This is a genomic window from Canibacter zhuwentaonis (genome assembly GCF_018531145.1).
GTDB lineage: Bacteria > Actinomycetota > Actinomycetes > Actinomycetales > Microbacteriaceae > Canibacter > Canibacter zhuwentaonis.
This window is the reverse complement of the sequence record NZ_JAHDSZ010000002.1, coordinates 57,672-173,014: the sequence shown is the minus strand read 5'-3', so window position 1 is coordinate 173,014 and position 115,343 is coordinate 57,672. Positions and strand designations below refer to the sequence as shown.

The following is a 115,343-nucleotide window of genomic DNA, read 5'->3' as shown; positions in this document are numbered from 1 at the left end:
ATGCGGCAACCATAGCAGGCATCTTCACCGGTGCGATCACCAGCTGGAGGGATCCACAAATAACCTCGCAAAATCCAGACGTTCAACTACCGGATACGACCATTAAGCCCGTGCATCGTTCCGATAAATCAGGCACAACCGGAAACTTTACTCAGTATTTAAACGCTGCCGCACCCGAAATCTGGGGTGCCGGTGTGATTGAAGAGTGGGAACGTAGTTACGGCGGCGAGGGCGCGCAGGGCACATCCGGCGTAGTCGCAGCTATCCAACACGGAAACGGCACAATTGGATACGCGGATGCCTCGCGCACAAAAGAGCTAGGAACCGTGGCAATTAAAACCGGCGATGTGTACACGCCAATCTCTCCGGAAGCAGCGGCGGCAACCCTCGATAACGCAAAGCCAGAACCCTCGCGCGGCTCGCTTGACTACGTATTGCAATTGCAACACGCGCAGGCGGGAGCTAATACCTATCCGATTGTGCTCGTGAGCTATCTTGCCGCGTGCCAGATATACAATGATCCGCAACAAGCGAGACTAACTCGCGAATATCTAAACCATATTTTAAGTGATGAAGCCCAACAGCAGGCGGCAAAGCACACGGGCAGCGCACCGCTCACGGCTTCCACGAAACAAAAAATACGAGCGATTATAGGAGAAATACGCGGTGTTGAAAAACACTAAAGGTATATCATCGCCAAGCAGTAAACTCGGGCTCGGCGATAGAGTTTTTAGCGGTAGCGCGGTTTTTGCGTCCGCAATGATAGTGACCACGCTTATCACTATTGCAATATTTTTAGTCTTCAAAAGCCTCCCCGCTTTTTTTGCTGATAAGAGCAACGCCTCAATCTTAAAAAGCGATTTTCTGAGCTACGTTACGCCGCTTATTTTTGGCACTGTCTGGTCTTCAGGACTTGCGCTTGCAATATCACTGCCGCTTGCGATCGGCATTGCTCTGTTTATTTCACACTACGCGCCTCGCCGGTTGGCGAGCCTGCTCGGCTATGTTGTGGATCTGCTAGCTGCCGTGCCAAGCGTGGTGTTCGGGCTCTGGGGCATTGGAGTGCTCGCACCGGCTGTCCAACCGCTGTATGAAAAAACACACCTGGCAGCAGGAGACTTGCCCCTGCTATCGCTGTTTTTTAGCGGACCTGTGAGCGGCACGGGGCGCACAATTTTAACCGCTGCAATTGTTTTAGCGGTTATGATTCTGCCCATTATGACCGCAATTTGTCGCGAAGTTTTTTTGCAAACTCCGCGCCTTAACGAGGAAGCTGCGCTCGCGCTCGGCGCAACTCGCTGGGAGGTGATCCGCACCGCAGTGCTACCTTTGGGGCGCACCGGTATTATTTCAGGCGCGATGCTCGGACTCGGGCGCGCGCTCGGTGAAGCAACAGCGGTTGCGATGGTACTTTCCGCGACCGGTGCAATTAATCTGAAACTGCTCAGCTCAGATAACCCGGGCACAATTGCCGCCAATATCACCCTCGGCTTCCCGGAGGCGTACGGCGCGAATATTAATGTTTTAATCGCCACCGGTTTAATCCTGTTTATTGTTACTTTTTTGGTTAACGCGATTGCTCGCTGGAGCATAAACCGCCACAACATAAAAATTGGAGCTAACTAATGCAACAACAACTAGAAGTGAGCACGCTTTCCGGGGCAAAACTGCACCGCGCAGCACCGCTCGCACTGCTCGGCGTGTGTTTGACTATCGGAATTACAGGTGCCTGGTTACTTGCGAGCGCAAACGGCGATCCGCTCAATATTTTCGGGGCGGGAATTGTTACCGCGGTGCTTTATTTAAGCGCTATTTTCACGGTTTCGCTTGCCACTGAAGGGCGCAGGCAGGCCGTTAATCGACTTATGACAGGACTCGTCGCCTGCTCTTTTTTGCTTGCTGTAGCACCTCTGATTTCAGTAGGCACAGAGGTAATAAAGCTCGGCAGCGCCCGTTTTGATTTAGAGTTTTTAACAACGTCCATGCGCAATATTATCGGTTCTGGCGGAGGCGCTCTGCACGCGCTTGTGGGCACTCTTCTAATCACCTTAGCCGCCACCCTAATGGCGGTGCCACTAGGTCTAATGACAGCAATTTACCTTGTTGAATACGGACGTGGCAGGCTCGCCAAAACAATCACTTTTCTGGTGGACGTAATGATCGGAATCCCCTCTATTGTAGCGGGATTGTTCGCGTTCGCGTTGTTTGCGCTACTGTTTGGTCCGGGTGTCCGCTTGGGAATTTCTAGCGCGGTTTCACTCGCCGTACTAATGGCTCCCGTGGTAATTAAATCCAGCGAAGAGATGCTACGGCTGGTACCTAAAGAATTGCGCGAAGCATCATACGCGCTCGGCGTAACAAAATGGCTCACAATTGTGAAGATTGTTTTGCCAACCGCGATAACGGGGATTACCACCGGGATAATGCTCGCCATTGCACGGATTATCGGCGAAACCGCTCCCCTAATCATCACCGCTGGCACAACTGCCAGCCTCAACCCAAACCTTTTCCACGGCAGAATGCAAACCATCCCGGTGTTTGTGTTCACGCAATACACAAACCAGGGCAACCCCGCATCGGCTTTTATTGATAGAGCATGGGCGGGCGCACTGACGCTAATTATCATTGTAATGCTACTAAACCTACTCGCCCGAGTTATTTCTAAACGATTCGCCCCGCACGGGCAAAAATAGATCTGGAGTAATTATGTCAAAGCGTATCGAAGTAAATAATCTGCACGTCTACTACAAAAACTTTCTTGCTGTGGAGGATGTCTCAATGCATATTTCCCCGCGCACTGTGACCGCGCTTATCGGTCCCTCCGGCTGCGGTAAATCAACTTTCTTGCGCACTCTAAACAGAATGCACGAGGTTATTGATGGCGCGCGCGTTGAGGGCGAGGTGCTCCTAGATGGCGAAGAGCTATACGCTCCAAACGTGGATCCGGTGCGCGTGCGCCGTCAGGTCGGGATGGTTTTTCAGCGTCCCAATCCGTTTCCCACAATGTCTATTCGCGAAAACGTATTGGCCGGAGTAAAGCTCAACAACCGCAAAATATCGCGCGCCGCGGCGGAGGAGCTTGTCGAAAAATCACTGACCGGCGCAAACCTCTGGAAGGAAGTTAAAGACCGCTTGGATAAGCCCGGCTCGGAACTTTCTGGCGGGCAACAGCAGCGTCTCTGTATTGCGCGGGCAATCGCGGTGTCTCCGGCTGTGCTTCTAATGGATGAACCGTGCAGCGCGCTCGACCCGATTTCAACCCTGGCAATTGAAGATCTGATAGAGCAGCTGAAAAAAGACTACACAATTGTAATTGTGACGCACAATATGCAGCAGGCTTCCCGAGTCTCAGATATGACAGCGTTTTTTAACGTTGCAGAAACCGGCAAACCGGGCAAGCTGGTTGAGTACGATGACACTAAAACAATTTTCTCAAACCCTGCCGAGCAGACGACAGAAGACTATGTTTCGGGGCGTTTCGGGTAATCTATAAGCTTCTAGAATATTAAAAAGCCAGACCGTGCAACGCCTCTCGGCGAAAGTTCGCTCTAAGCGACGAAGGGTTGGCGCCCGGGGTTAGCAACGGTCTGGCAAACAATAATTATAGTAGCCGCGCACTCATTAAGCAAGTTTCGCCAAGATTTTTGCCCGATTACCTTTTACGCGCGCGCCAGGATATGCTATTACTGTGACAGTGAGCGACCTATCGACAAGTTTTCAGAACTATTTGAAAGCCATTTGGGCTCTCAGTGAGTGGAACCCCGACCCGATAACAACCTCGCGCCTGGCCGATTACATCGGGGTGCGCTCAGCAACGGTCACAGAAGCTATGAAAAAAATGGTACTCGCGGAGCTTGTTGATAAGCTCCCCTACGGCTCAATTAAGCTGACCTCCAAGGGGCGTCTTGCCGCGCTCGAAATGATTCGGCGACACCGGCTCATTGAAACCTACCTGGTAAAAAGTCTCGGCTACAGCTGGGATGAGGTACACGATGAGGCAGAAAACCTCGAACACGCCTGCAGCGATTTGATGATCGACCGAATAGCAGCCCAGCTGGGTAACCCCGAGCGCGATCCGCACGGTGACCCGATCCCCTCCAAAGACGGTAAAATCAACATTCCCAACGCCGTTCCCCTCACGCTGCAAGATTGCGGCAGGCGCGTTACTGTTGAGCGCATCTCCGACGCAGACCCGCAGGTGCTGCAGTATCTGGCTAGGCTCAACGTCAGTATCGGCGATATTTTCCAGATTATCAAAGCGGATCCGCTCACTCAGACCCTCACCGCGCGTGGCGTACACGGTGAAATAACCCTGTCTACGCAGATTATTAAGTACATCTGGATTTCGGGCAAAAAATAAACAACTTTAGTCTACCCTAAATATATTTTTAGGGTAGACTATAAACATGAAGTTATTCAAAACCAAAAAAGCTCGCAAAAAACTATACGCGCTCACCCTAATCTGCGGCATGGTCGCGGCAATCACCTCCTGCTCTGCCGAAACAAAACAGCAGGGCACGTCAGAGCAGCAACTAAAATTGTTTGCAACAAGCGGTTACATTGGCGACGCGCTCAGCAATATTGCGCCAAACGCTACCGTTACAACGTTGGTTGGTCCGGGCGGCGATCCGCACACATACCAGCCCACAACCAAAGACATTGAGAAAATGCGCGCCTCAGATCTTGTTGTGCACAACGGGCTGAATCTTGAAGCGCAAATGACAGCGGCTTTCCGCCCGCTCGGCGAGCGTCAGCTCGAACTGGGCAAGCTCGTGCCGGTTGAAAACCTCATTAAGCTAGACGAAGCCGCAGATGAAGAGGGGCAGTATGATCCGCACATCTGGAATGATCCACGGCTGTGGGCGAGCCTAATTCCTGCGATAGCGGATAAAATCGCCAAAATCGACCCGGCACACGCCTCAGATTACAAGGCAAATGCCACCAAATATCAGGGCGAAATTATGCAAGCTCATATGCAAGCGCAGGAGCTGCTCGCGCAGGTGTCAGCGCCGCGCGTGCTAGTCACCGGCCACGACGCATTCAACTATTTCGGGCGCACCTACAACCTCGAAGTGCTGGCAACCGACTATATTTCAACGGAGGCGAGCTTGAGCGTGCAGCAGATGAAAGAGCTGGCAGACACGATCGCAGCAAAAAAAATCCCGACCATTTTTATGGACAGCCAGGCAAATCCGCAGGCAATTAAATCACTGCAGGAATCTGTGACCGCGAAAGGCTGGCACGTTCACATTAACGAGCAGGAGCTGTACGCGGACACGCTGAGCGCCGATGACAGCGCCAATACCTACACCAAAGCCCTGCTGCACAACGCCAGAGAAATCGCAAAGGCTCTGGCACCAGCGCAGTAACTACCACACCAGCGAGGTAAAAATTGCAGCCCGTGCTCAGCATCGAAGATATAACCGTAAATTACGGCTCTCACACAGCGCTTAAAAACGCCACTCTGCGCATTCCCGAGGGCAGTTTCACCGGCGTTATAGGGCCAAACGGAGCTGGAAAATCAACTCTGTTAAAAGCGATGCTGGGGCTTGTTAAAACAAGCTCCGGCAACGTAAACTATCGCGGCAAACCGCTTGCGCAGCAACGCGGGCTGGTGGGCTACGTGCCGCAGCACAACTCGGTATACTGGGATTTTCCCGCAACCGCCCGCGAAATAGTTGCAATGGGCGCGGTTGGTGACAGCGACCTAAAAAAACGCGCTGCACGCAACACGGCAGTTACCGCGGCAATTGCAAAAGTTGCCGCGCAAGAGTTTCAAAACCAGCAAATAGGCGAGCTTTCGGGCGGGCAAAAACAGCGGATATTTTTAGCCCGCGCGCTGGTTAGCAACCCGCCCCTACTGCTGCTCGACGAGCCCCTGCAGGGCATCGACGCTATTGCCGGAGCGCAGATTATTGAGGTGCTGCGGCAGAGTAACCAGCAACAGCACACAACAATTGTAATGGTGCACCACGATTTAGCGAGCGCCGCCGATTATTTCACACACCTTGCGCTAATAAACAAAACGGTCCACACCTATGACACCGCCCAAAACGCGCTCACGGCGGCGACCCTTGAAAAAGTTTTTGGAATCCCGCCGCAGATACTGTATCGCGAACAGACAAGACCACAGTCTCAGTAGTATGTTAGAGCACGGTTATTTCACGATTCTGTTTGCAACCGTTGCCATCGGGGCGGCAACGGCGACCGTCGGCAGTCTTGTTTATCTAAGGCAACAGGGAATGTTCGCCGATGTGGTTGCCCACTCCACACTGCCCGGCACAATGCTCGCGTTTTTAGCGGGAACCGCGCTTTTTGAGAACGGCAGAAACATCGCGCTTTTCACTGTTTTCGCAATCTGCTTTGGAATACTAGGCACGCGGTGCGCATCCGCTATTAAAAACCGCTCACCCCTGGGCATCGAAACTGCGATGGCAATTACAATCGTGAGTTTTTTTAGCGGCGGAATGCTGCTTTTTGCCTATATTCAGCAGAGCGGATTCGCGGGCAAGGGCGGTATTAGCAGCTATCTTTTTGGTAATGCCGCGCAACTCACCCTGGCCGACACCGCGCTCAACTGCGGTGTTGCACTGCTGAGCATAACCCTCGTGTGCGTTTTTTTTCGACCCTTAAAGCTGCTCTGTTTTGATGCTTCCTACGCCACAACCCGCGGCATAAGAACCCGCGGCTATGAAACCTTGCTGTTTGTACTGCTAGCGCTAATAACGGTTAGCGGTATGCGCGCGATTGGAATTATTTTAATCATCGCGTTTATTTTAATTCCCGCAGCCGCAGCCAGGCAGTGGTGCCGCACTGCCTGGCAGGTCACCTGTCTAGCCGCTGCGCTCGGGGCTGTTACCGCGGGGCTAGGGTCGCTCATCACAATTTATGTTTGGGACGCGCCAACCGGACCTGTAATTGTGCTGCTAATGTTTGCCGAGCTAGTGTTTTCGCTGCTGTTTGCGCCCGGACGTGGAATTTTGAACCGCGCAATTTTGCACCGCGCAAGAAGTGCTAAACTCAGTCGCACGGGAAACACCAGCCCAGCTCACACAACAACCATACAACTAACCAGCACTTCACCAACGGCAGAGGGCTAATCCATGAGCTTTATCCTCGCAACCGCGCTGCTCGGAATCACCACAACCCTCACCTGCAGCGTGCCCGGCATCTACCTTGTTTTAAGCAAACGCGCGATGCTCGTGGACGCAATCAGCCATTCGCTTTTACCCGGAATCGTGCTCGGCTACTTGGCGAGCCACTCACTGAGCTCTCCGCTGCTACTGCTCACAGCCACGCTCGCCGCCGTCGCAACAGTGCTTTTAACCGGGCTTCTAACCGCTACCGGGCTAATTCCGACGGGCACAGCGCAGGGACTAATTTTCCCACCCATGCTCGCCTGCGGCGTGCTGCTCGTAACCGCCTACACCAGAAACATCCACCTCGACATTCACACGGTGCTCCTGGGAGACCTCAATCTAATCGCATTTGATCAGCTCTGTTTAGCGGATCACCTCTGCGCGGGCCCAAAACACCTCTATCTAATGCTCGCACTGCTAATTACAAACCTGCTGTTCGTAACGCTCTTGCGAGCCCAGTTAAACGCGCTCACTTTTGACCCTGAATTTGCAAAACTAAAAATAAAAAACAGCTACATAATCAACACCCTGTTTCTAATTTTAGTTTCACTCACCGCCACAGCGGCTTTTGCCGCCGTCGGCTCAATCCTAATTATTGCGCTGATGATAATTCCCGCCGCAACCGCCCGGCTGCTGGTAAAAAGATCCGCTCAAATGCTGCCATACACCCTGCTAGTGGCTGCAGTGTGCAGCGGTGGCGGATTTACAATCAGCTACTTTTTACACCTGCCAACGAGCGCCGGCATCGCATTTATTAGCGCCCTGGTATTTTTTACCGTGTTAGCACGCTACGCGCTAAAGCGTGAAAATCCGCGACAGAAAGCTCCTCTGCGCGGGCGCTGGAGTCAATCTGGCACTTCTGGCAGAGCTCAGTAATCAGTTGTGAGCTACTAAAAATCTCAGTCGCGCAGGATATGATAGACGGATCGGCAAGCCCTGTTTGCGGGTAGCTAAACGCCCGCAAAGACTGGCGCAACATTTTGCGCCGCTGCCCGAAAGCCGCTTCTATTAGCGCGAAAGTCAGCTCGCGCTCTGCCTCGCTGCCACGCGCTACCGCATTTTTTGCGAAAGAAACCAGCACCGAATCAACCCCCGGCACAGGCCAAAAAATATTTCTGCTCACCGCTCCGGCAAGGCTCCAGTTACCGTACCATGCGGCTTTTACGCTCGGCGCGCCATAGGCTTTTGATTTGGGGGCTGCCGCGATCCGCTCCCCGACCTCATACTGCACCATCACGAGCGCCCGTCGGATACTCGCGAACGTTTGCAGCAGGTGCATTAGAATCGGCACCGACACATTGTATGGCAGATTGGCGACCAGTGTTTCAGGGCTGTGCGACAGGTCTGTGAGGTTTAGCGCGTCGCAATGCATAACCTCGAGCCGCGCTACGGGCTGCAGTTCGGCGACCGTAAGCGGCAGCTGCGCCGCGAGTTTCGGGTCTATTTCAACCGCGGTCACCTGCGCGCCAGTGGCCGTTAGCCCGAGCGTGAGCGAGCCTAAGCCCGGGCCGATTTCTAAAACCCGCGTGTTTTCTTGCACCTGCGAGAGTAGCACGATTTTACGCACGGTGTTCGCATCGTGCACAAAGTTTTGGCCGAGTTTTTTGGTCGGGATAACCTCCAGCCTGGTCGCCAGCTGCCTAATTAACGCCGGGGTTAGCAGCTCCTGCAGCTCGCCGCGAGTGTCGCTCACAGCCAACCTACCACTGCCCGTACACCTTGAGCGTATTTGCGGTAAGCTGTGCACCCAGTTCGGCGACGCTCATGTCAAGATGATCCGCCATCGCCCGCACCGTGTACGGCATCAGGTAGGGCGAGTTCGGTCGCCCGCGATATGGCACCGGGGTTAAAAACGGCGCGTCGGTTTCAACCATGATCAGGTTTTTGTCGGCAACAGCGAGCGCGTCACGCAGATTTGGTGCGTTTTTGAAAGTCACAGTGCCAGAAAAGCTCATATACCAGCCGTTATCGTTACAGATTTTTGCGAGCGGGGCACCGCCAGAAAAACAGTGAAACACGGTGCACTCGGGAGCCTGCACGCGCCGCAGGGTTGCAACAACATCATCGTGTGCTTCGCGGTCGTGTATTTGCAGGGCGATACCGTGCTTTTTAGCCATTTCGATGTGCGCTTCAAAGCTCTGCATTTGCGCCGCTCTGCCGTCGGGCGCGGTGCGAAAATAATCAAGCCCGCTCTCGCCTATTGCGCGCACTCGCGGCTGTTTTGCCAGCGCCTCAAGCTCGGCAAGTTGCCGCTCAAGATCCCCCGCAGCCGCAACATCCGGAGCATCATTTGGGTGGATCGCAACCGCCGCGAGCACTCGCTGATCCGCCGCCGCCAGCGCGGCTGACCACTTGCTAGTGCGCAAATCGGTGCCCACCTGCACAATTCGCGTCACACCCACCTGCGCGGCATATTCGAGCGCCTGCTCAGGCGACAGGGAGTGACGCCCGTCAGCGAGCTCAAGGTGGGTGTGGTTGTCGATCACCTCAACGGGCAGCGGCTTTGGAAACTCCGGCAGGGTTAAATCGCGCCCGGGAGTCGTTTTGCGCTCCCGCAGGCTCGCGCCGTGCCCCGGGGTCGCCTCACACCCTTGGAATGTCTCACATTCTGGGACTGACTCACGTCCTGCTGCCATTTCGCCCTCCCGCAAACGGGCCTCACGCTCCCGCAGGCGTGCCGCCTTTATCTTAAGCAGCACTGACGCATCAGGTTTAATTCTCATTTTTTCACTCCCGCAGCCATCTCAACCCTCGGAAACAGCGCGGGCAGAGCCTCCTGCGGCGTGCCCGCGGGGAGTTTGTGCCACTGCCCCGCAGCCGCTATATTCTGCTCGCTCAACTCGCCCAGCACAGCGACAGCGCCAAGAGAGCGCCACAGCTTCGCCGCTGCCTCTGGAATCACCGGGGCGAGCAACTGCGCAAGCACGCGCAACCCCTCGGTTGCCGTTGCCAGCACGGTCGCCAACCGCACACGCTGCGCCTCGTCTTTCGCTAACTGCCACGGTTCCTGCTCTGTGATATAGCCGTTAAGCACGTCAACAAGCTGCCACACGACAGCAATTGCCTCGTGGATCGCATACTTTGTAATATGCTCATTAGCGAGGCTAGTTACTCGCGCGGCAAGCTCGGATATTTGCTTATCCGCACCCGTTAGATCACCAGATTCTGGTTGTTTCGCGTCAAAGTATTTTGCGTTCATCGCAAGCACGCGACTGACCAGGTTACCAAAGCCGTTTGCCAGCTCGGCCTGGTATCTGGCGGCGATATCCTCCCAGCTGAACGACCCGTCCTGCCCAAAATTAATAGCGCGCATAAAATAGTATCTAAACGCATCCACCCCGAAAGTGCCGGTTATTTCGTGCGGCGCAATCCCCGTGAGCTTTGATTTTGACATTTTTTCGCCGCCAACAAGCAGCCAACCGTGCGCGAACACGCACTCCGGCTCTGCCAGCTCTGCCGCCATCAGCATCGCCGGCCAGATAACGGCGTGAAAACGCAAAATATCTTTCCCAACAATGTGCACGGCCGGCCAGTACTTGGCGAGAGCAACGGATCCAGGCTCATCACCGACAACGCTCGTGCTGTACTCGAGAGCTGTTATATAGTTCAGCAGCGCGTCAAACCACACGTAGGTAACGTGGCTTTCATCCCATGGAATCGGCACGCCCCAGTTGAACGTGTTGCGTGAAATAGACAGGTCGGTTAAATCCTGCTGCACAAACGCGATCACCTCGTTGCGCGCGGAAGCTGGCTGAATAAAGTCGGGGCGACGCTCGTAAAGCTCCAGGAGGCGGTCTTGAAAAGCGCTCATCTTAAAAAAATAGTTTTTTTCTTGTAACAGCTCGAGCGGTTTCGAGTGGATCGCACACACCTTATGCCCAGTAAACTCTGCTGCGCCCTGCACAATTTCAGACTTGGGCTTAAACTCCTCGCACCCGACGCAGTACAGCGCCTCAAACTCGCCCTCGTAAATATACCCCTTATCGTAGAGGCGCTGCAGGAACTTCGCGACTCCGGCTTCGTGACGCGCATCTGTTGTGCGGATAAAATCATCGTTTGCAATATTAAGATTTTCAAGCATTGGCCGCCATTCCTGAGCAACCAGCCTATCCACCCACTCTTTGGGGCTTGCGCCGTTTGCTTCCGCGGTGCGCAGTATTTTCTGCCCGTGCTCGTCAGTGCCCGTTAAAAACCTGGTATCCACCCCCGCCGCACGATGCCACCTGACCAGCACATCCGCTGCCACCTCGGTGTATGCGTGACCTATGTGCGGGGCATCATTTACGTAGAAAATCGGAGTTGTGAAGTATTTTGTTTGGTGCTTAAACATATCCTCTATTGTATGCCAATACTGTTATTAAGCGGAGCTGTGTGAATGGCTTTTATTTTTTAGCTTTAGCCGGGTATTATTTCTAGTATGAACACTAACGAAAAAATCACACAGGAACGCCGTCTCGTAACCGCCATTCCCGGGCCTAAATCCATCGCGCTGCAGCAACGTCGCAGCGAAGTTGTTTCAACGGGCATCGCAACAGCCCTCCCCGTATTCATCGAGCGCGCTCACGGCGCGATCCTGGTGGATGTTGACGGTAACCAGATCATCGACTGCGGCAGCGGTATTGGTGTCACCACGGTTGGGCATACCGATGCCAGAGTTGTTGACGCCGCAACAGCCCAGCTTAAAGCGGTAACCCACACTCTGATGGCAGTTACCCCGTACGAGTCGTACGTTGCAGTTGCCGAGCAACTCGCAAAGCACGCGCCGATTAACGGTCAGGTTAAATCAATTCTGGTGAACTCTGGCGCTGAAGCGGTTGAAAACGCCGTTAAAATCTCACGCAAATACACGGGTCGGAGCGGAGTTGCTGTGCTTAACTGCGCGTATCACGGTCGCACCCAGCTGACCTCAACCATGAACCACAAGGCTGCGCCGTATGCAGCCGGGTTCGGTCCGCGCGCAGCGGATGTGTTCCGCGCACCAAACTCATTCCCACTGCATGACGGGCTAAGCGGTGAGGCCGCAGCTGCGCGCACTATCGATCACCTCGAGAAAACCGTTTCTGCTGGTGATCTCGCCTGTTTGGTTGCGGAACCGATTCAGGGTGAGGGCGGATTCGTTGTTCCAGCCGACGGCTATCTCGCTGCACTTGCTAAATGGTGTAAAGAAAACAGCATTGTGTTTATTGCCGACGAGGTGCAATCGGGCATTGCTCGCACGGGAACAGTTTACGCAACAGAGCATTTTGGATTTGAGCCAGACCTGATTTTGAGCGCAAAGGGTATTGCGGGCGGGCTGCCGCTAGCCGCTGTAACGGGGCGCGCCGAGATTATGGACTGCACGGGTCCTGGCACTCTAGGCGGCACTTTTGGTGGCAACCCCGTTTCCTGCGCCGCAGCAAAGGCTGTTTTTGAGCTTATTGCAGAGGGCACTCCGCAACAGAATGCGCAGCGCGTAGAGCGCGTGCTCGGCGGGGGTTTGCGCAAACTGCAGGAGAAACACCCTGCTATTGCAGAGGTGCGCGGTAAGGGCGCAATGCTCGCCATTGAGATCACAAAACCTGGCACGCTGAATCCTGACAAAGAGCTGGTTGACAAAATCATAGCTCACGCGTGCAAAAACGGCGTGCTGCTGCTAAATGCCGGACTTAACTACAATGTACTGCGCTTCCTACCGCCGGTTAAAATCAGTGACGAGCTAATCGCTGATGTGCTAGCCGTGATTGACGAAGCGTTTACCGCTGCGGCAAGCAATTAATCTCTTTATGAGCAGAACAGAGGGCACTTGCGCTGTTTCCGAGGCAACACAGCTTGCCGTAACAACTCGTGGCGGATTTATTGAATCCCGCCACTCGGGTTCAGCGATAGTGCTTTCTGCGGCCGGGGACACTCTTATCTCGCTCGGCAATCCCGGTGCGACGGTGCTCACCCGCTCCGCGCTGAAGCCGCTGCAGGTGCTCGCAATGCACGGAGCTGGCTTGGAACTCGCCAACCGCCGCCAGCTGGCAATATCGTTTGCCAGCCACACCGGAACTGCCGAACACGTTGAGGTTGTGCGCGAGATTCTGCACGACTCGCAGCTTACAGAGTCGCACCTGCTGTGCCCTGCCGCGCTGCCGCTCGATAGCGAGGCTAGAATCCGTGCGATTAAGCACGATGAGTCTGCCAGCCCGATTCAGATGGGGTGCTCGGGAAAACACGCGGCGATGCTTGCAACCTGCGTTGCGGCAGGCTGGGATACTGCAGATTACACTCACCAGGACCACCCGCTGCAGCAGCATATTCTGCAAACCGTACAGCGTTTGTCAGCGGAAAACGTGAGCTGCGTCACAGTTGACGGTTGCGGCGCTCCCGTGCTCGGCATGAGTCTGACGGCTCTTGCGCGCGGTTATCGGAGGATCGCTAACGCAGATCCCAACTCTCCTTTCCCTATAAACCGTACTATGGCGCTAATGTTTGAGGCGGGACGTGCTTATCCGCACCTTATTGAGGGGTCTGGTGCGCAGGACACTATTGTGATGCAGAACTCCGCTGTTTTCGCTAAATACGGCGCTGAGGGTATTAGCGCGATGGCGGCGGATGATGGCACAATTGCGATTGTGAAGGTGCTTGACGGATCCCCTCGCGCTAGCCGCGCGGTTGCACTGTCACTGCTCACCTATGTTGGCTCTGTTAGTAAGCACGAGTTTATGCGCACCCTAAAAGCGCTGCCGCTGGCTATTACCGGCGGACTCGACCGCGTGGGTGAAATACAGGTTGATATTCCTACGCTACAGGGTTAGGGTTTAGTTTTTAGCATTTGCTCTTGGGTGCGCAGGCTGGGCGCGCGATACTCTACGCTCTGCACTCTTCTTGATCGTTCCAAACATCACTTCGCCGCACGAAAGCACCGTGCGCATAATGGTAAAGCGGAAAACTGTAGCAGTAAATCACGTATGCCGCGCACAGCAGAAATCTCTTATTTAACCATAAAAATATTCACCGCGCCTGCTTTAGACACACGCGCGAAGTGCGCGTGCTCGTTGTGGTCTTGTCTAAAACCCTGAGGTGCACACAACAAAAAAGATCAAGCACGCTTACCACAAAAAACAGATGCACCCACACAAAAAAAGGGCGGGGCATACTCACGGTCACAATAAACCACGAACACACCCCGCCCAATCTCAAGCGAACACGTTCGCCATCAAACTAGGCTCTAAACCTTACGAGCAGCGAACACCCTTTTTAGCATTCTCGCTCACAGCCTCTAGACCGCCAACGGTAACCATGTTAGCAGCAGCAACCCGATCAATAGCGCCTGCGGTAGCAGCAGTCAGGCAGCCTGTCTGAGTAATGAACAGCGGGCTACGCAAACTACCAGCAAGCGCAACAGCAGAAAGCGCATCAGCATAATTCTCCCCAGTTGCAAGGAAAGAAGTCTCAGCATTATAACCAACAAACTTCTCAGCAATCAAAGCAGCAGTCTCATAACGATCCGCACCGTTGAAACGCTCAACAGTAGAGAATACCTCACGCAGAGACTCCTCAATACCCTCAGAAACAACGCTCGTACCACCTGCGATATACACGCGATCCTGAGAGGTGAAGATCTCATCACTGTTCAAGAAATCGTTAAGATTAGGAAGTTTACCATCAAGCAAAACAATAGGCGCATATTTACTAGCAGCAAAATTAGCAGCCACCAGAGCGTCAGGGAAATTATCACCCGTAGCAAAAACAGCGTCGCGCAGATCAACAAGCTTGTAATCCTCATCGTAGAACACGAGTGAGTTAACAATCATGTTTGTCTCGTAACGGTCAGCTCCAGCAAGACGCTCCACTGTGTAGCCTGCAGCCAGAAGATCTTTTTCAATGGTAGCTGAGATTACGTCACGACCACCCACAATATAGATAATCGTAGGTTCTAGCCGCTGCAACTCCTCGGTTGTTCCCTCAGCAAGCTCGTTACGAGGGGTTAACAGCACCGGGCTTTTAAACGTTGCGGCTGCAACAGAAGCACTGAGCGCGTCAGGGAAGTTTTCACCACTGGCAATAAAAACAGCCTGAACTTTTGCTGGGAACTGTTTTGAAACGGCAAGCGAAGTAGCGTAACGATCCTCACCAGCAAGACGCTCAAAACCATCCACACTAGGAACATTCTTGCCCACAATACCGCAGTTTTCAAAAGTAAGCTTATCGCCCACTACACCCACAAGAGCATCACGGTCTGCAGGGGTGATATAACGGCAATCAGAAAGGGTAATAGCTTTCAACTTAGGCAGTTTGGTGAGCGCGGTAACACTAACGAAGTCACCCTGCAAAGAAACCTCTTCAAGGTTTGTCAAAGACTCCAGCGCGCTGATGTCAGTGTATTTACCAAGCAGACCAATTTTGGTCAGGTTTGGCATCTCTTTCAGAACCGACAGGTCTTTGTAGTTGCCGCCGAGGCTAAGCTCGGTCAGGCTCTGCATCTCTTTAAGAGGTGAAATATCTGTGAAGTTACCGCCGATTGAGAGGAAGCTCAGCTCTTTCAGCTCTTTCAGAGGGCTCAGATCTGTGTACTTGCCGTAAATAGCAAGCGCTTTTAAGCCTTTGAAATATTTGAGATCATTAAGGCTGAGGAAGTTGTAGTAAGACCCGATATTTCCGTCAAGGTAGCAGTTTAGACCCTGAATTTGAGCCGCTTCTGCAACGGTTACCTGATCTTTTTTCAATAGATTTTTAACGCATTTTGCAAGACCCTCATCTGTGAAAACAACATTTTCAGCAGGGACAGCATCAACAGTAGCTTCTGCTTTCACAGACTGTGCCGCACTAGTGGCAAGCGCTGGCTGCGCAGCCAGAACCGTTCCACCAATGCACAAAGCAAAAGCAGCAACACCAGAAACTACCCTTAACAAAATAGGCTTTCCTGAACTTTTCAAAAGTTTAACCTTCTTTCAATATCATCACTTAATAATAAAGAAAGACAAAAAATAACTTACACTAGTTACAAATCATCTCCCCCCCCCCCCCAGTCTATTACATCAACCCAAAATACACAATCACGCACCAAACAAACAACCACACCAAAAACCACAATCAGCACATACACACTAACTACACCACATCATCACACAACCCAAAACACTAACCTCTAAGCAACTATATACTTAACTAACCAGCCACCATCCTAAAACGAAATACCACCCCCAGACGCGAGTTTACGACACAAAGCCAACTCAAACACCAACCCCGACAGCCTCAGCTCGCCAGCCACAAAACTCTTAAGCGCTGTGACCTTCTAGACCGTCTCGAAAGTTTTAATGTTAAGCTCAGCAGCAGCCAGAGCGCTGTTAACGTTCGCAAATTCGGTAAACCCTTCAGCCGCTAAATACGCAAAAACGGGCTTCATGTTTTTCTTGCGCCACACAATGTGCGGTTGCTTACCAAGTGCCAGCAGCTCAGATTTCAGCTTAACAAGCTGCTGCGGCGCAGCACAGTCTTTATCCGCTATAAGTGCTATTTTCTGCTCTTGCGCGCTATCTTCTGGCAGCTCCACAAGATCAATAATTCTTTCAAAACCGATAGAAAAACCAACGGCCGGCACCTGCTCGCCTAAAAACCTGCCAATCATACCGTCGTAGCGACCGCCGCCGCCAACAGAACTGCCAGAACCCGGGTGTGATATTTCAAAGATCGTGCCCGTGTAATACCCCATACCACGCACCAGCGTCGGATCAAACTCCGCTGTAACCCCGTTAGGTAGGATTGAAACAAGCGAATCCCCCAGCTCGGCAAGCTCTGCTAGAGCATCATTTTGAACTTCCTCCGGCATAACCTCGGCAATTGCCGCAACTGTTAGCGGGATTCCCGCGGGTAGCGCCGCAACCCCGCTTAAAAAAGGCTCAAGTTTTGCAACAGCGGATGCCGCAAACTCATTTGCCACAAGCTCCTCAATAACCCCCGCAAAACCGATTTTATCCAGTTTGTCTATGGTTATTAAAACACGATTGAAATCGTCCGCGTTAAAGCCGCAGTGTTTAAGTAACGACAGCAGCACGCGCCTATCATTGATGCGGATCACACAGTCTCGCAATCCAAGTCGATTCAACGCGGCTGCTGTTGCGGTAATTAACTCCAGCTCAGCCAGCATCGAAAACTCACCAATAATATCAATATCAGCCTGCACAAACTGTCGGTAACGACCCTGTTGCGGACGCTCAGCGCGCCACACCGGACCAATCTGCACCGCTCTAAACACCTGCGGCAGTGCAGCCTGGTTGCTGGCGTAGTAGCGCGCGAGCGGCACTGTTAAATCAAACCGCAGACCGAGATCACATAATTCTGCGGCTTTAAGCTTTTCTGTTGTGTACGGCTTATCAGAAATGCCTCGTTTTAAAATCGAGAAAGACAGTTTTTCATTATCGCCACCAAGCCCTGAGTGTAGTATGTCATAATCTTCAACAACTGGCGTTTCTATCTCAGTAAATGCGTGTTTTTGATAGACCTCGCGAATTATCTGCAAAACTCGCTCACGTTTGCGTTTTTGAAAAGGCAGAAAATCACGCATACCGCGCACAGCAGAAATTTTATTAGCCATATATACATTCTACCCTGCGATTTACACATACAAACGGGGCACACTCGTGATTGCTAAAATTGTGATCGCGAGTGTGCCCCGTCTAGTATCTTATATTCTCAAGCAAACACACTAAGCGTCTACTCTTAAATACAGCTTAAGCACTCAGACTCATGAGCAGCGAACACCCTTTTTAGCATTCTCGCTCACAGCCTCTAGACCGCCAACGGTAACCATGTTAGCAGCAGCAACCCGATCAATAGCGCCTGCGGTAGCAGCAGTCAGGCAGCCTGTCTGAGTAATGAACAGCGGGCTACGCAAACTACCAGCAAGCGCAACAGCGGTAAGTGCGTCGGCGTAGTTTTCACCGGTTGCAAGGAAAGCGGCATCAGCGTTATATCCAACAAAGTTCTCGGCAATTAGCGCAGCAGTCTCATAACGATCCGCACCAGCAAAACGCTTAACGGTAGAGAATACCTCTTTCAGAGATTCTTCAATGCCCTCAGAAACAACGCTCGTACCACCTGCGATATACACGCGATCCTGAGAGGTGAAGATCTCATCACTGTTCAAGAAATCGTTAAGATTAGGAAGTTTACCGTCAATTAGCACAATAGGCGCATAGTTGCTAGCGGCAAAATTAGCAGCTACCAGAGCGTCTGGGAAATTATCTCCTGTAGCAAAAACAGCGTCGCGCAGATCAACAAGCTCGTAATCTTCATCGTAGAACACGAGTGAGTTAACAATCATGTTCGTCTCATATCTGTCAGCTCCGTCAAGACGTTTTACGGTGTAACCAGCAGCTTTCAACTCGTTTTCGATGGTAGCTGAAATCACGTCACGACCACCCACAACGTAAACAATCCCAGGTTTGAGACGTTTCAGCTCTTCAACTGTGCCCTCTGCAAGCTCGTTGCGAGGTGTTAGCAAAACTGGACTCTTCATGTGTGCAGCAACAACAGAAGCGCTTAGTGCATCAGGGAAGTTTTCACCACTGGCAATAAAAACAGCCTGAACATTTGCTGGGAACTGTTTTGAAACGGCAAGCGCGGTATCGTAACGATCTTTGCCAGCAATACGCTCAAGACCCTGTACGCTAGGGGTATTCTGACCGGCAACGCCACAGTACACAAAAGATAGTTCACCGCCGGTTATTGCATCGAATTTCGCTTGCAGTGCGTCACGATCAGCAGGTCTGATGTAACGGCAATCACGCAAAGTTAGCTCCTTCAGGTCAGGAAGACCTATAAGCGCATCAACGTTCACAAAGTTACCCTGCAGAAAAACCTCGTTGAGTTTTGTTAGTGAAGCTAGAACGCTGATGTCAGTGTATTTACCGTACAACAAAAGCTGTTTTACTTCAGTTAGCTCTTTAACGGGCGAAAGATCTGTAAAGTTACCACCGATTGTCAGATAGGTTAGTTTTTTCAAACCTTTCAGAGGTGTTAGATCAACGAAATCACCGTAAGCAGCCAGGGCTTCTAGACCGGTGAAATATTTGAGATCATTGATATTAGAAACAAACAAGTATGGTTTATCTTGCTCGTCATTGTCGCAGTTTAGGTATTTAAGCTCAGCTGCTTCAGCAACTGTTACTTCTTCACCGTCTTTTTTCTGCAGAGCATATCGAACGCAGTCTTTAAGACCTGAGTCTTCAAAAACAACGTTTTCAGTCTCGGTCGCAGCAACTGTTGTATCTGCTTCCACAGAATCAACAGCAAGCGCTGGCTGCGCAGCCAGAACCGTTCCACCAATGCACAAAGCAAAAGCAGCAACACCAGAAACTACCCTTAACAAAATAGGCTTTCCTGAACTTTTCAAAAGTTTAACCTTCTTTCAATATCATCACTTAATAATAAAGAAAGACAAAAAATAACTTACACTAGTTACAAATCATCTCCCCCCCCCCCCCAGTCTATTACATCAACCCAAAATACACAATCACGCACCAAACAAACAACCACACCAAAAACCACAATCAGCACATACACACTAACTACACCACATCATCACACAACCCAAAACACTAACCTCTAAGCAACTATATACTTAACTAACCAGCCACCATCCTAAAACGAAATACCACCCCCAGACGCGAGTTTACGATCCGCTCGTAATTTAAGCTGCTGCCACATTTCTGTAAGCTCCGCGCTTGTGAGCTGTTCGCCAGTCTCGAAAACGTGCGGGTGGCGCGCTATAAGCTTCTCGGCGAGACGCTCCGCAACAGTGTCAAAACTATAGGTTTCGCCATTTTTGCGTGCCAGCTCAGTGTGGAAAAGAACCTGATACAGCACGTCTCCCAACTCTTCGGCTATTTTAGCGGGGTCACCGTCGATAATCGCGTCAACCGTTTCCGCAGCCTCCTCCTGCAGGTATTTGCTGAGGCTCTCGTGAGTCTGCTCGAGATGCCACGCGCACCCGTTGTCAGCGAGTAGGCGCTCAACAACCGCCCGGGCACGCGCGACACCGTGGAGTTCTGCGGCGAACCCTGTCGCTGCGGCGCTAGTATCGCGACCGCCACTCGCCGAACCACTGCCGCTCACCAAACCGGAATCACCCACAGAATCACGACCGCCCGTCAAACCGCAACCTGCCGCGCCTCGATGCAATCAAGGTCGGTTGCGATGGTGTCGACCAGCTCCGCAGCAATTTCGCTAGCGGATGTGTGCGACACGCGCGAACGCCAAGGCTCGCCATAAACGCCAACGCCCATTTCGATTTGATCTGCTGGCAGTTCAAAAGTTAGTTTGCTAACCGCCGGCACGGTACAGCTTGTTAACGCAACGCCCATTGACTGCCCGTTTGCGATAACACGTTTGGATCACTGATTAGTTTTTTCACAAAGACACCTTTCGACAGTAGCTTTTAACACACTTTACTACCGTTAAGCTGAATAAAAAAGATTTTCTAGATAAAATCATCCGCTATAAAATAAAATTATTGCATTGATTATCACACAAGAAAGAAGACAGAAAATGCGCACAGGAATTATTATTGGTTCAACCCGCGAAGGGCGCATCAACGCGGAAATTGCCGCGTGGATCTATAAAACCGCACAGAGCAAACCGCGCAATGCGACATACGAGCTAATAGATCTAAAGGATTACGAAATACCGTTTTTCACCGGCGCCGTTTCCCCGCGGCAGCTCAATAAAAAATACGATAACACTGCTGTGCAAGCGTGGAGCGAAAAAATCGACTCCTGTGACGCTTATATTCTTGTTACGCCCGAATATAACGGCTCAGTGCCAGCACCACTAAAAAACGCTTTTGACAGCATCTCTGACGAGTGGATCGGTAAGCCAATAGCGTTTGCCGGGTACAGCTACAGCTCAGGCATTAGTGTGATTAAAGCGTGGCGTGCAATTGTTCCCGCTTTCCAAATGCAAGACGTTGCAGACGCGCTTGAAATAAGTCTTGTAACCGAGGTTAAAGATGGTGTGTTCACTCCTACCAGCGACCAGCTAGAAAAACTTGAGTCTATTCTGGCGAAGTTAGAAAAGGCAGCCGCATAAAACCCGCCGGGGTGCAAAATCCGCTCCTCGACCAAGGTGCAAGATCTAATCCTCGACCGGGGTGCAAAAGCTACTCCTCAACAATATTCGCGAAAAAGCGCGAAACCCAGCCTAGAATATCACCGTCAAGCGCCTGATCCGCCGCCTTCAAACCGCAGCTAAATCGGCTCGCACTCAGCTGCTTTGCGCCGCCCAAAAGAGCCTCCGGCGCGGGCACTGTGATTACACCCCGCGCGTATTCTGCACGCGGATACAGCCTGCGCAGTCGCATCTGCTTCGAGTCGGGCAACTGCACGGGCGAAACCTGCAACACCCCGGCATTAAACTTCAGCTCTAAAACGCCAAACAGCGACACCGTGCGGCGCAGTTGAGACAGCCGCGCCAACTCAACAACCGGTGCGGGAAGCGCGCCGTAGCGATCCTGCAACTCCTCAACCACGAGCGACACATTTTCTGCGGCGGCCTGCGGGTGCGCAGCTGCCGCAAACTTTTGATACGCCTCGAGCCGTAAACGCTCGCTGTCAATATAATCTTCGGGAATGTAAGCGGCAACCGGCAAAATAATATTCAGCTCGCGCGCCTCCTGCACATCCTCACCTTTAAACGTGTCAATCGCCTCGCTAATCATGCGCAAATACAGGTCAAAACCAACCCCCGTAATATGCCCTGACTGCTCGCCACCGAGCAGATTGCCAGCGCCGCGCAGCTCGAGATCCTGCAGCGCAACCTGCATTCCGCTGCCAAGCTCGTTGTGAGTTGCGATCGTTTCAAGCCGCTCGTAGGCGTGCTCGGTAAGCTGCGTTGTTGGCTCGTACAAGAAGTAGGCGTACGCCCGCTCACGCGAGCGCCCAACCCGTCCGCGCAACTGGTGCAACTGCCCCAGCCCGTATTTATCTGCGTTATCCACAATAATTGTGTTGGCGTTGGCAATATCAAGCCCGGTTTCAACAATTGTTGTGCACACTAGCACGTCGTATTCGCGCTCGTAAAAATCAACAACAACTTTCTCGAGCTGCTCCTGACTGAGTCTGCCGTGCGCAACAGCAACCCGCGCCTCGGGCACCAACTCGGCAACCCTTTTAGCGACTCGGTGTATTGCAGCAACCCGGTTGTGCACGTAGAAAACCTGCCCGTCACGCAGCATTTCGCGGCGGATCGCTGCCGCTGTTTGTGCGTCATTGCGCTGCCCCACAAAGGTTAAAATAGGGTGCCTGTCTTCGGGAGCCGTTGCCAGGGTGGACATCTCGCGAATCCCGGTCACCGCCATTTCAAGCGTGCGCGGAATCGGGGTTGCGCTCATGCTAAGCACATCGACATTCTGCTTCATATCTTTGAGAATCTCTTTATGCTCAACACCGAAGCGCTGCTCTTCGTCGATAATAATCAAACCAAGATCGTGATATTTAACGTTTTTGCCGAGTAGCCGGTGCGTGCCGATAATAACATCGATAAGCCCCGCCTCTAGCTGCTCCAGAATCTCGCGAGCCTCTTTGTCGCTCTGAAACCGGCTCAGCGCGCGCAAGCGCACAGGAAACGCCGCAAACCGCGACTGAAAAGTCTCAAAATGCTGTTTTACCAGAAGCGTTGTTGGCACCAGAACAGCAACCTGCTTATTATCCTGCACCGCCTTAAACGCCGCCCGCACAGCAATTTCTGTTTTACCAAACCCAACATCGCCAGAGATTAGGCGATCCATTGGACGTGGACACTCCATATCCCGCTTCACATCGGCTATCGCGGTGAGCTGATCTGGTGTTTCAACGTAGGCGAAAGAATCTTCAAGCTCCGCCTGCCATGCTGTGTCGGGGCTGAAAGCGTGCCCGGTTGCGTGCGCGCGCACAGAATACAGCTTCACCAGCTCAACAGCAAGCTCGCGCACGGCTTTACGGGCGCGCTTTTTCGTGTTCGCCCAGTCACTGCCACCCATTTTTGACAGCGCGGGAGTTTCGCCGCCGACGTATTTTGAAAGCTGCGACAGCTGATCGATTGGCACGTACAGCTTATCCGCCGGCATTGAGCGCTTGCTCGGCGCGTACTCGAGCACCAGGTACTCACGTTTCACGCGCCCGCCGCCGCCCGGCAGTGTGCGATCTGTCAGCTCCACAAACCGCCCGATGCCATGCACCTCGTGCACAACATAATCACCGGCTTTCAGGTGCAGCGGATCAACCACGTTTTTAGCGCGCGCACGTGCCGGACGCTGCGCGGCAACTGCGCGTGCGACGGCTCTGCGGCCGAAAAACTCAACCTCTGTGAGCACCATAACTCCGGCTGCTGGCAGGGTAAAGCCGCCCTCTAAACCGCCCTCGATTACGTAGGCTATGCCGGACTCGGGCGCTACTGGCAGCTGCGCCACACTGGTAACTGGTATTTCAGCCTCGCTAAGCAGTTCAGTAACGCGCTTCACCGTGCCGTTATCGGGCATCGCCAGCACCGCATATCTCGAGCTCTCAGCCACATTAGCAAACCACGATTTAAGCTGCGCAATAGCGTTTGTTACCGCGTCTGTGTGCGCCGCCTGGGTTATTAATCCACTGTTTACTCTGACCGTATCGCTTTGCACTGGGGTTGCATCTACAGCCCGAACCTCACCAGCGTCCGCTGCGCCCGCGTCTGCGCTTGTTTCGGCGCTCACAGCCCCCGCGCTTGTTTCTAAATTCTCCACGCCCGCACCAGGCTCTCCACCAGAGGTCGCCGCGGCAGCACCCGCACCGGCGGCGTCGGCAAGCGATCCGCTGCCACTGTCATAGCTGCTTACGGTGTGCCAGGTAAAATCGACGCCACCCAGCTCGCGCACCCTGTTGAGAGTGAAAAGCCCGGTTTTTTCCGCCTCCCGAACCAGCTGCGCCACGGGCTTTTGCGCTTCGGTTGCGTGCTGCCACCTCGCCGCCAAAAATTCCGCGTTCGTTTCCGCAAGACTCACGGCTCGGCTCGCAACCCGCTCCGGAGCAAACACCACCGCCATACTCTGCTCGGGCAACAACTCACTCAGCGCGTACTGCCGCTCAACCAGCTGCGGCAGCAGCGATTCCATGCCCTCAACTGTCACACCGGACGCAATTTTTGCGAGCATTTCAGGCTCAGCCGCGCCCGCGCTCAACAGCTCAGCGGCCCGCTTTCGCACCCGCTCTGTTAGCAGCAGCTCGCGCGCCGGCCACACCTCGAGCTTATCTAGCCGATCCGCGCTGCGCTGTGCTGCGACCGCGAACTCGTGCAAGCTCTCAATCTCGTCGCCAAAGCAGTCAATGCGCACAGCCGCAGGAGCCGACGGCACAAAAACATCGATAATTCCCCCGCGCACAGCAAACTCGCCACGCCTTGTCACCATATCCACCCGATCATAGCCGAGCTGCGTGAGCTGGCTGGCAAACTCGCCGATATCCCCCAGTTCAACGCCGGCACTAAGCGTAATCGGTTCTGCGTACGCTGTGAACGGTGAAACCGCCTGCAGCACCGCACGCACAGAAGCGAACACGATGAGCGGCGCGACACTGTTGTGTGAGCGGATCGCGCTCAACGCGCGAAAACGCTTGCCAACAGTGTCTTTTGACGGGCTGAGTCGCTCGTGCGGCAGAGTTTCCCACGCCGTCACCGTCACCGTGGCGACCTCTGGTATCAGGGTTTTTAGTGCCTGCTTAGCAAGCTGCAGCTCACGACCAGAAGCGGTTATTACCAGCAGCGCGCCAGTCAACTTAGATTCTATTCTGCGCCGGTATATTTCAGCAATCAGTGGCGCGCGGAGCCCCTGCGCCACGGTGAAATCAGTATCGGTTTCTGTGTACGCAGCGGCAGCTGCGAACTCTGTGCATTTATTTAGCAGCCGCGGCAGGTTGCTGATTGTCATTGCGCTAGGCTCTCTCTTGCGAATGGAACTTTTGCTGCGCAGCAAGCAGCCCCGATTCTATTACCGTGAGTGCGGCGTCTGCGCTGTCTGCGAGCAGCAGCGGCAGCTTTGCGCGCTCAGCGCTGGTAAATCCGCTCAGCACAAAATCTGCCACGTCTTGCCTGCCCGGTGGTCTGCCAACTCCTATACGCACCCTTGTAAAATCGGGGCTCTGGCAGGCTTTTGCGATATCGCGCAGCCCATTATGCCCGCCGTGACCACCACCTTTTTTAAGCCGCAAAGTATCAAAAGGGATGTCTATTTCGTCGTGTAAAACTACTGTGTTGTCAAGCGGCACATTGAAATACTGCAGCGCCGCCTGCACCGGCCCGCCGCTCAGGTTCATAAAACTGTTGGGTTTGATTAGGATTATTTGGTCGCCGCCGGGTGACACCCGGCACTGCCCGATCTGGTTGCCTGTGCGGTGTGCGCTCAGCTTGAGTCGGCATTTACCCGCGATTAGATCTAGTGCCATTTCACCAACGTTGTGGCGAGTTCCCACGTATTTACTACCGGGATTACCCAGCCCAACAAGCGCCCAAACGGCCGTCACAGTTTCTCCCTCAAACGTAAAACAGGGGCAACTCGACACCAAAGTGCGAGCTGCCCCAGCTTTTAAATACTACTAAGCCGCTGATGCTGCGGCAGAGTCTCCCGCTGCTGCTTCACCCGCTGCGCCACCAGATTCTGCAGACTCGTCATTATTTTTCATCTTCAGGAAGCTCTTCAAGCGGCACAATTACGCTCACAATAACCTCTCCTGCATCGGTTACAACAGTAATACCGTGGTCAAGGTTGAGATCTTTAACGAGCACCTGCGCGCCCTCTTCAAGAGCCTCAATAGACACAACTAAGTTTTCAGGAATGCTAATTGCCGGAGCTTCAACAAGCACGGTGTTAAGCACCTGCACAGCGATTGTGCCAGGAAAGGTTTCGCCCTCAAGCACAACTGGCACCTCAACCTCAACGGTCTCACCTTTTTTAACGATCAAAAAATCAACGTGCTCAATAAGCTGACGCACAGGATCTTTTTGCACGTCTTTAACCAGCACGAGCTGTGCTTTGCCGTTAATTTGCAACTCAACAAGCGCGTTAGCCTGACGCACAATTAGGCTCAGCGGGTGAGTTTCAACCGTTAAATGCACCGGATTGCTACCGTGACCGTAAACAACCACAGGGGTTTTACCCGCTGCGCGCAATTTACGGGCAACGCCCTTGCCGAAGCTCTCGCGAGCCTCTGCAGCTAGCTTTACTGCTTTACTCATAATTTTTTACTCCTTGCCAGGCTGACACCCGGATATATTTTCTACTATGCGACTGACGGCGCACGAGAAATCCAGAATTACCCTGGGCGTCCCGCGTCGATAACGGAGATAAACTCCCTCGCCGAAGTACCTAAAAGATACTACACGGTTATGCTGCGAAAATCTACGCAGCACCCTCAAACATACTCGTCACAGAACCGTCATGGAAAACCTGGTGAATTGCTTTTGCCAACAGCGGCGCAATAGATAGCACGGTTAGTTTTTCAAAGCGGCAGTTCGCTGGCACCGGCAAAGTGTCTGTTACAACAACCTCGTCAATGTAGTCGGCGTTCAGGTTGTTAACCGCGTCACCCGAGAAAACCGGATGAGTTGCCGCTATTGTAACCCCGCGCGCGCCGTTTTTAACCAGCGCCTCAGCTGCCTTTGCAATTGTGCCGCCCGTGTCTATCATATCGTCAACCATAAGACACCATCTGCCCTCAACATTGCCAACAATCTCGTGCATACTCACCTTATTTGCAACCGTCGGGTCGCGCCGCTTGTGGATAATCGCCAGCGGCGCGTTGAGCCGGTCACTCCACACATCCGCAACGCGCACCCGCCCCATATCGGGAGAAACAACGGTTACATCATTGCGGTCGCCCAGTTTGTCACGGAAATAGTCCAACAGCACGGGCATTGCAAACAGGTGATCCACCGGCCCGTCAAAGAAACCCTGAATTTGCGCGGCGTGCAGATCAACCGACATAATGCGATCCGCTCCCGCAGCTTTGAACAGATCCGCCATCAGGCGCGCAGAAATTGGCTCCCTGCCGCGCCCTTTTTTATCCTGCCGCGAGTAGGGGTAGAAAGGAGCCACAACTGTGATTCGCTTAGCAGAAGCGCGCTTGAGCGCATCTACCATAACCAGCTGCTCCATAATGTTTTCATTGATCGGGGCGATGTGCGACTGGATCACAAAAGCGTCAGTGCCGCGCACACTCTCGTTAAATCGCGCGTACAGCTCGCCGCTGGCGAAGGTGCGCGCGTCAGTTGCAAGCACTTGCGCGTTCAGCTCCGCGGCGACATTTTCGGCCAGTTCCGGATATGCACGCCCGGAAATTAGCACGAGTTTTTTACCTGCGGCGGTTTCTATTGCTCCCATATCACAGCTCTTTCTTGTCGGTTACGGCACGGGCAGAATCGGTATTTGGCCTGTTTTCAAGCACCCAGTCTGGGATGTTGCGCTGGCTTGCGACGCTCACCGCGAGAGCGCCCGGCGGCACTTCTTTGCGGATCACGGCTCCCGCCGCGCTGTACGCTCCGTCGCCAACTGTCACCGGGGCGACGAGCACTGATTTAGCGCCCACGCGAACTTCACGCCCAACGGTTGTGCGATGCTTTTTAACACCGTCGTAGTTGGCAACTATTGTGCCCGCGCCCAGGTTTGCGCCCTCGCCGATTGTGGCATCACCAACATAACTGAGGTGCGGCACTTTACCGCCGGCACCAAGCTGCGACGCTTTCACCTCCACAAAAGCCCCTACTTTTGACCTTTCACCGAGCGTTGTGCCCGGGCGGATATACGCAAACGGACCGACAGTAACACCCGCAGCAATCTTGGCTCCGTGCACTTCGCTGCGCACAATAACGGCCCCGGTAGCAACAGAGGTGTCTTTCAGGGTTGTTGCCGGACCAACTGTTGCCCCCGTTGCAACCCGGGTTGCTCCCTGCAGCAGCACTCCCGGCAGGAGCGTTACATCCGCCTCAATTTCAACTGTTACGTCAATATATGTGCTCCGCGGATCAACAATCGTGACCCCTGCCAGCTGGTGTTTTAGCACCAGGCGGCGATTCAGCTCAGAGCCAACGGCCGCAAGCTGCGCGCGATCATTAACGCCGGCGATCAGCCACACATCGTCGACGGTGTGGGCCGCCACGCTACCGCCGGTGGCAATAATTTTTGCGGCAGCGTCTGTTAGGTACTTTTCTTTTTGCACGTTGTCGGTGTCTATCTGCGCAAGCGCCTCCGTTAGTGCGCGGCGCTCAAAAACGTAGATTCCGCCGTTAATTTCAGTTATTTGGCGCTCTGTTTCGGTTGCGTCTTTTTCTTCTACGATGCCGCTGACGCGCCCCGCGTTGTCGTACAGGATTCTGCCAAGACCCTGCGGGTTCGCAACATCTGCCGCCAGGATAGTCATCTGGTGTGAGCCATCACGATGGGCTGCGATAACACCCCGCAGGGTTGCCTCGTTGATAAGCGGCACATCCCCCGAAAGAACTACGATATCGCCGTTGAAATCAGCAGGCAGAGCAGCAATTGCCTGCTCAACAGCACGCCCCGTGCCGGGGATGTCATCCTGCTCACACACAATTGCCGACGGCAGAAACTCGTTTACAGCAGCTGCGGCAAGCTCTTTTTGATGCCGCACAACCACAACAATATGTGACGGATCAAGCTGTGAGGCCGTTGCCAGCACGTGCGCAATAAGCGAGCGTCCTGCAACTTTGTGCAGCACCTTGGGTGTTTTTGATTTCATGCGCGTACCCTGACCTGCGGCAAGTATCACGACTGCTAAACGGTTAGCGTTTTGCATCTAAAATCTTTCTGCTCAGGATAACGAACGCACGATTTTGCGAGCGCTCCGCCCCTAGGATTCGAACCTAGACCTAACAGCTCCAAAGGCTGCCGTGCTGCCATTACACTAAGGCGGAAAAGTGAACCCTGCCTGAGCTCACAATCACAGATACATTTTACCCAAGAGAGCTGAAATTAACCAATCAGCAGCGCCCCAGTGTCCGCTTCAATTACACCGAGCACAAATGTCACATTTAAGCCTTACCCACGCCGCTACACGGTGCGCAAAGCCTCAACCGGCGATACCCGCGAAGCCTCACGTGCGCTGGTTGCAGCGATGAGAAGCGTTAACAGCGCACCTGCGCCGATGGTTGTCGCAACAAACAATAACGGCAAACCACTGCTGAACGACAGTGAGCTTGTAGACTGAGCAAGTGAGAACATAAAGACATTGCCGATGAACACTCCTGTTAAAACACCCGCTACCAAGCCGCTAAGCACTGACACCAAAGCCTCAAACAAGACCCGATAAACCACTTTTTGCCGGGTAAGACCCAGGGCACGCTGCAATCCAAACTCGCGCTTGCGGGCTATCACTGATAGGCGTAGTGTGTTGGAGATACCCGCTAACGCAATAAATATTCCCACACCCAGCAACGCCCAGGATGATACTTTCAGGGCGCTAAGGTAGCCTTCAAGCTGTTCTCCAATTATCAAATTACCTCGAATTGAGACATTCTTGCCGCTGGCGGCAGCGGCAATTTTTGAGTGCGCCTCGCTCGCAGAATAGCCCGGCTTTAATTTAGCCCATAGCTCCACAACAGCAGGCGTGTTGCCAGGAATAGGCAAGTCTTTCGAAAAGTACATAAACTCAGCAGCGGAATCCAGTAATTGCGCTCTTAGCGGAAAACTAGCACCTCCTATTTGCACGGTTGTTTCATCCCCGTTTGACAAACCCGTTCCATTACAAATGGTTCCAGCAATAAACGAATCTGTTTTAATACCCGCCAGATGCTCACTGCCGCCCACAACACTTAACAAGTCTTCATCCACCCTCACTGCCGAAACTGAATCCCCCAGCAGATTAGCTTTGTACACTTTAACCTTTGCAACATTCTCAACAACTTCACTGCCGGAAATTAAAGAGTGCAGTTCGTCAATATCGCCGCTCTGAGCATCATGCCTAACAACCAGATCCGCTCCGAGTCTGCTTGCCTGATCATTTTTCAGGGAGTTTTCAAGAAACTCGGCACCAGCCGCAATGCTTGTAATAAAAGCCCCTATTACAAAAGCCAGAGCTGCTATGGATGCGGCTTTGCGCGGAGCAAAGCGGATCTGCTCCAGCGGATCTCTGAAATCAGGGTTTTGACCAGCAACACACAACTTGATCGCAACATTAGTGATAAACCGCAGAATGCGAGGCATCGCAGCTATTAGCAACACCAGCAAAACAACGGCGACTGCAACAACCAAGAAGAAACCACCCAAATAGGCTAATCCGATGCAGGCTACAACAGTCAGAGCTATTGCACCAGTAAGCATCAAGCCGCGCGCAAAACTGAGCGCTTGAACATCAGAATTATATTCAGACACTCTAATTGCGCTCACAGGTGGAATCTTAAAAATTTTATACGCTGGTTTAACAGCGGCGAATACAGTAACCACCACGCCAAATAGCACGACGAGCAAAATTTTTATTACTGAAAAATCAAAAGAAAAGTGTCTGGTTAAGAGCGCGGCTGAGAACCATATTAAAATTGCTCCTACAGCGCTCGGCAAAGCACCGCAAAGCCCAATAGTCACCGCTTTGGAAATAATCTTTCCAAACAGCTGCGTTCTTGTTACGCCCAGGCATCGCTCTAGGGCGTAGTTCCTGCTGTCTCTTTCAACATACACAGAAAAAGCTGAGCCTATAACCAACACAAGAATAATAAACGATGAGGCTAAAACACCAGCTATTATAAACGGAATGTATTGCTTCCCAGGAACTGTCTCCAAAGCTTTAGCCAACACAAAATCACCTATCGAAACTACTTTAAACTCCGGGGAGTCACCGTGCTTTTGGGCGATTAAATCAACAACCTCAGCTGGATTACTAGCTTTTAATAGAATATACTGATATACATCCGGTCTATTCTCTCTCAGTAAATTTACAGTCGCTAGAGTACCGTAAAAAACAGGCTCTGGTTTAGGTATAAAACCTTTCTCCTTATCCGCAATGATACCAACTAGCGTGGCAGACTTAGTTTCTGAGCTCGAAAGATCAGCTTTGAAGCTAATATCCGCACCCAATTTAAGATTGAACTTTATCGCAGTACTTTCAGCAATCGCTATTTCGCCAGACCGCTCTGGAAATTTACCCTCCACTAGAATGTGCCCTGACAGCCAATCAGCTGTCCTTAGCGACACCACATCACTCAAACCTCCCCGTTCAAGTCTTACTATAGTGTCCCTTCCAGGATTAATTTTTGTTGCCAGATTAGAATTTACAAGATGATCGTACAATGCTCGGTCATTATCACCCTCGTACCTTGGGTCAACAATAACTACACTACTATAATCTTGAAAAGTGTCTGATATTTTTTGTTGCACTGTCGCATACAGTGAATCAATCATAATCAAAACTGATGATACAAAAAACACTCCCAGCGCAACAGCAGCTATAATCTGAGTGTTGCTTCGAAAAATACGTTTTCTCATTATATTCTCTTAGCTTCTCGAAGTGTTGTTGACTATTTTAGATATCTGACCGTCTACCATGTGAATAACACGATCAGCATATTCAGCCACTTCCGTATCATGTGTAACAACCAGCACAGACTGACCAAAATCGTTCACTGATTTACGCAACAAAACCAACAAATCTCGGCTCGAAGCAGAGTCCAGAGCACCGGTTGGCTCATCTGCAAAAATAATTGAAGGACTTGATATTAAAGATCTTGCAACAGCAACTCGCTGCTGTTGCCCTCCCGATATCAGGCTTGGATATCGATCCAATAATTCAGATATCCCAAGCTGTTTTACAATGCTGTTAAAAAATTCTGAATCCAGCTTCTTGCGCTGTAGCTTTAACGGGTAAAGGATGTTTTCTTTAACAGTCTTAGCGGGAAACAGGTTATATGACTGGAAAACAAAACCAACATGATCTCGCCTCACCCGTGTCAGTTCGTTATCACTTAAACCGGTTATTGTTTTACCACCGATAGCCACGCTTCCTTTGTTGACATTATCAAGACCCGCCGCGCACTGTAGCAGAGTGGATTTACCGGAACCAGACTGTCCAACTATAGCCACAAACTCACCGACCGCAACGGTTAAACTCACACCGCGCAAAGCATACACGTTTGCACTCTCGTATGTTTTATGCACGTCTCTAAGTTTTAGAACACTCATGTTTTTAACACCTCTTCATACTCGCTTGTTAACGCCGGAAATAATTACCGCAGTGTGTCTTAACGCAGTGCCAAAACCCACTACGCACGAATTAATATTCACGCTATCGATAGAATATCAGCTAAGCCCCCCCCCCCCCGCACAAAACGTTATAAACTTGTTGTAATAAAAACCTCAATTTTCTGCTCTAACAAACACGGGCACAGCAAATTGCCCGCACCAAATAAACAAAAGTAAAGGAGTATTTTAACCCAGCAGCACAGGTTAAGACCGCAAAAGCCTAATAGTGCTAATACACAAGCTCAAGCAGTTTGCCGACTGTGCCGGTCTCACCCGCAATCAAAACAACGCCCAAGAGTTTGCGCGGATCAGGGTTTCTGCCGTAGTCTGGTTGCTGCACTGTTACCTCGGCAGTAAATTCGCTCTCTGTGCCCGATACTTCAGCCGCAGCACCGGCAACCCAGACTCGCACATCAGCCGCAATATCTGCCGCAAGCGCACCCTCAATCATCACCCGCAACTGCCCCTCACTAACAGCTTCAACCCTGCTAGCAACTATCTCAGCATCACAAACACCACCGGCAGCACCGCCTCCAGGTCGCGAAACCAGCCGCACAGAGTCAGTTTCGCTAGGCGGTGCCAGCGCAGGAAGCGCCCGCTCAGCAGAGGCGCTCTCGAGCTGGGTTGCGTAAGCCAGCAGCGCGTTATCATCATAGGCGCGCCCGGCAAAAGTCACCCCGGCGGGCACCCCAATATCAGCGCACACGCCCATGCTCACAGTAACCGTCGGTATGCCCAGGTGGCGAATAGCGTAGTTGCCGTTAGCGTAAAACACGCCGTTTTGCCAGGCATGATCGTTTGCCGCCATCTCACGCTCTGCCTCTTCGCGACCGATATCGGCGATTGCCGGGAAAACAGCTCCCGCATAGCCGTTAACATCGAGCCAGTCTTCAAACAGTTCTTTACGCAACCTGACCAGCGCCCGCAGCCCCGCCTCAAAATCAGGGTGCTCGCACGGATTGCTCAGCCTCTCTCGCGCATACTTCACAACATTGCGATACCTGTTAGCGTAGTCAACAACCTCTTCGTAGCGATCAGGCAGGGTGCCATGCCAGAGCGGAAAAATTGTGTCGGGGTCAACATTTTTCAGCTCCGGGCAGTTAGGGTCGCCGTTTGCCAGCAGAAAATCGTGCCACCCGTAGGCTAAGAAATGGTTAAACTCGATGCCCATCCACCCCTCGGGCAGAATGTTCAGATCAGCAACGCTCTCGCTGCCGGGCTTATCACCCTCGTATTTTTCTATCAGGGGGAAATCGGTTACAACCAGTTTTGCGCCGAGAGACGTGAGTTTATCCGCTGTTTTCCGCCACAGCTCCAGCACACTCGGGCGCACCCGTATTGGGAAGTTACTATCTTCTCCCAGGTACATTTTTGGCACCGCAAAAGTTTTTCCGGCAAGCGGATTATCGCGCCCCAGCTCTGTGTAGTCGCGCGGGCGCACCCGCTCGGGCTGCGGCAGCTGCAGAACCTCCTGGTGACGCCAGAAATCACCGCGGGTTTGCTTATCAGAGACCACTAAAACGTTTAACACGCGCAGCATATCTGGCATTGAACGGGTGTGTGGCACAACCACATCGCGCGCCGGAAACAGCGGCCAGTTGCCTCTGATCGAGATTACGCCCCAGGATGGCGTGTACGCGCAAACAGCGTTATTTGACGCCGGGCTGCGACCCGATGACACGGTCTCTTCGCCCATCCCAAAAACGGCAAAATTTGCCGCCGTTGCAACGGCAGAGCCGTTAGACGAGCCGGAGGCGTATGCCGCGGCCAAATAGTCTGAGTTGTAGGGATTTTCAGCCCGCCCGTATACACCGCGCTGCATTCCCCCATCCGCCATTGGCGGCATATTTGTTTTGCCTACTAGAATCGCACCCGCCGCTTTCAGCTGCGCCACAGTGAAAGCATCCCACTTTGCCATAAGCCCGGCAAAAGCTGGCGACCCGGCGGCAACTGTAAGCCCCTCAACCATGTACGAATCTTTAACCGTGAATGGCACACCCTCAAGCTCGCGCGCCGTGCCGTTTTGGTAGCGGCGGTCAGATTCTGCCGCTGCATCAAAAACATCGGGGTTTAGCACGATAATCGAGTTCAGGCACGCGCCCGCACGGTCAAACTTAGCAACCCGGTTAAGGTATGCTGCGGTCACAGCAACCGCGCTCAAATCACCTGAGCTATAAGCGCGGATCAGCTTCTCAATAGAAATCTCATAGAGATTCAGCTCGCCACCACTCACCACAGCCGCCTTTCACACTGCACACAAAATGTTTACCGCAATAATTTTACTAGCTTTATTTCACAGTAGCCGCACAAATCCTAGCTCCGGTGATTTCCTCTCACAGGAACTGAAGCTAACAGCTATCTGCTAAGGTTTAAGCTGCGCGTTTTGCCTGGTATTTAAATCATGCGCCAGCACAAAAAAATACAACGGTTGACACTAGTGACACTACACCCGCAAGATACATGGCTCGGAGAAAACTAATGTTATTCGTCAAATAATTCGCGATGAAGAACCCTATAGTAATCAGGCTCTGCACAGCACCCGCTAAAAGAAAACTCCATGCCACCGCTATCCGCGGCTTCTTATCCGCGTAATCTTTGGATTCATCCTGATCGAGCTTGAACCTCATGAACCTCATAACCCAGATTCTAGCTGCTATACCCACAAGCAGCACTACAGCCAGAACGTACACTAATTCAGCATTAACGAGCTGGTGCGTAAACTGTAGCACGACCAGCACACAGAGCGCTGCCGCACCAATTAAAAGAGCTATCCTGAGTAATAAGTCAATGTTTTTTGCGATTCATTTATATCTCCTTGATAAAAAGCACAGAACTGCCAAAAAGCACAGGCTTAATAAAAAATACAGGAAAATTAATTTGGCTATTTTTCGCCGTTTACTTGGAATGGTTTAAAGCCACTGCTTGGAATTGGTAACGAAGTTCCTAGCTCCTATAAAAATTTACAGCAACTATCCGAAAATTACTGCGCCAGCTCAAAAAGCACAATAAACATCGCGTCAGTGCCATCGCGGTGCGGCCACAGCTGGGTTACTGGCTGTTCCCGGTCATGCTGTAAAACGGGTGAAATATCCGCTAAGATTTTACCCGTTGGTAGCTGGCGCAGCTGCGTATTTTGCCGCAGAATCCGTTTTACAACCGCTTTAGTTTCCGCCAGGTGCGGCGAACAGGTTACATACGCGAGCACCCCGCCAGAGTTCAGCTGCGGCACGGCGGCGGTGATTAGTTGCTCCTGCAGTTTTGTAAGCGCGGGAATATCGCTGGGCTGTTTGCGCCAGCGCGCTTCTGGACGGCGGCGCAGCGCGCCCAGCCCGGAGCACGGCGCGTCAATTAAAATCCTGTCGTATTTTTGCCCGGCATATGCCCGCTCGGATCTGCCGTCGGCGCACACAACATCGACCGTGTCGCCAAAATCCTGTGTTGCGCGGCGCACTAGCGCTGCGCGGTGCGGGGTAACTTCTGTCGCTCTCACGTGCGCACCAGCAATTTTAGCGTGAGCGGCAAGCAGCGCGGTTTTGCCGCCGGGGCCGGCGCACAAATCAAGCCACTTCTCGCCCGTGCTAACCGGCTTAGCCGCCACCAGCGCCAGCGCTGCCAGCTGTGAGCCCTGATCTTGGACACAAGCTATTATGCCCCGCTCGCGCAGGCGCGATATAGCAGCGAGCGGACTGATCCGCCGTAAAACTGCGCCGTGCGGGCTGGTGCCGGTGAATATTATGTGCTCTTCGCCCAGCTCTTGCTGCGCCAGCTCGCACAGCTGCTCTGCTGAGCGTTCGCCGTCTGGCAGCAGCGCGAGATTAACCTGCGGCGACTCGTTATTAGCCTCGAGCATCGCGATAAGCTCTGTGCCGCGCCCATCGACGTTTAGCGCGTCGCGCAGTTGCCGTACAACCCACTCGGGATGCGAATATGCCGCCGCAAGTTGCTCATCAACAGTGCCCTGCGCCTCGCGCACAAGCTCCTGCCAGCGCGCGCCGTCGGTGCGCTCGATGGTGCGCAAAACTCCGTTAACAAAACCCGTTGCTTTTGCGTTTGACACCAGTCGTTGTAGCTCAACAGACTCGTTAATCGCTGCGTGCGCGGCAACTCTAGTCGCCAGCAGCTGGTGTGCGCCAAGGCGCAGCACTCGCAGGGTGCGCGGATCTATTTGCGCGCTATCACGCTGTGCCGCGATTGAAATCACCGCGTCGTAGTAGCCCTGCATCCGCAGGGTGCCAGAAACCAACTCTGTTACAAAAGCGACATCGCGGGTGCTGAGTCGCGTCTTTTCTATTTTTGCAGGCAACGAGAGGTTAGCGTAAGCATCGCGATCTGCCACATCGCGCAGCACATCGTATGCCGCTAAACGCGCATCGGAAACCCTTTTAGCCATTAAAATCAACTTTCTTGCCGCGACCGTTAAGCCACGCAGTAGCCGCCATCCGTTGTTTGCCCGCAGGTTGCACCGTCACAATTTCCAGCGCGCCATCGCTAAGCTGCAACACCGCACGCCCCTGTAGGATTTGAAAAATCCCTGGTGAGAGAGTGGTTTGCGGGGGCGGCTCGAAGGCTAGCGCGGCAGAATCACCCGGCGCAGACCCCGGCGCGGCAGAATGCGCCATAGATACACTCGCCCCTGCAAGCGGAGCAATTTCGTGAATCTTCAGAGGCTCGCCACCAAAATCTATATACGCGCCAGGCTCGGGCGTTACCCCCGCCCAGGTATTAATAAAATCTGTAACACTGCCGCGCACATCAAGCCTGCCATCGGCGCGCACCAGCTTGTGCGCATAACTTGTCCCCTCCCGCTGGGGCGTGCCAGCCTGCGGATTCCGCTCCAAAACAGCAACAGCATCGAGCACTGTGCCTGCCCCGACCGCACCCATTGCGGTGAGCACCTGATCCGCAGTGTCGAATTTTGCTGCGGTGTAACCATCTTTGGTCACAATATCGCCCGCGTCAAGCTCGCTAACAAGCCTAAAAACGCTCACGCCAAGCTCCCGCTCGCCCGCCATCAGAGCGCGCTGCACAGGAGCCGCGCCGCGCCAGGCTGGCAGCTTGGAAAAATGCAGGTTCACCCAGCCCAGGCGCGGGGTTTTAAGCAGCTCAGCCCCTAAAATTGAGCCGTACGCCACGATCACACCGAGATCTGCCCGCAACTGGCGCACTTTCGCGGTGACTTCTACGTCCAGCCTGTTTGCCTTAATAACCCGAATGCCGTGCTCTGCCGCGCACTCGGCAACCGGCGAAGCGGTCATTTTGCGTATGCGACCCTGCGGCGCATCGGCTCGTGTGAGCACAGCACAAACATCATGCCCGGCGGATACCAAGACTTGCAGCGTGGGCGTCGCGATTGCGGGAGTTCCGGCAAAAATTATTCGCATTTAATCCTTAAAAATATAAGTGTCTATTAATTATATTCTGTTATATTCTGTATCGAGTTCCTGCTGCACCTCATCAAGCACGCACAAAGTCTCTGTTAATATTCCGCGAAAACCTCCTGCTGTACCTCGTCAAACACGCTCGAGTCGTCAAATTTCAGGCGCAGGCGCACGCGCGGTTTCGGGCGCGGATTCAATCTGGTAGCAACCGTCGACCCCACCGCCAGCTCTATTAACAGCGCGCGCAGCGCCGCCGCCACCTGCGCGCCAGAGCGATAACTAAACCGCACAATCAACTGCCACGAGTTACCGGGCAGCTCATGCGGGCCGATAACATACGTTTCGGGGATGTTGGCGAGCACCTCGCGCGCTGTCGCAAGTGCCTGAAAATCTCCGACCGCGCTGGCTACGCGCACCATTGGAGGATACAACAGCTCAGCACGGGCGCTCAGCTCGCGCCGCAAATACCCGGCAACATTGCCCGTAATAAAAGCATCAACAATCGGGCCCGCCCCGCTTGCCACCAGACAAACCCCGTCAGGAGCCAGTTTAGCCACGGCATTATGCCACCAGCGCAGACAGTCCTCTGCAACACGAAGCCTGGGAATATTCAGCATATTCCACACATCCAGCAGCACAACCGCGCGGTAACCGCCCGCGGCAATGGGCTCCGCATTCGGGGTTGCAACAACTATTGCGGGTTCTGTGCCAACTCTCAAAACCGGTGTTTGCCCGTCTGACACAATAATTTTTGTGCCCGCAAACTGTTGCGCAAACTGCTCTGCGGTGTAGCTGGATCCACCGCTCGTGAAAAACACCCTGTCACCGTGGCACTGTGCACACCGCCACGGCATGGCCTGCGCGACGCACCACAGGCACTGCAAAGCACCCCGGTACGATTTGACCCCGAGTGGGCCACGGCATTCAAAACAGCTGGCTTGCATATTGCACATGGTACACGCGGCAACCCGCACGCTGCCAGGTTTTGAAACCTGCACGAGCACCGGCCCCTGTTTTGCGTGCTCCTGAATTAGCGCTACCGCCGCCCCCGGGATTCTGCCCGCAAAACTGTCTTCTGCTACCGCCGCATCGGCGTGCCAAATCCGCGGACGGCGCGGCGCACCATCCTGCGACAGGTAGAATCCGTTGTCGATGAAGCGCTGTGTTACCGCAGAATTTACATGCCCGGCAATAAGCAGCCCACACCCTGTGAGCTGCGCCCGCAAAATGGCGGCATCGCGCGTGTGCATGTATGGCGCGTGTGGCTCGTTAAATAGCGGATCTGCTTCGTCCCACACAATAATCGCCGCCAGCTTGTAAGCGGGGGCGTATATAGCGCTCCTGTTGCCGATGATAATGCAGGGTTCACTCTCTAGGGTGCGCAGGTGTGCCGTGTATCGTTTGCGTTCTGACTGTTTGGCGTCAATGCGCACCGTGTGCTCGCCCAGTTGCAGTGCGATGAGCGCGTCGTGCAGCTCAGTGATGTCGCGGTAATCGGGTACACAGATTATAGTTGAGCGCTGCTGCGCCAGCACCAGCGCGGCAGTGTGGACGAGCTGCAGCGCCCAGCGCGAAACCCAGTTGCCCGTGCTCAGCTGCGTAACGCCAAAATTCGCAACAAAGTTTATTTTATTGCCCGCTATAAGCTGCTCTGCCAGATTTGATGCCCCGTATTCCGGCAGGACTGTTTGATTGTTTCTAACGCCAGATGCGGTGTTTTCTGTTAGCAGGTCTTTTTCTTTTTGGGTAGTGATTTCAGACCCCAGCGCGGCGGTAAGACCAGCTTCCGGTGGATCTGCTATCTCAGTTTCGGCGTGCACGCCAGATACGACCTGTTCACCCGCGTCGCAGCCCTGTTTTTCTTCAAAATACGCTTTTTCCGCCGCCGCGTGGCGTTTTGGAATAGCAAGCCGCAGCACGTCGCTCGGACTGCCAGCAGAGCGATCCGCAACCGCTTGCGCCAGTTCCCAAACCTGCTTATCGAGCAGCACAACATCACTCACGAGATCGGAAATACTGGCGAGCTGCCCTTGATATGTGCTGTTTTCGACGAGCTCTACAATCCACCCGAAATTTCGCTGCGCCCGGCGCAAAGGAATCTTAACTCGCTGCCCCACTCGCACCCTGTCACGCAGGTTTTCAGGCACCCGGTAATCGAAAATCTGGCTCAGCTGCGGCACTCTGGAGTCAAGCACAACACGCGCGATCACCGGCTGAAGTGGCTCATCCGGTAGTAAAAATAACTGTTGCTCACCCATCTGCCCTGGATATAGTTTGTGGCACAAAGCAAACCGCCCCGCGCCACAACTGCACAGAATTAAACTATGCCACGTCTCGCAAAACCAGTTTGCCCTCGGCTATTTCACGCAGCGCAATGGTTAGTGGCTTGTCATCGATAGAGCACTCAACAAGCGGACCAACGTTGTCGTTGAGCTTGCCCTCATCGTGCAAATCAGCGTAGTAGCTGTTAATCTGGCGGGCGCGCTGCGCGGAAAACGCCACCAGCGAATACTTGGAATCGACGTGCGAAAGCAGCTCGTCAATAGGCGGATCTATAATACCCCGGTTATTAGACACTCTACAGCTCCTCAATATATGAATAGAAATACCGCTGTTAATTGTAGCCGATTTAGCTGAGTGCGGCACATGATGTTTGTACGGCGGTGTTTTTACCTGCAGTTGGGCTAAAGCGCATTATTGCGGATTAGAACCGCGCCCGATTCTGTCTGCAGCCGCACCCATCCGGGTGCGCTGTACAGTGTGACAACAGCGTCAGCAGCAGTATCGCTTAAAAACCCCATCGCGGTGAGCGCAAACGCCGCTCCTGCGGGTACGCCGGGCAAAACCTGTGCGCCCCACACCTGCGCCCTGATTTTCTCGGTTATCGCAGATCCTGGTTGCTCGGGAAGCAGTCTTGCAACCTGCGCGCTCCCCTCCCGCGCAACCGTTAACAAAGAAGCTGCAGCAACAATCCCGGTCTGTTGCCACCCTCTAAAAGGCGGGGTTATTCCTGCCCACGCCACAGGCAAAGGCGCTGGGGGCAGCACAAGCTCAGTATTACACTCACCGCTATGCTGGGCATCGCTCCCTTGATTCTGCCCGGCACAACCCCGGGCAAGTCGCGCCAACCGTTCACTAATCGCGCCGGTCTCATACGTCTCGTTGACTGCGGCGCTTTGCTGAGAGATCTCGAAAGTTTTCAGCGCCAGCACGGTCGGAATCCGCTGCAAAAGACTCTGCGGCGCAAATACCGGAGCAATGACCGCAAGCTTGGCGCGCCCGTCCGCCACTCCTCCAGCAGCGCCGTTTTGTAGCGGATCAAACAAGCCCGCGCGCGCGACACAAGCCCCTAATTTGCGTGTTATAAACCAGATAGCCGCCCCGTTAAACTGCGCCTGCCGCGCCATAAACAGCCGCAGATCGGCGACGGCGGTTTCTGTGAGCAGATCTATAGCGGGTTTCACAGTGAACATTCTAGTGCGATAGCACGCTAAACCGCATTCGATATTTTCTCAGCGCGAAAAGTTACCTTTCGAGCCTCTAGAAGAATAAGCACGAAAAACGGGTCAACATAATTCAACAACGACCTAGAGAATAATTTTTAACGAGGGCAAAATGTCTTATTATCCAGGGCGAATTGAGTCTACGTAGTTCCCGTCACTCCATCTCTCTTACATTTTTCTCGATAAACTCAATTTCTTTTTCACTCAAAGCATATTTCGTGTAAAGCTGTTGATCAAGTTCTTTGATTGTACAGTTCCAGTTAATATCGAGATGTTCTGCAAAATTTTGCGCAGGAACATTTGCCCAAGTTGGTTGATTATTATCCTGAGTGACTTTAAGGCTTCCGAGCAACACTCTACACATTTTAGTCTTTAGATATGACAGAGCACGGGCAGAGATTTCTTCCGAAGGATAACTTCCAAAAGTTATAAAAGACTGGGTAACCCCGATTAGGGGTTCCCCGATTAGGGGTTCCCCGATTAGGGGTGTGCTTAACGCTTCTCCAAGAGAACCGGAACCATTAGATTTGGGAACAATTACTTTATAAGAGAAAGTATTCGGGTGATCTGAAATATACTTTGCTGGAATGTATTTCCAAACTCTTTTATTGTTTATCAAACCCAATATTCTAAGATCTCTATCAGATCTTGGAGCATCAGAAAACACCTCAAGTTGCTGAAAAATGCCGGTGGTTAGTCTCCGCTCTCTCCCGCTACTGCCCACCAACGAGCGCGCCTCAGGGTAATCTTCATAGAGTTTTTCAAGGTTAAACTTTTGCTGCAAATGAATATCTTGCATCCATGAAGTAAAATCGGCTGCAGATTTCACCTTTTGAACGATTGAGTTCAATTCTGGGAAAGACGTATAAGTGCCTATTGCACCAAGGTTTACATTTTCAAGGCGAAGAGTTATGGCGATACCGCCCTTAAAGCCTGTGTTAGGAAAAACTTTGCTTGCCAAAGGTTCGTACATGGGGACGGCTAAATGAGGGTCATTTAGCATTTTTTCGTTCCAGTTCTTTGCTGTTTTGCCAGCGTTAAACAGGAATCTACCGGGGGAAATAAAACAAGCTACACCTGAAATATTGTAACCAATTTCCATAAAATCTGGGTAGATTTGTTTATCACTCGTCCTTTGAAGGCTTTTTTGATAAGGCGGATTTCCAATAACTGTTCCGAATTGCACGCTGTCACATCCTTCAGGATTGTCTTCTATAGCAACATCAGCAAAGGGCTTATTCTGGCTGAGAATATCTTTGATCTTTGCATAATCAACCTCCTCAGTTTTTGTTTTGATGTCAAGAAGATTATAACTGGTAAACTTGCTTGCAATACACGCTGTGTTCAAACCCAGGATTTCATAAAATCGCTGCGTAAACTCATAGGCAACACCTGAGGTTGGAATCGCATAGATACTATCTTTGATGTCGTCGATTTCAAACCCTAAACTTTTTAATCGTTTAACTAATGCAACAGCATATTCTCCTGACTTTGAAGCGATATCAAGCAGTTTTTCACCCGATTCAACTGACTTCCGCAACTGGTCTTCTGGTAGTAAGCCAACCATATCATCCGCAATTTTCAGAGGCGTAATAATTTCCGAAGCAGACATCCGACTGAACTTTGCCAGCGAGGTTGTTGCACGCTCCAAAGGGCTCAAGCTTTCATCTGTTGCCAATGTAGAAATATTTTGGATTTTATAGTCCAACGCGCTTAACTTAAAGGCGTTCAAAGAATCTCGTAACGCCCGTACGTCTCGTTTATTAATACCGAGATTGCAAGCTAACCTTTTATGCTTTTCTTGTGCCAAGTTTTCCAAAACATCGTCCAGAGATTTTACTGATTCAGAGCAAAGAAACGCAAAGAATAAAATTCGTTGATAGTAAGTTCGGATTTTATTTTCTAAGTCTCTAACTTCCCTACTGCGATCTAGCAGCACAGGTTGTAGCACTGACAAAGAGTGGAGTTTAGAGTCATCCTTCTGGTTTGTTTCTTCTTTACTGGGAATATCAAGGTCTGTTCCCGGCATATCACTTTCATGTGCTTCTAGGGTGAGTCCACCTCTTGAGCCGAAAGGGTTTTGAGATTCTATAACTCGGCGTAGATTATCATCGCTCAAAACACTTAAATCAACGGGCAAGTCGAGCACTTCATCCGCAATAGAGCGTGAATTGTTGTATTTGTTCACTGCACGTAAAATATCAGCTGCTTGAACTTGTTCTAGCCTGTTATGATTAATGATAATTATAGGAGAAATGCGCAGCTCGCTTGCAATACGTTCTCGCAAGTGCGCATTTCCATTTTTCTCGGTATTTGCATTATATATAAGGGATTTTTGCTCTTGCATAGCAAAGAGACGATACGGATCGAAATCAACCAAAAGAGTTTGCGGTTTTAGACACTCCTTAATGATTTTCTTACCATCGCTTAGTTCTCGTACGTATTGATTTTGCAAACGAAAAATTGCCTGGTCATATTCTTGTGGACTAGCAGTATCTTTAAGGTAGAGCATAGTGTCCCATTGCTCAACAGTTGATCCAGTCAGCATACGATTTACCGTTAAGGTAAGCGTTTTTTTGCCACGGGTTTCAAGCTCTGCAATACGAGCTTGAATATCTCTAGCTGTACGGAATACACGAGAACCGTCAACGCCTGAGATGTTCAATATTTCGTATTGGCAAAGATTCTTAAAATCCATCCTATTATCAGCAATGAGCTTTTCTAGAGCATCACAAGAAGCGCAATACGGCAAAACCATCACCATATGGCGACACATCTGACCCTGTTTTATTTTTTCATAATCCAAAAACCCTAAAAGTTTAGAGTCGTTTGCACTCCCGTCAATAACTCGCAGAAAATCTAAGACCTCAATCTCATGTTCAAATTGCTGATGCAGTTTTGTTTTGTTGTCCTTTTTTATGGACTTTGGCTTCAATAGCGCAGACAAAGCTAGGTTAACTCCGTCTTTCTTTAAATCCTCCATTTTCTCAACTGCCCGTTGACTAGGATGGAACGCAAAGCGAATCATCTGCGGGAAGCCAAAATACGGGTTATCCCATTCTTCAGCATCATCATTGTCTATGTTTTGCTCATCCCAAGTCTCTTTCGCACTAGCAATGTCAGTAAATTGGACAAAAGAGATGATGTCTTGCGATTCAAACTCTGAACCCATTAAAATACGATACGGAGTACCAGAAAGATGCAAACGGATCTTAGCTTTAAGCTCTTTTAGCTGATCAGTAGCAGCGTCTAGGGATACCCGGTCGTCTTCTTGTTTACGAAGGATCTTAGAATCCTCTTTTAAATACTTCTCCTCGGAATGTTGCACCGTACGTAAAATCGCACCATAGCTGCCAGCGCGCGCCCCAAAGTGTGTCTCATCGACAACGAGCAAATCAATATTGTTTTCAAAAATTTGAGCGTGCTTTGCTTTGATCTCAGATCCTTGTAGATCCTGTAAAGTTAAAAATATAACGGCAGTTTCATCTTGAGCATGGATATCGGAAACGATGTTGTAATTTGCTAACAAATCCTGAGAACTTAAGAATTTATACCCAATAAAATTTCCCGGTCTCTCAACATTTTTCTGCCATTCCTCACGCACATCAGCCTTAGCTGAAACAATCAATACAGTTTTCGCATTAATAGCTTTAGCACAAGCCAAAGAGGTGAAAGATTTACCGAAACGCATAACAGCATACATCAACAAATTCGTGCGACCAGTCTTAACAGCCTTCACAAAATTATTAACAGCGTCTTGCTGATTAGGGCGTAGTTCCCATACATCACCGCGCTCATAATGCACGGTCACTGCCAACCGTTGACTAGTCTTATAATAAGAATACGTAGGGTTTTTAGCGCTATATTGATTATGGATATCGCCTATAGCATCTTCAATTTGAACAGGCAACACTTCTTTGAAGAACTCTCTGCTATAGTATGCCGCATTTTCAGGTAACTGTTCTGGCTGAAGACGCTCTTTCTCGAGCATAACTTCTAAATAATAGTGCACAGCGTGGTCACGAAAATACACGTCATCAGCAACTGTTGCTTTATGTTCGTACTCTTTTGTTAAATCCGGGAACTTTCGCTTCCACTCTTTCAAGCGAACACTCACAGGACGATATGTATCACCAACCTTTAGATAGTTTGGGATCGTGCCCGTCTGAAACGCGTAGATATGCGGTGTTGCGCGGCCAAATATTAGATTGTCAAGCAGTTCAATGTTATCTACCTGTTTCATTTTTGTCTCCGCTCAGACAACAAGCTATTAAAAGTATGTGTTTTTTTCGCTCGCCAATCTCTAATGTGGCAAGGAACAGGAAGCGGAGAGCTTTCGATCTCAAAAAGATCAAGTGTGTTTTGCTGCTGTTCATAGTATGCGGCATCACTATAGGGAGGAAAACCAGTCAGCCCATCCATCTGCCACAGATTCCAAGATAAAATAACGGCGATCCGCTTCAACTCCCCCGCTGTGGGGAATCGATCTAATGATGCCAGCATATAATCTCCGTAAGAAGCTAACAGATTCTCTCTTGCTAACAAAAGAGAATCTCCTTGATATTCAAACCCATAAGTAGCTTCAAAAGCTCGCTGTGACCACTTCAGCCACTCTTGTTCATTATCAACATTCTCAGAAACCACTCGCAGCTTGCGATCCAACAGTCCGATACGCTCACCAAGCGGAATCTTCTCTCCGCTGGTGGTGTCATATCTACTCACCAGGTAAGGAGCTTCGCCGCAGGTAATCTCTAGACGGTTCTCGTCGACATAGACCTTCCAAGAACGAGAAGACTCCTCTGAAAAATCTATCTTACCAGTCGTTGCAACCCAGGTTTTTTCAGAAGCACGGTTAAAAACATCAGGACGACCAAACCACACCTCGTCAACCAGGTTATTTTGCAAATTACAAACCCAGGAGGGTGTAAACACCTCAGCTTTCCTTTTTGTGCGCTCAGCTTGCACTTTTGCAGGCTTATCTACTCGCGGCGCAATAACGCCGGCATACTCGCCGGTAATAGCAGCAAACGTAATCTCCGCCTGCCCCTGGTGCATTTGACTTAAATCTTTGTAATCGTCAGTTGCCCACAAAATATTACGCCCTGCAGAGCGATCAAGCAGCAGCGTGCGCAGCACATCAGGATACTGATCCGCTAAAAACTGCTCATCCAAATCTTCAGGGAAAACCCGTTTGAAAAAATCTAAGCTAGTCATACTGCCGCATTCCGTACAATAGCTCAGCAAACATCGCCCAATACGAGACCCAGCGCACCCCAAAAGCAGTTATATTTTCGCCTTTACCGCCGCGCATGATTAAACGACCGGGAAAACAGCTCAGCAACTACTCTAATAAATTTGAATGATCTAAGCATCGACACGATCCTTTACATCTAAATCAAGATACGGTCTACTCCCAGCCGAAGTTAAGGCAGGCTAAAAGTGTTTTAATATTAGCACACCGGCATACAAATTGCGCACCTTATTTAGGCGCTTAACCTTAAAGTTATTGCGTTTTTCTGCGGATTCTAATTAACACTACGAGCAGGTAGGAACTACTCTGGTAACTTCGCTAGAATACTGCACGGAGGAATCAATGACACAACCCATAAATCTTGCCAGGCTTTTAACACTGCAATCATATGGCGCGGATTCGCCTGCGAACAGCTTTATCGGCGGCACGCCAGAGGGTGCGACGGGTCGCAGTTTTGGCGGGCAAATCATGGCGCAGGCCGCCTACGCCACCGGTCTCACAGTCTCTGAAGAGCACCGTATGCACTCGCTGCACGGCTATTTTATGCGCCCCGGTGACGCTTCAAAACAGACCGCGTTTAACGTGGAAGAAATTTTCACCGGCGGCACTTTTGCTACCCGGCGCGCCCAGGGGTATCAGGGTGATGTGCCGATTATGTCAATGATCGCGTCGCACCAACGCCCAACAGATGGCGAATCATTCAGTGACAGTTTTGATTTGAGCACGCTTACTGCGCCCACCGAGATACCATCGCTGCGCGACACCTACCGACACCTATCCCACCTGCCCGCAGGCGCGGATATACTCACGCGCCCCTTTGATTTTCGCTATGTTGAAGGCGATGTTATGCAGTCTGTGCCCAAGCAGCAAACAACACAGCACGTGTGGATTAAAACAATAGCAGCACTGCCAGAGAGCGCCCTGCTGCATCGGGCTGCACTCATTTATGTTAGCGACTACCTGTTCATGGAACCCGCGCTGCGCGGATTTGGTAGATCGTGGCTCACCCCCGGAATGAAATGCGCGAGCCTAGATTTTGCAGTGTGGTTTCACTCCGATTTCAACGTTAATGAGTGGTTGCTGTACGAGTTGCACACCGTGAATGCCGGGCACGGCAGGGCTCTCACGCAGGGTAAGTTTTATAACGAGCAGGGCGTCCTGGTTGCCTCAGCCGCGCAGGAAGTAATGCTGCGCCTGCCGTAGGCTTGGCTACAGAAGGAAAATCGATGTTGGCAAACACAAGCAATAAAACCGGGGTGAAAACAACTTTTATCGCGGGGGAGCGCGCAGAGCTAACAGTTTTTGTGCACGGTCTGCTGGGGCGAGGACGCAACTTTATGCAGCACGCAAAAGAGCTCAGATCGCTCTCAAACTCACTCCTGATCGATATGCCCAACCACGCCGAGTCGAGCTGGACAAGCGAGTTTAGCTATCTGGAAACAGCCGAGCTAATAGTTGCGGCCGTTAAAGAACACCCGGCTTTTGAGGCGGCTCGCGGCAAAATCCATATGCTCGGGCACTCGATGGGCGGTAAGGCTGCAATGTTTATTGCGCTGCTGCACCCTGAGCTTATTAAATCACTGATCATTGTTGATATTGCGCCCACGCACCGCCCCAATAGTGAGAATTATTTCGTGCGGCTCATTGATAAACTGCTGGCTCTAGACCTGGCGTCTCTAGAGAGTCGTGCTGCAGCGGATCAGCTGCTACAGGTCGGTATTCCAGATGCTGCGGTGCGCACTTTTCTGCTGCAGAACCTGGCGCGAAAAACTGGCAACGGTTTTTATTGGCAGGCAAACTTGCAATTGCTGCGAGATAATCTTGACTCGATTATGGGCTTTAATGCGCCAGCAGGGGCTGTTTTTAACGGCCCTGTGCTGTGGCTTGCGGGGGAAAAATCGAACTATATTAAACCCGATGATTTTAACGTTATGCAGCTTCTTTTTCCTAACACTGTGTCCGTTACAGTTCCGAATGCTGGACACTGGGTACACGCTGACAACCCCACAGAGTTTGACCGCCTAATCCACGAACACATCAATGCAAACAGTAACTAGCCGCAATATAAAACTGGTAAGCTGTATTATTAAACTACAACAACCCAGTTTTACAGCCCGGTTTTAATACGCCTTACCGCATTAAAATCGGTGCGCGCTATTCTTTAGCGTCTAGCTTACGCAACCTGCCAGCGTGCGATCAACATCCATTAATCGCGCGTGAGTTTGCGGTATGTCATGCGTGATGGTTTAGCAGCATCGGCACCAAGACGTTCGATCTTATTCTTCTCGTAGCCTTCAAAGTTACCCTCGTACCAGTACCAGGATGCTGGGTTTTCGAGGGTGCCCTCATAGGCGAGAATGTGCGTCGCTATTCTGTCTAGAAACCACCTGTCGTGTGTGATAACCACAGCACAGCCGGGGAACTCCAAAAGAGCGTTCTCAAGGCTTGCAAGCGTTTCAACGTCAAGGTCGTTAGTCGGCTCGTCAAGCAACAGCAGGTTACCGCCCTGCTTCAGAGTAAGCGCAAGGTTTAGCCTGTTACGCTCACCTCCTGATAACACACCCGATGGTTTCTGCTGGTCAGGCCCTTTAAAACCAAAACTTGAGACATACGCGCGGGATGGAATTTCAACATTTCCAACCTGAATATAATCAAGACCGTCTGAAACAACCTCCCACACTGTTTTTTTAGGATCAATTCCGGCACGGCTCTGATCCACGTAACTGAGTTTCACGGTTTCACCGATTTTCAGCTCGCCGCCGTCGAGTTCCTCAATGCCCACAATCGTTTTAAAAAGAGTCGTTTTACCAACGCCGTTAGGGCCAATAATGCCCACAATGCCGTTGCGCGGCAGAGAGAAACTCAGCCCGTCAATCAGCGTACGCTCTCCAAAACCTTTTTGTAGGTTGTTTGCCTCGAGCACAATTCCGCCAAGACGCGGTCCTGGCGGAATCTGAATCTCTTCAAAGTCTAGCTTCCGAGTGCGCTCAGCCTCCACAGCCATTTCTTCGTAACGCGCCAGACGAGCTTTTGATTTAGCCTGCCGTCCCTTAGAGTTAGACCGCACCCATTCCAGCTCATCTTTCAAACGCTTGTGCAGTTTAACGTCTTTACGCCCCTGCACCTCAAGGCGTTCCGCTTTCTTTTCCAGATAGGTTGAATAGTTACCCTCGTAAGGATAAAGACGACCACGATCCACTTCGGCAATCCACTCGGCAACATGATCCAGGAAGTACCTGTCGTGTGTGATCGCAATAATTGCGCCCGGATATTTTTGCAGGTGCTGCTCTAACCAGAGCACACTCTCCGCGTCAAGGTGATTAGTGGGCTCGTCAAGCAGGAGCAGATCCGGTTTTTCTAGCAGCAGTTTACACAACGCAACACGGCGTTTTTCGCCGCCTGATAGCACACTAACTTTTTCTTCTGAGGGCGGACACCGCAGGGCATCCATCGCCTGCTCCAGCTGATTGTCAAGATCCCAGGCATCAAGCGCGTCAATCTGCTCTTGCAGCTCGCCCATCTCGGGCAAGAGCGCGTCGTAATCAGCATCAGGATTAGCAAGCTCTGCGCTGATCTCATTAAAACGGTCGATTTTAGCCTTTGTTTCAGCAACGGCCAGCTGCACGTTTTCAAGCACGGTTTTATCTTCGTCAAGCTCCGGCTCCTGCATTAGAATACCCACGGAGAATCCCGGGGTCAGTTTAGCCTCGCCGTTAGAAGGAGTGTCAAGCCCCGCCATTATTTTCAGAATAGTCGACTTACCGGCTCCGTTAGGACCAACCATGCCAATTTTTGCGCCGGGGAAAAATGACATCGTCACATCGTCAAGGATCACTTTATCTCCGTGAGCTTTGCGCGCACGCACCATTTGATAAATATATTCAGCCATTTACTTTACGCTAAATTCCTCTCGTTACTCCGGTCTCTAAACAAAACTTTAACTATGCCACTCTACCAGTCAATATAGCGGGTGTTGCCGATTAAACAAAGATCTTTATTGGGGCCAACGGTTGCAATTCGTGCCACCTGATAGCTGCGGTCTCCCGTCTCAAATTGCGCGATCAAACACTCATGCTCGATACGCACGGCAATAAACATTGAATCAACCTCAAGATTGATTTTAGTTCTATCGCCGGTGACCTGCATAGCACCCTTATCAAATCCGCGTTCAGCATAGTAATTAACGAGCGGTTCCCCCTCAAGAGGAGATTCTGATTCTGCGTATTCCTTTGTGACCTTAGCAAAAAAAGCCTCGTTAACCGCAGCTGATGCACCTGGCTGATACTCAACCGTCTTTTCAGCAGGTTTAATGCTCTGCCGCTCAGGCTGCTCGGGCTCTAAAACTTTAACGGAAATGCTGCTGCACCCGCCAACGCCCATTAAAACAACAAGAGCAGCAGCGGCTACAACTTTTTTCACCCCGCGCGAGTTAAACCTATTGCGTAAACACAAAAACATAAGCACAATTTTAGCGCGACAAACTGCGCCCACCCCGTGTAACGGGAATGAGCGCAGTTTGATCCGCAACAGTAAGCAGAAATACTGCGCAGTTGCGCCTAAGCTGGCACAAGACTTTGCTTAGCATCGGGTTTCACAGCCCCACTTCGCGCAGATTTGTCGACCGCGCCAGCAGCTACAGAGGGACCTCCGCCTGCCTCCTGTTTAGCCACTGATTCCACCGCAATCCCCCACGCGCTGCCGACCGTTTGTAGCTCTTTGTTAGACCCTGCGGTTTTCCAGACAGAATCACCGCCGAGCTGATCTGCGCTAGACACACTGCCAGATCCGCCCGCCACGGTCTTGTTACCCACTGCTGCAGCGCCTGTCACAAGCTCACTATTAGCATCGTCTGCAGATTTTGCTTCGCTGTTTTTAGCGAACGCAGTGCGCTCGTACTTCGTGATTCCAAAGCGCAGATCGTGACCCAGACCGTCCGCGTCAAGCTCAGCAACCGTGCCCGACCTGCCGTCACTTTTGCTCCAGTTACGCACGCGCATTCTGCCCGTGACTATCACGCGCTGCCCTTTAGCAATAGAAACCGCAGCGTTATTGCCCAGCGAGTTGTTGCTGTTTACCGTGTACCAACTAGTCTCGGTTTCAACCCACTGCCCGGTTGTGCGATCGTATCTGCGATCATTTTCTGCAAGCCGAAAAGTGCATTTAGCACCCCCGTTATCAAACTGGATAATGCGCGGATCGGTCGCAACCGTGCCGATAACTGTAATCTGAGCGCTCATAATAGCTCCCCTCAATAAATAGTTTTAGTGTGAACAACAGGGTCAATAGGCGTCGTGCCGCAACTCCCATCGACCCTGTGAAACTATTTTCGGGCACGCTTACCGCTAATTTTAGAAAAATTCACAACCCCGTGCATAACACTGTTAATACCAGTGCTGTGACAAACAATTCGCAAGTTAAAACGCGCTGCGGGATTAATGCACAGCAACGCGCGAGCGGATTACCGCCCGCAACACCCCGCACGGCACACTCCGCGCAGAAACAGAATCCGCCAAAACCCCGTAAACTAACGCGCACACTCCTTAAAACTACCGTGCGTACTCCATAAACTTTGCGCGCACCTTGTTCACCTTCGGCACGGCAACAGCAAGGCAGTAGCCCTGGCTCGGGTTTTTAGCAAAATAATCCTGGTGATATTCCTCGGCGATAAAAAACTCTTCGAGCTCTTCAAAAGCGGTCACAATTTCACCGTCCCACAGGTTTGCGGCACGCTCAGCCGCCGCCAAAAACTGTGTTTTCTGGTCTTCGTCACTGTAAAACATAACCGAGCGGTACTGTGTGCCGATGTCGTTACCCTGCCCGTTCAACTGGCGCGGGTCGTGCATTGTAAAATACGCATCCAAAATTACGCTCGCCGGAATCTCGCGCTCATCAAAAGTTATGCGCACAACCTCAGCGTGCCCGGTGTCACCATCGCAAACCCGCTTATACTGTGCTGTATCTGCCTGCCCACCAGCGTATCCGCACTCAACAGACGCGACTCCGCGCAAAACCTTGTATGCCGCGTCAAGACACCAAAAACACCCGCCACCGAGCACGAACGATGTTAATTTAGTATCTGCTGCAGCAACTGCCTCTGCTGTTGTGTTCACTGTAACCACCAATCATTATCAGGATGCGCCGCGCTGTTGCGCTTGTGTCTGCTCGATATAAACTTACCTTCGATTGTATCGATAACACGCTGAGCAACCTCTTCACCCATTAAATAGGCGTCAATTTCAGTGTAGCTAACACCCAGGCTGTCTTCGTCAAGCTGCCCGGGATTATCATCCAGCAAATCAGCTGTCGGAGCTTTTAACCAGGTGCGATCGGGCGCGCCCAGCTCACGCAAAAGCTGCGCCCCCTGCGATTTGGTAAGCCCGTGCAACGGCATTAGATCAGCCGCACCATCACCGTATTTGGTGAAAAACCCGGTCACCGCCTCCGCAGCATGATCCGTGCCAATCACGAGCAGCCTGTGCGCCGCCGCTATCGCGTACTGCGCAACCATTCGCGCGCGCGCTTTGATATTGCCCCGGTTAAAATCAGTGACAGGAGCACCAACGCCAGAGGCCTGCAAACTGCCTGCCACGCCCTGCGCGAGCGCGTCAACACCGGGTTTAATATCAACTGTGAGCACACGATCTGGCGCAATAAACTCAAGTGCTAAACGCGCGTCGACCTCGTCAAACTGCCTACCGTACGGCAGGCGCACCGCATAAAAACAGTAGTCAGCTCCAGTTGTTTCACGCAGCTGCGCAACCGCGAGCTGCGCAAGCCGACCAGCGAGCGTCGAATCCTGCCCGCCAGAAATACCCAAAACATAGCCACGAGCGCCCGTTTGTAGCAGGTAATCCTGCAAAAACTGCACCCGTCTGCACACTTCCTGGGGCGGATCGATCCGCCGCCGCACGCCCAGCTCCGCAATAATCTGCGCCCGCAAACTGCCCTGTGAAACCACTTTTACTCCTCCTACGCAGCTGCGCTAACTGCCTATATCAACGCAGTGCGGACCGAGCAAAACCTTCAGCTCGGCATACAAATCACCGCTCACGCGCACCGTCATTTCAAGATCGTAAACGCGAATCCAGTCGTTACTGCTCAGGTGCAGCTGCACCCCTGTTGTGCCCGCGTGCCGTTTGAATATCGCCAGCAGCTCTTCACACGTCGGCCGTGTTGCCTGCTCACTAGTCATGCGCAGGTTCAAATCGCTCTGCTCTCGCACACTGCTCGCGTTCAGCTGCCGCACGCTGTATCCGCGGACTATTATGCCGTCATCACGCGCGTTAATCTGCCCGGAAACCGCAACAACCTGATCAGCAACGAGCTGGCTGCTGCACTCGCCATAAACCTGCCCGGTAAATATCAGCTGCACCTCGCCGGTGAAATCCTCGAGAACAGCTTTGCCATAAGCGTTACCAGATTTTGCGGTGAGATGATCCGCTCGCGTTAACAGCCCAGCAACCGTGACCCGATCGCCATCAGAGTTTTCAGAGTTCACAACCTGCCCCGCACTGTGACTGGCTTCCCGCGCCAGCAAACTCTCAAGCCCTTTTAGCGGATGATCAGAAACGTACAACCCAATCATCTCGCGCTCAAACGCAAGCTTGTCGCGCTTGTGATATTCTGGCATCTCTGGAATCTGCATCGAGCCATGCTGCGCCTGCTCATCAGCCAGCGGATCCTGCGCGAACAGCTCATCAAAATCGAAACCGATTTTACCGTGATCAGCATCGCGCTTTGCTTTCATGCCGTGATCTATCAGATCCTCGTAAACATTCATAAGCGCGCGGCGGGTGTGCCCGAGCGAATCAAAAGCACCGGCCTTAATAAGCGATTCAATTGTACGTTTGTTCAGCACCTGCGTTGGCATAGTCTTTATAAAGTCGCCAAAATTTACGTATTTACCGTCTTTGCGACCGGCGATAATCGAGCTCACAACGTTATGCCCAACGTTGCGCACAGCGCCAAGCCCGAAGCGGATGTCGTCACCAACGGCGGCGAAATTATCCACCGACTCATTAACATCGGGCGGCAACACCTCAATTTTCATTTTGCGGCACTCGTTAAGATAGAGCGCCAGCTTGTCTTTGTCTTTGCCACCAACGCCCGTGAGCAGCGCCGCCATATATTCTGCGGGATAGTGAGCTTTCAGATACGCCGTCCAGTAGCTAATAACGCCGTAAGCTGCCGAGTGTGCCTTGTTAAAAGCATAATCGGCGAACGGCACCATAATATCCCAGAGCCGTTTAATGGCTTCTTCCGAGTATCCTCGCTCGCGCATACCAGCAGAAAAGAAAACAAACTGTTCATCAAGCTCAGATTTTTTCTTTTTGCCCATAACCCGGCGCAAAATATCCGCTTGTCCGAGTGAATAACCCGCAACCCGCTGCGCGATTGTCATAACCTGCTCTTGATAAACAATCAGCCCATAGGTGGTGTCTAGGATATCCGCGAGCGGCTCCGCTAATTCCGGGTGGATCGACACAATTTCCTGCCGCTTATTTTTGCGCAGCGCGTAATTAGTGTGCGAATCAGCGCCCATGGGCCCTGGTCTGTAAAGCGCCAAAACCGCAGAAATATCCTCGAAATTATCCGGCTTCATAAGCCGCAGCAGCGATCTCATCGCGTCACCATCAAGCTGAAAAACCCCGAGCGTATCGCCGCGCGCGAGCAAATCGTAAGAGGCTTTATCCGTTAACTCTAGAGATTCCAAGTCAATTTCAATACCGCGGTTTGCTTTAATGTTTTCGAGCGCATCAGAAACAATTGTGAGGTTGCGCAAGCCCAGAAAATCCATTTTGATCAGCCCCAGGCTCTCACAGCTGGGGTAATCAAACTGGGTGATAATCTGCCCGTCCGCTTCACGCTTCATTAGCGGGATAATACCGAGCAGCGGCTCGCTCGACATAATCACGCCCGCGGCGTGCACGCCCCACTGTCTTTTTAGCCCCTCAAGACCACGCGCCACTTCAAAAACTTTTTGCGCCTCGGGATCCGTTTCTATCAGCGTGCGAATATCGATCGCCTCGCGATAGCGCGGATGCTTTTCATCAAAAATACCCGACAGCGGAATATCCTTGCCCATAACCGCCGGCGGCATCGCTTTTGTTAGCTTCTCGCCGACAATATAGGGGTAACCGAGCACCCGCGCGGAGTCTTTCAACGCCTGCTTTGATTTAATCGTGCCGTAGGTGACAATCTGCGCAACACGCGCGTCCCCGTATTTTTCGGTTACGTAGTTAATAACCTCGCCACGCCTGCGATCATCAAAATCAACATCAAAGTCGGGCATACTAACCCTGTCAGGATTTAGAAACCGCTCAAAAAAGAGGCTATGCACAAGCGGATCAAGATCTGTGATTCTAAGCAGGTACGCAACCATTGACCCAGCACCGGAACCGCGCCCCGGGCCAACCCTGATCCCGTTATTTTTAGCCCAGTTAATAAAGTCGGCAACCACTAAAAAGTACCCGGCAAAACCCATCTGCGTAATCACCGAAAGCTCATACTCTGCGCGCTCTTGTACGGCAGTGCTGTGCCCGTCGGGATACCTGTAGGCAAGCCCGCGCTTAACCTCCTGCACCAGCCAGCTATCTTCTGTTTCCCCCTCCGGCACGGGAAACCTCGGCATATAGTTAGCCGTGGTGTCAAACTCTGCCTCGCACCGCTCCGCAATAAGCAGGGTGTTGTCGCAAGCTTCGGGGAATTCCCGAAACAGGTGCCGCATCTCGACGGGAGTTTTTAGGTAGTAGCTTGTTCCGTCAAACTTAAATCGGTTAGTGTCATCAATTCGCGATCCCGCCTGCACACACAGCAGCGCATCGTGGGCGGTCGCATCCGCCGCATTTACATAGTGCAAATCGTTGGTGGCAACGAGCGGGATCTGCAGTTCTGATGCCAGGCGCAGCAGGTCTTTGGTGATCCGCCGCTCAATTTCAAGCCCGTGGTCCATCAGCTCGCAAAAAAAGTTTTCTTTGCCGAAAATATCTTGAAACTCCGCGGCCGCCTGTTTTGCCTCCGCGTACTGCCCCAGACGCAACCTGGTTTGCACCTCACCAGAGGGGCAGCCGGTTGTTGCGATTAGCCCGTTCGCATGCTCCGCAAGAATCTCGCGATCCATGCGCGGCTTAAAATAGTAGCCCTCAATAGATGCCCTGCTGGAGAGCCTGAACAGGTTGTGCATTCCCCCTGTGCTCTGCGCGAGCAGGGTCATGTGCGTGTACGCGCCGCCGCCGGACACGTCGTCACCGCCGCCGCTTGCCCAGCGCACCCGTGTGCGGTCACTGCGGTGAGTGCCAGGAGTTAAATAGGCCTCTGTGCCGATAATCGGCTTCACTCCGGCGGATTTAGCCCGCCGCCAAAACTCGAAAGCGCCAAACACATTGCCGTGATCCGTCATCGCAATAGCCGGCATACCCTGCGCCGCAACACTGTCAACGAGCTCACCAATACGTGCCGCCCCGTCGAGCATTGAATACTCGGTGTGCACGTGCAAATGCACAAAATTCGTTTTAGACACAACCACTCCCACTGCCTAGTATGCCATCTTAACAGCCCACCCGATTCTTGGGTTAATAGCTTAACGCGTTTAACGCGGCAACAAGCTCGGGCGTGTAGTCGCTCTGAAAAAGCATCCGCTCAGTGGATACCGGGTGCGTTATTTCAAGCTCGCGAGCGTGCAACCACTGCCGGTTAAGCCCCAGTTTAACAGCCATTTTAGGATCCGCACCGTACATAATATCGCCCACGCAGGGGTGCTTGTGCGCGGCCATGTGCACCCTGATTTGGTGGGTACGCCCGGTCTCAATCGCAATCTCCAGCAGTGTTGCGTGCGGCAGGGCTTCGAGCGTATCATAGTGGGTCACCGCGTTTTTACCATCGCCAATTACCGCAAACTTCCACTCAGCACCGGGATGGCGCCCGATCGGCGCATCTATTGTGCCATAAAACGGATCCGGATGCCCCTGCACCAGCGCGTGATATATTTTACGCACCTCGCGATACTTAAACTGCCGCTTTAGCTCGGCATAGGCATACTCGCTTTTGCACACGACCATAACACCGCTTGTGCCCTGATCGAGCCGGTGAACAATCCCTTGCCGCTCGGGAGCGCCACTTGTGGCGATGCGATAGCCTTTAGCGGCCAGCCCGCCCAGCACTGTGTGCCCGTTCCAGCCGTGCGATGGATGCGCGGCAACTCCCGCGGGTTTCTGCACAACAACAAGATGCTCGTCATCATGCAAAATCCGCATCTCGGGAATTTCCTCGGGAATTACTTCCGGTTCGGGTTTAGGCATCCAGTGTGCCAGCAGGTGCGCTCCCTCGCGCAAGCGGTCGCTTTTGCGCAGCGGCTTTGCATCCTGCGTTGCACCACCGGCAACAATAATTTCAACTATCCAACTGCGCGGCTGAGCTGTGAGCTCGGCAATTGCGGCATCCGCTCGCACCCCGTCAAGTTCGGCCGGCACGGTAATATTCAACTCAGGCATCGCGCACCGTTTCAGCCGCGGCGGATCGCCCCTCCTTAGGTTTTTTACGCTCTGCTCGCACATTCAGCAGGGTTAAAATAATCATCACGATAACGGCGCCAACAAGCCCGATATCGGCGACGTTATACACCGCTGGCACCAGCCACGGCGTGGAAATCATGTCAACCACGTGTCCAACAGCAAAGCCCGGGGCGCGAAAGAGCCTGTCGTAGAGATTACCGAGCGTGCCGCCCAGCATTAGCCCAATAGCCGCAGCCCAGCGCAGCGAATTTATTTTGGGAATGTGCCACAAAATCACGCCAATAACAACGGCTGCTAAAACGGTAAAAACCCAGGTTTTATCGCTCAAAATCGAAAACGCAGCGCCGGAGTTGTACACCAAATACCACTGCAGAGTTTCCCCCACCACGGGCACGGGATCGCGCAGGGTAAGGGTTGTTTCAGCCCAGTGCTTAACACCCTGATCTAAAACAGCCCAGCAAAGAGCAACGCCGACCAGCAGAAAAATTGCTAGCCGACGTTCACCCTTTTCGGGAAGACCCTTAGCGTAGTATGCCCGCATAAACTGCTATCTAGCGAGCAGACCCGCCAGATACGCTAAGCCCCTCATTAAGACCCTTCAACTGTGACTCAATGTAAGACTTAAGGGTTGCGCGGTATTCTTTCTCAAATCCTTTAAGCTCTTCAATCTTTGTTTCAAGATTAAAGCTTTCTGCCGTCAGACGGCGCAACTGCTCTTCACGCTTCGCAGTTGCTTCGCTTACGATGCGGCTAGCCTCAGCTTCGCCCTCGCTAATAAGCTGTGCACGCTTAGTCTTGCCCTCATTAATGTGCTTATCGTGCAACTCCAGCGCGAGCTTCAGCATAGCGCTAGACTTCTGTACATCCATATCCGTACCGGAAACTGACGCAGCAATAGGAGCTGCAGTCTGCTTCGACCCAGCAGCGCTCTCAGCTTTACCTGCGCGAGCTGCCTCAAGCTCTGCTGTTAGCTCGGCAACCCGCTTCTGTAGTTGCTCACGCTCTGCGTCACGAGCGTCGAGATCAGCAACAATCTCATCAAGGAAATCATCAACCTGGTCTGGTTCGTAACCGTCACGAAACTTCGTAATGGTGAAAGTCTTGGTTTTTACGTGTTCTGGAGTTAAAGCCATTTTCTCTCTTTTCGATCGAGCAACAAACTACTTATCTATCTAATACGGTAGCAAATGTATATGTAAAAGATGTGTAACTAGCTTACAGCACGGGACAACCAATACGTAAAAGTCAGTGCATACATCAATAGCCAGAGGGCAACTATTACAATCATCAATGACAGGTCAAGCAAAACCGGACCGAGCCTAACAGGCTTTATACGCCTGCGCACAAAATTCACCGGCGGATCAGTGACAATATAAACCAGTTCAAACAGAATTACCAATATCTTAGGGGTGCGAAAATCTCTGGGGATTAGCACCCGCACCCATTCCAAGACAAGACGACACCAGAGTATAGCCAGATAGAAGTTTACGATATTGGATACCCAAAGAAATACTGTTGCCACCTGTAATAGCTTCTTTCCCGCTACTCTTTGGGCGCGACGTAAAATGATCCGCTATCAGAATACCCCACGCGCGCTTCTTTAGCCTCGCCCTCAGAGATGCTGATAGCCTCGGGGGTTATTATAAAAACCTTGCCCGTGATCCGCTTCAAATGCCCGTTTACTCCCAGCACAACGCCGCTCGCAAAATCAAGGATTCGCTGCCCCTGTGCATCAGCGATACCGGATAGATCAAGCACGATCGGAATCCCGCTGCAGAGCAGCTCAGCGATGCGCGGTGCCTCGCTAAAGCTACTCGGGCGCAGGGTTTCGATTTCTGTGAAATCGCTGTTTATTGGGGCGTGCGTTGGCACACTCTTGCGCAGCGGTGTAACCCGCGCATACTCCTGCGTCTCGGGCGCGGCAGAGGTAACCTTCCGCGTGGGCTCTGTTGGCTTGTAGTCATAGCTCTCAAGCTCATCAGCATCAGAACTGTAAAAAAGCGTATCCAACCCGAGCTTGCCCAGGCTTTTGCTCACAAAACCCTTACCTTTGCCTGTTTCTTCTGCCATGTTACTCCTCGTACCTAGCGCCTTTGATGCTCCAGAATAGTAGCCTCAATATAAAAATTACTGAACGAAATAACGGTTATTTATTTCAGAAAATCCGGGATGTCAAGATCGTCATCGTCCGCGTCGAAAGCCGGGTCTTTAAGCTGGTTTTCGAGCGGCGGATTAGAAATCGTGTCATTAAAATTTGAGTTTAACGAGTTAGCACCGGGAGTTTCAACAGGACCCGTTCCGTTAACGCCCCGACCGTAGCTACTGCCGCTGTTGGCTGACATTGTCAGCGACGTGCCATCTTCTAACACGCCACGGCGCGGGCGTGACTGCGTTTTTTCTTTATCAACACTCTGAATACTGTCAAAACCGGCCGCAATAACCGTAACCTTGATATCATCACCAAGGTCTTGATCAATACCCATGCCCACAATCGAGTTAGCCTCAGGGTGCAGAACCGCTTCAATCAGAGTGCACGCTTCAGCAAGCTCGTGCATTCCAAGATCGCTTGAGCCCTGTACGTACACCAGCGCTGCGTGCGCGCCGTCAATAGCCGCTTCAAGCAACGGCGAGCTGGTAGCCAGCTCTGCCGCTTTAATAGCGCGATCCGCGCCGCGCGCAACACCGATTCCCATCAGCGCTGTGCCAGCACCCTGCAACACGGTTTCCACATCCGCAAAATCAACATTAATAATGCCGGCTCCTGAAATCAGGTCGCTAATACCGCGCACACCAGACACCAGCACACTGTCCGCCTGTGCGAAAGCGTCGGTCATGGTGATGCCCGGCTCTGCAATTTCAAGCAGGCGATCGTTTGGCACCACGATCAGCGCGTCAACCTCTTCTCGTAACCGGTGCACACCAAGATCAGCCTGTGATGCGCGACGCTTACCTTCGAATCCGAACGGGCGGGTTACAACACCGATTGTTAAAGCACCGATAGACTTCGCGATTTTAGCTACAACAGGAGCTGCTCCCGTGCCCGTACCGCCGCCTTCTCCTGCGGTGATAAACACCATATCTGCTCCCGCGATTACCGCCTCGATCTCTTCTACTTGAGCTTCGGCAGCCTGCCTCCCCACTTCCGGATCCGCTCCCGCGCCAAGACCGCGGGTTTTTTCGCGCCCGATATCCAGTTTAACATCGGCTTCGCTCAACGCCAGCGCCTGCTGGTCAGTGTTTATTGCGATAAACTCAACGCCCTGCATCCCCATTTGAATCATGCGGTTAACGGCATTAACACCACCGCCGCCAACGCCAACCACTTTAATTACCGCAAGCGAAGGACTGTACGAGTTCATAAACAACCACCTTAAACTTTCAAGTTAAACCAGAAGGTTATACCATATAATTATGTATGTCTATGACCGTACCCGCCGGATACGTAAAAATTAGTGTGACACACCGAATTCTATCGAAAAACTGGCGCTTGCGTTGAAGAAACATCGATAACCGATATATTCCTGTCTGCTAGAGAGGCGCGCATCCGCTCAAAAATTGCCATTTTGAGCGGCACATCCTGCGCGTTTCCCCAGTTTACACGCAAGCCGCCGCGCATAATAAAGGTCACATCCTGCGCCCCTGTTGCCTGCACCTCTTGCACTTCGGATCGCAGCTCAGGCGTGATATTACGCAACACGGCGGTTGCTGCGGTAAAAGCGTCGGTGCGTACATCCGCCGCCAATCCCGTCGCCACTGGCATATTGTCGGGCAGCTCTGTGATACCCTCGGCGAGCGATACACCCGCCGCGTCGAGCACCCGATACCGCTCACCAACAGCGACCGCGATCACCGGCACGCGCTCATGCACGCGCACCAGTAACAAATCAGGGGGCACAGTTTCGTAGCTGTAGCGCTGAATGCGCTTAAACGGCGAGAGCACCCGATACAGCTCTTTGTCGCCAATCAGCGCGAGCGGCTCGCCGCGCAGCTCTTGCAAAGCCTCGGTTACCTCCGGGGCGAGCTGCTCAGAAGCACCCTCAAGGGTGATCTGACGTACGCTCATTAGCGGCGAAATCACAATAATCACAACCGCGAACGCAACAATCGCAACCGTTGCGCAAATGCTCGCAGTAATTTTTTGCGCAAAAGATAGCTCGCGCACAGAGCGTTTTTTAACCGCTTTTTTAGTTGCGTTACGGCTCTGTTTGCGGGCGTTTTTAAGCTCCTGCCGGGCGCGTTTAACCTCGGCAGAGGAACCTATCTCAGCAATCACGCACCGCACATCAAACGTTTGTTTGCGACGCGCCTCCTTTGTCTTTCCGGTAAACGGTTGCGCAGCTGTTTTGGCGAGCCGCTGCGCGGTTGTTTTCTCGGGCGCGGCAGTATTTTGAGCACTCAGCTCTGCAGTCTTTTGCGCTCGCAAATCTGCTGCCTCTTGAATGCCCCTATTTTTAACACTCTTTACGCCCAGAAATCGTGACTTTCCTGCCTTTATTGCGGGTAATTCCCCGCCTTCTTGTGACAGCAATTCCTCGTTTTTTTGAGCGCGCTGCTTGACAACTCTCTTAGCGGCAAAAAAACGCGGTTTTTTAACGGATTCCGCCCGCTCACTCGCAACAGAAGGCACAGCCTCAATTTCCTCGGGATGATCCGCATCCCACACAGAGAGCTCCCGTTCAACCTCGGCAACAGAAGCGCGCACAGAATCCAGATACTCCCGCCGTGACGTAAGCTGCGAACGTAAAGGCTTAAAAAGCCTGCTGCGCAGTTTCTCGTCGAACACCTCAGTTTTCGGTGTGTTCTGAGCGGATTCGCCAGGCTCTGGTAGATCAAATCCGGTGGGGCGCTTCATCTTCAGCTAACCTCCTGCGGGGAGCTTAAAATCCGCCGCGAAACGGCACTCCGTATCACCGAAACGAGCGATAAGAGCCGCCACAAAATCCGGGATAATCTGGTACGCCGTGCCGCAGCTCATGGTGATAAAAACGTCACCGGGGCGGGCAACTGCGGCGGCGTGCGCCACAACATCAGCCCAGTTATCAAAATAGGCAACCCGCGCCTGGTCGGTAAAGGCGTTTGCCACCAACTCGCCAGTAACCCCGGGCACAGGATCCTCTCGCGCACCATCAACGGGCAGCACAATCGTGTAGTCAGCGTTGTTTTCAAGGGCTGCGGCAAACTGCGCATAAAAAGTTGCTGTGCGACTGAACAGGTGCGGCTGGTGCAGCGCGATAACGCGCCCCGCAGCGCCCACAACAGGCTTAACCGATTTCAGCAGCGCCGCAACCTCAGTGTGGTGATGCGCGTAATCATCATAAACGCGCACGCTGGCAACCTCAGCGTGAAACTCAAAACGGCGTTTTGTGCCGCCAAAATCAGCAACCGCCGCAGCCGCGGTTTGCAGATCACTGCCCAGGTGCAACAGCACAGCAATTGCGCCCGCCGCATTCAGAGCGTTATGAGAACCAAACACGTTCAATTGCACGCGCGCAGTCTCAGCGCCGCAGCTCACATCAAAACTAACCTCCCCAGAAAGATCTATGTTGTGCACTCGCACATCCGCTGTTGCCGCCGTTCCGAAGGTCACAACACAAGTGCTACGCGGCAGCATTTCGCGCACCTCGAGAGCGCCCGGATCATCCGCTGAAATAACCACTAGTTCTTTAGCAGCGGTGGCAAAATCGACAAAGGCGCGCATAAATGCCTCGCGCGAGCCGTAAAAATCAAGGTGCTCCGGGTCAACATTGGTGATTAGCGCAACGGCCGTTTCGTAAAGCAAAAATGAGCGATCTGACTCGTCGGCTTCGATCACGAACAGCTCATCAGCACCCTCGCGCGCGCTCACCCCGAGCCGCTCAATAACGCCGCCGTTCACAAAAGACGGATCGGCTCCGCTGCCCAGCAGCCCCGTCACCAGCATTCCCGTTGAGGTGGTTTTGCCGTGCGCCCCGGCAACTGCCACCAGCCGCCTGTTGCGCGTTAGCCAAGCCAGCGCCTGCGATCTGTGCAGAAGCTGCAGGTTGTTCTCTTTTGCGTACAGGTATTCCGGGTTGTTGGGCCAGAGCGCGCCCGTTATTACCAGTGTGTCAGCGCCGTGCGCGTTCTCGGCACGATGCCCCTCATAAACTTTCACCCCGAGCTGCTGCAAAGCCGCAGTGTTAGCGTTCAGCGCCCTGTCTGAGCCGGTTACAACGTGCCCGCGGCTGAGCATCATGCGCGCAATTCCGTGCATTCCCGATCCGCCAATGCCGACAAAGTGTACGCGTCCCAAATCTGCGCCCACGCTCTGCTCTAAATCTGGATAAATCATCTGCTTACGCCCTCCTATTGTAACCCGGGCGCTACGCCCGCAGCGCCCGCCGCACCATCTCGTAAAGCTGCTCTGTGCCGTTTAGGCAAGCGGATCGCCCCGCTCGCTCGCTCATTAGCCGCAGTTCGTAATCGTTCTGCAGCAGCGGCAAAAGCTGCGTTTTAACCCACTCCGGGGTGATTTCAGCGTCTTCTGCCAACAGCGCGCCACCCGCATTCACAACCTCGGCGCAATTGCGCGCCTGCTCGCCGTTGCCATGCCGGTAGGGCACAAACACCGCTGGCAGGCTAAGACCGGCGATTTCGCTCACTGTTGTTGCCCCGGCACGCGAGATCACAAAATCCGCCAGGCTAAATGCCAGCTCCATGCGATCACAGTACGGCAGTATTTTATACCCGGCAACTGTCACCGCAGTAGATTCTGTTTGCTCGCCCCAAATGTGCAGCACCTGCACTCCTGCGGCGGCAAACTGCGCGGCACCTGCCGCAATGCCCTCATTAATTCCGCGCGCACCAAGCGATCCGCCGGTTACAAGCAGGGTTTTGCGATTTGCGTCAAGCCCGAAAAACTGCGCGGCGCTAGCTCTCTGAGCTGCACGGTCAAGCTCTGCGATCTCTTTGCGCAGCGGCATTCCAATCACTTTTGCGCCGCGAATGGGGGTGTTCGCAAAGGTCACGCCGACCCACTCCGTGCCGAGCGCTCCTGCCCTGTTGGCTATACCCGGCAGCGCGTTTGCTTCGTGAATCACATACGGCACACCGAGCAGTTTTGCAGCCGCATAAGCGGGCGCGGATGCGTACCCGCCAAATCCCACAACCGCGTCAATACGGCGACTGCGCATTAGTTTTACGGTGCGCACAACTGCTTTAATAAAGCGCGGGGCAAATCCTAAGGCGTACAGGTTTAGGGTGCGTGGAAAAGGCAGTTTAGCAATTGTGAACAGCTCAAAACCGCGCTCTGGCACGAGCCGCGACTCCAGCCCCTCGCAAGTTCCGAGCACAACAATTTCGGTATTTGCCTCCTGTGCGGTGATCATTTCTGCGAGCGCCAACAACGGGTTTACGTGCCCGGCAGTGCCTCCTCCGGCAAGTAAATATCTCACACAACACCTCGCTTGTTCAGCTTCGGCAAACTCGCATCGCCCACTTTTTGCGTCGGCAAACGTTCTTTACGGATGCGCGTCTCCGCTTCATGCGCGCACACGAGTACCACCCCGAGCGCCAGAGCGCACGCCAAAAGCGCACTACCGCCCGCGCTAATTAGGGGCAGCGGCACTCCCAACACCGGTAGAATACGCAGCACAACAGCGATGTTCACAATCGCCTGCCCAATGATCCACACCAGCACACCGCCGATAATACCCCTGCTGAAATTATCGCGCACGGTTCCTAAAATCCAGATCAAAGCCCAGGCCAACACGCCGTAACCTAGCAACACACAGATCGCGCCGATTAGCCCCAGCTCCTCGGCAATAATTGCAAAAATATAGTCGTTTTCAGAAGCCGGCAGCCAGGCCCATTTAACAATTGAGTTGCCGATTCCAGTGCCGTTAACCCCGCCGTTTGCAATCGCCCAAATCGCGTGGGTTGGCTGCCAGTTGAGCGTCGCGTAGTCGACCGAGTTATCGGTAATAAACAGGCTCTTAATACGATCGAGCCTGTTAGAGCTGGTTAACACGCCCAGCACCGCCGCTGCCGCGCCGACGCCAATAAAACTCGCCACGCGCTTGCCGCTCGCACCAGTGAAATACAGACACCCGATAACGATCAGCCCGAGCACGCTGGCAGTTCCCTGGTCGTGACCGATCACAATCATAATTATTAGAGCGAAAGAAACAATCCAAATTGGCGCGTTGTTTTGCACCACGGTTTTATTTCTGTGCGACTGATAAATGCTTAGCGACAGCAGTATAATCAGGGCAAGTTTCAAGAACTCAGAGGGCTGCACTGTAACGGGTCCCAGCGCTAGCCAGTTACGGTTACCACCGATTGTCACACCCAGTGGCGAAAACAGCACCAGCAGCTGCAAAATCACCGCGAGCAGCGCAAACCACGGGGCAATTTTGCGGAGCAGCGTGATCGTCACAAACATCGCCACAAGACCCATTAAAACTATTGCCACAAGCGCGTACAGAAAATGCCTCGCGCCAGAGGCAAAAGCACCCTCCGCCTGAGTTGCGGACGCGGATGTCACCATCAAAGCACCCAGCATCATCAGCGGCACAGCAACCGCCCAAATTGCGATAATTCCCCTGTTCAGAGGGCGTTTTTTAATGCCACTCACTGCGGCAACTGTGGCATCTATACGCGCGCCGGTTAATTTACTGCTCACCTGGCACCCCCAAAAGCTGCTGCACCGCGCGCGCAAACGCAAGCCCGCGCTCAGCGTATCCGCCAAACTGATCGATGCTCGCCGCCGCCGGTGCGAGCAATACCGTGTCGCCGGCGAGCGCATAGTTCGCGGCGGATACAACAGCACGCTCCATAACGGCATCTCCTGTGAGTTTAGCGCCCTCAGCATCTTCCGCCGCAACCTGCGCAACCGTAAGTTCAGGGCAAACTCGCCGCACCAAGCCCGCAGTTTCCTGCGAGTTTGCGCCGATAACAACAACCGCCCGCAGCTTTTTTACGTGCTTTGTTAGCAGCGGCACAATATCTGTGCCCTTAAAATCGCCGCCCATAATCCACACCGTGCTAGCAACCGCAGACAGCGCCGCATCCGCCGCGTGCGAATTGGTCGCTTTTGAATCATCAACCCAGAGCACCCCGTTTTGCTTAGCAACGGGCTCAACCCGGTGTTTGTCGGGCACAAAACCGAGCACTGCGCGTTTAATATCGGTCGGGGCAACTCCGTAAGCTCTTGCGAGGGCAGCGGCAGCTAAAACATTGGCGACGGTGTGCGGCTGCGCCAAACCTGCTTCGTGCAACTCGCTCAGCGTTACCAGCTCAAGCGCCGTTGTGCCGCGCGCTGCGTGATAGCCGCGATCAACCAGAATGCCTTCAACAACTCCCAGCTCAGATCGCGCCGGCGTGTCAAGCCCAAACCCGACAGCTCGCGCCCCCTCCTGCACATCGGCCTGCATCAGCAAAGTTTCTATTATTTCTTCGTGCCGATTGTAAACGCACGCGGTTTTTGTGCGCTCAAAAATCTTCGCCTTTGCCGCAATATAAGCCTCGTAACTGCCGTGCCAGTCAAGGTGATCGCGGGCAATATTGAGCACACAGCTGGCGTACGGTCGCACCGTATCAAGCCAGTGTAGCTGGAAACTCGAAAGCTCCACAACCAGCGCGTCAAACCCTTCAGGATCCCGAATCGCGTCTAGCACAGGCACCCCTATATTACCCACGGGAGCGGCCTTCGCACCGCTTGACACGAGCATAGTTGCGGTCAGCTGTGCCGTGGTTGTTTTCCCGTTAGTACCGGTGATACAGAGCCACTCGGCGGTGTATACTTTGTCTCGCACGCGCCAGGCAAACTCAATATCGCCCCACACTGTAATTCCCGCTTGCGCGGCCCAAAGCAGCAGCGGATTATAGGGGCGATACCCGGGGGATACAATAATTAATTGCGGATCGAACTCCCGCAGCGCCGCTAACTGCGCTTCATTATCACCAATGCAGCTTGTAACATCCAGCACGGATAAAATCTTCTCTTTTTCCACGTCACCGCGCTGCGCAAAAACCCGTGTTGTAACCCCAAGCTCTGCGAGCACATCCGCCGCCGCAAACCCAGCTACCCCGAGCCCCAGCACACAGGCGCGAATACCGCGCCACGGCGCGTACCAGCTGTTTAACTGCGCGAGCAGCGCGGGATCTAACCTAGCCATTTAGCAAAACCCACTCGCCGTAGAACATCGCAACCCCGAGCACTGCCAGCGCGCCCGCAACAATCCAAAAACGCACAACAACTGTAACCTCTGCCCAACCTTTAAGCTCAAAATGGTGATGAATGGGGCTCATCAGGAAGATCCGCTTGCCCCCTGTTGCTTTGAAATAAGCGCGCTGCAGAATAACCGATCCTGCCTCGATCAGGAACAGCCCGCCAACCATAATCAGCAGCAACTCCGTGCGCGTGAGCACTGCAAGCGCTGCAATTGCGCCGCCGATACCCATTGAGCCGGTGTCTCCCATATACAGCAGCGCGGGCGAGGTATTCCACCACAGAAAACCAATTAGCGCGCCGGTAAATGCTGCCGCAACAGCAACAAGATCGAGCGGATCGCGCACCGTGTAGCACCCAACCGCGTAATCTTCGAGCACGCAACTCTGCGAAAACTGCCAAAAGCTGATCAGAATATACGCCATGAACACCATAATAGAAGCGCCCGCGGCAAGACCGTCAAGCCCGTCAGTAAGATTTACCGCGTTAGAAGTTGCTGTGGTTATTAAAATAACCCAGAGCATAAAAAGAATCAGCCCGACCCATTTGCCGAGCGCCAAAAAATCTATTTCAGTGTCACGAAACAGCGAAACTGCAGTTGTGGCCGGTGTGATTCCATGCTCGTCTGGAAATTTCAGTGCTAAAAACCCGAACACGGAGGCAGCAACAACCTGCCCGAATATTTTCGCCCAGCCGCCCAGCCCGAGCGACTGCTGTTTGCGGGTTTTTACGTAGTCGTCAATAAACCCAATTAGTCCACAACCCCAGGCCAGCCCAATAACCAGCAGAGCGGACGCGGTTGGCGTGCCGTCGGTGATAAGCTCCGCAGTAAAATAGGCGATGGGGGCGCCGATTAAGAACACAATACCACCCATTGTGGGCGTGCCGCGCTTAGCATAGTGAGATTCAGGACCGTCCTCACGGATAAACTGTCCCCACTGCAAACGCCTAAATATTTTTACAAACAGGGGCGTTAAAAACAGCGAAAAAGCAAGCGCAATAATGCCCGACAAAAGCACGGCGATCACGACGCTAGCTCCTCTTTCAACTTGTCGCCTAAGAATCTCAGTTTAGCCACGTTAGAAGATTTTACTAACACAGTATCCCCTTCACGCAGCTCTGCCTTCAAATACGCAAAAGCCTCATCCTGGGTTTCAAAATGGTGCGCGGCGACACCATCCCAGGCTCCCTCATTAACGGCGGAAATATACATTCTACGCACGTTCGTGCCAACAGCAATAAGCTGCGAAATACGCAACCGCACCGCCAAAACTCCAAGTTTATCGTAAGCGGGACTCGCAAACTCGCCCAGCTCGCTCATCTCGCCGAGCACTGCGATGCTGCGCCCCTGCAGATCGCTAACCTGCGCCAAGGTTTTTAAAGCCGCCTCCATAGAGTCGGGGCTCGCGTTGTAAGCATCATTAATAAGCGTGATTCCGCCGGGAAGTTTAGTAACCTCCATGCGCCACTTAGCAGCCCGCGAACTGCTGCTTAAAACCCGCAGTATCGAATTGAAATCAACCCCGCACTCGCTCGCAACCGCGGCGGCAGCCAGCGCGTTATTAACGTGGTGCGCGCCGAGCACCTGAAACAAGACCCGCTCCTCGTGCGCTCCTAAATGCAGGTTAAACACTGTGCCCTGCGCGGTAACCTCAATATTGCTCGCGTAGGCAGAGCCTGTTGTGTCACCAAAATACAAGGTGCGCGCAGCAGTGTGCGCCGCCATTTGTTTAACTCGCGCATCCGCCGCATTCAAAACTGCAACGGCATTTTCTCGCAGCATAGCAACCATCTCCTGCTTCGCTTGCGCAGTTGCCTCGATGCTGCCAAAGCAGCCCGCGTGCGCAAGCCCGACCATCAGCACAACGCCATAATCGGGCTGCGCTAAACGCACCAGGTTTGCAATTTCTCCGGGAGCGCTCGCGCCAATTTCAAGCACCAAAAAGTCGGTATCTTCCTGCGCGCGCAGCATTGTGAGCGGCCCGCCAACCTCGTTATTAAAAGATTTTTCAGCCGCCACGGTGTTACCCGCGCAGGAGAGCATTTTAGCAAGCAGATTTTTGGTTGTTGTTTTACCGTTAGAACCCGTTATTGCAATAACCTTTAGGCGTCCGAGCTGCTTCAGTCGCGCAATCACCGCGCCCGCAAGTTCGCCCAGCGCAGCGGTTGCATCCGCAACAATAACCTGCGCAACCGAGGCCTGCGACGGTTGCTCGCAAATAACCAGCGCCGCGCCCGCGCGCACCGCCGCGTCAATATAGTCGTATCCGTCTTGCGTGTCACCGCGCCTGGCAACGAAAATCTGCCCCGGCTCAAGCTCGCGCGAATCAGTTTGCACAAGACCGCTAAGAACCGTTTCGGGAGTGACTGCGGCGGTATCTAAAAACAGCTTACCACCGGTAACTTCAGCTATTTCTCTAAGCGTTAAATCAATCATATAATCCTGGTTTCACCGTTTATTCTACGCGCTAAAAACTTAATACTCGAGCGGGAGCTTGCGATATTCGCCCTGCGATGGCGGCACTTGGAAATGGCGGATCGTTGCCCGCACAGTATCACGCCAGGAAGTTCCGGCGACACTGCTTGAACGCTGCGGGAACGCAATTGAGCTCACAACAACATACTGCGGATCATCGGCTGGAAAATACCCGGCAAAACTGTTGATGTAGTCGCTCCTGTATCCGCCCCGCCCATCAGACTGCTCAGCGGTCGCGGTTTTACCGACAACGCGGTAACCGTCTATATGCACACGGTCATAAACCGTGCCGTAGTTAGCCACGTTCTCAAGAATGTCTGTAACCTCAGCTGCCGTCTGCTCACTCACAACCCGCACCGGCTCGCCGTGGTTAAACTCGGTCACCTCGCCGTTGTCAGAGGTGCAGGATTTAACCAGGCTCGGAGGGATGCGCAGACCCTTATTGGCGAGCGCCTGATAGGCTCCCGCAGTTTGAATAATAGTTGAAGAAACACCCTGCCCGAACATAATATTGTAGCTGCTCTGCGCGTCCCACTCCGCTGCGGGGTACAGCAGCCCGGATTCCTCGTACGGCATTCCCGCCTCGGTCGCCTGACCCAGTCCAAACTTTTTCAAATACTCGTACCGCACGTTTTTGTCTACGCGACCGCCAATCATGGTTGTGCCAACGTTGGATGAAACAGCGAGAATACCCGCGAGTGTCCATCTTGTTTCGGGGTGCGGATACGCGTCACTAAAAACAACTCCCGGCTCGGGGCGCCACTCGTACGGGGTGCTACTTTGCGTTATTGCCGTTGCTTTGCCCTCGTTAATTGCCATCGCGGCTGTTAGCGCCTTAAAAGACGAGCCAGGCTCGTAAGGGCTTGAAAAAGCGCGCGAACCCAGCCGGCTTGGATCTGATGCGGCAGTGTTATTAGGATCAACAGAGTTGTCTTCGGCAACTGCCAAAAGTTCACCCGTTTTTGCGTTCATAACAACGTGCATAGCCCATTCAGCGCCGGTTTTTTCACGCGCTAAATTAACAATCTGCTGCACCTGATACTGCAAGTCACGATCTATTGTGAGCGCAACTTTACCGCCGTTTGTGCGTTTTTTAACCTCAACCCGGCTTCCTGGCAGCGCCATCCCATCCGCTGATCTCTCATAGGTTTCAAAACCGTCTTCACCGGTTAAACACTCGTTTTGTGAACGCTCAATTCCGGCAAATTTGGGGCCGTTATCCTCCCACTGATAGCCAAGCAGATTACCGGCAACCGCGCCGTTTGGATACGATCTGTCAAAAACCGACTCGTACGTCATCCACGGCACACCGAGTTCTTTTAGCTGGCGCAGCTGTCCCAGATCAATGCCGCGCTTTACGTACATAAAATCAGATTTCGGATTTTCTGCCAGCTCGTCATTAACCGCTTTGATCAGCTCTTCAGCCGGTCTGTCAACAATCGCCGCAATTTCAGTTAGTGCGGCCTCTGTTGTGACCTTTTCGCGGTTTCCTGTGCTTTGGTTAAAACGGTAGAAAATACCCTTGTTTTCGCGCGTGTTTTTAGGTGACAACTTAGCGTCGTAGAGTTCACGAGTTGTTGCTAGCACACTGCCGTTACGATCCACAATATCTCCGCGCACCGCCTGCAGCACACTCTCCACCCCGATTTGCCCCTGAGCCTCGGCCGTCAGCTGCTCAGCCTGCACAACCTGCAGCGAAAACAGCCGCCCGGCAAACACCGCAATAACGACGACAACAAGCGTGAAAGCGAGCAGGCGTCGCCTATCAACAAGCTTTTTAATCACCCACTGCGCTCCTCGTCTGTTATGCCCGTTAAAACACGTAATTCTGCCATATTTTAGTGTGTTTGCGGAACAGGCAAGAGCCCTTCCCAGGTTGTCACCGGCTGCGCAGCGGATACCGCAGCAACCCCCACCTGACCGGCGGGTTTTTCGTTAGTGGCTTCAAGATGCGCCAGCGCATCATTCTGCACGGTATTACCACTAACCAGCTCGGTTGCCGCGTTTGGCGATCCCATAATCACACCGTCACTGAGCCGCAAATACGCAGGCGAAGTGTTTTGCACCATTCCCAGCTCTTGCGCTTTAACGGCAAGGTTTTGCGGCGAGTTCAGCGTCAGCATATTCCGCTCCAGCACCTTCACAGTGCGCTCGGCATTAACCTGCTGCACGGTTATCTCCGACAGTCGGTGTGCGTCCTGCGCGGTTGACACGAAAACTGCAATATTCACCGCAACTATCATCGCAAACAGCACAAGGCTTGCAACTACCCAAACTATCGGGTGCTGCTTTGGCGAGGCCGCTGCGGCTGGCAAATACCACAGCTGCCCCATCCGCTCACGTTTCGGCTGCGCCAGTGTCGTGGGAACGACCCGCACAACGCTCTGCTGCTGTTTTACAACCGCTACTGTATTGCTCATTTTCATCTCACCTTCTCGGCGGCGCGTAATTTAACCGGTTTTGACCTGGGATTTGTTTCCTGCTCCTGCGCGCCAGCCTGCTCAGCCCCACGGGTTAGCAGGCGGTATTCTGGCGCGTGCTCTGGCAGCTGCTGCGGCAAGCCGGGTGGCGTGTTGTCGCGGACCCGCTGCGCAAACTCTTTTTTCACGATGCGATCCTCTTGTGACTGGTACGACATAACAACTACGCGCCCGCCCACAGCGAGGCTGTTCATAGCGGATGGAATTGCGCGCTCAAGAACTGTCAGCTCATCATTAACAGCAACGCGCAGGGCTTGAAACACGCGCTTGGCGGGGTGCCGCTGCTGTTTCAGTTTCATCGGAGTTGCCCGCTGCAAAATCTCCACCAGCTGCGCGCTCTCTGTTATTGCGCCCTCTTCACGCGCGCTAACAATCGCGGCTGCGTATCGCATCGCCAGCGGCTCGTCGCTGTATCGGCGAAACAGGGTCGCCAGCTCGCCGCCGCTCAGCTGTGCTAGTAGCTGAGCGGCGGTTTTGCCGCGTGACTGATCCATCCGCATATCTAATGGCGCGTTTTGCGCGTATGAGAAGCCGCGCGCGGCAAAATCGAGCTGCATAGAAGAGACTCCGAGGTCAAACAGCACCCCAGCAAACGGCAGCGTAATGCCCTCTCGCTCGCGGATCTGCTCGAGCACCTCCGGCAGCTCATCGTAAACGGCGTACACACCAAAAAATCTGTTTTTGTAGCTGGCAAGCCGCTCGCTCGCGCGCGTTAGGGCAGCCGGGTCGCGATCCAGCCCAATCACGGTGCTGCGCTTAAAGCGCTCCAGAATGTGCTGCGCGTGCCCCCCCAGCCCGAGCGTTGCGTCAACAATAATTGCGCCGCGCTCTGCCTGCTCGGTTGTGAGCAGCTCCAGACACCGCTGCAGCATAACCGGCGTGTGTAAAGTTTTTGTGTCGCTTGTATTCATACGGTACGTGGCTAAAACAGCCCCGGAATCACCTCCTCAGCAACCTCTGAGAACTTCTGTTCCTGCTCGGCAAGGTACTTCTGCCACAGCTGCGCATCCCAAATTTCCGCGCGCGCACCCGAGCCGATCACCGCAAGCTCCCTTGTGAGCGAGGCGTATTCGCGCAACTGCGGCGGGATGGTGACGCGATTTTGTTTGTCGGGAATCTCGTCGTGCGCACCAGAAAGCAGCACGCGCATATAGTCTCGCGCCTGTTTGGAGGCGAGCGGTGCGGATCGAATACGCTCGTGCATCTGTTCAAAATCTTGCATTGTGAAAACATATAGGCAGCGTTCTTGACCCCGTGTAATCACGAGTCCGCTCGCAAATTCAGCACGAAACTTGGAGGGTAAAATAAGTCGCCCTTTATCGTCAAGTTTCGGATTAAACGTGCCTAAAAACATTTTCACCTCCCGCCACGAAACATTTCACTCCACTTTACTCCACCTTTGCTTATTTTGCACTCTCAGGGTTGCAAAAAACACTCAGGAAACGTGCTTATTACCAAACAAACAAAGGTGTGGAGAAAAGTGGAGCATAAATGGCGCAGTGCTCCCTGTTGAGCAAGATGCACAGTTGGAAAGCTGGCTGCTGGGCACGGGGTGTGCTTAGAAAACCCCTAGTGACGCACGAAATCTGCTCCGCTAGATGCTGCACGCCTTAGAAACCCCAAGAAGTGTGTAAAATCCGCCCCAGCCAGATGCTACACCTTAAAATCTTCAGCAAACGCAGAAAATCCGCCCCGCTTGATGCTGCGCGCCGGGAAAATACATAATCGCGCACAAAAAGTCGCTCCCCGCAACAGCGGTGAGCGACTAGAAAAACAGAGCTGCGTTAAAGATCGCCGCGCATCCGCCGATCCCAGCGATTCTGCATCCGCTGCGCGAAGCCTGTACCGGCAGATTTCTTGGCAGATTTATACCCGGGAGCAGACGGCACGCCCGCTTTTTGCGCCGCACTAACATCACCCTTGCGCGGTTTGGTTGCAAGCAAAACTGCCGCAACCATCACAATAAACCCGAGCACACCAAGCAAAATCTGCTCCGTGCTGGCGCCAAAAAGCATCAGCGCAACGCCGGCGATACCCAGCAAAACACCGTAAACAAGTGACCGGAAGCTAACCTGACTCGACTGCGCCCGCGGAATTTCAACATCGATTTTGGACGCATAAAAATCGCGCTCGAGATTCTCTAGAAGCTCGCGCTCATCATCTGAAAAAGACATTTCAACTCCTTTACGCCTGCCATAAGTTTAATGTGCGATTCTGAAGCTAAGCTAATTAGTGTGCAGAATCTTTCATCGCAACTTGCCAAACTTGTGCAACAGCGTATTAATACCTTTGTAGCCAGCCAACGCACAGCACTCGAGCCGCTCGGCGCGGACACCGATTTACTACTGCAGCGGGCGAGCGATTTTATGCGCGGCGGTAAACGCTTCCGCGCCTACGCAACCGTGCTTGGATATCAAACAACAGCCCCGCTCAACTTCACCCAGCCGCTCGATGACGCCACAGCGCGGGTGATAACCGCGGCCAGCGCGCTCGAGGTTTTTCATGCGGCGGCGCTAATTCACGACGATGTTATAGATCGCTCCGAAACTCGTAGGGGCGCAGCGTCCGCGCACGCCAGTATGGCGCAACACCATCAAGATCGCGGGTGGCGCGGATCCGCTTCCCACTTCGGCACGACCGCAGCAATTCTGCTCGGTGACCTGCTGCAATCATGGGCGGATATGCTGATGCAGGAAGCCACAGCCGAGCTTCCCACGGCAACGGCGCAGCGCACGCACGCCAGATTCAACAGGATGCGCACGGAAATTGTGCTCGGCCAGTACCTCGACGTTTTAGAAGAGCAGTACCCCGAGTTCAGCCCGAAAGACGCGCAGCTGCAACGCGCCACCCGGGTGTTGCTCTACAAATCAGCGAAATACACAGTTGCTGAGCCGCTTTTAATAGGCGCGGCTCTTGCGAACGCCAGCGAAAAAACCATGGCGGATCTCTCCGGGTACGGGATTCCTGCGGGTATGGCGTTTCAGCTGCGCGACGATATTTTAGGGGTTTTTGGCGACAGCGAGCGCACCGGCAAGCCAGCCGGCGACGATCTAATCGAGGGCAAGCGGACAGTGCTCGCAACGCTCGCGCGCGAGCGACTCATTGGGCGCGAGCTGCAGTTTTTTGACGAGGTTTTTGGCAGCCGCGACATTAACGAGCAAACAGTGGAGATGCTGCGCCAGCTAATCAAACAGACAGGGGCGGTTGCAGAGGTTGAGAGAATAATCGAAAGCAGCGTTGCCAAGGCTAGCACATACGCCAGGTCAGCAGAGTTCACCGCAGCTGTTTCAGAATCGCTGGTTATACTCGCCAAAAAGCTAGCGTATCGCGAGATTTAAAGCGCAAGCAGAGCCGCCACGGCGCGCACCGGTTTTTTGCGACCTTCACGCAGCGCTGTCACAGGGGCGAGATTGTCTAGCTGTTCGTTTGCGGTAAACAGCCACTGCACTGCCGCTTCGCCCTTAATTCCCGCGTCGGCGAGCACTGTGAGCGTGCCCTGCAGGGTTGCTAGCGGTGTCCCATCGAGCAGAAACTCCTGTGGCACGCGCACCTCACCATCCGCTTTAATGGCTGCAAGCTCGTTATCTTGCAGCATCCGCCGCACTTTGCTCTGGCTCAGTCCGATAATTTCGGCGGTTTCCTCAATAGAATAGGTTGCAATATTTTCCATAACATCAACTTTGCCACAGCTGTCTGACAGTTACTGCTTGCAGTGCCCGCGGTGTTAATCAGCGCACTGCCCCGATAATGCGCCTCCGGTCGCCCCCCTTAACACCCCGCCCTGCCAGCGTCACATCCGCACTCACCGATCCGCTCGCGCGCCATTTTAGGTGATCTATAAACTTACCGGCGTAAACTCTATAGTTGTGGATTCAGAACGCGGTTACCGCCTAGTCGGTTGCACTCTTGAAGGGCGCTATCTTGTTGAGCAGCCCATTGCCCGTGGTGGCATGGGCGCTGTTTACCGCGCCCGCGACCTGCGGCTTAACCGCCTGGTTGCAGTTAAATCAATGCACCTGCAAGAAGCCCGCAAACAGGAGTCTGTGCGCCGCTTTGACCGTGAAGCGCGGATCGCCGCAAGCCTGAGTCACCCAAACGTTGTAAACGTTTTTGACCAGAGCCACGATCACGAGGATATTCCGTTTCTGGTTATGGAGTACATGGATGGCATCACGCTCCGCCACATGATAGAACGACGAAAACGCCTCACAACCTCACAGACCATTAAAATCAGTATCGCAGTGCTCTCGGGTCTGGCAGCGGCTCACAACGCAGGCTTTGTGCATCGCGATGTAAAACCGGAAAACGTGCTAATCGCCGATGACGGGCGGATTAAAATCGGCGATTTTGGTCTCACACGCGGTGCAAACAATAACACCACCGCCAGCTCTGAGGTAATGGCGACGATCCCCTATATGTCGCCAGAGCTGATTAAAGGCGAAACCGCGGGATGCGCGAGCGATATTTACAGCTTCGGCATTATGCTGTATGAAATGCTCACGGGTGTGCAGCCGTACCGGGGTGAAAACGCCGCGCAAATAACCTACAAGCACATGAACGAAAACGTGCCCGCGCCGTCACTAATCTCGGCGGAGGCCACCGATGCCCTCGACGAGATCGTGCGCTGGTGCACAATCCGCGATGTGGCGCAGCGCCCCGCAAACGCGGCAATCGTGCTCGCCAGGCTCAAAGCATTAGTTGCCCAGCCCAACAGCACGACACCGCTGGAGCAAACCCAAAACAGCACGCGCGTACTGGCCGACACGGCATACGCAACAACAGCAGCGCTATCATCAACCCAGCACGCCACAACGCAGCTGCTGCCCACAGGAAATCAAGCGGATGGCGAAACCGCCCAGCCAGCGGCGCTCGAGCGTGCGCAAAGCGCTGCGGCAAAACGGCAACGCAGGGGGAAAATAAGCGCTCTGCTGATTGTTACGCTGGTGCTCGCGCTCGGAGGCGGATCGTGGTGGTTTTTGCGCGGTCCGGGATCTCTCAGAGCAATTCCCAATGTGAGCGGACTGGCCACAGCCGAAGCGCAACAGGAAATCTCAAGCGCAGGTTTTAACACGGTTGAAACCGAGTGCACCAGCCCGGATATTGAGCCGGGCAAGATTGTGCAAACAAAACCGGGCGCGGGCAGCCGCGCCAAGCCGGAGACACAGGTTGAAATTTGCGTGTCAATCGGACCTAAAATACTCCCTGTGCCGCAGCTCATTGGTGCAACCCTTGACGAGGCCAAGAAAACAGCGCAGTCTGCTGGTTTTAATGCCGGTGAAGTTGTGCGTGAAACCTTTGATGGCGAGGTTGCCGGCACTGTTGTTGCAGCGCTTGACCCCGACGGCAATCAAATCACCGAAACATACCGCGAACAGGGCAAAATTAACTTTGTTGTCTCTGCTGGCGCGCTTCCCAACGTTGCCGGTATGACCCCCGCTGACGCGGTTAAAACTCTGCAGTCTGCTCGGCTGCACGCTAATTCTGAGAAGGCTCAATCAGAGTTCAGCGATGATGTTGCCAAGGGTAAGGTGATCCGTCTTGAAACGGACGAATCTGTGAACACGGGTGACACTGTGACGCTTGTGGTTTCTAAAGGTCCGCAACTGCGCGAGGTGCCAAACGTTATTGGTAAGCGCATGAGTGAGGCGATTGAGATTCTAGAGAACTCAGGTTTTAAGCCGAAAACTGCGGTGCCGCCGCTGCTGCGCAACGCGGTGCGCGTGAAGGACACCGACCCCGCCGCAGGCACAGAAGTGCCACTCGGCAGTGATATCAACCTCGGCTTTGAGCTGTAGCGCTTAACCCCACCGCCTGTGTGGCACAGGGCGTACACGCTCAAACGGTACACGTCAACGGCAAAACACTCGCCAGCAACAAAAAGGCACGCCATCGGCAAAGCAGGTGAGCGCAAGCAAAGCGCTCGGCATCCGCCGCACAAAAGCAGCCTAGAACTGCTCCTGGCGCAGCTGCTCAGCAACTAAAAAGGCAAGTTCGAGCGACTGCATATGATTTAAGCGCGGATCGCAAACCGACTCATAGCGCGTTGCAAGCGTTGCCTCGTCAATCTTTGCAGCACCGCCCAGACACTCTGTGACATCATCGCCCGTCAGCTCAACGTGCACACCGCCGGGAACCGTACCAACCTCGCGATGCGCCTCAAAGAATCCCTGCACCTCGTCCATCACGTCATCAAAACGCCTGGTTTTATATCCCGTCGCGGTTGTTATCCCGTTGCCATGCATTGGGTCAGTAACCCACACGGGAGTTACCTCCGCGTCTTGCAGAGCACCCAATAATGGCGGTAGTAAATCACGAATCTTGCCCGCGCCCATACGTGTAATAAAGGTAAGTCTGCCAGGAATCCGCTCCGGATCGAGCTTATCAATCAGAGCCAGCGCATCATCAACCGTGGTTGTTGGGCCGAGTTTCACACCAATAGGGTTTGCCACCTTTGACAGATAATCAACGTGCGCGCCGTCTAAATCGCGCGTGCGCTCACCGATCCACAAAAAATGCGCGGATGTGTCGTATATTTTGCCCGAGATTGAATCAACCCTCGTCAGCGGGCGTTCATAGTCGAGCAGCAGAGCCTCGTGCCCCACAAAAAAATCGGTGCGCGACATCTCGCTGTTGCCAGCCCCGCAGGCGTCCATAAATCGCACGGCACGATCAATCTCCGCCGCAAGTTCACGATATCGCCCGTTAGCCGGGTTCTCAGCAAAACCCTGATTCCAGGTGTGCACTTTGCGCAGATCCGCAAACCCGCCCTGCGTAAAAGCGCGGATCAAATTTAACGTCGACGCCGCAACATTGTAGCCCTGCAGCAGCCGCTCCGGATCAGCGCGGCGCGCCCGCTCAGTGAACTCAAACCCGTTCACCAGCTCCCCACGAAAAGCCGGCAGTGTCACACCGCAGCGAGTTTCAACATCGCTCGAACGCGGCTTCGCAAACTGCCCAGCCATTCTACCAACTTTAACCACGGGAAGCAGACCGCCATAGGTTAAAACAAGCGCCATCTGCAAAACCGTTTTAACCCTGTCGCGGATCTTATCAGCCGTCGCCCCAGCAAAGGTTTCGGCGCAGTCGCCGCCCTGTAGCAGGAACGCCTTACCGGCTGCAACATCAGCCAGCTGCCTGCGCAAACTATCCGCTTCCCCCGCGAAAACAAGCGGCGGCTGTGAGGCGAGCTGTTTTTTAACTCGCTCTAGCTCGGTTTTATCTTCCCAGTGCGGCTGCTGTTTAGCGGTTAAATTGACATACTCGTCAAGCTCTTTTAACAGCGCGGTGTGCGCAAAATTAACGGTCATCTGTCTGCTACCTCTATAATTTTTAAGATCCTAAAACAGAATACCCTATTATACAGCGTCCTATTGCTACTCGCCCTTTGCCTCACGAGCTAATCGCGCCTTTACCGTCGTTGCGTACACGTCAACGTAATTCTGCTCGCTCAAGCGTTGGATCTCAAACATAATCTCGTCTGTGATGCTGCGCAACACGAAACGATCCGCTGCGAGCGACTTAAACCTGCTGAAATCAAGTGGCTCACCAATAATAGTGCCGATCCGCTTGATTCTAGGGATCTTCACACCTATCGGCATTGCCTTGTCGGTGTCAACCATAATCGCGGGAACCACTTTTGCGCCGGACTCGAGAATTAGCCGCGCCACGCCCGTGCGCCCCCGGTAGAGATTACCGTCGGGGCTGCGCGTGCCCTCCGGGTAGATACCAAGAACCTTACCCTCTTTGAGCAGCTGCAAACCCGTGTTGAGTGATGCCTCGCTGGCTTTACCACCCGAGCGGTCAATTGGCAGCTGTCCGACTCCCAGCATAAAATTGCGCACGAACGCGCCCTTCACACCCTTACCTGTGAAGTAGTCACTTTTAGCCAGGTAATAGACGCGCCTTTTAATCATCAACGGCAGAAAGAAGGAATCGATCACCGAGAGGTGGTTGCCCACGATAATAACCGGACCGGACTCGGGGATATTATCCGCACCCTCAACCCAGGGTCGATAAATCGCCCGTAGCAACGGACCCAATACCATGTGTTTTAGAAACCAGTAAAGCACCCTAACTTTCCTCTCTTTAGCGCCCTTATCAAGAATACAACGCGAGATATATTTATCTCAGTTTTGCCTGAATATAACTGTTTTATAACCTTCAACCGCTAAACTTTCGCTAACTAGAAACACCAGAAATATTCTCTTTAATTCTAAACAAGGAGCTGAAAGATTTGGAATCAACCTCACTGCCAGCAAGCATCGAAGTTGCAGCATTTGAAAATATTACACACCTGCTAGAAGAGCGCGTCGCGCAAACACCCGAGCGTATTCTTTTCTCCATTCCGCAGGAAGATAACAGCTGGCAGCACGTAACCGCCGCCAGTTTTCACGGCCAGGTCAAGAGCCTGGCAAAGGGGTTTATAGCAACCGGCATCGGCCCCGGCGAGCGGATCGCGTTCATCTGCAAAACTCGCTACGAGTGGACTCTCATTGATTTTGCGCTCTTTTACGCCGGTGCGATTATGGTGCCCGTCTACGAAACCAGCAGCGCATCACAGATCGAGTGGATTCTCAATAACTCCGGCGCGAGCGCGATTGTTATCGAGAACGATACGCTCAAGGCAAAGTTTCAGGAGGTTGCAGACGCTGTGCCGAGCATTAAACAGGTGTGGGAGATGGACAAAAATGCCCTCGCCGAGCTGGTCGAAATTGGACAGAGCGTGCACGATCAAGAGCTCGAAACTCGCCGCCTCAGCGCGGGAGCGGACGACACCGCGACAATTATTTACACCTCCGGCTCCTTTGGCAAGCCGAAGGGCTGTGTTTTAACGCACCGCAACTTTATTGGGCTGTGCCGTAATATTCGGGTGGATATTCCTGAAATCATCGACCAGCAGGGTTCTGCAACCCTGCTGTTCATAACTCTCGCGCACGTGTTTGCGCGGCTAATATCGATCTTGGCCGTTTACGGCGGCGTGCGAGTGGGGCACGCCGCACCGAGCAAGCTACTGCCCCTCGTGGGCACTTTCAAGCCGACGTTCCTGCTGGCCGTGCCGCGCGTGTTTGAAAAAATCTACAACGGTGCAGAGCAAAAAGCTGAACTCGCCAGCAAGGGTAAAATCTTCCGAGCCGCCGCGCGCGTCGCGGTCTCACACTCCATAGCTCTTGATAACGGTCACGTACCGTTCCTAATGAAGCTCAGGTTTATGCTGTTTGATTTCCTGGTGTTCTCAAAGCTGCGCAAACTACTCGGCGGCAGGGTGCGGTACGCAGTGAGCGGATCCGCTCCCCTCAGCTCGTATCTGGGGCACTTCTACCGTTCGCTGGGTGTTAAAATTCTCGAAGGGTACGGGCTCACAGAAACAACCGCGCCGCTCAGTGTGAACCTGCCGCACAAGTTCAAAATAGGTACCGTTGGGCCGGTACTGCCGGGTACGAGCGTGCGAATCGCGCCTGATGGCGAGCTGCTCGTGAAGGGCATCGGGGTTTTCAAAGAGTACTGGAGAGACCCCGAGCTGACGGCAAAATCTTTCACCAGTGACGGATATTTCCACACCGGCGACCATGCCGTTATCGACAGCGACGGGTACATTAAAATAACCGGGCGCAAAAAAGAGATTATCGTCACAGCCGGCGGCAAGAACATTGCGCCGACGGTGCTTGAAGATCCGCTCCGCGCGCACCCCGTGATCGGGCAGGCGGTTGTTGTTGGCGAGAAGCGCCCGTTTATCGGCGCACTAATCACGCTCGATGCTGAAATGCTGCCGCTGTGGCTTAAAAACCACGACGAAGACCCCGGGATGTCGCTTGCGGAGGCGGCGCAAAACCCGACCGTACGAGCGGGCGTGCAACGCGCAATAGACCGCGCCAACAAGTCGGTGTCACGCGCGGAGTCGATCCGTAAGTTTACGATTCTGCCGCTTGAGTTTACCGAGGCATCGGGGCATCTAACACCCAAGCTGAGCATTAAACGAGAGAATATTTTGCGTGATTTCGAAGCGGATATCACCGCGCTCTACGGCGGAGAAGCCCCGCAGCAATAGCTGCGCTCTATGTATGGTGTCGTGCTCTCTTAAGCGCGCCATCTTGCACGCGCTGCCACATCCGCGGTGCAGACTCAAAACCAGCCCGAGCTGCGAATCTTGCGTTTCACGGCGCTACTTAAGGCTTAAAACGCGAATCTGCCGCGTTGCAACGCAAGCTTAAAACCAGCTCGAACCACGGATTTGGCGCATCGCTTCGCGGCGCAACTCAGGTGCTAAGCGCTGAATATACAGTTTGCCTTCCAAGTGGTCGCACTCGTGCTGCAGTGCCTGCGCGAGCAGCCCATCACCCTCAATCAAAATTTTTTGCCCGGCAAGGTTAACACCTGTAACTCGCGCGCGCGGATACCTGAGCACAGGAAACATTAAATCTGGCACAGACAAGCACCCCTCTCGAACAGGCTCCAGCTCACCAAAAGTTTCCAGCTCGGGGTTTATTATATAGCTGATTTTGCCACAAATATTAAGACTGAAAATGCGCATCGTGTTACCTATTTGAGTTGATGCAAGCCCCGCTCTGCCATCCATATCAACGGTTTCTAAAAGATCAGTAACGTGCGCTCGCACACCGTCGGTAATATCTGTCACCGTGGTGCATCGCTGCCTCAAAACAGGATCGCCAAAAGTTCTAATCGCACGGATCGCCATAAAACTCCTAACCTAAACACTATCCAAGACATTCGTAAGATGCCGTTCGCGCTATCCGCAGCCACACACCCCGCCCGGAGCGCGCTTCTCCCAAGGAACACCCAAACATCCGCACAAACATCCGCACAAACATCCGCACAAACATCCGCTCAGCAAACCCGGTCACCGCACGCCCGCTGCGGCAACACACCGCCCCGCGCACACCGCAAACGCACACCCAGCATAGCAAAAAGCGCGCCGCGTCAGCCTCACTCACAGCCGATATTGCATCCTAAGTAAGTATAATCAGAGGCGTGAAGGTATTAAGTGTGAGTTCTTTAAAAGGTGGCGTTGGTAAAACCACCATTGCGCTGGGGCTGGCCTCGGCCGCGTTTTCTCGCGGGTTAAGCACACTCGTTATAGATCTTGATCCGCAGTCAGATATTTCAACCGGGCTTGACGTTGACCCCAGCGGGCAGGCAAATATTGCCGATGTGCTCGCCAACCCCGCACGGATGCGCGACGCGATCGTAAAAAGCGGGTGGAACAAACATCACGCCGGGCATATCGACCTGCTTCTGGGCAGCCCCTCGGCGATTAACCACGACGGGCCGCACCCTTCGATGCGTGATATTTGGCGTCTTGAAGACGCTATCGCGCCGCTCGAAAAAGAATACGACTTTGTTATCATCGACTGCCCGCCGTCACTCAACGCGCTAACCCGCACCGGCTGGGCAGCCAGCGACCGCACGCTAATAGTCACCGAGCCGAGTTTGTTCTCGGTTGCGGCGGCGGATCGGGCGCTCCGCGCAATTGATGAAGTGCGCGCGGGAATCAGCTCCCGCCTCGCGCCGCTCGGCATAGTTATTAACCGCACACGCTCCAAATCCCCCGAGCACAAATATCGGATTCGTGAGATGCGCGAAATGTTCGGGGCGATGGTGCTCGACCCCGTTTTTATGGAGCGCTCTTCTGTGCAGCAGTCAACGGGCTCAGCAAAACCAATTCATATGTGGCCAACCGACGGCGCAAGACAAGCCGCTGGAAGCTACGATACGCTGCTAGACATTGCTGCAAAATCAATGAATATGAATATTCCAGCAGCCCCGCAAAACAGCACGCCGCTGTTTAACACCGATGATATTTTAGACGAAACAGGCGAAACTATCCTCTAATAAAAAAATTAAAAGTTGTGCGAGGTCGTCTTTATTGATCGCGCACAACTTTAATTATTTCAGCCTCAGTCTAACCGGTTTTAGCAATTCTAAACGCAACAACGTCATTAACCGCGGTCACGCTCTCAGCCCGATGCTGTTCAAAATCTGTTAGCTCAGCTTCAACCTCGTGCACGAGCTTGCCAACAACCAGCCCAAAAACTCCCTGACCCTTGTTTAACAGGTCAATTATTTCGTCGTGTGATGAGCACAGATAAACACCCTTGCCGTCGCTCATCAGCGTCGCCTGCGCCAGATCGTGCACACCAACCTCGTGCAGCTGCTCAACCGCGCCGCGAATTTTCTGCAGCGAAACACCAACGTCGAGCAGGCTTTTAATAACCTTCATAACGAGAATATCGCGGAAGCTGTAAAGGCGCTGCGAGCCGGATCCGCGTGCGTCCTGCACTGATGCCTGCACAAGCCCTGTGCTCGTCCAGTAATCGACCTGCCGCAGTGTTATCCCCACAACAAGAGCCACGCTCTTTGAGTTGTAGCCGCTATTGCTGTCGTATGTAGGAAGCCCGTCGTCAAACAGCATTCCATCGCGAAGTGCTATTTCGAGCGGTATTTCACTATAATTCATTAACGGTCCTTCCTAAAACATCCACTATCAATAATGCCCTAAACCAGCGTAATTTGCGAGCCTGCCGCGCGTCGCCTACTACTACCTGCGCAGCGCGTTACGCACAACGCTAATTCGCACGGTTTCAAACAGTTCCGCAATCTGCAGAGCCTGCTCGTAGTGCTCATGCACGCCGTTCACACCGCCGCGCGAACGCACAATGTGAGAAATATCCGCCGCCTGCTTTTCCGCCGCAACACGAGTGCTCTGCAGATGGCGCGGGGTTATGCCGTGCTCGGCAAGCCTGCCAAGCGCGTTCACAAGATTCACCGTCACCGCAGGAAAAACCTCAGCTCCCGGCAGAATTCCAGCACGGATAGCATCGCGGATTAAAGCCTGACTAACCCCGGTTGCGGTGGCAAGCTCATCGCGCGTTAAAACCTTGTGCGGGCTGAAAATGCTGACCGCATCCTGCGGCGCAGCAGCACCCGGAATCACCGGGTCTTTGCCCGCGTCAATGTCTTTTAGCAGCTCCAGAATAGCTTTAAGGGGCAGGAAGTGTTCCGCCTGCAGCGTCAGAATTAGACGCAAGCGCTCGATATCCGCCTGCGTGTACTTGCGATACCCGCTGTTGGAACGCTCCGGCGTAATCAGCCCGCGGTCTTCTAGAAAGCGGATCTTAGAGGCCGTAAGATCTGCGAAATTGTCGCTCAGTGCCTCCAGCACCTGACCGATACTAAAGCGCGCGTTTTTAGCTTTGCTGCTAAGCGCAGCGGTGTTTAAAGCACGCACCCCTATGCTCCCTTCGCAATATCAAACCGTGAGGCAAAAAAGGTGAACCTGTATTTACCAACCTGAACTTCATCTCCGTCTTGCAACGCTATTTCCGACTCGATCCGCTTACAATTGCAGTAGGTACCGTTTAGTGAACCCTTATCAACCACAGAGAACTTTGTGCCGCGGCGCACAAACTCCGCGTGACTCCGAGAAACTGTGACATCGTCAAGAAAAATATCCGCCTTGGGGTTACGCCCCGCGGTTGTGATGTCCTGATCCAGCAGAAAACGCGCGCCCAGATCAGACCCACGACGCACAATTAGCAGCGCCGCTCCCGATGGCAGCGCCCCCACTGCCGCGCTCTCTGCAATGCTCAGATCGGTTGTGCGATGGGCGATCATAGCCGCCAAATCAGCCTGGAACTGATCTGTTACACGCACTTCAGTGCTGTCAAACAGGTTATCTTTATCGCACATTTCACACCTCTCTTTGCTAAAAATTATAATATCAGTCTAAGTAGACTACACCCTCTGCCAGATTATTTTTTGTGTATTCGGTGCGGATCGATTAGCTCCGCTGATTCTTCCGCTGGCAGTGAAAGCCCCGCCTGGTTTAACACGCCAGTGTTTGCCTTTTGAATTACCGGATCAAGCTCGTCAACAACAAGATTTGTTGCGTCTATGTGACCTGCACGGTATGCGGTGCGGGCAGCCATATGAGCGGAAACGGGCGCTATTAGCGACTGCAGAATAAAGACGGGAATTAGAACAAACAAAACTTTTATTGACCCGTGGTAGAACGCTGCCGCAAAAATTATGAGCAGCAGACCAAGAATCTGCGGTTTAGTGGCCGCATGCAGTCTGCTTAGCGTATCGGTGAACCGCAGCAGACCAACACTCGCGGCAATGGACAGCAGACCGGAGCAGATCACCAGGGTCGCCGCAATGTACTCTAAAATAAGCTGCTGAGACACTATCTGCCGCTCCCCTCGGTGTTTTCGCGAACTGCGCCACGCGCCGCGACGTCGTCGTTTTCAGCAGCTCCCGAAACGTCAATCATCTGCGTGTAGCTGCCCGCGCCCTGCAACTCGTCAGCTTCTTTTGCCCGACGCCGCACAAATCGCGCAACCGTAATTGTTGCCAGCGCGGCCGTCGCGGTTGCGCCAACCATCACAGCAACCGTGTGCGTGTGCCGATTAACTATCAGCTCAATTCCCATAACAGAAACTATTATCGTCAAAAACACGTCTGCAGCAACTATTCTGTCGAGCACCGTAGGACCTTTAATCGCACGGATAAGAGTGAGCAACCCGGCGGTCACAAAAAGCGACCCGCCGCCGTAAACAATTATCATTTCAGGCAGAGACACGAATCCGCTCCATTTCAGCTTTGCTTCCAATAGCGTTAATCAGCAGGTTCTCTATCTGATGCACAAAGGCGTACGCCCGCTGCTGTGACTCTTTGCTTGGTGCGTTGAGCACGTGCAGATACAGGGTCGAGTTGAACCTGTCCACATCAACAACAACCGAGCCGGGAATCAGGGAAACTGTTAGCGCGGTGAGAGTGAGCAAAAAATCATTTCTGGTGTACAGCTGCACCCCTAGTATAGCAGTCTGCGGCTTTTTGCTAAACCGAAACGCAACAAAGGCAACCTGCAGCGATCCGAGTACCATCTCCCAAACAAACACGACGAGATACTTTAGCGCGTAAATCACGTTACAGCGCCCCGACAACTCAACCGGGGGCAGGAAGAACAGCCGCATCACCAAAAACGAAACGAGCATTCCAGATAGCACTGACAGCAACGAGAGCTCCTGCCAGAGCATAACCCACAAAAAAGTAAGCCAGAGCAGCAGCAATACCTGCTTCAGAATCAACCCGGTGTAATAGCCCGACTTCCGCCCAAAGGCTTTCTGCTGCGGCGTAAAACCATCTTTTCTGTTATTCATCCGCTACGGCATCTCCTTAACCTCGTGCTGCTGGAAATACCAATCTACCTGCGCAGCAGGATCCTGCAAGACCTTACCCGCGCGTTCGGCGTACGCTACGAGCGGACCGGCAAACACCGTCAAAAGCAGTGTGATTGCAACCATGCCAACAGCAGAAGCCGTCATCAAAGCCGGCACCGAACGCGATTCGCGCGCAATTTCAGGGTTTGGTGCCTGCACCAGCCGATCCAGAATACTGCCCGGCACGAGCAGCTCGTTTTCTTTGTTTTTGGGTCGCCAGAACGAAATTGACCACATTCGAATAAGCACGTGCAGCGTTAGCAGCGAAACCAGAGTGCCGACACCGATAATAATATATTTCTGCGGATTAGGATCTTCAACGGCAGCGCTGAGCAGCCCAATTTTCCCGATAAACCCTGAAAACGGCGGGATTCCGCCCAGGTTTATTGCCGTTACAAACGCCAGCGCAGCAAGCAGAGGTGCTTTGCGAGCAAGCCCGCCAAGCCCGTCTAAGCTCGTAGTGCCGCTCATCCGCTCCATCATTCCCACAATTAGGAACATGGTTGTTTGCAAAATAATGTGGTGCACAATGTAGTAAACAGTTGCCGCTGAACCAAGATCGGTGTTGAGCGAAACACCAAACAACAAATATCCGATGTGGCTTATCAGTGTGAACGACAGCAGGCGCTTCACATCGCGCTGTGAAATAGCGCCCAAAATGCCTACAAGCAGCGTGATTCCGGCGATCCACATTAGCAGCGTGTTGATGTCGGAATCCGTAAAAATAAGGGTTTGTGAGCGCAGAATCGCGTAAATACCCACTTTTGTGAGCAGACCCGCAAAAACCGCGGTAACCGGAGCCGGCGCGGTTGGGTACGAGTCTGGTAGCCAGAATGAAAGCGGGAAAATCGCCGCTTTAATACCAAACGCGATCAGCAGCGTGAGGTTTAGAATCAGCTGCATTCCGGGGTCAAGATCAGCAACTCTGGAAGATAGCTGCGCCATACTAACCGTGCCCGTTGCGCCGTAGATCATCGCAATCGCGGTCAAAAACAGGATCGATGAAACCAAGGAAACCACAATATAGGTAACCCCGGCGCGAATCCGCGCGGCAGTTCCTCCCATTGTCAGCAGCACATAACTCGCCACGAGCAGGATTTCAAAGGCGACATAGAGGTTAAACAGGTCGTTCGCAATAAAGGCATCAAAAACTCCCGCGCCCAGCACCAGATAGCATGGATAGAAAATTGAAACCGGGGCTTCTTCGTCGCCGTCCGCAAGGCGCTGCCCCATACTGAACACCAAAACCGCAAACAGCACAACCGCAGAAACCGTGAGTAGCAGCGCCGAAACCCTGTCAACCATCAGCACAATTCCCACGGGAGCCTGCCATCCGCCAACAGCCATTACAACGGTGCCGTTAACATCAACCTGCCACATCAGCACCGCGCCGATAATTGCCACAGCTAGCAGCGCACCACCAGTAATAGCCGCTTGCACACGCAGTCTACGGCTAAACACGAGAGCCAGGGCAGCACCAAGAAGCGGTACCATCACAACCATCGGAACTAGCACTTCATAACCCACGGCTACACCCCGTTCCGATCGTCCCTGTTGCGCGCGGCAGCCGCCTCCGAGATAACCGGCTGTGGGCTTGTCACCCGGTCGTCCAGCCCGTCACCGTCAGCATCAAAGTCACTCACCTGATCAAGCTCGGCATCGTTCACAAGCTCGGTTGCATTGTCAAGACGTGCCACATCGCGATCCTCTTCGTCATCGCGCACGCTGTCGCCCTGGTTGTCAACGTGTCTAAACGAGCGATAAATCAGCGCCAGCAGGAATGCACTAACGGCGAACGTAATCACAATCGCGGTTAGAATAAAGGCCTGCGGCAGCGGATCACTTATCTCGCTGTCTGGAGCGTCGCCCGCTATCGGGGCAGCACCAAAACTGCCGCTCATAATGAAGAGCAGCAGGTTTGTTGCGTTGCCAACCAGCAAAAAGCCGAGCAGAATTCTAGTTAGACCACGATCCAAAAGCAGCGTGAATCCAACCGCGTACAGCACAACCATCGCCAAAATTAGCACGAGAGAAACACTGGTTACCATAGTTACGCTCTCCCCTCTCGCTCGTCATCAACGTGCACATCAATCTGTGCTCCCAGGGTGCGCAGCACGTCAAGCACCAGCCCAAACACAATAAAGTACACGCCGACATCAAAAACCGTTGAGCTCACAAGTGGCAGCTCACCAAAAATACCCAGATCTAAATCAACCCAGCTCGAAAACAGTGCCGGTTTGCCAAACACCAGCGGCACAGCAGCTGCAAGCACCGCAATTGCCATGCCCGAGCCAACAATTTTACCCGCGTCAAACGGCACGGTTGCGCCAAGCTCTGTGCGACCTCCTGCAAGGTAGCGCGCCACCAGCGCGATACCGCCAATAAGCCCGCCAGCAAAACCGCCTCCGGGCGAATTGTGCCCGGCAAGCAGCATATATATTGAGAGCACTATTAGCGCATGGAAAATAAGCCGCACAACAACCTCAAGAATTATTGACCGTTTTTCCGGGCTGATATCGTGCCCCGCGATCATCCAAATACCGCGATCGATCGGGTCTTGCGGATCCGCAACCCGCCGCAAATGCCGCCATACGTCCTGTTTAGCGTCGCGCCTGCTGATTTTAGGTAAATTATCGCTTCTGGCGGATAAGAACACCAGTGAGGCGATACCGGTGGCGGCGGCAACAACAACAGCCAGCTCACCGAAGGTATCCCAGCCTCTGATGTCAACAAGCGTCACGTTGACAATGTTTTTGCCGTGCCCGCCGTGCACCGCGAGATCTGAAAAGTTAGCAGACACCCGCTCTGCCGTGCGCGCCGCAATAGCGGTGAGTGTTAAACAGCCGATGGCGAGCGCGATTGCTGCACCAATTGTCAGGTGCGCAAACTTCAGCGCAGTGCGATTATGTCGAGCCAAATACTGCGGCAGTCGCCTGATCACGAGCACGAATGCAATCAGTGTAATGGTCTCAACCAACAGCTGGGTTAGTGCGAGATCAGGCGCGCCGTGGATCGCGAACATAACGGTCATCGCGTATCCGGTAAACCCGACCATAATAACAGACTGGAAGCGCTTTTTCGCAAACAGTGTGCTGATCGCGGCGACTATCAAAACCAGCGCAATCGCGATCTGCTGCGGGGTGCCAAGCACAGTTGCCGACAGCGGCTGCCTTCCAACTGCGAGCGGCACTCCAATCGCCACCGTGGCAACGATTAGAATAACCGCGAGGTAGAACGGCAGCGATCCGCGCTGTGTTAGCCCCGTAATCTGCACGGCAACCCTGTCAAGCCAGCGGATCGCGGCAAAATACATCGAGCTTGCCGAGTATTTTTTATCCAGCTGAATCAACCTGCTCTGGTTAATTCCCGCAGCAAAAGTCACCGCAACCGACACCACAAGAACTGCCAGGCTCGTGTAAAACGCGGGCGTTAGACCGTGCCAGAGCGCGAGGTGTTCCGCGTGCGATTCCGGGCGGATCCGCTGATAAACAGGATCCAAGCTACCGGCAAAAACGCCACCGCCAAGCACTAGAATAGCGAACACGGCAGGCGCGAACATAATATCGCGGTGCTGCTTTGAAACAGGTTTGTCTGTTTCTGGCATAAGTTTTTTATCGGCAAAAGCGCCCAACAAAAATCTGAGAGTGTAGGCCGCGGTAAGAATACTCCCAAAAACCAGCACCGCGAGCGCGAGCGCACGCACGCCCGTAAGATCCGCTGCAAAAAGTTCTGTTAGCGCGGCTTCTTTGGCAACAAAGCCGAGCAGCGGGATTACCCCCATCATAGAAAGTCCGGCAAGAGATGCAATAACCGCGAGCGCTGGCGACACCCGCGCAAGCCCGCATATTTTGCGCATATCGCGCGTGCCCGTGCGATGCTCAATAATACCGACGGTCAAAAACAGCGGCGCTTTTGCAAGCGCGTGCGCAAACAGGAGCGCCGTCGCGGCTGCGTCAATATTGGGATCCGCCACGCCGTAGAGCATAACGAGCATTCCCAGCTGACTCACGGTGCCAAAGGCGAGCACAAGCTTCAAATCATACTGGCGCAGGGCGCGGAAAGCCCCCAGAATCATGGTTACCGCGCCGAGCGTCACAAGCGCTACGCGGTATCCGGGCACATCCCCAAACGCAGGACCAAGCCGCGCAATTAAATAAATACCCGCTTTAACCATCGCCGCCGCGTGCAAGTAAGCACTAACCGGGGTTGGTGCGGCCATGGCCTGCGGCAGCCAGAAGTGGAACGGGAAAATCGCCGATTTGGACAGCGCGCCGGCCAGTAGCAGGTATACCGCGCAGGTAACAGCCGCACCCGCTGGCGGATCCGCCACAATCGCGCTCAAATCGCTGTGCCCGCTGGCATCTACCAGGAGCAACAGACCCACCATCATCGCCAAACCGCCCAGGGTTGTGATGATAATTGCCTGTGATGCTGCCGCGCGGCTCGCCCGACGCGTGCCGTTGTGACCGATTAGCAGGAAGGAAAGCACGGTCGTGGCTTCCCAGAAAATGAACATCAGAAAGACGTTATCTGCCACAACAAGCCCGAGCATCGACGCGGTAAAAAGCAGAAACACCGTCGCAAAACGAGGCACATTCGAGTCATCGACGCTGAAGTATCGGGCACAGTAGCACAGAATCAACGCGCCAGCGCCTGTCACCAGCAGGGCGAGCGCGTTAGCAAACAGATCGATGTAGTAGCTAAAACCGATGTGGAACTGCGGGATCCACTCGCCGCGCCAAACGATCACCTCACCCGCGAGAGTTTGCGGGAGCAGCTGCAACAGCGCAATAAACGCGATTGCCGGCGCGAGAGCTAAAAACCTAAACGCCGCCGTGCCAACTCTTTTTAGCAGCGGATAGGACACCAAAACCGCAAGAAACAGAACGCTAAAAGCTGTTATCATTGCAATCACAGAAAATCCTAGGGGTTTAGATACAAAGAGGTAAGAATCAATTTTACCAAAGCTAAACGCGACCCGGCTGAGAAAACTCGTAGCTTACACGACGATTACAGCGGCGCGCAAATATATTACTTTTCCGCTTGAAAATCGCTATGCTTGTTAATTATGGAGTTAAAGTTTACGTTCAAAAATGAACATTCTGCAACAGCGCATAAGAAGCCCGCAAAAAAGCCCTCTGTGATGAATTTAACCTCCGCGGGTAAAACCGAACTCTCACTGATTTTGAGCGTCACTCCGGCTGCAATAGTTGCGACAGTGGCGACGGACGCGGACGTTACATACGCCAAGCAGAGTTACGAATTTACAGCTGGAGTTTCAAACACAACAGCTCCAGCGAGCGCTCCTGCGGGCGCGGCAAGCAATGTGCCAGAAGCCAATGCGCCAGGGGGTACAGCGGATAGTGCAGCCATGGGCAATGCAGCGAGCGCCGCTGCAAGCAGCACGGCGGTCACAGCCGGCGCGTGCAGATCCGCGATAGCGCGCGTTATTGCAGAACTCGGCGATAAAATGGTGGATTCAATAGCACGCCTTGAAGCTCCGCAAGAGCTTCTCTGTGCGATGAGCGCCGCCGGATTTATTAGCGCAACCCACAAAACTGATGTTGCGACCGCCCCGGGCGCAACATCAGTTGCGGTCGAAGCACCCGCCTCAGGTGACACATCCGCCGCACACGAAACAACAGCAGAGCTTACAAAACGTGCGGGATTAGCCGCAAAAACTCCCGCAGTAGTCGCAACCAAAGGAGCGTAACCGCCATTCAAACAATCTTAAAACAAAAAACCGTGTACAAGCACTCGCGCATATACACTCTCCACACCGACACCCCCATTGACGGCGCAATTGTGAGCAATGAGACCGGCTTTATCGAGTTTATCGGTGATTTTGACACCGCCAGGCTTGTTGCCGGGTGCGGCGCGGCAGTTGTTGAGCTGCCGGGTGCGGCTGTTTTACCGGCTTTTCACGACTCGCATATTCACCTTGGCATGATGGCATCAGACAGGCTCGCACCAAACCTTTTTTCCTGCACCGATATTGAACAGGTTAGCGAAGTGCTGCGCAAGTTCAACAACACCCACCAAAACCAAGAGTGGATTATAGGCGGGCACTATGATCCGCAAAACCAGCGAGGACGCGAGCTTATTAATGTCACCTTTTTGGACAGCATTTTTGGAAATAGACCAGCTCTGATAACAAGCGCTGACGGGCACACCGGGTGGGCAAACTCTGCCGCCCTGAGAGCTGCCGAAATTACCGCTGACACGCCAGACCCCGCCGGCGGTAAAATTGTCCGCGATGCAAACGGCAAACTAACCGGGCAGCTGCTCGAACACGCGATAACACCGCTGCTTAAACGGGCTGACACCGCGCTGCGCGAGCTGCTACTTACGGAGCTTGACCGGGTACAGCAGCAGATTTTGGCGCTCGGCATCACGCACGTCACCGATTTTGATACCGAGCACACTCGTGTGTTGCTTACACAGCTGCATCTGGCGGAGCAGCTCAAGCTGCGCGTGCACAAGTCTGTGCGCGCCAATGAAATGAATATTGCGCTCGCTAAGGGGCGCGAAACCGGTGACGGCGACCACACGCTGAGCACCGCTTCTGTGAAGTTTTTTGCGGATGGCACGCTCGGCGCGCGTACCGCATACCTGCACGAACCGTACGCGGATAACCCCTCAAATCACGGTATGCTCACCTTTAACCGTGAAGAACTGGAACGCGATGTAATCACCGCAAACGAACACGGTTTAGCTGTTAGCGTGCACGCTATTGGAAATCGCGCAAACACTCTGGTGCTTGATATTTTCGAGAAAACGCGCGAAATTGCTACGCGCTTTAACCTGCGCAACCGGATCGAACACGCACAGCTTATAAAAGAAAGCGACCTGAAACGCTACGCCGAACTGGGGGTTTGTGTGTCTATGCAACCGACCCACTGCACCGGCGATTATCCGCGCAGTATTGAAATTATTAATTCTGCGGACACTCTGTTTTACCCGTGGCAGAGTTTGCTGAAAACCGGGGCAACGCTCGCTTTGGGATCCGATAGCCCGCTCGGACTACCCGATCCTTTTCACGGTGTGCATGCCGCAGTAACACGCACCAAACAAAACGGGATTCCCGCAGGGGGTCGTGAACCGCACGAACGGTTAACAAGACTGCAAACACTGCAAGCCTACACCCACGGAGCAGCCTATGCGGCTGGGATCGAAAACCGTTCCGGCTACCTCAGCAAAAACCACCTTGCTGACTTTATCGCCGTTAACCAGGATCCTTTCCGGGTTGATGCCGCAGAGCTCTGGCAGTTGCGCGTGCTAACCACGATTGTTAGCGGAGAAATAGTTTATAACTCTAAATAACAATCTCCTACGAGTTCTTTTAAACGGAAAATAGCCTACAGCCCTAAATAATAACCTCCTTCGCACTGCTTTGGGCAGTAATATATCCGGATATATTAACAATATCTTCGGCGGTTACCGGTTGCGTATTACCCAGCTCGCGACTGCTAATGAGGTGCGCAGACCATTTTGCACGGCTGAGCGCAACATTGAGCCTGTTACGGCTCAACAAAAATCCGATACCGCGCGAGTTTTCATAGACCTCAGACGCCGCCATTGTCACAATGGAAATCTGCGCCTCCTGCCCTTGAAACTTATCCACCGTATTAACTCTGATATTCTCAATACCAGCCTCGATCAGCTTTTCTGTCACCAAATCAACCTGCGCCCGGAAAGGGGTGACAACAATAATATCAGCTTCGGTAATCGCCTGTGAGTTACCCTCTACAGATACCACTCGCGCTTTTTGCAGGGCATCCTGGCAGAGTCTCACAACAGCTTCGGCCTCTGCAACAGAAGAAACCGAGTTTCCCGAGTGTTCAACCGGATGCCAATAGCTCCCCGCCTCGTACCAGCCGCTAATTTCTGCGCGATCCGCACGCTTAGCAGCCTTCAGCTTACCGCCGTAACTAATGCGAGAAACCACGTCACACAGTTTCTCATTCATACGCCAGCTAGTGTCCAAAAAGTAGCCCCGTTCAGGAGGAATTATATCCGCGTTATTAACCAACCAGCCAAGCGCCGACTGCTCAATTGATAGCGGATGTTTAGCAACAGAAACCTGCGGCAATTGTTGCGGATCGCCAACGAGCAACAGGTTTTTAGCAGAGGTCAAACACGCCAGAGTCGAAATTAAACCAAACTGCCCGCCCTCGTCAACAACCAACAAATCAAGTTCTTTAACCGAAAAAAGCGTCCGCCCCGCGAAATTCCATGCGGTTCCGCCAACAACGAATCCGCGCCCAGCATCTTTTAACGAGTGCAGCTCTTTCACAAGGTCATCCTTCTCGTCTTTAAAATTCTTAAACTTTGCCTCTTTACACGTTTTAGCGTCTCTCTTTTTGAGAACTTGATCCCTCGGCACACCTGCAGAAACAACGCCGTTTAGCAGGTTTTCAACAACAGCGTGCGACTGCCCAACAACTCCAATACACCAACCGTGTTTAAGCACAAGGTTTCTAATAACCCTTGCCGAAACAAAAGTTTTGCCAGCTCCTGGGGGTCCTTGCACCGGCAACACTGAGTTATCAAGGCGCAAAACAGCATCCGTGATGGCGGCAATTTTAGGATCATCTGCGCCCTGTTCAAAACGCGCATACTCATCACTTCCCTGCTGTGCAATACCTTTTTTGTCCTTAGTGCGCGGTAAATTTCTCACCAACAACTCATATCCGGCATCTTGCACAGCCCCCTTATCAAGGCTGTCATTCAGATTAACTGCCCACGAATCCACCGCTTTACTGAGAATAACTGTGGGAATATTATCTGCTGGCAAAATTGCGCGCGGCGCAAATAGAATCTTGTCGCCTCTAGGAACTTTAATTTCAGCAACACCCTCCGCAATAGCACTAATTTTCGCTCTCTTAAGACATCTGCCGTTGAGTGTGTGTTGGTTTGCTCCCGGCACTGGCTGATCATAAACCAGATCGATATCCCTGCCCTCACCGTATTTTTTATACTTACTGCTTTTTTTATCAAAATAAACTGTTATAATCGACGACGCGGCAGCAGCCCCGTTCTGCTGCGTTTTAGCCTCATCAATTACAATCGCATCGCTTGATTCAGACCAGTTTTCAACCCCTGTTTCAAGCATTTCGCGACGCTGCATAGATTGTGCTTCTTCTTCTCTGGAATAGAATTTAAAAGACTCCGCAATCATTGCAAAAGCAATAGCTTCATCAGCCGAATTCGTCTCTAATGCGCGCTCTCTATAACGCCTAACGGTCTTATCAGTCTCCGTTTTAGGGATCAGTGTTTTCACAGGCGTCATAATGTTTGCTTGTGCAGTCGTGTCAATGAGCCAATTTTCACTGCCGCCCTGCTTTGCCTGCAGTAACCAATTATGCAGTTCTAGCAGGCTTTTGTTTTCTGCAAGCAGTTCATTTTCCAGCTCGCGCCTCAGAGAGTTATACTCAGCGCTGCCCGCCTCCAGCTCAATAAGTTTATTAAACTTTGGCAGGGTTATTTGCAGCGGCTCGATAACCTCCGCAGTGTTCGCTGGATTAAACACATTTTTCAAATTTTCAATAGCGTATTTTTCAACCCCTATATAAAAAGTATTCACAACGATCTTTCTCAGATCTACCAGTTTGTTCGTAACAAGCCATTTATTTAATTCCGTCTCTCCTATTTTGTGGCGCTCGCTCAAAGCTTTTAGTCTACGGAGCACATCGCCTCCGAAGTAGAAAACACGGCTTTCAGTGGATTTTCTAAGCTGCTCCTCTAGCGCCTTCATTAGCCAGTAAAAAAGCTCTCTCTCTTGCTCAAAATCAAAAGCCCACGCGGTTTTAAACTCTAGTTTATGGGCTACAGCATCCGCCTGACTAATCGCCATAAAATAGGTAATGCCCACATCGACAGGATCACCTGCGCTGTTTGAAATTGGAAGGTGATCGTTGTGCCCAAAGGTTACAAAAACATCTTTTGCGACCGTTTGCGGCACGATCAGATTTGCCATAGCGTCTGAAAAAGGCTTCCACAAAATCCCGCCTTCAGGGGTACGCAAACTCTGCCCGTAGCCCTGATACACCAACCTCTCAAACTCTGCATAGCTAATATTACCCGCAATCTTCTGATACGCAGCCCTTATTTCCTCCGCTGTTTTAATAGCTGAGCCGTCTTTTGCTTGTGTTCTAACAAGTTTGTTAATATCTGTAAAGCCATTCTGCAATAGGATTTTACGCTGGCTGTGCGTAATTCCAGCAATTAATCCAATATCGTTTTTAAGACGCATCTTCGCTAAACAAAACTCACACTCGAGACACGCTCTAATTGCGGGATTGCTAATATCAACAGGAGGCGCCGCGCGCCGCGCGCCGTTTGCATCACAGGCGTTATAGCGCTCCTGCAATACGGCGTAGGCTTTTGATTTCATCTGTGCAAGTACGCCGTTGATATCATACAGCTTATGCTCTGTAACGCTCTTATCACCGTGCAAAAGCGCAACCAGCGGATGCACCGCGATATCGTTTTGCGCTAGCTGTTCAGCGTAGGCTGCGAGCTGCAACAGTGCGCTCGCGCGGGCTTTACGCGAAAATTTAGTGTCTTGCACTTGATATGAACCGTCTGACTGGCGCACGAGAAAATCCCCGTAGCCTAAAAAACCAAACCTTAGACGCCCAGGTTTCGTATCCGCCTGCGCCGCTGAATCGTAGAAAACAGCCTGATAGACAACATCTGCCCCGTTTTTAAGAGCAGCTAAGGTCGTTTCGTGTGCAAGCTCTAAATCAGCTTCGCCTTTCCCATCACCGCACTCTTCACTAATATCAACAACCGTGTCGTAGATCTTACGATACTCCGCCAGCTGTTCTTCCTCATGCTTAAAGCCTAGCTTGCTGGTGTACTCAAGCACCTCGTTACGAGGCTCTGCGGGGATCTCAACATCTCGCCCAAGCAATTTATCGAAGCGCCGCAAAAACCCAAACTCGCACAGCATAAAACTATTAATATCGCTCGGCGATAAAATAACTCGATTAGGCTGATACCTCATACAGCAAGTCTATTGCAAGGGCAAGCAAAATCATACGCCCCAGGCTGCGCCAACCTTTTTGCGTCGCTGCTCTGACCAACCCGCAGGTTAACCTCAACACTGAAGCTATCTAAAGCCATATTTTCCTCATTGGTTAGTTATACAAGCGGGCTAATTATGCTCGCCGATTAGACTTAGCGCAAGCCCCGCAGACAGCGCAAACCCGGCAGACTCTACACCCTATACCTTTTAAGAATCTGCGCCGTGCCATAAACTATCCCGCCAATAATGAGCATCCCCAGCGCGCCCAACCCGGCGGCCTGCCAAGTTGTAATCCCTGTCTGCACGTTCAGCCGGTCAAGAATAGCCTGCTGCTCGGCAGGGCTCAGCTGCGCAAACTCCTCAGGACTAATCCCCTGTTTTTTAAGCGCCTCAGCAGCTTTTGCGCCAAGCTGCACAGCAGCCGCTTTTTTAGCCACGCTATTTTTTTTAGCCTGCGCGCCCGACTTTACCTGCTGCGCAGTCTCGTTATAAACAGGAATCTCGTTGGCAACCCGCCTACTATCAGCAGTCCCGGCAGATCCGTCAATGCCGCACAACGCATCCGCCAGCGAAACATCACCAACCCTAAAGGTGTAAGTCCGAGTTGCCGTGTGAATTGTGGCTCCCGTGCTGGGGTCTGTGAGCTGCGCGCTCGCGCGCAACTGGTACACTCCCTGGTGCGTAAAAACCCACTGCGCGTGCGTGTGCGCAGGGCGCGGCTCGTGAATAACACCCGGCAAGCCAGTTCCGCCGTGCGTTAGCAGGCTGCGCACCCCGCCAAAACTGTTCTGCGTGAAAAGGTGCACACTGCCCGGGCCACGCACGCTTTCAATACTGATTTTCACGTCGGTGTAGCTGCTGCCGCGAGTATCGTTGGTGTCCCACCCTGGCCACGGTAAATCGTGACGCTGCGTCACGGGCAGTACGTATCCGCTGCCCGCTCCGGGTGATCCAGCGGGAATGCTCGTGCGCGCGTGCTCGCCAACGCTCACAACAACTCCCTCAGGCTCGCGCAAAATGTGACGCCCTGTAACATCCTCTTTGAGCTGCAGAGTTGCTACCCGCCCGACCGCCGTGACGTTAAACAGGTCGATGTGCCCACGGGTGAAGTCCGAACTCGGAGAGCACACCTCAGTTGCCACTGCGCTGGGCAGCTGCGATTGCGCGTCAGGCGCGGTTGGTTGCGGCTGCACAGGTGACGGAACTGATGCCTGCGGCTGCTCATCTGCCGGTTTTTCTGGCAGCGGATCCGGCTGCGCCGGGCTAGTATCATGATTTGCATGATCTACGTTCGGCACAACAGGATCAGCACCGGATTCATCCCCACCATTATCGGGCTTTGGCGCACCATCCGCTACAAACAAATCAGCTAAGTTATCGGGCAACTCACCAACCACGAACACGTAGCTTGCGCTCGCACTCTGCTGCTCACCTTTAATCTTGGCACTCATTTCAAAGGTGAGGTAGTAAACTCCCTCTTTAGTAAACGCCCAGTTAGCGTGCGCGTGCTGCGGCGCGTGCATCTGCCACGGCACCAGCTCGGTTACAGAACTGAACAGGCGATCCGGCCCGGTTATACCGTGCTGGAAAATCTCAAGCGCTCCGGGACCTTTCACAGACTTCAACTTAACCGCAATTGCGCCCTCGCCAACGGCCGTGACAACAGACTCATCCTCGGTGTTAAAACCCAACCAGATAAGGCTCTGATCCTGCTGCTGTGGCGCCAACCAAACATTTTCACCCGGCTTTCCTAAAAACTCGAAGTCTGCGTCATCTGGCAGCTCCTGTTTGGCTTGTGATGCCAGATGAAAAACCGTTTTGCCGGGATCTAAGCGAGATCCCCGGTCAATAACGCCATCGCCGTCAGTATCAACATCGGCAGCGCCTGCCAACACGAGCTTACCCTTATCAACGTACGCCGAAACCGCGTCGGCGTGCACAGAGCCAATAACCCTAATCTCATCCTCCCGCGTTTGTGCCGCCACGGGAGCAGCCGACAACGCGCCACCAACTGTTGCGATCGCAAAAACACAGACCGCAACCGCGCCCGCGACAACAGCGGTGCACGACTTTTTAACACCGGGGTTCAAGTTCTTTCGCCGCGCTGCTGCCGCCCGCAAAACACCGTGTTTTGGCGCAAGTAGAAATGCTATAAAGAACATTGCGGTGGCAACGAGCACTATTGATCCGCCCGCGGGCAGACCATACCCCCAAGAAAAATACATTCCGGTTACGGCGGCAAAAATACCGAAAACAGGGGCGATTGTCATCATAACTCCAAATTTGCTGGTTAGTAATCGGGCGGTTGCAGCTGGCGTTATCAGCAGCGCCAGCACCAGCACGTTGCCAATGGCCTGCACGGAAATAACAACGGCAACGGCAACGGCAACGTGCAAAATAATCTCAATTGTACCAACGCGCACACCCGCAGCGAGCGCCAGCTCACGATCGAGCGTGGCAAGCACGAGCGGGCGATGGATCAGCGCGAGCAGCAGCAACAGCGCAAGCGCAATCGCCGCCACCGTAATCACATCTGACAGGGTTACGGAGGTTATCGAGCCGAACAAAAACTGCTGCAGGCTGCCGGCGTATCCCGGCGCGAAAGAGATAATAACAACCCCCAAACCGAACGCGAAGGAAAACAGCACGCCGATCACAGTGTCATTTTTAAGGCGCGGATGCTGCGAGAAAAGCGCCACCAGAGCGGCGGTTACAATTCCCGCGAGAGCTCCGCTAATAAGCAAATTAGCCTGCAACACAAAGGCTATTGCAAGCCCGGGAAAAACCGCGTGCGCAACAGCGTCACCGATAAACGCCATACCGCGTAAAACCACGTAGCAACCCAGCACCGCGCACACAATGCTCGAGGCAACAGCAACCGCCAGGGCGCGCGCTAAAAACTGCAGATCACTGTTTGTTAGATCCGCTATAAAATCAATAATTGACGGCACTATTTAACTCCCAACGCGGCCAACAGCTGGTGCTCTCTGGCAATTTCAAACGTTTCTTGCCAGGCTCGCGCGTTGTTGGCAAGCGCGGCAGGGGTATCCATCGCGTACACGGTGCCACGCAGTAAACACAGGTGTGAACAAGAGTTTTTGGCGCCGATTAGCTCGTGCGTTGTCATAATCACCGTTTTGCCGGTTTTTGCTAGCTCGCCAAACAGTGTTTGCAACCCGTCACTCGTGGGCATATCCAGCCCGGTAAAAGGCTCGTCAAGCAGTAGCAGCTCAGGGTCACTGACCAGTGCGCGTGCAACCAGCACGCGCTGCCGCTGCCCGCCGGAAAGTTCTGCCACCGGGCGATCCGCTAAATCTGTGATCTCAGCCTGCTGCAGCGCCGCATACACTTTTTTGTAATGCGCTTGAGTTGCCCGGCGCAAAAACCCGAGCTGCGCGTACAGCCCCGTCATCACGGTTTCGCTCACGCTGATTGGAAAATCCCACGCAAAATCATGCCGCTGCGGCACGTAACCGATTTTTGCCGAGTGGGGTCTTGTGCTCTGCTTGCCGTTTTGTGACGTGAACAGAATGCTGCCCGCAGCTATTTTCTGCAGCCCTAAAATGCTGCGCAGCAGGGTTGTTTTGCCCGCGCCGTTAGGGCCTATTAGAGCAACATAATCACCCGCGCCCGCGCGCATATTAACATCGTGCAAAACCGTGCGATCTGCGAGCCTAACAGCTACTTTTTGCAGCTCAACTAGCACTCAAATCGCCTCCCACGGCGGTTTGCGCACCGATTTCAAACTCGGCTTTTGCGAGCTTTTTCGCGCGCGCCTGCACAACCAGAATAAGCACAATCGCGCCCAGCAAAACAGCGCCAACAACGGCAATCAGCACAACAACAAGCGACTGTATACCAGCCTGCGCCGGAGCATCCTGCGCGCCCGGCTCACTCTGCTGTGCGACAGGCAGTTCTGGCTGCCCGGTTGCTGTGAACGCGGTTAGCGGATCCGTTTCATCGCCAACAGCAAACTGTAGCGTGCCAGTTGCCTGTTGTGTTGATCCGTCAGCCATCTGCATTTGGAAGGCAACATCTATTGCATAAGCGCCCGGCTTGGTGAAAACCCAGTTCGCGTGCACATGAGAGTTCTTTTCTATCCACACCGAGCTGAGCTTTTCTTGCGTTGTGCTCCACAGCAAATCTGGCTCGCTAAAGTTGCCAGACTGCAGGTAAACACTAACCTCGCCCGGACCGCGCACCGCCAGAACATCCATTTTCACGCCCGCTCCAAGAACTGCCAGCAGAGCCGGCTCCTGCGTGTTCCAACCTGGCCACACAGTGCCCACCTGTTGCGTCTGTGGCAACACCCACACCGGCTCGCCCGCGGCCGCACCAATAAAGCTGTATGCAGCATCACTCGGAGTCATAGTCTTCGCATTATCTTTGGCGTACAGCACAACATCCTCTGGCTTACGCCACAGTGGCGCATCCCCGCTATCATCGCGGATCAGCAGTAGCGGCGCGCCCTGCCCGGTTGTGGGACCAAAATCCACGTGCCCGTCATCCCGCACAACTTTGCCATCGCCCAGCTGCTCAGCCGCGTCGATCTCCTGCTCCAGCCCGGGATCGTTATCCTCTGCGTGAAACAACCCACCAGCTGCCACAAGCGGCGATATTAAAAGCGTTGCCAACAGCCCAATCGCGGCTGCTACCTGACGTATATACTGCCCGTATCGATGCCACATAGGCTATCCTCCAGCTCCATTTAAACACGCAACAATTTTTTTAGTATTGTCCAACATCAGCGCTTCATAAGTCTGAATCTCGCCATCTAGGGTCTGATCCCGTAGCACACACGCGGTGATACCAGCCTGTCTGGCCAGCAGCTCAGCATCCTGCACGTCACGCCCAACCTGGGTGCTCGCAAAAACCGCGTTCGCCCCGCTGTCTCGAACGGTTTGTACAAGCTGTTTATAGGTTTTTAGCGATGGATCATCACCCTGGCTCTGCCGTACATAACCCGCTGCCTGCAACCCATACGCCGCCGCATAGTATGCGTGGCTGTTCTGCGATGTTATCAACACCCGTTTCAACTCAAGCACGCCGGCCAGTTGCGTGGTTATCTGCTCGTCAAGCGTGGCAAGTCTCGCGCTGTACTTATCGGCATTCACGCGATATGTCACAGCATTTTGCGGATCAGCTTTGATCAGCGCATCACGAATCGCCGCAACATAACTGCGAGCGTTGTGCGCGCTGTGCAGCAGGTGCGGATCTATTTCACCGTGCTTGTGCCGCGCCAAAACGGCCTGCGGCAGCTGATACACCTGCGCGCCAGGCTCACCCAGGAAGCTATACCCCTCATCCTGCGGCACACTGTGCAGGGTCTTGCTCGGCACCGCAATCACCGCATTCTGCAGTTTTGCCGCGGTGTCGTGCGCATGCGAATCGCCCTGCGAGTGCGCGTGATTAGATCCACCCTCCGCGCTCAGCCGCAGTTTCATTATCGACAAATCAGCTGTAATATCTGCGTGACCGGCATCAATAATCGTTTCGCGAGTCTCGCTAACGGCCTGATACGGACTCACTCCCACCGCAAAAACAAGCCGCCCAGAGCCTATTTTCTGCGGCGGCGCACCTGCGCTCTCGCGCAAGCGCGCGTTAATATTAAGCTCGTAAATGCCCGGCTCTGTGAAAGCCCAGCTCATGTGCGTGTGCGCTGTTACCGGCAGCCGCACAGTGTCAGCAACGTAGTCGCTACCCTCATCAAAACCGTCTGCCGAATTGAAAAACAGTTCCGGCTTGCCAAAACTGCCGGTTATGTATCCGCTCGCACGCCCCGGGCCTTTAACGCCCCTCACCTGTATTTCTGTGACCGCGTCGTGCGGTAGGCTCTTGGATGCGCCGCGTGAGGCGAGCCCGAGCCAAACGGTGTCGAGGCTCTGATCCTCAATCAGCGGAATCACGTTTGCGGCGTGCTTAACCGACTCCTCCACTAAATCAACGCGGGCAGCCCCGGCGCGCAAGTGGGTTTTGAGCGCGGCATTAACCCGCGGATCCTCGTACTGCTCATAGTTTGTGAGCGCAACATCCGCCCCGCTAATTGCCCTCACATCGCGGATACTGGGATCATAATTTTGCGGATCACCCCCCGCCGGAACAACCGCAGTAACTTCGGCTTTATCCCCAGCGATATTGCGAGTAATATCCTGTAGCACCTGGGTGCTTGTAACAACTCGCAACTTGGAATTAACGGATGGGGCTGCGCCCTGCTGTGAGCACGCACCTAGACTAAAGCACACTACGAGGGCGATCGCACCGCGCAGTAGCTGCTTGTCTCTTCTAAGCATATCCTCCACAACTCACGCTCTAATTGATATTAATTATCATTATTATAGTATAAGAATTAATCTCATCTGCAAACCACAAGCGGCGGCGTTTACTACGCCCTGCCGCGAGCAGCGCATCCGCCGTATCCGCATCCGCAGCCATCTCACACACCGCGCACGCCGTATCAACCGCATCCGCCGTGCTCCTGCGCAAAGTAGCGCACAAAAACTTTTTCTAATAGTCTAAAAAGTGATGAATATTTACAAGCAGCTGCACAAAATTCCCGGCATCTGGCGCGTCCTGGTTTCACAGCTTATTGCGCGCCTGCCAGCAGGTATGCTCACGCTTGTGCTGCTGCTGCACATGGAGCTGAAGTTTCACAGCTACGCCACGGGTGGAATTGTGCTGGCCGCAATCTGCATCGGGCAGGCTATCACAGGCCCCGTCACCAGCCGCTGGCTGGGGCGCTGGGGAATGCGTCCCGTGCTGCTCGTCACAACCCTGCTCCACACCGCCACGATGACCGCCATCGCGCTCGTCAACTCAACCATAAGCGTTTATGTTGCGCTCGCGTTTGTGCTAGGGGTCACAGTGCCACCGATCGCCTCGGCAACCCGCACAATATACCCCAAAATGGTACCCGGCAAACTACTCTCGGGGCTCTATTCGCTAGACGCAAGCGCGCAGGAAATAATCTGGGTTGCCGGCCCGGTGGTCGCGGTTTTGATAGCAATTCAAACAACCCCGGCAATCGCGCTGTTGTTCATCGCAGGGATCACGATTTTTGGCGGCATTCTGCTCATCACCGCGCCCACCGTTGGCTCGGTTACAATTCCGCCCGCCAGGCGTAAAATGGGGGCTGTGCTCGGGCACAAAACGGTGCGGCTGTCAACCCTGGTTGGATTTTTGTACATTGCCTCGTTCGCGGCTCTTGAGGCGGGAGTTGTCGCTATCTACGGGCACGAAGGCGCACAGGGCGGATTGATTCTGGGGCTTAACGCTTGCGGCTCTCTAATTGGCGGTGTGATTGTGGGGCATCGCGCCCTCAACCGCTGGAGCATTCCCGCCAGAATGGCGATTGTGCTCGTTGGCAACGCGCTGTGCCTGGTCTCGCTGGACACGATCTGGCTCTGTTTTGCCGCTTTTGTTGGCGGATTGGGAGCTGCCCCGACATTCGCCGCACTGGCAAGCCTAGTCAGCTCCACAGTGAAATTTTCCGAGACCGCGGAAGCTTTCGGGTGGACAGCAACAGGGCAGCTTGTTGGCGCGGCAATTGGCGCGGCTCTGGCCGGGTATTACATTGACCAGATCGGTCCGCGCGGCGCGTTCCTGGTGGCGCTTGTGAGTGTTACCGGCGCAATCGTAGTAGCTCTGCTGGGTAACCGCGTGGTTCCCAACCTGCAAAACAAAGACGCAAGCCCAATCCCCGATACCGAGCAAATCTCAACGGTTGAGCCGCCGCGCGCGATTGGATAACGGGTCATTTTGTGCGGCATTCAGTTAATTTCTAACTTCAGCGACACAAAGTGTGCCAGAATAGTACGTGACAGTAGACACGGTAGTTCACTGAAAGGGTGATCTTTATGACTAATTACGCAGTAATAAACCCAGCAACCGGCGACAAAGTCGCCGACTACGGCGTTGCTACCGACGCCGAAATATCGGAGGCGCTCGAAAAAGCTCACAGGAGCTATCACGAGTGGGCACGCAAAACAACCGTTGCTGAGCGTGCCAAACTCCTCAAGAAACTAGCCCAGTTGCATCTTGACAGGCAGGATGAACTCGCGGCTATTTTCCACCGCGAAATGGGCAAACCGCTCGAGCAGTGTAAAGGCGAGGTTGAGTTCTCCGCCGGCATTATCGAGTCGTTTGCTGATAACGCAGAAGAATGGCTGAAAGACGATGTGCTCTCGGTTGCAGACGGTCTTAAAACCGTTGTTAAGCGACATGGGCTCGGCGTTATTCTCGGTATTATGCCTTGGAACTACCCGTTCTACCAGGTTGCGCGCTTCGCAGCTCCTGTGTTGGCAGTTGGCAACACAGTTGTGCTCAAACACGCTGAGCAATGCCCAGAAACCGCGCTCGCACTGGCTGAACTTTTTAAAGCAGCTGGTTTCCCCGAGGGCGCTTATGTGAACGTGTTCGCAAGCCACGATCAGATCTCTGACATTATCAAAGACGATCGTATTGCGGCTGTTTCCCTTACCGGATCAGAGCGCGCAGGCGCAATCGTTGCTGAGCAGGCAGGGCGTGCGCTCAAAAAGTGCGTGCTCGAGCTTGGCGGATCTGACGTGTTCATCGTACTCGATGTGAAAGACATCGACTCTGCGGTTGAGTACGCGGTTGCAGGACGCATGGAAAACACCGGGCAGGCCTGTAACGGATCAAAACGTATCGTTGTGCTTGACAGCGTGTATGACGAGTTTGCTGAAAAGTTCAAGGCAAAAATTGTCGGGCAGTGCTCAAAGAACGGTGATTACGGTCCGCTTTCCAGCGCCAAAGCGACTGAGACTCTCACCAAACAGGTGCAGAACGCGCTTGATCAGGGAGCTGAGTTGCTCGTGGGCGACAACAGACCTGAGGGCAACTGGTACACTCCCAGTGTGATTGCAGGAGTTACCCCTGAGATGGATGTTTACTCGCAGGAGCTTTTCGGTCCAGTTGCGCAGCTCTACCGCGTATCCAGCGACGAAGAGGCAATTAAGCTTGCTAACAGCTCGCCATACGGTCTCGGCAGCGTTGTTATGTGTGACGACGTTAGGCGCGCTGAAAAAGTAGGCGATCAGTTGGATGTTGGGATGGTGTTCATTAACGCATCAGGGCTTGAGGGTGTTGATGTGCCGTTTGGCGGCGTTAAGAAATCCGGTTACGGACGCGAGATCGGTAAATACGGTATCGACGAGTTTGCCAACAAAAAACTGTACCGTTTCGCAGCATAAGCGATAGCTCAGGCATGAGCAAGGGTGACGTTCGTTTCTAAAGCGAGCGTCACCCTTGCGCCTGTATAACATATTTCACCCGCGAAAACTGTTTCACTTAAAGCACAATTATCCGCGCAGAACAACAGAAAGGCTTCGCCTGTATGACATCCGACGCTCACCACATCCGCCCCCAAGACTTAAGCGATGAGGCTATTAAGCTCGTCAAGCGCTGGCTTAGCGAAGCGCAACACGTGCCAACCGATTCTTCTGCGAAACAGCTTGCCGGAGTGCTGCAGGATTCGCACGGGCTCGACTTCACCATCGGCTTTGTTGACGGCGTTGTGCGCCCCGAAGACAAGCGGTCCGCAGCTGCTAAGATGCGTGAAATATCGGCGATAACGCCGCAGTTTTTGCCCGCCCCACTGCGCGGCGCAGTGAAACTGGGCGGCACTCTTGCGCCTCTTGCACCACAGGTTGTTGTGCCAATAGCACAAAAGGTTTTGCGCCAGATGGTGAGCCATCTGATTATTGACGCAACGCCCGCAAAACTCGGGCGGGCAATCGCGAAAATCAAACAGCGCGGAGTAGGTCTAAACATCAACCTCCTCGGAGAAGCTATTCTCGGGCAGAAAGAGGCGACCAGGCGACTCGCGGGAACAACCGAGATTCTAGCTCGCGACGACGTGGACTATGTTTCAATTAAGGTTTCCGCAACTGTTGCCCCCCACAACCGCTGGGCATTCGACGCAGCTGTTGCGCACATCACAGAGGAGCTACTCCCCCTCTACCGTCTGGCCATCAAAGACCAGGCAAAGCAGAAGTTCATCAACCTTGACATGGAAGAGTACAAAGATCTCGACCTGACCATCGCCGTTTTCACCAAGATTCTTGAACGCCCCGAGTTCAAGTCGCTATCCGCAGGTATTGTGCTACAGGCGTACCTGCCAGATGCTCTCAGCGCAATGATTGAGCTGCAAGAGTGGGCGCAGCGGCGCGTTACTGACGGTGGCGCGCCAATTAAAGTGCGCGTTGTGAAGGGCGCAAACCTCCCCATGGAGATCGTTGACGCAACCCTGCACGGCTGGGAAAGCGCAACCTGGAGCACCAAACAAGAGTCAGACACCAGCTACAAAGCAGTTATCGACTACGCACTGCACCCTGAGCGCGTTAAAAACGTACGGCTCGGTGTTGCAGGTCACAACCTCTTTGACATCGCTCTGGCGTGGCTGCTGGCTAAAAAACGCAACGCGGTAAGCGGTATCGAGTTTGAAATGCTGCTCGGCATGGCAACCGCACAAGCCGAGGTTATTAAACGCGAGGTTGGCTCGCTGCTGCTGTACGTTCCGGTTGTAAAACCGCAGGAATTTGATGTTGCAATCGCCTATCTGATCCGCCGCCTCGAAGAAGGCGCCAGCCAGGAAAACTTTATGAGCGCGGTATTTGAGATCAGCAGCAACAGTGTGCTGTTCGCGCGCGAAAAAGACCGCTTCTTGGCGTCTCTTGCTGAGTTAGCAAAAATCACAGCGGATGGTAACCCCGAGAACTACAGCGTACCGGTTCCAAATCGCCAACAGGATCGCCGCAGCTACGACAGCGACGGTCTTGCCGCTCGAGTCAAAGCCAAGGTTGAGGCGGGCAAGCGTGGCGAGTTTAGCAACACCCCCGACACCGATCCTGACCTGCCAGGAAACCGCGAGTGGGGGCGTGAAATTGCCTCTCGCATGGTTAGCTCCGAGCTGGGCAAAGACCTGGTCGCAAAAGCCTTTGTGAAAGACTCGCAAGCCCTTAATAAAATCCTCGCAGACGGCGTTAAAGCCGCAACTTCATGGCAGAATCTAGGGGCGGAGAAGCGCGCCGAGATTCTGTGCAAAGCCGGTGAAATACTCGAGCAGCAGCGCGCGCTGCTGCTCGAAGTTATGGGATCTGAGTGCGGCAAAACTATCGATCAGAGCGACCCTGAAATCTCTGAGGCGATCGATTTTGCTAACTACTACGCTATGCTCGGGCAGCAGCTAGAGCGGGTTGACGGCGCAAAAACTGTGCCGCAAAAACTCGTTGCGGTAATTCCGCCGTGGAATTTTCCCGCCGCTATCACTGCCGGCGGTATTCTTGCGGGTCTGGCATCTGGCGCATCCGTTATTGTGAAGCCAGCAAGTAACGCGGCTCGCACCGGCGCGCTGATCGTTGCCGCGCTGTGGGAGGCTGGCGTGCCACGCAATGTGCTGCAGTTTGTGCAGTTTAGCAACTACAACCTCGCCTCTGAGCTGGTAAGTGATCCACAAATCGACAGGCTAATTCTGACCGGCTCGTATGAAACCGCGGTTAAGTTCCGTAAAATGCGTCAGGATCTGCCAATTCTCGCCGAAACAAGCGGCAAGAACGCGATTATCGTAACCCCGAACGCAGATCTCGATCTGGCTGCAAAAGACGTTGCGCAGAGCGCGTTTGGGCACGCCGGGCAGAAGTGTTCCGCAGCCTCACTAGTAATTCTTGTGGGCTCGGTTGCGAACTCTAAGCACTTTAAGCATCAGCTGCTTGACGCTGTTAAGTCAATCAAGGTGGGCAGCCCAGAAGACTTAGACACCCAGATGGGTCCTGTTATCGCGCCGCCTAAAGACAAGCTGCTCCGCGGGCTCACAGAACTGAGCGCGGGCGAGAAATGGATTATTAAACCCGAACCGCTGCAGCACAGCAGCCCGCTTTCTAAAACCGCCAACGGTGAAACCAAGCTCTGGAGTCCGGGTGTGCGCGCGGGTGTGAAACGCGGCAGCGAGTATCACCTGACCGAGTATTTCGGTCCGATTCTTGGCATTATGACCGCGGCAACGCTCGACGAAGCAATATCTATTGTGAACGATATTGAATACGGGCTAACAGGCGGTCTGCATTCGCTTGACAGCGGTGAAATGGCGCAGTGGCTGTCACGCATCGAAGTTGGCAACGCCTACATTAACCGCGGAATTACGGGCGCTATTGTGCGCCGGCAGCCGTTTGGCGGCTGGAAGAAGAGCGCCATCGGCGCTGGCTATAAGGCAGGCGGTCCCAACTACCTGCACGGTCTAGTGGAGTGGCAGGATGCGCCAACGCAGCAGGCAACGCCCGCAAAACTGCACACTCGCAACTCTGACTACGCACGCGCAGCAGAAGAGGCCGGCGCGAACGACACCGAGGTGGCGTGGCTGGCGTCCGCTCTCGCGAGCGATACGGCGGCTTTTGCTCAGGAGTTTGGTATTAACCGCGACACCTCAGAGCTTGGTATAGAGCGCAATATCCTGCGCTATCTGCCAACTCCGGTTGTTATCAGGGTGAGCGCAAACACGCCGCTCACGCACACGCTACGAGTTGTTGCGGCGGGTGTTACCGCAGGATCGCTGCTTAAAGTTAGCACTGCTGAGAGCCTCCCCGAGCACGTTGCGAAGCTGCTCGAGCACCTCAATGTTGCCCACCAGCAGCAGAGCACCGCGGAGTTTAACCAGACCGTTGTGCGCGAGCTATCGCAAAAGCAGGCAGCGGATTATCGCGTGCGCGTAATCGGAAGCGCTGCGGAGAAATCAGCCGAGCTTAACGCGCTGTACACCGCAACAGAAGGTTCGCCAGATGTTTCGGTTTATGCGGCGGATGTTGTGCGCGCGGGCCGGGTTGAGCTGCTGCCGTTTATGCGCGAGCAGGCTGTGTCGATTACCGCACACAGGTTCGGCACCCCAAACCAGCTTAGCGAGGGCATAATCTAAGTCACAGTAGCTAGTTGTAGCTGCCTTTACTAGCAACCACAGACGCAGCTCGTATCGCATTTAAGTGCGTGCGTTCAGAACCGGACACCCGCACTTTTAGTTGTGCAACACACCTATTTACACGCGCGCACCTGTGAAACAATATCATTCCCTGCTACTAAATATTCGCGCTCCTCGCGTAAAACACCCGCACTTTTAAGTTGTGAAACATTCCTATCTACACGAGCGTACTTGTGAAACACTCCCCTTAAACGGTCAGCGCTCGCCGAACATACGCGCTAGCACTGCGGCACTACCCCCAGTAGATAGCATCCACTCCCGCAGCAATCAGCAGCTCATTCACTCTGCTAAACGGCTTCGAGCCAAAAAATCCGCGGTGCGCGGACAACGGCGACGGGTGCGGCGACGCCAGAGCATGCACCGCACAATTCACACCTCCCATATATTCGACGCGCACACCCGGCACGTTCGCAAAAACGGGCACGGTGTTTGCAAGCCCCAGCTCGGGCAGCAACCCCGCCGCGTTTTTGCCCCATAAAACCGCCATAAGCGGCGCATTTTCGCGCTCCGCCAGGGCGCGCACCAACCGCCGCACTATCGGCTGCCAGCCTATTTTGCTGTGCGACTGCGACTCACCCTCCCGCACGGTGAGCACGGTGTTCAGCAGTAAAACACCCTGACTCACCCATCCACTAAGATCGCCCGTTACGGGTCTAACCGCAACATCGGTAGCAAGTTCAGCGTAAATATTGCGCAGTGATGCTGGCAGGCTCGCCGCCTCACTGTCGACGCTAAATGCCAGACCCGTGGCGTGCGCCCGGTTGGGGTACGGATCCTGCCCCAAAATCAAGACCCGCGCCAACTCTAAGGGCGTGCGCAACGCTCTGAACACATTTTGTGGATCGGGCAAAACACCAATTCCGCTCTTGCGCTCATGCGCAACAACTCGCAGCACCTGTTCAAGTTCGGCGGACACCCGCGCCAGCGCCGGATACCAGGATTGATCCACCCTGTTTTTTCGCAGCGCCTCACGTACAAAGGGGCTTAAATCAGAAGTTTTTACCGCCATACAACACCGCCACTAACCACGCCCGCTAGATCCGCACGACACGAGCGCGCCAGAGCAAGACAGCACCAGCGATCCGCAACCGCACAGCACCAGCGAGTCGCCCAACGAAAGCGTGCCACGCCACCAAAACACCAACAGATCACGACCGCGCAACCCCCGCTATCTGCCGTGGTGCCTGATTGTGACATCATTCACTTCGCCGACGAGCTCCTCGATAACATCCTCAAGGAAAATCACGCCCAGCAGCTTGCCCGTCTCGTTGTGCACCCGCGCCAGGTGCGTGCCCTGATTCTGCAACAGCGCCAGCACGTCTTCCAGGTCGGTTTTAGCGCTTACCGCGAGCATCGGTCGCACCAGCGCGCGGTCGATCGGCTCGTTCAGCTTCGACTCCGCTGTTTTCAGCAGGTCTTTAATGTGCACGTACCCGAGCAGCGCACCGGCAGAATCGGCCAGCACATAGCGCGAAAACCCGTCCCGCTGCACCGCTGCCTCCAGCTCAAGAACCGTCGTTGTGGCAGGCAAAACAACCAGCTCGGTGGCCGGCACAAAAAGATCCCGCGCGGTTTTGTTGGTGAATTCAAAGGCCGCTGCCAGCGCACCACTGCTATCGGCCAGCACCCCTTCACGGGTGGAGTTAGCAACGATATTCTCCACCTCCTCAAGAGTGAAGGTGCTGTTCGCCTCCGACTGCGGCTCCACCTTAAAAAGCCACAGAACCCCGTTAGCAACCGCGTTCATGCCGTAAATCACGGGGCGGATCGCCTTAGAAATAGCAACCAGCGGCGGCGCAAGCAGCAGCACCGCGCGATCCGGCATTGAAAAAGCCGCGTTTTTTGGCATCATCTCACCAAACACAACGTGCAGATAGCTCACCAGCAGCAGTGTTATCACAAACCCGATAACGCTCACCAGCTCGTGACTAATTCCGGTTAGCCCGAGCGGCACCTCGACTAGATGGTGAATAGCAGGCTCTGAAACGTTCAAAATCAGCAGCGAACACACTGTGATGCCGAGCTGGCAGGTTGCCATCATCAGAGTTGCGTTCTCCATCGCCCACAGCGCTGTTTTGGCCGCTGTTGAACCGGTCTGCGCGCGCGGCTCAATCTGCGAGCGCCGCGCTGAAATCACGGCGAACTCAGCTCCCACAAAAAAGGCGTTCACGCAGAGCAGCACGACCAGCCAAAATATTCCAGCCCAGTCCGACACTATTTCTGCCCCTCCTGAGCCGGTATTTCAATAACTCCCGTTGCCCGGTCAGCGCTCTCAACAAGCGCCGCTTCGTAGCGGATCAGCTCGATCCGCCGCCTGTCCATGCGCGCAATTCGCATTACCGCACCGTCTGGCAGCGTCAGGCTTTCGCCCACCTCCGGGATTTTCCCGAGACCGTGCAGCATATAACCGGCCACCGTGTCATATTCTGCGTTCACGGGAATTTCGATTCCGGTTTGCTCGAACAGCTGGTCGGGGCGCAAACTCCCCGGGATTATAAGCTTCTCAAAGTTACCAACAACCACGCTCTGATTGCGGTCGTGCTCATCGGCGATCTCGCCAACAAGCTCTTCAACAAGATCTTCGAGCGTCACAAACCCGGCCGTGCCGCCGTACTCATCAACAACTATTGCGCACTGATAGACAGCGGCGCGCAGCTCCCGCAGCAGCGCGTCAAGCTGCATTGTTTCTGGCACGCGCACAATTTCCTCTTGAATCACGGCGATGCGCACCTCGCCACGCTTCTGCCGCGGCACAGCAACGGCTTTTTTAATGTGCGCAACGCCCACAACGTCATCACGGTCGTCTTCGATTACGGGAAACCGCGAGTATCCAGTGTTAGCGGATTGGCGCACCAGCTCGGTGAGCATCTCCGCCTTGTTAACGCTCTCAATCTGCAGTCGCGGGGTCATCACGTCAATTGCGGTGAGCGCGTTAAAACGCAGCGTGCGTTCAAGCA

The 115,343-nt window shown here is 53.4% G+C and carries 92 protein-coding genes and 1 tRNA gene (2 of these 93 cut by a window edge); 23 read left to right on the top strand and 70 right to left on the bottom strand.

What is annotated here, in order from left to right:
- The 9 genes from KJY78_RS02930 to KJY78_RS02890 form a co-directional block, all read left to right on the top strand.
- A protein-coding gene (locus KJY78_RS02930; RefSeq protein WP_214337102.1) for a phosphate ABC transporter substrate-binding protein PstS crosses the window boundary here: on the top strand, positions 1-683 show its 3' portion. Its footprint begins 409 nt before the window's first position; 683 of the gene's 1,092 nt are visible here — the last part of the coding sequence; its start codon lies beyond the left edge, outside the window; it ends in the stop codon at positions 681-683.
- A complete protein-coding gene (gene pstC, locus KJY78_RS02925) occupies positions 667-1,626 on the top strand; it encodes a phosphate ABC transporter permease subunit PstC (protein WP_348771176.1) in 960 nt (319 codons plus the stop codon). The genes KJY78_RS02930 and pstC overlap by 17 nt, the downstream gene beginning before the upstream one ends.
- Positions 1,626-2,693, top strand: coding sequence for a phosphate ABC transporter permease PstA (gene pstA / locus KJY78_RS02920; RefSeq protein ID WP_214337101.1), 1,068 nt, complete (start codon positions 1,626-1,628; stop codon positions 2,691-2,693). Before pstC ends, pstA begins: the two co-directional genes overlap by 1 nt.
- Positions 2,694-2,706: 13 nt before the next feature.
- Complete coding sequence (gene pstB / locus KJY78_RS02915) at positions 2,707-3,486, top strand: phosphate ABC transporter ATP-binding protein PstB (RefSeq protein WP_214337100.1); 780 nt, start codon at positions 2,707-2,709, stop codon at positions 3,484-3,486.
- A gap of 202 nt (positions 3,487-3,688) precedes the next feature.
- Positions 3,689-4,360 (top strand): metal-dependent transcriptional regulator, encoded by a 672-nt coding sequence (locus tag KJY78_RS02910; RefSeq protein WP_214337099.1) that lies wholly within the window; start codon positions 3,689-3,691, stop codon positions 4,358-4,360.
- Between the two features lie 46 nt (positions 4,361-4,406).
- Positions 4,407-5,369, top strand: a complete 963-nt coding sequence (locus KJY78_RS02905) for a metal ABC transporter substrate-binding protein (RefSeq protein WP_250544089.1) — start codon at positions 4,407-4,409, stop codon at positions 5,367-5,369.
- A 32-nt stretch (positions 5,370-5,401) separates the two neighbouring features.
- The gene (locus tag KJY78_RS02900) at positions 5,402-6,142 is read left to right on the top strand and encodes a metal ABC transporter ATP-binding protein (RefSeq protein ID WP_348771181.1); all 741 of its coding nucleotides are present in this window, start codon (positions 5,402-5,404) and stop codon (positions 6,140-6,142) included.
- A gap of 1 nt (position 6,143) precedes the next feature.
- Positions 6,144-7,100 (top strand): metal ABC transporter permease, encoded by a 957-nt coding sequence (locus KJY78_RS02895; protein ID WP_214337097.1) that lies wholly within the window; start codon positions 6,144-6,146, stop codon positions 7,098-7,100.
- Positions 7,101-7,103: 3 nt separating this feature from the next.
- Positions 7,104-8,015: a metal ABC transporter permease gene (locus tag KJY78_RS02890; RefSeq protein ID WP_214337096.1), complete on the top strand. Its 912-nt coding sequence runs from the start codon at positions 7,104-7,106 to the stop codon at positions 8,013-8,015.
- Here KJY78_RS02890 and rsmA read toward each other — a convergent pair.
- From rsmA to metG, 3 genes are read right to left on the bottom strand one after another with little or no spacing between them, the layout of a single operon-like run.
- Entirely contained in the window at positions 7,912-8,832 is a 921-nt protein-coding gene (gene rsmA, locus KJY78_RS02885; protein ID WP_348771175.1) for a 16S rRNA (adenine(1518)-N(6)/adenine(1519)-N(6))-dimethyltransferase RsmA, read from the bottom strand. The two genes, KJY78_RS02890 and rsmA, sit on opposite strands and share 104 nt — an antisense overlap.
- Before the next feature lie 7 nt (positions 8,833-8,839).
- Positions 8,840-9,862 carry a TatD family hydrolase gene (locus KJY78_RS02880; protein WP_250544087.1) on the bottom strand — a complete coding sequence of 341 codons (1,023 nt, stop codon included), beginning with the start codon at positions 9,860-9,862 and terminating at the stop codon, positions 8,840-8,842.
- A complete protein-coding gene (gene metG, locus KJY78_RS02875; protein ID WP_214337095.1) occupies positions 9,859-11,469 on the bottom strand; it encodes a methionine--tRNA ligase in 1,611 nt (536 codons plus the stop codon). Before metG ends, KJY78_RS02880 begins: the two co-directional genes overlap by 4 nt.
- 87 nt (positions 11,470-11,556) lie before the next feature.
- Here metG and KJY78_RS02870 point away from each other — a divergent pair, with 87 nt between their 5' ends.
- Both KJY78_RS02870 and KJY78_RS02865 read left to right on the top strand, forming a co-directional pair.
- A complete protein-coding gene (locus KJY78_RS02870) occupies positions 11,557-12,894 on the top strand; it encodes an aminotransferase class III-fold pyridoxal phosphate-dependent enzyme (RefSeq protein WP_214337094.1) in 1,338 nt (445 codons plus the stop codon).
- A 7-nt stretch (positions 12,895-12,901) separates the two neighbouring features.
- Entirely contained in the window at positions 12,902-13,918 is a 1,017-nt protein-coding gene (locus tag KJY78_RS02865) for an asparaginase (RefSeq protein ID WP_214337093.1), read from the top strand.
- 420 nt (positions 13,919-14,338) lie between these two features.
- Here KJY78_RS02865 and KJY78_RS02860 read toward each other — a convergent pair whose 3' ends face one another.
- The 5 genes from KJY78_RS02860 to KJY78_RS02840 form a co-directional block, all read right to left on the bottom strand.
- Positions 14,339-15,979, bottom strand: a complete 1,641-nt coding sequence (locus KJY78_RS02860; protein WP_214337092.1) for a cell wall-binding repeat-containing protein — start codon at positions 15,977-15,979, stop codon at positions 14,339-14,341.
- A 419-nt stretch (positions 15,980-16,398) separates the two neighbouring features.
- Positions 16,399-17,697: a histidine--tRNA ligase gene (hisS, locus tag KJY78_RS02855; protein ID WP_214337091.1), complete on the bottom strand. Its 1,299-nt coding sequence runs from the start codon at positions 17,695-17,697 to the stop codon at positions 16,399-16,401.
- A 150-nt stretch (positions 17,698-17,847) separates the two neighbouring features.
- Positions 17,848-19,437: a cell wall-binding repeat-containing protein gene (locus KJY78_RS02850; protein WP_214337090.1), complete on the bottom strand. Its 1,590-nt coding sequence runs from the start codon at positions 19,435-19,437 to the stop codon at positions 17,848-17,850.
- Positions 19,438-19,745: 308 nt separating this feature from the next.
- Positions 19,746-20,258, bottom strand: a complete 513-nt coding sequence (locus KJY78_RS02845; protein WP_250544085.1) for a MazG nucleotide pyrophosphohydrolase domain-containing protein — start codon at positions 20,256-20,258, stop codon at positions 19,746-19,748.
- Positions 20,255-20,485 (bottom strand): dihydroxyacetone kinase subunit DhaK, encoded by a 231-nt coding sequence (locus tag KJY78_RS02840; RefSeq protein WP_348771180.1) that lies wholly within the window; start codon positions 20,483-20,485, stop codon positions 20,255-20,257. Before KJY78_RS02840 ends, KJY78_RS02845 begins: the two co-directional genes overlap by 4 nt.
- A 166-nt stretch (positions 20,486-20,651) precedes the next feature.
- On the opposite strand from KJY78_RS02840, the gene KJY78_RS02835 reads away from it, so the two are divergent.
- On the top strand, positions 20,652-21,191 hold the full coding sequence (locus KJY78_RS02835) for an NADPH-dependent FMN reductase (protein WP_214337088.1): 540 nt from the start codon (positions 20,652-20,654) through the stop codon (positions 21,189-21,191).
- 70 nt (positions 21,192-21,261) lie between these two features.
- On the opposite strand, the gene mfd is transcribed toward KJY78_RS02835, so the two are convergent.
- The 16 genes from mfd to KJY78_RS02755 all read right to left on the bottom strand — a co-directional run bounded on the left by mfd (position 21,262) and on the right by KJY78_RS02755 (position 46,402).
- Entirely contained in the window at positions 21,262-25,035 is a 3,774-nt protein-coding gene (gene mfd / locus KJY78_RS02830; RefSeq protein WP_214337087.1) for a transcription-repair coupling factor, read from the bottom strand.
- A gap of 4 nt (positions 25,036-25,039) precedes the next feature.
- Positions 25,040-25,627 (bottom strand): aminoacyl-tRNA hydrolase, encoded by a 588-nt coding sequence (gene pth / locus KJY78_RS02825; protein ID WP_214337086.1) that lies wholly within the window; start codon positions 25,625-25,627, stop codon positions 25,040-25,042.
- Between the two features lie 148 nt (positions 25,628-25,775).
- On the bottom strand, positions 25,776-26,339 hold the full coding sequence (locus KJY78_RS02820) for a 50S ribosomal protein L25/general stress protein Ctc (protein ID WP_214337085.1): 564 nt from the start codon (positions 26,337-26,339) through the stop codon (positions 25,776-25,778).
- 163 nt (positions 26,340-26,502) lie between these two features.
- The gene (locus KJY78_RS02815) at positions 26,503-27,483 is read right to left on the bottom strand and encodes a ribose-phosphate diphosphokinase (protein ID WP_214337084.1); all 981 of its coding nucleotides are present in this window, start codon (positions 27,481-27,483) and stop codon (positions 26,503-26,505) included.
- Position 27,484: 1 nt separating this feature from the next.
- Entirely contained in the window at positions 27,485-28,915 is a 1,431-nt protein-coding gene (gene glmU, locus KJY78_RS02810) for a bifunctional UDP-N-acetylglucosamine diphosphorylase/glucosamine-1-phosphate N-acetyltransferase GlmU (RefSeq protein ID WP_214337083.1), read from the bottom strand.
- 46 nt (positions 28,916-28,961) lie between these two features.
- Positions 28,962-29,033, bottom strand: a tRNA-Gln gene (locus KJY78_RS02805).
- A 136-nt stretch (positions 29,034-29,169) separates the two neighbouring features.
- Positions 29,170-31,596 (bottom strand): ABC transporter permease, encoded by a 2,427-nt coding sequence (locus KJY78_RS02800; RefSeq protein WP_214337082.1) that lies wholly within the window; start codon positions 31,594-31,596, stop codon positions 29,170-29,172.
- A gap of 9 nt (positions 31,597-31,605) precedes the next feature.
- Positions 31,606-32,289, bottom strand: coding sequence for an ABC transporter ATP-binding protein (locus KJY78_RS02795; protein ID WP_214337081.1), 684 nt, complete (start codon positions 32,287-32,289; stop codon positions 31,606-31,608).
- A gap of 289 nt (positions 32,290-32,578) precedes the next feature.
- A complete protein-coding gene (locus KJY78_RS02790; protein ID WP_214337080.1) occupies positions 32,579-34,585 on the bottom strand; it encodes an amidase in 2,007 nt (668 codons plus the stop codon).
- A gap of 744 nt (positions 34,586-35,329) precedes the next feature.
- On the bottom strand, positions 35,330-36,739 hold the full coding sequence (locus KJY78_RS02785) for an RsmB/NOP family class I SAM-dependent RNA methyltransferase (protein ID WP_214337079.1): 1,410 nt from the start codon (positions 36,737-36,739) through the stop codon (positions 35,330-35,332).
- On the bottom strand, positions 36,732-37,730 hold the full coding sequence (locus KJY78_RS02780; protein ID WP_214337078.1) for a methionyl-tRNA formyltransferase: 999 nt from the start codon (positions 37,728-37,730) through the stop codon (positions 36,732-36,734). The genes KJY78_RS02785 and KJY78_RS02780 overlap by 8 nt, the downstream gene beginning before the upstream one ends.
- A gap of 95 nt (positions 37,731-37,825) precedes the next feature.
- On the bottom strand, positions 37,826-39,985 hold the full coding sequence (locus tag KJY78_RS02775; protein ID WP_214337077.1) for a primosomal protein N' family DNA-binding protein: 2,160 nt from the start codon (positions 39,983-39,985) through the stop codon (positions 37,826-37,828).
- A gap of 64 nt (positions 39,986-40,049) precedes the next feature.
- The gene (rpoZ, locus tag KJY78_RS02770) at positions 40,050-40,304 is read right to left on the bottom strand and encodes a DNA-directed RNA polymerase subunit omega (RefSeq protein ID WP_214337076.1); all 255 of its coding nucleotides are present in this window, start codon (positions 40,302-40,304) and stop codon (positions 40,050-40,052) included.
- Positions 40,305-40,411: 107 nt separating this feature from the next.
- A complete protein-coding gene (locus KJY78_RS02765; protein WP_214337075.1) occupies positions 40,412-41,191 on the bottom strand; it encodes a DUF8185 domain-containing protein in 780 nt (259 codons plus the stop codon).
- 193 nt (positions 41,192-41,384) lie between these two features.
- On the bottom strand, positions 41,385-45,473 hold the full coding sequence (locus KJY78_RS02760) for an Eco57I restriction-modification methylase domain-containing protein (RefSeq protein ID WP_214337074.1): 4,089 nt from the start codon (positions 45,471-45,473) through the stop codon (positions 41,385-41,387).
- On the bottom strand, positions 45,470-46,402 hold the full coding sequence (locus KJY78_RS02755) for a hypothetical protein (RefSeq protein ID WP_214337073.1): 933 nt from the start codon (positions 46,400-46,402) through the stop codon (positions 45,470-45,472). The genes KJY78_RS02760 and KJY78_RS02755 overlap by 4 nt, the downstream gene beginning before the upstream one ends.
- 421 nt (positions 46,403-46,823) lie before the next feature.
- Between KJY78_RS02755 and KJY78_RS02750 the strand changes: the two genes are divergently transcribed.
- Entirely contained in the window at positions 46,824-47,684 is an 861-nt protein-coding gene (locus tag KJY78_RS02750; RefSeq protein WP_214337072.1) for an acyl-CoA thioesterase, read from the top strand.
- 23 nt (positions 47,685-47,707) lie between these two features.
- Positions 47,708-48,538: an alpha/beta fold hydrolase gene (locus KJY78_RS02745; protein WP_214337071.1), complete on the top strand. Its 831-nt coding sequence runs from the start codon at positions 47,708-47,710 to the stop codon at positions 48,536-48,538.
- Between the two features lie 149 nt (positions 48,539-48,687).
- Here KJY78_RS02745 and ettA read toward each other — a convergent pair whose 3' ends face one another.
- The 24 genes from ettA to KJY78_RS02625 form a co-directional block, all read right to left on the bottom strand.
- A complete protein-coding gene (ettA, locus tag KJY78_RS02740) occupies positions 48,688-50,370 on the bottom strand; it encodes an energy-dependent translational throttle protein EttA (protein WP_214337070.1) in 1,683 nt (560 codons plus the stop codon).
- Between the two features lie 62 nt (positions 50,371-50,432).
- Positions 50,433-50,900: a DUF6993 domain-containing protein gene (locus tag KJY78_RS02735; protein WP_214337069.1), complete on the bottom strand. Its 468-nt coding sequence runs from the start codon at positions 50,898-50,900 to the stop codon at positions 50,433-50,435.
- Between the two features lie 137 nt (positions 50,901-51,037).
- Positions 51,038-51,718, bottom strand: a complete 681-nt coding sequence (locus tag KJY78_RS02730; protein ID WP_214337068.1) for a single-stranded DNA-binding protein — start codon at positions 51,716-51,718, stop codon at positions 51,038-51,040.
- Between the two features lie 309 nt (positions 51,719-52,027).
- Positions 52,028-52,591, bottom strand: a complete 564-nt coding sequence (gene msrA / locus KJY78_RS02725) for a peptide-methionine (S)-S-oxide reductase MsrA (protein WP_214337067.1) — start codon at positions 52,589-52,591, stop codon at positions 52,028-52,030.
- Positions 52,588-53,439, bottom strand: a complete 852-nt coding sequence (nadE, locus tag KJY78_RS02720) for an NAD(+) synthase (RefSeq protein WP_214337066.1) — start codon at positions 53,437-53,439, stop codon at positions 52,588-52,590. Before nadE ends, msrA begins: the two co-directional genes overlap by 4 nt.
- A 24-nt stretch (positions 53,440-53,463) precedes the next feature.
- Positions 53,464-57,000 carry a DNA polymerase III subunit alpha gene (dnaE, locus tag KJY78_RS02715; protein ID WP_214337065.1) on the bottom strand — a complete coding sequence of 1,179 codons (3,537 nt, stop codon included), beginning with the start codon at positions 56,998-57,000 and terminating at the stop codon, positions 53,464-53,466.
- 52 nt (positions 57,001-57,052) lie between these two features.
- The gene (locus KJY78_RS02710; RefSeq protein WP_214337064.1) at positions 57,053-57,970 is read right to left on the bottom strand and encodes an RluA family pseudouridine synthase; all 918 of its coding nucleotides are present in this window, start codon (positions 57,968-57,970) and stop codon (positions 57,053-57,055) included.
- Positions 57,963-58,532: a signal peptidase II gene (gene lspA / locus KJY78_RS02705; protein ID WP_214337063.1), complete on the bottom strand. Its 570-nt coding sequence runs from the start codon at positions 58,530-58,532 to the stop codon at positions 57,963-57,965. Before lspA ends, KJY78_RS02710 begins: the two co-directional genes overlap by 8 nt.
- Before the next feature lie 10 nt (positions 58,533-58,542).
- A complete protein-coding gene (locus KJY78_RS06710) occupies positions 58,543-59,124 on the bottom strand; it encodes a DivIVA domain-containing protein (protein WP_214337062.1) in 582 nt (193 codons plus the stop codon).
- Between the two features lie 77 nt (positions 59,125-59,201).
- On the bottom strand, positions 59,202-59,513 hold the full coding sequence (locus tag KJY78_RS02695; RefSeq protein WP_214337061.1) for a YggT family protein: 312 nt from the start codon (positions 59,511-59,513) through the stop codon (positions 59,202-59,204).
- 20 nt (positions 59,514-59,533) lie between these two features.
- Complete coding sequence (locus KJY78_RS02690) at positions 59,534-60,061, bottom strand: cell division protein SepF (protein ID WP_214337060.1); 528 nt, start codon at positions 60,059-60,061, stop codon at positions 59,534-59,536.
- An 80-nt stretch (positions 60,062-60,141) separates the two neighbouring features.
- Positions 60,142-61,350 carry a cell division protein FtsZ gene (gene ftsZ / locus KJY78_RS02685; protein WP_214337059.1) on the bottom strand — a complete coding sequence of 403 codons (1,209 nt, stop codon included), beginning with the start codon at positions 61,348-61,350 and terminating at the stop codon, positions 60,142-60,144.
- Between the two features lie 110 nt (positions 61,351-61,460).
- On the bottom strand, positions 61,461-62,843 hold the full coding sequence (locus KJY78_RS02680) for a cell division protein FtsQ/DivIB (protein WP_214337058.1): 1,383 nt from the start codon (positions 62,841-62,843) through the stop codon (positions 61,461-61,463).
- 6 nt (positions 62,844-62,849) lie between these two features.
- Entirely contained in the window at positions 62,850-64,301 is a 1,452-nt protein-coding gene (gene murC, locus KJY78_RS02675) for a UDP-N-acetylmuramate--L-alanine ligase (protein ID WP_214337057.1), read from the bottom strand.
- A 31-nt stretch (positions 64,302-64,332) separates the two neighbouring features.
- On the bottom strand, positions 64,333-65,403 hold the full coding sequence (locus KJY78_RS02670; protein WP_348771174.1) for a UDP-N-acetylglucosamine--N-acetylmuramyl-(pentapeptide) pyrophosphoryl-undecaprenol N-acetylglucosamine transferase: 1,071 nt from the start codon (positions 65,401-65,403) through the stop codon (positions 64,333-64,335).
- Positions 65,400-66,632 (bottom strand): FtsW/RodA/SpoVE family cell cycle protein, encoded by a 1,233-nt coding sequence (locus KJY78_RS02665; RefSeq protein ID WP_214337056.1) that lies wholly within the window; start codon positions 66,630-66,632, stop codon positions 65,400-65,402. Before KJY78_RS02665 ends, KJY78_RS02670 begins: the two co-directional genes overlap by 4 nt.
- On the bottom strand, positions 66,622-68,127 hold the full coding sequence (murD, locus tag KJY78_RS02660) for a UDP-N-acetylmuramoyl-L-alanine--D-glutamate ligase (RefSeq protein WP_214337055.1): 1,506 nt from the start codon (positions 68,125-68,127) through the stop codon (positions 66,622-66,624). Before murD ends, KJY78_RS02665 begins: the two co-directional genes overlap by 11 nt.
- Complete coding sequence (gene mraY / locus KJY78_RS02655) at positions 68,120-69,208, bottom strand: phospho-N-acetylmuramoyl-pentapeptide-transferase (protein ID WP_214337054.1); 1,089 nt, start codon at positions 69,206-69,208, stop codon at positions 68,120-68,122. Before mraY ends, murD begins: the two co-directional genes overlap by 8 nt.
- Positions 69,205-70,617 (bottom strand): UDP-N-acetylmuramoyl-tripeptide--D-alanyl-D-alanine ligase, encoded by a 1,413-nt coding sequence (locus KJY78_RS02650; RefSeq protein WP_214337053.1) that lies wholly within the window; start codon positions 70,615-70,617, stop codon positions 69,205-69,207. The genes mraY and KJY78_RS02650 overlap by 4 nt, the downstream gene beginning before the upstream one ends.
- Before the next feature lie 39 nt (positions 70,618-70,656).
- Positions 70,657-72,441 carry a peptidoglycan D,D-transpeptidase FtsI family protein gene (locus tag KJY78_RS02645; RefSeq protein WP_214337052.1) on the bottom strand — a complete coding sequence of 595 codons (1,785 nt, stop codon included), beginning with the start codon at positions 72,439-72,441 and terminating at the stop codon, positions 70,657-70,659.
- Between the two features lie 53 nt (positions 72,442-72,494).
- Positions 72,495-73,076: a hypothetical protein gene (locus tag KJY78_RS02640; protein ID WP_214337051.1), complete on the bottom strand. Its 582-nt coding sequence runs from the start codon at positions 73,074-73,076 to the stop codon at positions 72,495-72,497.
- Positions 73,077-73,078: 2 nt separating this feature from the next.
- A complete protein-coding gene (gene rsmH / locus KJY78_RS02635; protein ID WP_214337050.1) occupies positions 73,079-74,047 on the bottom strand; it encodes a 16S rRNA (cytosine(1402)-N(4))-methyltransferase RsmH in 969 nt (322 codons plus the stop codon).
- Between the two features lie 11 nt (positions 74,048-74,058).
- Positions 74,059-74,490, bottom strand: coding sequence for a division/cell wall cluster transcriptional repressor MraZ (gene mraZ / locus KJY78_RS02630; protein ID WP_214337049.1), 432 nt, complete (start codon positions 74,488-74,490; stop codon positions 74,059-74,061).
- 430 nt (positions 74,491-74,920) lie between these two features.
- Positions 74,921-75,310: a DUF3040 domain-containing protein gene (locus KJY78_RS02625; protein ID WP_214337048.1), complete on the bottom strand. Its 390-nt coding sequence runs from the start codon at positions 75,308-75,310 to the stop codon at positions 74,921-74,923.
- A gap of 30 nt (positions 75,311-75,340) precedes the next feature.
- Between KJY78_RS02625 and KJY78_RS02620 the strand changes: the two genes are divergently transcribed.
- Complete coding sequence (locus KJY78_RS02620) at positions 75,341-76,474, top strand: polyprenyl synthetase family protein (RefSeq protein WP_214337047.1); 1,134 nt, start codon at positions 75,341-75,343, stop codon at positions 76,472-76,474.
- On the opposite strand, the gene KJY78_RS02615 is transcribed toward KJY78_RS02620, so the two are convergent.
- On the bottom strand, positions 76,471-76,806 hold the full coding sequence (locus tag KJY78_RS02615; protein ID WP_214337046.1) for an Rv2175c family DNA-binding protein: 336 nt from the start codon (positions 76,804-76,806) through the stop codon (positions 76,471-76,473). The two genes, KJY78_RS02620 and KJY78_RS02615, sit on opposite strands and share 4 nt — an antisense overlap.
- Positions 76,807-76,966: 160 nt before the next feature.
- Here KJY78_RS02615 and pknB point away from each other — a divergent pair, with 160 nt between their 5' ends.
- Entirely contained in the window at positions 76,967-78,931 is a 1,965-nt protein-coding gene (gene pknB / locus KJY78_RS02610) for a Stk1 family PASTA domain-containing Ser/Thr kinase (RefSeq protein WP_214337045.1), read from the top strand.
- A 150-nt stretch (positions 78,932-79,081) separates the two neighbouring features.
- Here the strand turns inward: pknB and KJY78_RS02605 are convergent, their stop codons facing one another.
- Together KJY78_RS02605 and KJY78_RS02600 are read right to left on the bottom strand one after the other, a co-directional pair.
- A complete protein-coding gene (locus KJY78_RS02605; protein ID WP_214337044.1) occupies positions 79,082-80,443 on the bottom strand; it encodes a class II 3-deoxy-7-phosphoheptulonate synthase in 1,362 nt (453 codons plus the stop codon).
- Between the two features lie 66 nt (positions 80,444-80,509).
- The gene (locus KJY78_RS02600; RefSeq protein ID WP_214337043.1) at positions 80,510-81,205 is read right to left on the bottom strand and encodes a lysophospholipid acyltransferase family protein; all 696 of its coding nucleotides are present in this window, start codon (positions 81,203-81,205) and stop codon (positions 80,510-80,512) included.
- A gap of 164 nt (positions 81,206-81,369) precedes the next feature.
- Here KJY78_RS02600 and KJY78_RS02595 point away from each other — a divergent pair, with 164 nt between their 5' ends.
- The gene (locus KJY78_RS02595) at positions 81,370-83,181 is read left to right on the top strand and encodes an AMP-dependent synthetase/ligase (protein ID WP_214337042.1); all 1,812 of its coding nucleotides are present in this window, start codon (positions 81,370-81,372) and stop codon (positions 83,179-83,181) included.
- A 159-nt stretch (positions 83,182-83,340) separates the two neighbouring features.
- Here the strand turns inward: KJY78_RS02595 and KJY78_RS02590 are convergent, their stop codons facing one another.
- Positions 83,341-83,829: a peptide deformylase gene (locus KJY78_RS02590; RefSeq protein ID WP_214337041.1), complete on the bottom strand. Its 489-nt coding sequence runs from the start codon at positions 83,827-83,829 to the stop codon at positions 83,341-83,343.
- A gap of 308 nt (positions 83,830-84,137) precedes the next feature.
- Here KJY78_RS02590 and KJY78_RS02585 point away from each other — a divergent pair, with 308 nt between their 5' ends.
- Positions 84,138-84,983, top strand: a complete 846-nt coding sequence (locus tag KJY78_RS02585) for a ParA family protein (RefSeq protein WP_431732322.1) — start codon at positions 84,138-84,140, stop codon at positions 84,981-84,983.
- 70 nt (positions 84,984-85,053) lie between these two features.
- Here KJY78_RS02585 and KJY78_RS02580 read toward each other — a convergent pair whose 3' ends face one another.
- The 9 genes from KJY78_RS02580 to KJY78_RS02540 form a co-directional block, all read right to left on the bottom strand.
- Entirely contained in the window at positions 85,054-85,608 is a 555-nt protein-coding gene (locus KJY78_RS02580; protein ID WP_214337039.1) for a MerR family transcriptional regulator, read from the bottom strand.
- Positions 85,609-85,689: 81 nt separating this feature from the next.
- Positions 85,690-86,379, bottom strand: a complete 690-nt coding sequence (gene ftsR, locus KJY78_RS02575; protein ID WP_214337037.1) for a transcriptional regulator FtsR — start codon at positions 86,377-86,379, stop codon at positions 85,690-85,692.
- 2 nt (positions 86,380-86,381) lie between these two features.
- Positions 86,382-86,840, bottom strand: a complete 459-nt coding sequence (locus KJY78_RS02570; RefSeq protein ID WP_214337035.1) for an FHA domain-containing protein — start codon at positions 86,838-86,840, stop codon at positions 86,382-86,384.
- A 62-nt stretch (positions 86,841-86,902) separates the two neighbouring features.
- Positions 86,903-87,337, bottom strand: coding sequence for a cation:proton antiporter (locus tag KJY78_RS02565; protein ID WP_214337030.1), 435 nt, complete (start codon positions 87,335-87,337; stop codon positions 86,903-86,905).
- Positions 87,337-87,732, bottom strand: a complete 396-nt coding sequence (locus KJY78_RS02560) for an MrpF/PhaF family protein (protein WP_214337028.1) — start codon at positions 87,730-87,732, stop codon at positions 87,337-87,339. Before KJY78_RS02560 ends, KJY78_RS02565 begins: the two co-directional genes overlap by 1 nt.
- A complete protein-coding gene (locus KJY78_RS02555; RefSeq protein WP_214337026.1) occupies positions 87,719-88,312 on the bottom strand; it encodes a Na+/H+ antiporter subunit E in 594 nt (197 codons plus the stop codon). Before KJY78_RS02555 ends, KJY78_RS02560 begins: the two co-directional genes overlap by 14 nt.
- Before the next feature lie 3 nt (positions 88,313-88,315).
- Positions 88,316-89,899 carry a Na+/H+ antiporter subunit D gene (locus tag KJY78_RS02550; RefSeq protein ID WP_431732321.1) on the bottom strand — a complete coding sequence of 528 codons (1,584 nt, stop codon included), beginning with the start codon at positions 89,897-89,899 and terminating at the stop codon, positions 88,316-88,318.
- Between the two features lie 2 nt (positions 89,900-89,901).
- Complete coding sequence (locus KJY78_RS02545; protein WP_214337023.1) at positions 89,902-90,420, bottom strand: Na(+)/H(+) antiporter subunit C; 519 nt, start codon at positions 90,418-90,420, stop codon at positions 89,902-89,904.
- Between the two features lie 2 nt (positions 90,421-90,422).
- Positions 90,423-93,278: a Na+/H+ antiporter subunit A gene (locus tag KJY78_RS02540; RefSeq protein ID WP_214337120.1), complete on the bottom strand. Its 2,856-nt coding sequence runs from the start codon at positions 93,276-93,278 to the stop codon at positions 90,423-90,425.
- Positions 93,279-93,515: 237 nt separating this feature from the next.
- Between KJY78_RS02540 and KJY78_RS02535 the strand changes: the two genes are divergently transcribed.
- Together KJY78_RS02535 and KJY78_RS02530 are read left to right on the top strand one after the other, a co-directional pair.
- Complete coding sequence (locus KJY78_RS02535; RefSeq protein ID WP_214337021.1) at positions 93,516-94,085, top strand: hypothetical protein; 570 nt, start codon at positions 93,516-93,518, stop codon at positions 94,083-94,085.
- A gap of 32 nt (positions 94,086-94,117) precedes the next feature.
- Complete coding sequence (locus tag KJY78_RS02530) at positions 94,118-95,695, top strand: amidohydrolase (protein WP_214337019.1); 1,578 nt, start codon at positions 94,118-94,120, stop codon at positions 95,693-95,695.
- 43 nt (positions 95,696-95,738) lie between these two features.
- Here KJY78_RS02530 and KJY78_RS02525 read toward each other — a convergent pair whose 3' ends face one another.
- The 6 genes from KJY78_RS02525 to KJY78_RS02500 form a co-directional block, all read right to left on the bottom strand.
- Entirely contained in the window at positions 95,739-99,383 is a 3,645-nt protein-coding gene (locus KJY78_RS02525) for an AAA domain-containing protein (protein ID WP_214337018.1), read from the bottom strand.
- 212 nt (positions 99,384-99,595) lie between these two features.
- On the bottom strand, positions 99,596-102,355 hold the full coding sequence (locus tag KJY78_RS02520; RefSeq protein WP_214337017.1) for an anchored repeat-type ABC transporter permease subunit: 2,760 nt from the start codon (positions 102,353-102,355) through the stop codon (positions 99,596-99,598).
- Complete coding sequence (locus KJY78_RS02515) at positions 102,355-103,110, bottom strand: anchored repeat-type ABC transporter ATP-binding subunit (protein WP_348771173.1); 756 nt, start codon at positions 103,108-103,110, stop codon at positions 102,355-102,357. The genes KJY78_RS02520 and KJY78_RS02515 overlap by 1 nt, the downstream gene beginning before the upstream one ends.
- Positions 103,100-104,092 carry a choice-of-anchor M domain-containing protein gene (locus tag KJY78_RS02510; RefSeq protein WP_214337016.1) on the bottom strand — a complete coding sequence of 331 codons (993 nt, stop codon included), beginning with the start codon at positions 104,090-104,092 and terminating at the stop codon, positions 103,100-103,102. The genes KJY78_RS02515 and KJY78_RS02510 overlap by 11 nt, the downstream gene beginning before the upstream one ends.
- 3 nt (positions 104,093-104,095) lie before the next feature.
- Positions 104,096-105,694 (bottom strand): anchored repeat ABC transporter, substrate-binding protein, encoded by a 1,599-nt coding sequence (locus KJY78_RS02505; RefSeq protein WP_214337015.1) that lies wholly within the window; start codon positions 105,692-105,694, stop codon positions 104,096-104,098.
- A gap of 19 nt (positions 105,695-105,713) precedes the next feature.
- Positions 105,714-105,887, bottom strand: coding sequence for a hypothetical protein (locus tag KJY78_RS02500; protein ID WP_214337014.1), 174 nt, complete (start codon positions 105,885-105,887; stop codon positions 105,714-105,716).
- A gap of 39 nt (positions 105,888-105,926) precedes the next feature.
- On the opposite strand from KJY78_RS02500, the gene KJY78_RS02495 reads away from it, so the two are divergent.
- From KJY78_RS02495 to KJY78_RS02485, 3 genes are all read left to right on the top strand, one after another.
- Entirely contained in the window at positions 105,927-107,150 is a 1,224-nt protein-coding gene (locus KJY78_RS02495) for an MFS transporter (RefSeq protein ID WP_250544101.1), read from the top strand.
- A gap of 107 nt (positions 107,151-107,257) precedes the next feature.
- Complete coding sequence (locus KJY78_RS02490; protein WP_214337011.1) at positions 107,258-108,613, top strand: NAD-dependent succinate-semialdehyde dehydrogenase; 1,356 nt, start codon at positions 107,258-107,260, stop codon at positions 108,611-108,613.
- 143 nt (positions 108,614-108,756) lie between these two features.
- Positions 108,757-112,326, top strand: a complete 3,570-nt coding sequence (locus KJY78_RS02485; RefSeq protein WP_214337009.1) for a proline dehydrogenase family protein — start codon at positions 108,757-108,759, stop codon at positions 112,324-112,326.
- Positions 112,327-112,618: 292 nt separating this feature from the next.
- Here the strand turns inward: KJY78_RS02485 and KJY78_RS02480 are convergent, their stop codons facing one another.
- From KJY78_RS02480 to KJY78_RS02470, 3 genes are all read right to left on the bottom strand, one after another.
- A complete protein-coding gene (locus KJY78_RS02480; RefSeq protein WP_214337008.1) occupies positions 112,619-113,395 on the bottom strand; it encodes a uracil-DNA glycosylase in 777 nt (258 codons plus the stop codon).
- Between the two features lie 159 nt (positions 113,396-113,554).
- Complete coding sequence (locus KJY78_RS02475; RefSeq protein WP_214337006.1) at positions 113,555-114,601, bottom strand: hemolysin family protein; 1,047 nt, start codon at positions 114,599-114,601, stop codon at positions 113,555-113,557.
- Positions 114,601-115,343: the 3' portion of a hemolysin family protein gene (locus KJY78_RS02470; protein WP_214337004.1), read on the bottom strand. 613 nt of this gene lie beyond the right edge of the window; the window shows 743 of its 1,356 coding nt (coding positions 614-1,356); its start codon lies off the right edge, out of view; it ends in the stop codon at positions 114,601-114,603. The genes KJY78_RS02475 and KJY78_RS02470 overlap by 1 nt, the downstream gene beginning before the upstream one ends.

What these genes read in the sequence shown, in the direction of transcription:
- pstA (WP_214337101.1), top strand. Translation starts at nt 1,626, where the DNA reads ATGCAACAACAACTAGAAGTGAGCACGCTTTCCGGGGCAAAACTGCAC.
- pstB (WP_214337100.1), top strand. Translation starts at nt 2,707, where the DNA reads ATGTCAAAGCGTATCGAAGTAAATAATCTGCACGTCTACTACAAAAAC.
- KJY78_RS02905 (WP_250544089.1), top strand. Translation starts at nt 4,407, where the DNA reads ATGAAGTTATTCAAAACCAAAAAAGCTCGCAAAAAACTATACGCGCTC.
- KJY78_RS02895 (WP_214337097.1), top strand. Translation starts at nt 6,144, where the DNA reads ATGTTAGAGCACGGTTATTTCACGATTCTGTTTGCAACCGTTGCCATC.
- KJY78_RS02890 (WP_214337096.1), top strand. Translation starts at nt 7,104, where the DNA reads ATGAGCTTTATCCTCGCAACCGCGCTGCTCGGAATCACCACAACCCTC.
- KJY78_RS02880 (WP_250544087.1), bottom strand. Translation starts at nt 9,862, where the DNA reads ATGAGAATTAAACCTGATGCGTCAGTGCTGCTTAAGATAAAGGCGGCA.
- metG (WP_214337095.1), bottom strand. Translation starts at nt 11,469, where the DNA reads ATGTTTAAGCACCAAACAAAATACTTCACAACTCCGATTTTCTACGTA.
- KJY78_RS02870 (WP_214337094.1), top strand. Translation starts at nt 11,557, where the DNA reads ATGAACACTAACGAAAAAATCACACAGGAACGCCGTCTCGTAACCGCC.
- KJY78_RS02865 (WP_214337093.1), top strand. Translation starts at nt 12,902, where the DNA reads ATGAGCAGAACAGAGGGCACTTGCGCTGTTTCCGAGGCAACACAGCTT.
- hisS (WP_214337091.1), bottom strand. Translation starts at nt 17,697, where the DNA reads ATGGCTAATAAAATTTCTGCTGTGCGCGGTATGCGTGATTTTCTGCCT.
- KJY78_RS02835 (WP_214337088.1), top strand. Translation starts at nt 20,652, where the DNA reads ATGCGCACAGGAATTATTATTGGTTCAACCCGCGAAGGGCGCATCAAC.
- mfd (WP_214337087.1), bottom strand. Translation starts at nt 25,035, where the DNA reads ATGACAATCAGCAACCTGCCGCGGCTGCTAAATAAATGCACAGAGTTC.
- KJY78_RS02820 (WP_214337085.1), bottom strand. Translation starts at nt 26,339, where the DNA reads ATGAGTAAAGCAGTAAAGCTAGCTGCAGAGGCTCGCGAGAGCTTCGGC.
- KJY78_RS02815 (WP_214337084.1), bottom strand. Translation starts at nt 27,483, where the DNA reads ATGGGAGCAATAGAAACCGCCGCAGGTAAAAAACTCGTGCTAATTTCC.
- glmU (WP_214337083.1), bottom strand. Translation starts at nt 28,915, where the DNA reads ATGCAAAACGCTAACCGTTTAGCAGTCGTGATACTTGCCGCAGGTCAG.
- KJY78_RS02800 (WP_214337082.1), bottom strand. Translation starts at nt 31,596, where the DNA reads ATGAGAAAACGTATTTTTCGAAGCAACACTCAGATTATAGCTGCTGTT.
- KJY78_RS02795 (WP_214337081.1), bottom strand. Translation starts at nt 32,289, where the DNA reads ATGAGTGTTCTAAAACTTAGAGACGTGCATAAAACATACGAGAGTGCA.
- KJY78_RS02785 (WP_214337079.1), bottom strand. Translation starts at nt 36,739, where the DNA reads ATGGCTAAAAGGGTTTCCGATGCGCGTTTAGCGGCATACGATGTGCTG.
- KJY78_RS02780 (WP_214337078.1), bottom strand. Translation starts at nt 37,730, where the DNA reads ATGCGAATAATTTTTGCCGGAACTCCCGCAATCGCGACGCCCACGCTG.
- KJY78_RS02775 (WP_214337077.1), bottom strand. Translation starts at nt 39,985, where the DNA reads ATGGGTGAGCAACAGTTATTTTTACTACCGGATGAGCCACTTCAGCCG.
- KJY78_RS02760 (WP_214337074.1), bottom strand. Translation starts at nt 45,473, where the DNA reads ATGAAACAGGTAGATAACATTGAACTGCTTGACAATCTAATATTTGGC.
- KJY78_RS02750 (WP_214337072.1), top strand. Translation starts at nt 46,824, where the DNA reads ATGACACAACCCATAAATCTTGCCAGGCTTTTAACACTGCAATCATAT.
- KJY78_RS02745 (WP_214337071.1), top strand. Translation starts at nt 47,708, where the DNA reads ATGTTGGCAAACACAAGCAATAAAACCGGGGTGAAAACAACTTTTATC.
- ettA (WP_214337070.1), bottom strand. Translation starts at nt 50,370, where the DNA reads ATGGCTGAATATATTTATCAAATGGTGCGTGCGCGCAAAGCTCACGGA.
- KJY78_RS02730 (WP_214337068.1), bottom strand. Translation starts at nt 51,718, where the DNA reads ATGAGCGCTCAGATTACAGTTATCGGCACGGTTGCGACCGATCCGCGC.
- KJY78_RS02710 (WP_214337064.1), bottom strand. Translation starts at nt 57,970, where the DNA reads ATGCCTGAGTTGAATATTACCGTGCCGGCCGAACTTGACGGGGTGCGA.
- lspA (WP_214337063.1), bottom strand. Translation starts at nt 58,532, where the DNA reads ATGCGGGCATACTACGCTAAGGGTCTTCCCGAAAAGGGTGAACGTCGG.
- KJY78_RS06710 (WP_214337062.1), bottom strand. Translation starts at nt 59,124, where the DNA reads ATGGCTTTAACTCCAGAACACGTAAAAACCAAGACTTTCACCATTACG.
- KJY78_RS02690 (WP_214337060.1), bottom strand. Translation starts at nt 60,061, where the DNA reads ATGGCAGAAGAAACAGGCAAAGGTAAGGGTTTTGTGAGCAAAAGCCTG.
- ftsZ (WP_214337059.1), bottom strand. Translation starts at nt 61,350, where the DNA reads ATGAACTCGTACAGTCCTTCGCTTGCGGTAATTAAAGTGGTTGGCGTT.
- KJY78_RS02680 (WP_214337058.1), bottom strand. Translation starts at nt 62,843, where the DNA reads ATGAAGCGCCCCACCGGATTTGATCTACCAGAGCCTGGCGAATCCGCT.
- murC (WP_214337057.1), bottom strand. Translation starts at nt 64,301, where the DNA reads ATGATTTATCCAGATTTAGAGCAGAGCGTGGGCGCAGATTTGGGACGC.
- murD (WP_214337055.1), bottom strand. Translation starts at nt 68,127, where the DNA reads ATGGCTAGGTTAGATCCCGCGCTGCTCGCGCAGTTAAACAGCTGGTAC.
- KJY78_RS02650 (WP_214337053.1), bottom strand. Translation starts at nt 70,617, where the DNA reads ATGATTGATTTAACGCTTAGAGAAATAGCTGAAGTTACCGGTGGTAAG.
- KJY78_RS02640 (WP_214337051.1), bottom strand. Translation starts at nt 73,076, where the DNA reads ATGAGCAATACAGTAGCGGTTGTAAAACAGCAGCAGAGCGTTGTGCGG.
- rsmH (WP_214337050.1), bottom strand. Translation starts at nt 74,047, where the DNA reads ATGAATACAAGCGACACAAAAACTTTACACACGCCGGTTATGCTGCAG.
- mraZ (WP_214337049.1), bottom strand. Translation starts at nt 74,490, where the DNA reads ATGTTTTTAGGCACGTTTAATCCGAAACTTGACGATAAAGGGCGACTT.
- KJY78_RS02625 (WP_214337048.1), bottom strand. Translation starts at nt 75,310, where the DNA reads ATGTCTTTTTCAGATGATGAGCGCGAGCTTCTAGAGAATCTCGAGCGC.
- KJY78_RS02620 (WP_214337047.1), top strand. Translation starts at nt 75,341, where the DNA reads ATGTGCGATTCTGAAGCTAAGCTAATTAGTGTGCAGAATCTTTCATCG.
- KJY78_RS02615 (WP_214337046.1), bottom strand. Translation starts at nt 76,806, where the DNA reads ATGGAAAATATTGCAACCTATTCTATTGAGGAAACCGCCGAAATTATC.
- KJY78_RS02605 (WP_214337044.1), bottom strand. Translation starts at nt 80,443, where the DNA reads ATGACCGTTAATTTTGCGCACACCGCGCTGTTAAAAGAGCTTGACGAG.
- KJY78_RS02590 (WP_214337041.1), bottom strand. Translation starts at nt 83,829, where the DNA reads ATGGCGATCCGTGCGATTAGAACTTTTGGCGATCCTGTTTTGAGGCAG.
- KJY78_RS02580 (WP_214337039.1), bottom strand. Translation starts at nt 85,608, where the DNA reads ATGAATTATAGTGAAATACCGCTCGAAATAGCACTTCGCGATGGAATG.
- KJY78_RS02570 (WP_214337035.1), bottom strand. Translation starts at nt 86,840, where the DNA reads ATGTGCGATAAAGATAACCTGTTTGACAGCACTGAAGTGCGTGTAACA.
- KJY78_RS02555 (WP_214337026.1), bottom strand. Translation starts at nt 88,312, where the DNA reads ATGAATAACAGAAAAGATGGTTTTACGCCGCAGCAGAAAGCCTTTGGG.
- KJY78_RS02545 (WP_214337023.1), bottom strand. Translation starts at nt 90,420, where the DNA reads ATGGTAACCAGTGTTTCTCTCGTGCTAATTTTGGCGATGGTTGTGCTG.
- KJY78_RS02540 (WP_214337120.1), bottom strand. Translation starts at nt 93,278, where the DNA reads ATGATAACAGCTTTTAGCGTTCTGTTTCTTGCGGTTTTGGTGTCCTAT.
- KJY78_RS02535 (WP_214337021.1), top strand. Translation starts at nt 93,516, where the DNA reads ATGAATTTAACCTCCGCGGGTAAAACCGAACTCTCACTGATTTTGAGC.
- KJY78_RS02525 (WP_214337018.1), bottom strand. Translation starts at nt 99,383, where the DNA reads ATGAGGTATCAGCCTAATCGAGTTATTTTATCGCCGAGCGATATTAAT.
- KJY78_RS02510 (WP_214337016.1), bottom strand. Translation starts at nt 104,092, where the DNA reads ATGTGGCATCGATACGGGCAGTATATACGTCAGGTAGCAGCCGCGATT.
- KJY78_RS02505 (WP_214337015.1), bottom strand. Translation starts at nt 105,694, where the DNA reads ATGCTTAGAAGAGACAAGCAGCTACTGCGCGGTGCGATCGCCCTCGTA.
- KJY78_RS02495 (WP_250544101.1), top strand. Translation starts at nt 105,927, where the DNA reads ATGAATATTTACAAGCAGCTGCACAAAATTCCCGGCATCTGGCGCGTC.
- KJY78_RS02490 (WP_214337011.1), top strand. Translation starts at nt 107,258, where the DNA reads ATGACTAATTACGCAGTAATAAACCCAGCAACCGGCGACAAAGTCGCC.
- KJY78_RS02485 (WP_214337009.1), top strand. Translation starts at nt 108,757, where the DNA reads ATGACATCCGACGCTCACCACATCCGCCCCCAAGACTTAAGCGATGAG.
- KJY78_RS02480 (WP_214337008.1), bottom strand. Translation starts at nt 113,395, where the DNA reads ATGGCGGTAAAAACTTCTGATTTAAGCCCCTTTGTACGTGAGGCGCTG.